This window comes from Microbacterium sp. Leaf288, assembly GCF_001422925.1.
Classification (GTDB): Bacteria; Actinomycetota; Actinomycetes; order Actinomycetales; family Microbacteriaceae; genus Microbacterium.
Map to the genome: position 1 here is coordinate 344,165 of NZ_LMNI01000011.1, position 112,441 is coordinate 456,605.

General features: G+C 70.1%; 104 protein-coding genes and 4 tRNA genes (2 of these 108 cut by a window edge). 78 read left to right on the top strand and 30 right to left on the bottom strand.

The genetic code is table 11. The features are described 5' to 3' along the window. Together ASF40_RS10850 and ASF40_RS10855 are read left to right on the top strand one after the other, a co-directional pair. Positions 1-1,090: the 3' portion of an FAD-dependent oxidoreductase gene (locus tag ASF40_RS10850; RefSeq protein WP_056368933.1), read on the top strand. It extends 293 nt beyond the left edge of the window; the window shows 1,090 of its 1,383 coding nt (coding positions 294-1,383); its start codon lies beyond the left edge, outside the window; its stop codon occupies positions 1,088-1,090. A gap of 33 nt (positions 1,091-1,123) precedes the next feature. Next, the gene (locus ASF40_RS10855; RefSeq protein ID WP_082497002.1) at positions 1,124-2,215 is read left to right on the top strand and encodes an alpha/beta hydrolase; all 1,092 of its coding nucleotides are present in this window, start codon (positions 1,124-1,126) and stop codon (positions 2,213-2,215) included. A gap of 159 nt (positions 2,216-2,374) precedes the next feature. Here the strand turns inward: ASF40_RS10855 and ASF40_RS10860 are convergent, their stop codons facing one another. Further along, positions 2,375-2,851, bottom strand: coding sequence for a hypothetical protein (locus ASF40_RS10860; RefSeq protein ID WP_056368935.1), 477 nt, complete (start codon positions 2,849-2,851; stop codon positions 2,375-2,377). A 47-nt stretch (positions 2,852-2,898) separates the two neighbouring features. Here ASF40_RS10860 and ASF40_RS10865 point away from each other — a divergent pair, with 47 nt between their 5' ends. After that, positions 2,899-4,053: a MalY/PatB family protein gene (locus ASF40_RS10865; RefSeq protein ID WP_056368937.1), complete on the top strand. Its 1,155-nt coding sequence runs from the start codon at positions 2,899-2,901 to the stop codon at positions 4,051-4,053. A 27-nt stretch (positions 4,054-4,080) separates the two neighbouring features. On the opposite strand, the gene ASF40_RS10870 is transcribed toward ASF40_RS10865, so the two are convergent. Continuing rightward, positions 4,081-4,569: a YajQ family cyclic di-GMP-binding protein gene (locus ASF40_RS10870; protein WP_056368939.1), complete on the bottom strand. Its 489-nt coding sequence runs from the start codon at positions 4,567-4,569 to the stop codon at positions 4,081-4,083. A gap of 266 nt (positions 4,570-4,835) precedes the next feature. Here ASF40_RS10870 and ASF40_RS10875 point away from each other — a divergent pair, with 266 nt between their 5' ends. From ASF40_RS10875 to ASF40_RS10920, 10 genes are all read left to right on the top strand, one after another. After that, positions 4,836-6,065, top strand: a complete 1,230-nt coding sequence (locus ASF40_RS10875; protein ID WP_056368941.1) for a sugar ABC transporter substrate-binding protein — start codon at positions 4,836-4,838, stop codon at positions 6,063-6,065. Between the two features lie 82 nt (positions 6,066-6,147). Then, positions 6,148-7,767 carry an ABC transporter permease subunit gene (locus tag ASF40_RS10880; protein WP_056368943.1) on the top strand — a complete coding sequence of 540 codons (1,620 nt, stop codon included), beginning with the start codon at positions 6,148-6,150 and terminating at the stop codon, positions 7,765-7,767. Between the two features lie 115 nt (positions 7,768-7,882). Further along, a complete protein-coding gene (locus tag ASF40_RS10885) occupies positions 7,883-8,779 on the top strand; it encodes a sugar ABC transporter permease (protein ID WP_056369875.1) in 897 nt (298 codons plus the stop codon). 114 nt (positions 8,780-8,893) lie between these two features. Further along, positions 8,894-10,885, top strand: coding sequence for a glycoside hydrolase family 13 protein (locus tag ASF40_RS10890; protein WP_082497054.1), 1,992 nt, complete (start codon positions 8,894-8,896; stop codon positions 10,883-10,885). A gap of 64 nt (positions 10,886-10,949) precedes the next feature. Then, complete coding sequence (locus ASF40_RS10895) at positions 10,950-11,858, top strand: bile acid:sodium symporter family protein (RefSeq protein WP_056368945.1); 909 nt, start codon at positions 10,950-10,952, stop codon at positions 11,856-11,858. 230 nt (positions 11,859-12,088) lie between these two features. Beyond that, positions 12,089-12,589 (top strand): FBP domain-containing protein, encoded by a 501-nt coding sequence (locus ASF40_RS10900; protein ID WP_056368946.1) that lies wholly within the window; start codon positions 12,089-12,091, stop codon positions 12,587-12,589. Continuing rightward, on the top strand, positions 12,586-13,497 hold the full coding sequence (locus ASF40_RS10905) for a PfkB family carbohydrate kinase (protein ID WP_056368947.1): 912 nt from the start codon (positions 12,586-12,588) through the stop codon (positions 13,495-13,497). The genes ASF40_RS10900 and ASF40_RS10905 overlap by 4 nt, the downstream gene beginning before the upstream one ends. Before the next feature lie 89 nt (positions 13,498-13,586). Further along, positions 13,587-13,671, top strand: a tRNA-Tyr gene (locus ASF40_RS10910). A 204-nt stretch (positions 13,672-13,875) separates the two neighbouring features. Beyond that, on the top strand, positions 13,876-14,904 hold the full coding sequence (locus ASF40_RS10915; RefSeq protein ID WP_056368949.1) for an alpha/beta hydrolase family esterase: 1,029 nt from the start codon (positions 13,876-13,878) through the stop codon (positions 14,902-14,904). Between the two features lie 156 nt (positions 14,905-15,060). Beyond that, entirely contained in the window at positions 15,061-16,062 is a 1,002-nt protein-coding gene (locus ASF40_RS10920; protein ID WP_056368965.1) for a hypothetical protein, read from the top strand. A 158-nt stretch (positions 16,063-16,220) separates the two neighbouring features. Here ASF40_RS10920 and ASF40_RS10925 read toward each other — a convergent pair whose 3' ends face one another. Beyond that, positions 16,221-17,813, bottom strand: a complete 1,593-nt coding sequence (locus tag ASF40_RS10925; RefSeq protein WP_056368966.1) for a phytoene desaturase family protein — start codon at positions 17,811-17,813, stop codon at positions 16,221-16,223. A 59-nt stretch (positions 17,814-17,872) separates the two neighbouring features. On the opposite strand from ASF40_RS10925, the gene ASF40_RS10930 reads away from it, so the two are divergent. From ASF40_RS10930 to ASF40_RS10960, 7 genes are all read left to right on the top strand, one after another. Then, entirely contained in the window at positions 17,873-18,679 is an 807-nt protein-coding gene (locus ASF40_RS10930) for an inositol monophosphatase family protein (protein ID WP_056368968.1), read from the top strand. Between the two features lie 196 nt (positions 18,680-18,875). Continuing rightward, positions 18,876-20,690 (top strand): peptidoglycan DD-metalloendopeptidase family protein, encoded by a 1,815-nt coding sequence (locus ASF40_RS10935; protein WP_235560209.1) that lies wholly within the window; start codon positions 18,876-18,878, stop codon positions 20,688-20,690. A gap of 62 nt (positions 20,691-20,752) precedes the next feature. Continuing rightward, positions 20,753-20,824 (top strand) — tRNA-Thr (locus ASF40_RS10940). Between the two features lie 34 nt (positions 20,825-20,858). Further along, positions 20,859-20,932, top strand: a tRNA-Met gene (locus tag ASF40_RS10945). A gap of 485 nt (positions 20,933-21,417) precedes the next feature. Next, positions 21,418-22,386 carry a ThuA domain-containing protein gene (locus tag ASF40_RS10950; RefSeq protein WP_056368970.1) on the top strand — a complete coding sequence of 323 codons (969 nt, stop codon included), beginning with the start codon at positions 21,418-21,420 and terminating at the stop codon, positions 22,384-22,386. 186 nt (positions 22,387-22,572) lie between these two features. Further along, positions 22,573-23,313: an IclR family transcriptional regulator gene (locus ASF40_RS10955; RefSeq protein ID WP_082497003.1), complete on the top strand. Its 741-nt coding sequence runs from the start codon at positions 22,573-22,575 to the stop codon at positions 23,311-23,313. Position 23,314: 1 nt separating this feature from the next. Next, positions 23,315-24,082 (top strand): IclR family transcriptional regulator, encoded by a 768-nt coding sequence (locus ASF40_RS10960; protein ID WP_056368974.1) that lies wholly within the window; start codon positions 23,315-23,317, stop codon positions 24,080-24,082. A gap of 18 nt (positions 24,083-24,100) precedes the next feature. Here the strand turns inward: ASF40_RS10960 and ASF40_RS10965 are convergent, their stop codons facing one another. From ASF40_RS10965 to ASF40_RS10980, 4 genes are read right to left on the bottom strand one after another with little or no spacing between them, the layout of a single operon-like run. Then, positions 24,101-24,763 carry a TetR/AcrR family transcriptional regulator gene (locus ASF40_RS10965; RefSeq protein ID WP_056368976.1) on the bottom strand — a complete coding sequence of 221 codons (663 nt, stop codon included), beginning with the start codon at positions 24,761-24,763 and terminating at the stop codon, positions 24,101-24,103. Then, positions 24,760-25,695: a shikimate dehydrogenase gene (locus ASF40_RS10970; RefSeq protein ID WP_056368977.1), complete on the bottom strand. Its 936-nt coding sequence runs from the start codon at positions 25,693-25,695 to the stop codon at positions 24,760-24,762. The genes ASF40_RS10965 and ASF40_RS10970 overlap by 4 nt, the downstream gene beginning before the upstream one ends. Beyond that, positions 25,692-25,982 carry a Dabb family protein gene (locus tag ASF40_RS10975; protein ID WP_056368979.1) on the bottom strand — a complete coding sequence of 97 codons (291 nt, stop codon included), beginning with the start codon at positions 25,980-25,982 and terminating at the stop codon, positions 25,692-25,694. The genes ASF40_RS10970 and ASF40_RS10975 overlap by 4 nt, the downstream gene beginning before the upstream one ends. A gap of 8 nt (positions 25,983-25,990) precedes the next feature. Further along, positions 25,991-27,838, bottom strand: coding sequence for a bifunctional sugar phosphate isomerase/epimerase/4-hydroxyphenylpyruvate dioxygenase family protein (locus ASF40_RS10980; RefSeq protein WP_056368982.1), 1,848 nt, complete (start codon positions 27,836-27,838; stop codon positions 25,991-25,993). A 133-nt stretch (positions 27,839-27,971) separates the two neighbouring features. Here ASF40_RS10980 and ASF40_RS10985 point away from each other — a divergent pair, with 133 nt between their 5' ends. After that, positions 27,972-28,727: an IclR family transcriptional regulator gene (locus ASF40_RS10985; protein WP_056368983.1), complete on the top strand. Its 756-nt coding sequence runs from the start codon at positions 27,972-27,974 to the stop codon at positions 28,725-28,727. 2 nt (positions 28,728-28,729) lie between these two features. Continuing rightward, on the top strand, positions 28,730-29,491 hold the full coding sequence (locus tag ASF40_RS10990; protein ID WP_056368985.1) for an IclR family transcriptional regulator: 762 nt from the start codon (positions 28,730-28,732) through the stop codon (positions 29,489-29,491). Positions 29,492-29,646: 155 nt separating this feature from the next. On the opposite strand, the gene dctP is transcribed toward ASF40_RS10990, so the two are convergent. Then, complete coding sequence (gene dctP, locus ASF40_RS10995) at positions 29,647-30,702, bottom strand: TRAP transporter substrate-binding protein DctP (protein WP_056368988.1); 1,056 nt, start codon at positions 30,700-30,702, stop codon at positions 29,647-29,649. 310 nt (positions 30,703-31,012) lie between these two features. Between dctP and ASF40_RS11000 the strand changes: the two genes are divergently transcribed. Both ASF40_RS11000 and ASF40_RS11005 read left to right on the top strand, forming a co-directional pair. Next, positions 31,013-32,098, top strand: coding sequence for a Gfo/Idh/MocA family oxidoreductase (locus ASF40_RS11000; protein WP_056368990.1), 1,086 nt, complete (start codon positions 31,013-31,015; stop codon positions 32,096-32,098). 26 nt (positions 32,099-32,124) lie between these two features. Beyond that, a complete protein-coding gene (locus ASF40_RS11005; RefSeq protein WP_056369879.1) occupies positions 32,125-33,489 on the top strand; it encodes an FAD-dependent oxidoreductase in 1,365 nt (454 codons plus the stop codon). A 15-nt stretch (positions 33,490-33,504) separates the two neighbouring features. Here ASF40_RS11005 and ASF40_RS11010 read toward each other — a convergent pair whose 3' ends face one another. The 5 genes from ASF40_RS11010 to ASF40_RS11030 all read right to left on the bottom strand — a co-directional run bounded on the left by ASF40_RS11010 (position 33,505) and on the right by ASF40_RS11030 (position 39,738). Continuing rightward, the gene (locus tag ASF40_RS11010) at positions 33,505-34,347 is read right to left on the bottom strand and encodes an aldo/keto reductase (RefSeq protein WP_200919477.1); all 843 of its coding nucleotides are present in this window, start codon (positions 34,345-34,347) and stop codon (positions 33,505-33,507) included. A gap of 3 nt (positions 34,348-34,350) precedes the next feature. Beyond that, complete coding sequence (locus ASF40_RS11015; RefSeq protein ID WP_056368992.1) at positions 34,351-34,797, bottom strand: type II 3-dehydroquinate dehydratase; 447 nt, start codon at positions 34,795-34,797, stop codon at positions 34,351-34,353. Positions 34,798-34,873: 76 nt separating this feature from the next. Beyond that, a complete protein-coding gene (locus ASF40_RS11020) occupies positions 34,874-36,154 on the bottom strand; it encodes a TRAP transporter large permease (protein ID WP_056368993.1) in 1,281 nt (426 codons plus the stop codon). Positions 36,155-36,159: 5 nt separating this feature from the next. Continuing rightward, positions 36,160-36,840: a TRAP transporter small permease gene (locus ASF40_RS11025; protein ID WP_056368995.1), complete on the bottom strand. Its 681-nt coding sequence runs from the start codon at positions 36,838-36,840 to the stop codon at positions 36,160-36,162. Positions 36,841-37,044: 204 nt separating this feature from the next. Continuing rightward, positions 37,045-39,738, bottom strand: coding sequence for an outer membrane protein assembly factor BamB family protein (locus ASF40_RS11030; protein ID WP_056368997.1), 2,694 nt, complete (start codon positions 39,736-39,738; stop codon positions 37,045-37,047). Between the two features lie 307 nt (positions 39,739-40,045). Between ASF40_RS11030 and ASF40_RS11035 the strand changes: the two genes are divergently transcribed. The 4 genes from ASF40_RS11035 to ASF40_RS11050 all read left to right on the top strand — a co-directional run bounded on the left by ASF40_RS11035 (position 40,046) and on the right by ASF40_RS11050 (position 46,930). Then, positions 40,046-41,494 carry an aldehyde dehydrogenase family protein gene (locus tag ASF40_RS11035; protein ID WP_056368998.1) on the top strand — a complete coding sequence of 483 codons (1,449 nt, stop codon included), beginning with the start codon at positions 40,046-40,048 and terminating at the stop codon, positions 41,492-41,494. Next, positions 41,491-42,390: a citryl-CoA lyase gene (locus tag ASF40_RS11040; RefSeq protein ID WP_056369000.1), complete on the top strand. Its 900-nt coding sequence runs from the start codon at positions 41,491-41,493 to the stop codon at positions 42,388-42,390. Before ASF40_RS11035 ends, ASF40_RS11040 begins: the two co-directional genes overlap by 4 nt. Next, positions 42,387-44,150 carry a thiamine pyrophosphate-binding protein gene (locus ASF40_RS11045; protein WP_056369002.1) on the top strand — a complete coding sequence of 588 codons (1,764 nt, stop codon included), beginning with the start codon at positions 42,387-42,389 and terminating at the stop codon, positions 44,148-44,150. Before ASF40_RS11040 ends, ASF40_RS11045 begins: the two co-directional genes overlap by 4 nt. An 89-nt stretch (positions 44,151-44,239) precedes the next feature. Next, positions 44,240-46,930, top strand: a complete 2,691-nt coding sequence (locus ASF40_RS11050) for a TIM barrel protein (RefSeq protein WP_200919478.1) — start codon at positions 44,240-44,242, stop codon at positions 46,928-46,930. Between the two features lie 110 nt (positions 46,931-47,040). On the opposite strand, the gene ASF40_RS11055 is transcribed toward ASF40_RS11050, so the two are convergent. Then, complete coding sequence (locus tag ASF40_RS11055) at positions 47,041-47,703, bottom strand: phosphatase PAP2 family protein (RefSeq protein ID WP_056369004.1); 663 nt, start codon at positions 47,701-47,703, stop codon at positions 47,041-47,043. 153 nt (positions 47,704-47,856) lie between these two features. Between ASF40_RS11055 and ppk2 the strand changes: the two genes are divergently transcribed. The 3 genes from ppk2 to ASF40_RS11070 are packed head-to-tail and all read left to right on the top strand — an operon-like array spanning position 47,857 to position 50,287. After that, positions 47,857-48,663 (top strand): polyphosphate kinase 2, encoded by an 807-nt coding sequence (ppk2, locus tag ASF40_RS11060; RefSeq protein ID WP_311293250.1) that lies wholly within the window; start codon positions 47,857-47,859, stop codon positions 48,661-48,663. 1 nt (position 48,664) lies between these two features. Beyond that, positions 48,665-49,621: a diacylglycerol/lipid kinase family protein gene (locus ASF40_RS11065; RefSeq protein ID WP_056369007.1), complete on the top strand. Its 957-nt coding sequence runs from the start codon at positions 48,665-48,667 to the stop codon at positions 49,619-49,621. A gap of 27 nt (positions 49,622-49,648) precedes the next feature. Further along, on the top strand, positions 49,649-50,287 hold the full coding sequence (locus ASF40_RS11070) for a DUF1349 domain-containing protein (RefSeq protein WP_235560211.1): 639 nt from the start codon (positions 49,649-49,651) through the stop codon (positions 50,285-50,287). Between the two features lie 13 nt (positions 50,288-50,300). On the opposite strand, the gene ASF40_RS11075 is transcribed toward ASF40_RS11070, so the two are convergent. After that, the gene (locus ASF40_RS11075) at positions 50,301-50,777 is read right to left on the bottom strand and encodes a winged helix-turn-helix transcriptional regulator (RefSeq protein WP_056369009.1); all 477 of its coding nucleotides are present in this window, start codon (positions 50,775-50,777) and stop codon (positions 50,301-50,303) included. 107 nt (positions 50,778-50,884) lie between these two features. Between ASF40_RS11075 and ASF40_RS11080 the strand changes: the two genes are divergently transcribed. The 5 genes from ASF40_RS11080 to ASF40_RS11100 all read left to right on the top strand — a co-directional run bounded on the left by ASF40_RS11080 (position 50,885) and on the right by ASF40_RS11100 (position 54,364). Continuing rightward, entirely contained in the window at positions 50,885-51,409 is a 525-nt protein-coding gene (locus ASF40_RS11080) for an SRPBCC family protein (protein WP_162239859.1), read from the top strand. A 9-nt stretch (positions 51,410-51,418) separates the two neighbouring features. Continuing rightward, entirely contained in the window at positions 51,419-52,249 is an 831-nt protein-coding gene (locus tag ASF40_RS11085) for a zinc-ribbon domain-containing protein (RefSeq protein WP_056369011.1), read from the top strand. A gap of 60 nt (positions 52,250-52,309) precedes the next feature. Continuing rightward, entirely contained in the window at positions 52,310-52,516 is a 207-nt protein-coding gene (locus ASF40_RS11090; protein ID WP_056369013.1) for a hypothetical protein, read from the top strand. An 82-nt stretch (positions 52,517-52,598) separates the two neighbouring features. Further along, positions 52,599-52,826, top strand: coding sequence for a hypothetical protein (locus ASF40_RS11095; RefSeq protein WP_056369015.1), 228 nt, complete (start codon positions 52,599-52,601; stop codon positions 52,824-52,826). Between the two features lie 167 nt (positions 52,827-52,993). Next, positions 52,994-54,364, top strand: a complete 1,371-nt coding sequence (locus ASF40_RS11100; protein WP_056369018.1) for an MFS transporter — start codon at positions 52,994-52,996, stop codon at positions 54,362-54,364. A gap of 78 nt (positions 54,365-54,442) precedes the next feature. Here ASF40_RS11100 and ASF40_RS11105 read toward each other — a convergent pair whose 3' ends face one another. Further along, positions 54,443-54,865 (bottom strand): hypothetical protein, encoded by a 423-nt coding sequence (locus tag ASF40_RS11105; RefSeq protein WP_056369020.1) that lies wholly within the window; start codon positions 54,863-54,865, stop codon positions 54,443-54,445. A gap of 4 nt (positions 54,866-54,869) precedes the next feature. Further along, positions 54,870-55,619 (bottom strand): CDP-alcohol phosphatidyltransferase family protein, encoded by a 750-nt coding sequence (locus tag ASF40_RS11110; RefSeq protein ID WP_157549629.1) that lies wholly within the window; start codon positions 55,617-55,619, stop codon positions 54,870-54,872. Positions 55,620-55,639: 20 nt separating this feature from the next. Between ASF40_RS11110 and ASF40_RS11115 the strand changes: the two genes are divergently transcribed. The 8 genes from ASF40_RS11115 to ASF40_RS11150 are packed head-to-tail and all read left to right on the top strand — an operon-like array spanning position 55,640 to position 62,766. Next, positions 55,640-56,671, top strand: a complete 1,032-nt coding sequence (locus ASF40_RS11115) for a zinc-dependent alcohol dehydrogenase (RefSeq protein WP_082497009.1) — start codon at positions 55,640-55,642, stop codon at positions 56,669-56,671. Beyond that, positions 56,668-57,063 (top strand): 6-pyruvoyl trahydropterin synthase family protein, encoded by a 396-nt coding sequence (locus tag ASF40_RS11120; RefSeq protein WP_056369021.1) that lies wholly within the window; start codon positions 56,668-56,670, stop codon positions 57,061-57,063. The genes ASF40_RS11115 and ASF40_RS11120 overlap by 4 nt, the downstream gene beginning before the upstream one ends. After that, the gene (locus tag ASF40_RS11125) at positions 57,060-58,073 is read left to right on the top strand and encodes a glycosyltransferase family 4 protein (protein ID WP_056369023.1); all 1,014 of its coding nucleotides are present in this window, start codon (positions 57,060-57,062) and stop codon (positions 58,071-58,073) included. The genes ASF40_RS11120 and ASF40_RS11125 overlap by 4 nt, the downstream gene beginning before the upstream one ends. Next, positions 58,070-58,906 carry a hypothetical protein gene (locus tag ASF40_RS11130; protein ID WP_056369026.1) on the top strand — a complete coding sequence of 279 codons (837 nt, stop codon included), beginning with the start codon at positions 58,070-58,072 and terminating at the stop codon, positions 58,904-58,906. The genes ASF40_RS11125 and ASF40_RS11130 overlap by 4 nt, the downstream gene beginning before the upstream one ends. Continuing rightward, positions 58,894-59,847 (top strand): lysylphosphatidylglycerol synthase transmembrane domain-containing protein, encoded by a 954-nt coding sequence (locus tag ASF40_RS11135; protein WP_056369027.1) that lies wholly within the window; start codon positions 58,894-58,896, stop codon positions 59,845-59,847. Before ASF40_RS11130 ends, ASF40_RS11135 begins: the two co-directional genes overlap by 13 nt. Further along, on the top strand, positions 59,844-60,593 hold the full coding sequence (locus ASF40_RS11140; RefSeq protein WP_056369029.1) for a RibD family protein: 750 nt from the start codon (positions 59,844-59,846) through the stop codon (positions 60,591-60,593). The genes ASF40_RS11135 and ASF40_RS11140 overlap by 4 nt, the downstream gene beginning before the upstream one ends. After that, positions 60,590-62,230, top strand: coding sequence for a hypothetical protein (locus ASF40_RS11145; RefSeq protein ID WP_056369032.1), 1,641 nt, complete (start codon positions 60,590-60,592; stop codon positions 62,228-62,230). Before ASF40_RS11140 ends, ASF40_RS11145 begins: the two co-directional genes overlap by 4 nt. Before the next feature lie 41 nt (positions 62,231-62,271). Further along, on the top strand, positions 62,272-62,766 hold the full coding sequence (locus ASF40_RS11150; RefSeq protein ID WP_056369034.1) for a GNAT family N-acetyltransferase: 495 nt from the start codon (positions 62,272-62,274) through the stop codon (positions 62,764-62,766). 17 nt (positions 62,767-62,783) lie between these two features. Here ASF40_RS11150 and ASF40_RS21660 read toward each other — a convergent pair whose 3' ends face one another. Further along, entirely contained in the window at positions 62,784-64,166 is a 1,383-nt protein-coding gene (locus ASF40_RS21660; RefSeq protein ID WP_327037408.1) for an alpha/beta fold hydrolase, read from the bottom strand. Between the two features lie 246 nt (positions 64,167-64,412). Here ASF40_RS21660 and ASF40_RS11165 point away from each other — a divergent pair, with 246 nt between their 5' ends. From ASF40_RS11165 to ASF40_RS11190, 6 genes are all read left to right on the top strand, one after another. Then, complete coding sequence (locus ASF40_RS11165) at positions 64,413-66,533, top strand: heavy metal translocating P-type ATPase (protein WP_056369888.1); 2,121 nt, start codon at positions 64,413-64,415, stop codon at positions 66,531-66,533. Between the two features lie 158 nt (positions 66,534-66,691). Further along, complete coding sequence (locus tag ASF40_RS21110) at positions 66,692-67,510, top strand: DUF2510 domain-containing protein (RefSeq protein WP_056369036.1); 819 nt, start codon at positions 66,692-66,694, stop codon at positions 67,508-67,510. Next, the gene (locus tag ASF40_RS11175; RefSeq protein ID WP_056369038.1) at positions 67,507-68,346 is read left to right on the top strand and encodes a sulfite exporter TauE/SafE family protein; all 840 of its coding nucleotides are present in this window, start codon (positions 67,507-67,509) and stop codon (positions 68,344-68,346) included. The genes ASF40_RS21110 and ASF40_RS11175 overlap by 4 nt, the downstream gene beginning before the upstream one ends. Positions 68,347-68,355: 9 nt before the next feature. Further along, positions 68,356-68,805, top strand: coding sequence for an FAS1-like dehydratase domain-containing protein (locus ASF40_RS11180; protein ID WP_056369040.1), 450 nt, complete (start codon positions 68,356-68,358; stop codon positions 68,803-68,805). Next, positions 68,802-69,215 (top strand): MaoC/PaaZ C-terminal domain-containing protein, encoded by a 414-nt coding sequence (locus tag ASF40_RS11185; protein WP_056369042.1) that lies wholly within the window; start codon positions 68,802-68,804, stop codon positions 69,213-69,215. Before ASF40_RS11180 ends, ASF40_RS11185 begins: the two co-directional genes overlap by 4 nt. Before the next feature lie 3 nt (positions 69,216-69,218). Further along, entirely contained in the window at positions 69,219-70,355 is a 1,137-nt protein-coding gene (locus ASF40_RS11190) for a UDP-N-acetylmuramate dehydrogenase (RefSeq protein WP_056369044.1), read from the top strand. Between the two features lie 173 nt (positions 70,356-70,528). Here ASF40_RS11190 and ASF40_RS11195 read toward each other — a convergent pair whose 3' ends face one another. Beyond that, positions 70,529-71,731 carry a pyridoxal phosphate-dependent aminotransferase gene (locus ASF40_RS11195; protein WP_056369890.1) on the bottom strand — a complete coding sequence of 401 codons (1,203 nt, stop codon included), beginning with the start codon at positions 71,729-71,731 and terminating at the stop codon, positions 70,529-70,531. A 150-nt stretch (positions 71,732-71,881) separates the two neighbouring features. Here ASF40_RS11195 and ASF40_RS11200 point away from each other — a divergent pair, with 150 nt between their 5' ends. From ASF40_RS11200 to ASF40_RS11220, 5 genes are all read left to right on the top strand, one after another. Continuing rightward, complete coding sequence (locus ASF40_RS11200; protein ID WP_056369045.1) at positions 71,882-72,220, top strand: hypothetical protein; 339 nt, start codon at positions 71,882-71,884, stop codon at positions 72,218-72,220. 111 nt (positions 72,221-72,331) lie between these two features. Further along, the gene (locus tag ASF40_RS11205; RefSeq protein WP_056369048.1) at positions 72,332-73,222 is read left to right on the top strand and encodes an ABC transporter ATP-binding protein; all 891 of its coding nucleotides are present in this window, start codon (positions 72,332-72,334) and stop codon (positions 73,220-73,222) included. After that, complete coding sequence (locus ASF40_RS11210) at positions 73,219-74,085, top strand: ABC transporter permease (protein ID WP_082497010.1); 867 nt, start codon at positions 73,219-73,221, stop codon at positions 74,083-74,085. The genes ASF40_RS11205 and ASF40_RS11210 overlap by 4 nt, the downstream gene beginning before the upstream one ends. Before the next feature lie 30 nt (positions 74,086-74,115). Beyond that, the gene (locus tag ASF40_RS11215; protein ID WP_056369049.1) at positions 74,116-75,378 is read left to right on the top strand and encodes a sensor histidine kinase; all 1,263 of its coding nucleotides are present in this window, start codon (positions 74,116-74,118) and stop codon (positions 75,376-75,378) included. Further along, positions 75,375-76,007, top strand: coding sequence for a response regulator (locus ASF40_RS11220; RefSeq protein ID WP_056369052.1), 633 nt, complete (start codon positions 75,375-75,377; stop codon positions 76,005-76,007). Before ASF40_RS11215 ends, ASF40_RS11220 begins: the two co-directional genes overlap by 4 nt. 211 nt (positions 76,008-76,218) lie before the next feature. Here ASF40_RS11220 and ASF40_RS11225 read toward each other — a convergent pair whose 3' ends face one another. Together ASF40_RS11225 and aceB are read right to left on the bottom strand one after the other, a co-directional pair. After that, entirely contained in the window at positions 76,219-77,814 is a 1,596-nt protein-coding gene (locus ASF40_RS11225; protein WP_056369053.1) for an isocitrate lyase, read from the bottom strand. A 34-nt stretch (positions 77,815-77,848) separates the two neighbouring features. Continuing rightward, positions 77,849-79,489, bottom strand: coding sequence for a malate synthase A (gene aceB / locus ASF40_RS11230; protein ID WP_056369895.1), 1,641 nt, complete (start codon positions 79,487-79,489; stop codon positions 77,849-77,851). Between the two features lie 230 nt (positions 79,490-79,719). Here aceB and ASF40_RS11235 point away from each other — a divergent pair, with 230 nt between their 5' ends. After that, the gene (locus ASF40_RS11235; protein WP_056369055.1) at positions 79,720-81,198 is read left to right on the top strand and encodes a helix-turn-helix transcriptional regulator; all 1,479 of its coding nucleotides are present in this window, start codon (positions 79,720-79,722) and stop codon (positions 81,196-81,198) included. A gap of 29 nt (positions 81,199-81,227) precedes the next feature. Here ASF40_RS11235 and ASF40_RS11240 read toward each other — a convergent pair whose 3' ends face one another. Together ASF40_RS11240 and ASF40_RS11245 are read right to left on the bottom strand one after the other, a co-directional pair. Then, positions 81,228-82,619, bottom strand: coding sequence for an NAD(P)/FAD-dependent oxidoreductase (locus tag ASF40_RS11240; RefSeq protein WP_200919479.1), 1,392 nt, complete (start codon positions 82,617-82,619; stop codon positions 81,228-81,230). Between the two features lie 121 nt (positions 82,620-82,740). Then, positions 82,741-84,276 (bottom strand): PucR family transcriptional regulator, encoded by a 1,536-nt coding sequence (locus ASF40_RS11245; protein ID WP_056369057.1) that lies wholly within the window; start codon positions 84,274-84,276, stop codon positions 82,741-82,743. Between the two features lie 93 nt (positions 84,277-84,369). On the opposite strand from ASF40_RS11245, the gene gabT reads away from it, so the two are divergent. From gabT to ASF40_RS11270, 5 genes are all read left to right on the top strand, one after another. After that, positions 84,370-85,731 (top strand): 4-aminobutyrate--2-oxoglutarate transaminase, encoded by a 1,362-nt coding sequence (gabT, locus tag ASF40_RS11250; protein WP_056369059.1) that lies wholly within the window; start codon positions 84,370-84,372, stop codon positions 85,729-85,731. Positions 85,732-85,829: 98 nt separating this feature from the next. Further along, complete coding sequence (locus tag ASF40_RS11255) at positions 85,830-87,191, top strand: flavin monoamine oxidase family protein (protein WP_056369060.1); 1,362 nt, start codon at positions 85,830-85,832, stop codon at positions 87,189-87,191. Then, positions 87,188-88,069, top strand: a complete 882-nt coding sequence (locus tag ASF40_RS11260) for a universal stress protein (protein WP_056369062.1) — start codon at positions 87,188-87,190, stop codon at positions 88,067-88,069. Before ASF40_RS11255 ends, ASF40_RS11260 begins: the two co-directional genes overlap by 4 nt. Next, the gene (locus tag ASF40_RS11265) at positions 88,069-89,646 is read left to right on the top strand and encodes an APC family permease (RefSeq protein WP_200919480.1); all 1,578 of its coding nucleotides are present in this window, start codon (positions 88,069-88,071) and stop codon (positions 89,644-89,646) included. The genes ASF40_RS11260 and ASF40_RS11265 overlap by 1 nt, the downstream gene beginning before the upstream one ends. A 28-nt stretch (positions 89,647-89,674) precedes the next feature. Next, entirely contained in the window at positions 89,675-91,036 is a 1,362-nt protein-coding gene (locus tag ASF40_RS11270; RefSeq protein WP_056369064.1) for an NAD-dependent succinate-semialdehyde dehydrogenase, read from the top strand. Positions 91,037-91,190: 154 nt separating this feature from the next. On the opposite strand, the gene ASF40_RS11275 is transcribed toward ASF40_RS11270, so the two are convergent. Continuing rightward, a complete protein-coding gene (locus ASF40_RS11275; protein ID WP_056369066.1) occupies positions 91,191-91,793 on the bottom strand; it encodes a hypothetical protein in 603 nt (200 codons plus the stop codon). A gap of 64 nt (positions 91,794-91,857) precedes the next feature. Between ASF40_RS11275 and ASF40_RS11280 the strand changes: the two genes are divergently transcribed. The 7 genes from ASF40_RS11280 (at position 91,858) to ASF40_RS11310 (ending at position 96,530) form a co-directional block, all read left to right on the top strand. After that, a complete protein-coding gene (locus tag ASF40_RS11280) occupies positions 91,858-92,295 on the top strand; it encodes a pyridoxamine 5'-phosphate oxidase family protein (RefSeq protein ID WP_056369068.1) in 438 nt (145 codons plus the stop codon). Positions 92,296-92,470: 175 nt separating this feature from the next. Next, positions 92,471-92,543 (top strand) — tRNA-Trp (locus tag ASF40_RS11285). A gap of 90 nt (positions 92,544-92,633) precedes the next feature. Further along, a complete protein-coding gene (gene secE / locus ASF40_RS11290; protein WP_045300625.1) occupies positions 92,634-92,906 on the top strand; it encodes a preprotein translocase subunit SecE in 273 nt (90 codons plus the stop codon). An 83-nt stretch (positions 92,907-92,989) separates the two neighbouring features. Next, complete coding sequence (gene nusG, locus ASF40_RS11295) at positions 92,990-94,114, top strand: transcription termination/antitermination protein NusG (RefSeq protein ID WP_056369070.1); 1,125 nt, start codon at positions 92,990-92,992, stop codon at positions 94,112-94,114. Between the two features lie 131 nt (positions 94,115-94,245). Continuing rightward, positions 94,246-94,677, top strand: a complete 432-nt coding sequence (gene rplK, locus ASF40_RS11300; RefSeq protein ID WP_045247325.1) for a 50S ribosomal protein L11 — start codon at positions 94,246-94,248, stop codon at positions 94,675-94,677. A gap of 14 nt (positions 94,678-94,691) precedes the next feature. After that, positions 94,692-95,384: a 50S ribosomal protein L1 gene (gene rplA, locus ASF40_RS11305; RefSeq protein ID WP_056369071.1), complete on the top strand. Its 693-nt coding sequence runs from the start codon at positions 94,692-94,694 to the stop codon at positions 95,382-95,384. Between the two features lie 99 nt (positions 95,385-95,483). After that, positions 95,484-96,530: an NAD(P)H-dependent flavin oxidoreductase gene (locus ASF40_RS11310; RefSeq protein ID WP_056369073.1), complete on the top strand. Its 1,047-nt coding sequence runs from the start codon at positions 95,484-95,486 to the stop codon at positions 96,528-96,530. A 65-nt stretch (positions 96,531-96,595) separates the two neighbouring features. Here the strand turns inward: ASF40_RS11310 and ASF40_RS11315 are convergent, their stop codons facing one another. Next, positions 96,596-96,871, bottom strand: coding sequence for an acylphosphatase (locus ASF40_RS11315; RefSeq protein ID WP_056369075.1), 276 nt, complete (start codon positions 96,869-96,871; stop codon positions 96,596-96,598). A 63-nt stretch (positions 96,872-96,934) separates the two neighbouring features. Between ASF40_RS11315 and ASF40_RS11320 the strand changes: the two genes are divergently transcribed. Beyond that, positions 96,935-97,288, top strand: coding sequence for an iron chaperone (locus ASF40_RS11320; protein WP_056369078.1), 354 nt, complete (start codon positions 96,935-96,937; stop codon positions 97,286-97,288). Positions 97,289-97,303: 15 nt separating this feature from the next. Here ASF40_RS11320 and lysE read toward each other — a convergent pair whose 3' ends face one another. Beyond that, entirely contained in the window at positions 97,304-98,047 is a 744-nt protein-coding gene (gene lysE, locus ASF40_RS11325; protein WP_056369080.1) for an L-lysine exporter, read from the bottom strand. A gap of 71 nt (positions 98,048-98,118) precedes the next feature. On the opposite strand from lysE, the gene ASF40_RS11330 reads away from it, so the two are divergent. After that, the gene (locus ASF40_RS11330; protein ID WP_056369081.1) at positions 98,119-99,018 is read left to right on the top strand and encodes a LysR family transcriptional regulator ArgP; all 900 of its coding nucleotides are present in this window, start codon (positions 98,119-98,121) and stop codon (positions 99,016-99,018) included. A gap of 97 nt (positions 99,019-99,115) precedes the next feature. Here the strand turns inward: ASF40_RS11330 and ASF40_RS11335 are convergent, their stop codons facing one another. Together ASF40_RS11335 and ASF40_RS11340 are read right to left on the bottom strand one after the other, a co-directional pair. Further along, complete coding sequence (locus ASF40_RS11335) at positions 99,116-100,141, bottom strand: NADP-dependent oxidoreductase (RefSeq protein ID WP_056369083.1); 1,026 nt, start codon at positions 100,139-100,141, stop codon at positions 99,116-99,118. 130 nt (positions 100,142-100,271) lie between these two features. Next, complete coding sequence (locus ASF40_RS11340) at positions 100,272-101,465, bottom strand: ROK family transcriptional regulator (protein WP_056369085.1); 1,194 nt, start codon at positions 101,463-101,465, stop codon at positions 100,272-100,274. 113 nt (positions 101,466-101,578) lie between these two features. Between ASF40_RS11340 and ASF40_RS11345 the strand changes: the two genes are divergently transcribed. From ASF40_RS11345 to ASF40_RS11375, 7 genes are all read left to right on the top strand, one after another. Beyond that, positions 101,579-102,685 (top strand): Gfo/Idh/MocA family protein, encoded by a 1,107-nt coding sequence (locus tag ASF40_RS11345; protein ID WP_056369087.1) that lies wholly within the window; start codon positions 101,579-101,581, stop codon positions 102,683-102,685. Next, complete coding sequence (locus tag ASF40_RS11350) at positions 102,682-104,256, top strand: sugar ABC transporter ATP-binding protein (RefSeq protein ID WP_235560212.1); 1,575 nt, start codon at positions 102,682-102,684, stop codon at positions 104,254-104,256. Before ASF40_RS11345 ends, ASF40_RS11350 begins: the two co-directional genes overlap by 4 nt. Positions 104,257-104,261: 5 nt before the next feature. After that, on the top strand, positions 104,262-105,353 hold the full coding sequence (locus ASF40_RS11355) for an ABC transporter permease (protein WP_082497058.1): 1,092 nt from the start codon (positions 104,262-104,264) through the stop codon (positions 105,351-105,353). Then, the gene (locus ASF40_RS11360; protein WP_082497011.1) at positions 105,350-106,426 is read left to right on the top strand and encodes an ABC transporter permease; all 1,077 of its coding nucleotides are present in this window, start codon (positions 105,350-105,352) and stop codon (positions 106,424-106,426) included. The genes ASF40_RS11355 and ASF40_RS11360 overlap by 4 nt, the downstream gene beginning before the upstream one ends. Before the next feature lie 2 nt (positions 106,427-106,428). Continuing rightward, positions 106,429-107,640: a substrate-binding domain-containing protein gene (locus ASF40_RS11365; protein WP_056369089.1), complete on the top strand. Its 1,212-nt coding sequence runs from the start codon at positions 106,429-106,431 to the stop codon at positions 107,638-107,640. 101 nt (positions 107,641-107,741) lie between these two features. After that, positions 107,742-108,599 (top strand): sugar phosphate isomerase/epimerase family protein, encoded by an 858-nt coding sequence (locus ASF40_RS11370; RefSeq protein ID WP_056369091.1) that lies wholly within the window; start codon positions 107,742-107,744, stop codon positions 108,597-108,599. A 67-nt stretch (positions 108,600-108,666) separates the two neighbouring features. Beyond that, on the top strand, positions 108,667-108,963 hold the full coding sequence (locus ASF40_RS11375; RefSeq protein ID WP_056369092.1) for a Dabb family protein: 297 nt from the start codon (positions 108,667-108,669) through the stop codon (positions 108,961-108,963). A 9-nt stretch (positions 108,964-108,972) separates the two neighbouring features. Here the strand turns inward: ASF40_RS11375 and ASF40_RS11380 are convergent, their stop codons facing one another. Together ASF40_RS11380 and ASF40_RS11385 are read right to left on the bottom strand one after the other, a co-directional pair. Then, positions 108,973-109,437: a MarR family winged helix-turn-helix transcriptional regulator gene (locus ASF40_RS11380; protein ID WP_056369903.1), complete on the bottom strand. Its 465-nt coding sequence runs from the start codon at positions 109,435-109,437 to the stop codon at positions 108,973-108,975. 11 nt (positions 109,438-109,448) lie between these two features. Beyond that, positions 109,449-111,209: an MDR family MFS transporter gene (locus tag ASF40_RS11385; protein WP_056369094.1), complete on the bottom strand. Its 1,761-nt coding sequence runs from the start codon at positions 111,207-111,209 to the stop codon at positions 109,449-109,451. 358 nt (positions 111,210-111,567) lie between these two features. Here ASF40_RS11385 and ASF40_RS11390 point away from each other — a divergent pair, with 358 nt between their 5' ends. Beyond that, on the top strand, positions 111,568-112,441 hold the 5' portion of the coding sequence (locus ASF40_RS11390; RefSeq protein WP_157549633.1) for a hypothetical protein. Its footprint extends 116 nt past the window's final position; only the first 874 of its 990 coding nucleotides appear in the window; the start codon lies at positions 111,568-111,570; its stop codon lies beyond the right edge, outside the window.

Genomic DNA, 112,441 nt, shown 5'->3' on the forward strand with positions numbered 1-112,441 from the left:
CTTCGCCACCGGCGCGATCCGCGACACCGACCTCGAGATCCCCGGCATCGACGCCGTCGGGTCGTACGGTGCCGCCGACTTCGTGAGCTGGTTCGACGGGCACCCGGATGTGCCGCGCGAGTGGCCGCTGGAGGCAGCATCCGTCGCCGTCATCGGCAACGGCAACGTCGCACTCGATGTGTCGCGCATGCTGGCCAAGCACGCGCAAGACCTGCTGCCGACCGAGATCCCCGACAACGTCCACGAGGGCCTCGTCGCCTCGAACGTGACCGACGTGCACGTGTTCGGCCGTCGCGGTCCGGCGAACGTGAGGTTCACCCCGCTGGAGCTCCGCGAGCTCGGCGAGCTGCGCGACGTCGACATGGTCGTCTACGACGAGGACTTCGACTACGACGACGCGGCCCGCGCCGCCATCGCCAGCAACAAGCAGGTCATGGTCATCGACCGTGTGCTGCAGTCCTGGCGCAAGCGCGACTCGGTCAACAACGCCGGCGGCACGGCGTCGCGCCGCCTTCACCTGCACTTCTACGCCAAGCCGATCGAAGTGAAGACGGATGCCGAGGGCCGCGTGTCCGCCCTTGTCTACGAGCGCACGCGTCCCGACGGGGAAGGCGGCGTCGTCGGCACCGGCGAGCTGCGCGAGGTGCCGATCCAGGCCCTCTACCGCGCCGTCGGGTACTTCGGATCGCCCCTGCCGGGCGTGCCGTTCGACAAGCGCCACGGCGTCATCCCGAACCGCGAGGGCCAGGTGCTGAGCAAGGACTCGAACCAGCGCGTCAACGGCGTGTACGCCACCGGATGGATCAAGCGCGGCCCGGTCGGCCTCATCGGCCACACCAAGTCCGACGCGATGGAGACCGTCCGTCACCTCATCAACGACCAGGGCACCTGGTGGCAGCCTGCCGACCCGTCGGAGGCGGCCATCCCGGCGCTCCTCGCCGAGCGCGGTGTGGCCTGGACCGACCTCGACGGCTGGCACCGCCTCGACGAGCACGAGATGGCCCTCGGCGCACCCCACGAGCGGGCGCGCATCAAGGTCGTGCCCCGCGACGAGATGGTGACGATCTCCCGCGCCGCCCCCGGTCGTTGAGCTTGTCGGAACGCCGCCCCTAGGCTGAGGGGCATGGCCGGGCCATCCCTGACGTGGGTCCCCGACATCCTGGGGGAGCCGTTCGAGCAGCTGACGCTGCCGCTCGGCGTGGACGGTGAGCACGGGCCGCTGGTCGCGACGCTGGTGCGCAGCATCCCGAATCCGCTCCTGACCCTGTTCGCCCCGCTGCGCGACGTCGACGTGCTCTACGTGCACGGCTGGTCCGACTACTTCTTCCAGCGCGACCTCGCGCGGTTCTGGACGGGGCGCGGCGCGCGCTTCTACGCGCTCGACCTGCGTCGCTACGGGCGGAGCCTCCGGGACGGGCAGGCGCCCGGGTACGTCGACTCCCTCGATGACTACGACGTCGACATCGCGGCCGCGCTGCACGCGATGGGACACGCCGCGGACACAGCCGGACAACCGCCGCCGACGGAACCGGACACGCGCGGCGGAGGTCGCAAGCTCGTCCTGATGGGGCACTCGACCGGGGGCCTCACCCTCACCCTCTGGGCGGCTCGGCACCCCGGCCGCGCGCACGCGGTCGTGCTGAACAGCCCGTGGCTCGAGCTCCAGCTGGGCACCCTGGGTCGTCAGGCACTGGCACCGCTGGTGGACATGCGGGCGAGGCTCGACCCGCGCGGCACGCAGCCCGCGGTCGACTTCGGGTTCTACACGCGCGCGCAGGACGAGATCGGCACCCTGCCGCACGACGAGCACCGCGCCGTCTGGCGGCCCGACCGGGGATTTCCGACGGCGCCGGGGTGGCTGTCGGCCGTGATGCAAGGGCATCGCCGCATCGCAGCCGGCGTCGACGTCGCGTGCCCGGCGCTGGTGCTGCTGTCGGTCGGCTCGACGCCGCCGCTGTCGTGGAGGGAGTCGATGACGTCGACGGACTCCGTGCTCGTCGTCGACGACATCGCCCGCGCCGCGACCCGCATCGGCGGGCTCGTCACGATCGCCCGCGTCGAGGGTGCGATCCACGACGTCTTCCTCTCCCGCCCCGCTCCTCGTGCGATCGCGTACGATGCTCTCGACCGCTGGGCTCGCGCGTACGTCGTACCGGACGAAGATGTCCCCCGAAGAGGGGACAGCGCTCTTGTGGACAGTCGGGTTAAGCTGTAGGGGAGATGTCCCCAGCATCTCAGGGAAGGCCCTCCCCAAGAATCCTTCCCATCCGTCGTCACGCGCCGCTAACCGGGGGGTTGGTTGTGCGAGAGCAGACGACGACAGGCCCCGGGTGTCCCCAGCACCCGGGGCCTTTATCGTTCCTGAGCCGGTCGCTCACTCCGCACGGCGGGCGAGCACGCGCACGAGGAGCACGTAGGTCGTGAGCGAGAGCACGTATCCGAGCAGGTACACGACGAGCTCCTGCGCGAGGAAGCGGCTGTAGTCGAGCGTGCCGTCGGTGACCGCCGGCGAGTTCTGGCTCAGCAGGTACGCGGCCGTCTGACCCGCGGCGAGGATGGCCAGCAGCGCCAGGACGGCGAGGAGCGCGAGCCAGATGCGGCTGCGCCACACGCGGCCCGCCGCGGCCATCGCCGTCGACGACGTCCAGTCCGGCACCTCCGGGTCGAGCCACCCGTTCACCCGAGGGATCAGGATGACCGCTGCGATGAACGCGGCATTGAGGATCGCGGTGCCGACACCGGCGGCTGAGCCCCCGTCGATGTCGCTGCGGACGAGCGAGGGGATGAGGAGGACGACCAGCACCGGCAGCGTCGCGACGACGGCCGACAACACGGCCCGGAGGAAGCGCATGGCCCGAGTGTAGGGTCAGTTTCCATCGCGATTGAGGAGCAACCACGATGCCCACCCCCACGTCGGCCGACGCCATGACGACTCTCCGCCGGCGCACGAGCGAGAAGTGGGGCGTCTACGCCGACGACGTGCTGCCGATGTTCGTCGCCGAGATGGACTTCCCGCTGGCGCCGGCGATCAGGAAGGCGCTCCACGAGGCGATCGACCTGGGCGACACGGGCTACGTGAATCCTCTCGATCCCGGCACGCGGGAGGCGTTCCGCGATTACGCCGCGGCCGCGTGGGGATGGGAGCCGGACATCGGGCGGATGGGCATCACGACCGATGTCAGCGTCGTGATCGTGGAGACGCTCCGCCGACTGATCGATCCCGGCGACGGGGTCGTGATCACGCCCCCGATCTATCCGCCGTTCTACGACCTCATCCCCGAGGCCGGCGGAGCCGTCGTCGAAGTGCCGCTGCACGACGACGGATCCTCGTACGCGCTCGACCTCGAGGGCATCGATCGCGCACTGGCGGCGGGCGCGAAGGGCGTGCTGCTGTGCAGCCCGCACAATCCCGTCGGACTGGTCCACGACCGGGCGACCCTCGAAGAGCTCTCCCGGATCGTCGCCCGCCACGACGGATTCGTCGTCTCGGACGAGATCCACGCACCGCTCACCCATCACGGCGTCGAGTTCACGCCGTACCTCACCGTCTCGGCGCAGGCGCAGGCCCACGGGATCGCCGCAGAGTCGGCAAGCAAGGCATTCAACCTCGCCGGGTTGAAGACGGCGCTGTTCGTGTCTGCGTCGGACCGCATGACCGACCTCATCCGCTCGCTGCCGGAGGAGGTCACCTTCCGGGCGGGGCAGTTCGGGCTGATCGCGACGCGGGAAGGGTTCGCCCACAGCCGCGAGTGGCTCGACGGCACGATCGCCGCGGTGCAGGGCAACGCCGACCATCTCGAGGCCGAACTCGCCGCGCACCTGCCCGCGGTGCGACTTCGGCGCCCCTCGGCGAGTTACCTGGCGTGGCTGGACATGTCCGCTCTGGGCTGGGGAGACGATCCCGCCGTCATCGCCGAAGAGCGCGCACGTGTGGCGCTGTCGAGCGGACCGAGGTTCGGTCGGCAAGGCGCGGGGTATGCCCGGATGAACCTCGCCTGCTCGCCCGACACGATCACCGAGGCGGTAAGACGGCTCGCGAGCGTGACCGTCTGAAGAGTCTCAGCCCGATCGCGGCTCGCGTCAGCGGTAGTTGACGAACTGGAGGTCGACGTCGAGGTCGGACGCCTTCAGCAGGCGCTGAACCTCCTGCAGGTCGTCGCGGGACTTCGACTGCACGCGCAGCTCGTCGCCCTGGATCTGCGACTTGACGCCCTTGGGCCCCTCATCGCGGATGATCTTCGAGATCTTCTTCGCGTTCTCCGACGAGATGCCGTCCTTGATCGTCGAGACGATCCGGTACTCCTTGCCGCTGGCGAAAGGCTCGCCCGAATCGAGGGACTTCAGCGAGATGCCGCGCTTGATGAGCTTCGACTGGAAGACGTCGAGCACGGCCTTCGCGCGCTCCTCGGTGCTGGCCTTGATGAGCACGGACTCACCGCTCCACTCGACGGAGGCCCCGGTGCCCTTGAAGTCGTAGCGCTGCTCGATCTCTTTGCGGGCCTGATTGAGGGCGTTCTCCGCCTCCTGGTGGTCGACCTTGCTGACGATGTCGAACGAAGAATCTGCCATGGCGGGCAGTCTATCGGCGGCTCCCGTGCAGCGCGGGAGGACGGATGCTGCTGCAAGCGGTTCCAGTCGGATCTCCATGTGCAAGCGATTCCATGCGGGCGCTGAAAGTCACGGCGAGGTATCGATCCGAGCCCGATGTTGCCATATGCAGTCTGCTGAGTTACAAATGTAAGCGCTTGCATTTCCGCAGGCGAGAGTCGAACCCGCACCGTCGCGACCGACAGTGCGGCCGGACTCACTCAGCACTCCAGAGAGGCACTGCACCGATGAAGGTGAACAAGAAGAGCTGGCTCGCGCTCGGCGGTCTCGCCGTCGCGTCGATCGTCCTCGCGGGTTGCGCGGGCAGCGGTGACGACACCGGTTCGACCGACGAGGGCGACGCCACGTCGACGCTGACCGTCTGGGTCGACTCCGAGCGCGTGGACGCGCTGAAGGGCGCCGCCGACGCGTACAGCGAGAAGACCGGTGTCAAGGTCGACCTCGTCGGCAAGGACGTCGGCAAGATCAAGGACGACTTCATCCAGCAGGCGCCGACGGGCAAGGGCCCCGACGTGGTCATGGGTGCGCATGACTGGCTGGGCGAGCTCTCGACCAACGGCGTCGTGGCGCCGATCGAGCTCGGCGACACCGCCGGCGACTACCTCCCGGTCGCGCTCCAGGCCTCGAACTACGACGGCACCACCTACATGCTCCCGTACGCGGTCGAGAACATCGCGATCCTCCGCAACGCCGACATCATCCCCGAGCCGGCCACGAGCTTCGACGACATGATCGCCAAGGGCCAGGCCGCAGGCCTCACCACGCCCTTCGTCGTGGAGCAGGGCGTCGAGGGCAACCCGTACCACCTGTACCCGTTCCAGACGGCGTTCGGCGCTCCGGTGTTCGGCACCGACGCCGAGGGCAATTACGACCCGACCGACCTGCAGATGGGCAGCGAGGGCGGCTTCCAGTTCGCCAGCTGGCTCGGCGCCCAGGGTGCCGCGGGCAACTTCAACACCGACATCGACGGTGACATCGCCAAGACCAAGTTCCTCGAGGGCGAGTCGGCCTTCTGGCTCACCGGCCCGTGGAACGTCGGCACGGCCACCGACGCCGGCATCAACGTCGCGATCGACACGATCCCGAGCCCGACCGGCGCCCCGGCCCAGCCGTTCGCCGGTGTGAAGGGCTTCTTCGTGAGCTCGGAGTCCGACAACAAGGTCGCCGCGAACGACTTCCTCGTCAACTACATCGGCACCGAGGACGTCCAGCTCGAGCTGTTCAAGGCCGGCAACATCCTGCCCGCCCTCACCGCCGCTGCCGACACGGCGGCGTCCGACCCGATCATCGCCGGCTTCCAGGCCGTCGGCGCCGACGCGGTGCCGATGCCCGCGATCCCGGCCATGGGTTCGGTCTGGCAGTACTGGGGCATCGCCGAGGCCGCCATCATCAACGGCGAGGACCCGACGACGACGTGGCAGAAGCTCGTCGACGACGTGAGCGCCGCCATCAAGTAACACCCTGCGGTCGAAAGACCGCGACAGGCGACCGGGACGGATGCCGCGGCATCCGTCCCGGTCCCGATCTCGAGGACGATCGATGACCGACACTGTTCAGGCCGACACGGCCGAGAAGACGCCGACGCCGACGCCGCGTCAGCGCAGCGCCGCGCGGATCGCCGATGCCGCCGGCGGCAAGGTGCGCTGGGTGGTGCTGAAGATCGCGCTGCTCGCCGTCGTCGACGCGCTCGCGCTCTACGCCGTCTTCGTGCTCTTCCTCCACAACGAGTGGCTGGTGCTGACCCTCGTCACGGCCGTCACGATCCTCGTCAACTGGATCTACTTCTCGCGCCGCACCATTCCCGCGAAATACCTGACGCCGGGCATCATCCTGCTCGTCGTGTTCCAGATCTTCACGCTGGTCTACACCGGCTACATCGGCTTCACGAACTACGGCACCGGGCACAACGGCTCGAAGGAGCAGGCGGTCGCCTCGCTCATGCGGTCCTCGCTGGTCCGCGTCGAGGATTCGCCGACCTACGACGTCACCGTCGTCGAGCGCGTCGGCGAGCTCGGCCTGCTGGTCACCGATCCGACCGACGGCGAGGCATCCCTCGGCACCAACCAGAAGCCCCTCGAACCGGTCGACGCCACGATGGAGGGCGGCAAGGCCGTCGCCGTGGACGGCTGGACGACCCTCACCTTCGCCGACGTGCTTGCGCGCAGCAATGACGTCGAGCAGCTCGCCGTTCCCTACAGCACCGATCCCAACGACGGCGCGATCCGTACGCAGGACGGCCAGAAGGGCTACCTCTACACGTCGACGCTCGTCTACGACGCCGATGCCGACACGATGACCGACACCGCCACCGGCACGGTGTACTCCGACACGGGGGAGGGCGCGTTCACCTCGGAGTCCGGCGAACAGCTCATGCCGGGCTGGCAGGTGTTCGTGGGCTTCGAGAACTTCGTGCGGGCGATCACCGACGCGTCCATCCGCGGGCCGCTCATCTCGGTCACCCTGTGGACGTTCGTGTTCGCCATCGTCTCGGTCGCCTCGACGTTCTTCCTCGGGCTGCTGCTGGCCATGCTGTTCCAGAACAAGCGCATGCGCTTCAAGAACGGGTACCGGATCATGCTGATCCTGCCGTACGCGTTCCCGGCGTTCCTCGGTGCGCTGGTGTGGGCGGGCATGATGAACAAGAGCTTCGGCTTCATCAACCAGGTGCTGCTGGGCGGCGCCGAGATCCCATGGCTCACCGATCCGGTGATGGCGAAGGTCTCCGTGCTCCTCGTCAACCTCTGGCTGGGCTTCCCCTACATGTTCCTGGTGTGCATGGGGGCGCTCCAGGGCATCCCCGAAGAGGTCAACGAGGCCGGCGTGATGGACGGCGCCAGCCCCTGGCAGATCTTCCGCCGCATCAAGCTTCCGCTGCTGCTGGTGACGGTCGCGCCGATCCTCATCGCGTCGTTCGCGTTCAACTTCAACAACTTCAACCTCATCTACATGCTCACCGGCGGCGGGCCGAGGTTCGAGGACGCGGCGATACCCGTGGGCCATACCGACCTGCTGATCTCGATGGTCTACAAGGTCGCCTTCACCGGGCAGAACCGCGACTACGGACTCGCCTCGGCGTTCACGATCCTCATCTTCATCGTCGTGGCCGTCATCGCGATCATCAGTTTCCGCAAGACCAAGGCCCTCGAGGAGCTGAACTGACATGTCTGAGTCCCAGGACCGTCTCGCTCACCCTGACAAGACCGTCGCCCGGAACGCGACCCTCGCCGTCGCCGCCGGCGGCACCGCCGCGCAGTTCGAGACCGAGGTGGGCGGCATGGCGCCGTCCCCCAAGGCCGACAAGCCCGCTCGCCGTCGCCCCTTCGGAAAGTGGTTCCGCGACACCGGCTGGCGCCACGTCGTCGCGATCATCGGCTCGATCTTCGCGATCTTCCCGCTCGTGTACGTGCTGTCGTCGTCGCTGAACGGCAACGGAACGCTGACGGGAAGCAACCAGCTGTTCTCCTCGATCAGCCTCGACGCGTATGTCCGCATCCTCACGAACCCGCAGGTGCCGTACGGCCAGTGGTTCGTGAACACGATGATCGTGGCGCTGATCACCGGATTCTCGATGGTGTTCATCGGCGCGCTCGCCGCCTACGCGTTCTCGCGCATGCGCTTCAGCGGACGCCGCGTCGGGCTCATCACGATCGTCGTGGTGCAGATGTTCCCGCAGATGCTCGCCGTGGTCGCGATCTTCCTCATGTTCAGCGCGATCAGCGACTGGTTCCCCGCGATCGGGCTCAACACCCTGAGCGGTCTGATCCTCATCTACCTCGGCGGCGCGCTGGGCGTGAACACGTATCTCATGTACGGGTTCTTCAACACGATCCCGCGTGAACTCGACGAGGCGGCGAAGATCGACGGTGCAGGACACGCGCGCATCTTCTTCACGATCATCCTGCGCCTGGTCGCGCCGATCCTCGCCGTCGTCGGCCTGCTGTCGTTCATCGGTCTCATCAACGAGTACATGATCGCGAGCGTGCTGCTGATCGATCCCGACAAGCAGACGCTCATCGTCGGACTCACGAAGCTCGTCTCCAACCCGCGCTACGCGGACTGGTCGGCCTTCGCGGCCGGTGCGGTGATGGCGGCGATCCCTGTCGTCATCGTCTTCCTGCTGCTGCAGAAGTACATCGTCGGCGGCCTCACCGCCGGCGCCACGAAGGGCTGATCGCGCACAGCTGATCCGAGAGCGGATGCTGCGCCGGCTGCGTGCTGTCGCAGCATCCGCTCTGCGATGATCGAGGCGAGCACCGCCACCGCCCGCCTGACGAAAGGCCGAGCCATGACGACCCTCCTCCCTCACCATGACGGCTCGCCGCTGTACGTGTCCGACCTCGCGCCGCAGCTCGGCGACGTGGTCACCGTGCGGCTGCGCGTGCCGGCGGGCTACGGCCCCCTCGCGGCGGTGCGCACGAGGTCCAATCCCGATCACGAGCCGGAATGGACGGATGCTGCCCCCCTCGGCTCCGCCGACGGCTGGGAGTGGTGGGAGGCACCCGTCACCGTGCGCAACCCGCGGCACGGCTACCGCTGGGTGCTCGTGCACAGTGCCGATGGTGGTGGTGACGGGCGGGTGGAGTGGCTGAACCAGACCGGCCTCCACGCGATCGAGACCCTCGACGCCGAGGACTTCGCGCTCGTCGCGTACCCGGCGCCCCCGACGTGGCTCACCGACTCCGTGATGTACCAGGTGTTCCCCGACCGCTTCGCGCGGTCGGCGCAGGCCGACACGCACCCGACCCCGGACTGGGCGATCCCGGCGACCTGGGACGACCCCGTCGACCCCGTCGTGCCGGCGCGCTCGCAGCAGTTCTACGGCGGCGACCTCGAGGGCGTCATCGAGAAGCTCGACCACCTCGTCTCGCTGGGCGTCAACCTGCTCTACCTCACGCCGATCTTCCCTGCGGCGTCCAACCACCGCTACGACGCGTCGAGCTTCGACCGCGTCGACCCGCTCCTCGGCGGCGATGAGGCCTACGTCCGGCTGATCGAGGCGGCGCATGCCCGCGGCATCCGTGTCATCGGCGATCTCACGAGCAACCACTCGGGCGATCGGCACGAGTGGTTCCAGGCGGCGCTCGGCCACCCCGGCGCCCCGGAGGAGGAGTTCTACTACTTCACGGATGACGCGAACACCCGGTACGAGTCGTGGCTCGGCGTGCCGAGTCTGCCCAAGTTCAACTGGGCGTCGCAGGAGCTGCGCCACCGGTTCATCGAAGGCCCCGACTCCGTCGTCGCGATGTGGCTCAAGCCGCCGTACTCGGCTGACGGCTGGCGCATCGACGTCGCCAACATGACCGGCCGCCTCGGCTCCGTCGACCTCAACGCCGAGGTGCGGCAGCTGCTGCGGCGCACGATGATCGAGATCAACCCCGACACGATCCTGCTGGGGGAGTCGACCAACGACGCCGCGAGCGACCTGCAGGGCGACGGCTGGCACGGCGCCATGACGTACCCGTCGTTCACGCGGCCGGTGTGGGGGTGGCTGTCCGAGCCGACCCACGCGCCGTACCTCACGTACGACGGCCGTGAGGCGACCGAGCCGTGGTTCTTCACGCAGCCGATCGGCGGCATCCCGCGATACACCGCGCGGCAGTTCGTCGACGCCGTGGTGCGCTTCACCGCCGGCATCCCGTGGCGTGTGCGGCTCGGCAACATGCAGCCGCTCGACACGCACGACACCGGGCGCTTCGCTACCAACGCGGCGCCCGGAACGGTGCCGGTCGCGGCAGGCCTCATGATGACGCTCCCGGGCCTGCCTGTGATCTTCGCGGGCGACGAGTTCGGCCTCGTCGGGGTCGACGGCGAGGCGAGCCGCACCCCGATCCCGTGGGGCACCGAAGGCGAGCCGGCGGTGGCCGAACGGCTCGCGCTCTACCGCGAGCTCGTCGCGCTGCGGCACGCGCACCCGGTCCTGTCGACCGGTGGCCTGCGCTGGGTGCATGTCGACGACGAGTCCGTCGTGTTCGTGCGGGAGGCCGTCGACGAGACGCTGCTCGTGCTGGCGGCGAAGGGCGACGCGGATGCCGAGATCCCGGCGGGCGCCCTCCCGGGCGCCGCTGCGGCCGAGCCGCTCGTCGGCGACGCGACTCTCGCGGTGGCCGGCGACGGGGCGGTGCTGCTGTCGGCCGACGGGCCCGCGTTCGCGGTGTGGCGGCTCGCGGGCGTCGAGGTGCCCGCACCCGAGCCGGAGGCGGCGACGGCGGACGAGGTGTCGCGAGGCGTGGTGTCGGCCGACGAGACCACTCCCGCGGAGCAGGTCGAGTCCGCCTGACGACACCGGCGCGGACTGTGGACAACCGTGACACGCAGTCGCATCGTTTGGCACACTGAGTCCCATGTCAGAGTTGACCACCATCGGCCTGCCCGTGGCCCTCGGAATCATCATGTTCGGGCTCGGCCTGAGCCTCACCCTCGGCGACTTCGCCCGCGTCCTCAAGCAGCCGAAGGCGGTGGTCGTCGCGCTGCTGTGCCAGCTCGTGCTGCTGCCCCTGATCTGCTTCGGGCTGGTGCTCGCGTTCCAGCTGCCGCCGATCCTCGCCGTCGGCATGATGATGCTCGCGGCGTCGCCGGGCGGCACCACCGCCAACCTCTACAGCCACCTGTTCCGGGGCGACGTGGCCCTGAACATTTCCCTCACGGCCGTGAACTCGGTGATCGCCGTGTTCACGCTCCCGCTCATCACCAACCTCGCGATCCTCTACTTCGACCCGTTCGACGACCAGCTGGGTCTGCAGTGGGCGAAGACGCTCGAAGTCTTCGCGATCGTGCTGCTGCCGGTGGCGCTCGGCATGATCGTGCGCCGCTTCTGGCCGCGCTTCGCGAAGGCGATGGACAAGCCGGTGCGCATCGCGTCGGTGATCATCCTCGTCGTCGTGATCGCCGGCGCCGTCGCGCAGAACTGGGCGCTGCTGCTCGAGAACTTCGGCCGCCTCTCGCTCATCACGATCGTGTTCTGCCTCGTCAGCCTCACGATCGGCTACTTCGCGCCGCGCCTGGTCAAGGTCGGCAGGCGGCAGTCGATCGCGTCGTCGTTCGAGATCGGCATCCACAACGCGACGCTCGCGATCGTCATCGCGGTCAGCGTGCTCGGCTCGGATGAGCTGTCGCTTCCGGCTGCGGTGTACGGCGTGCTGATGTTCTTCATCGCTTTCGGATTCGGCTTCCTGATCCGCGATCGATCCGGCGCCGCCGAGGAGCCGTCGCCCGACGCCGCGGATGACGTCGCCACCCCCACGTCGGCGTGATCCGTCGTCTGCGGGTCGCCGCGGCCCCCACGGCCTCGCGGCCCCCGGCCTCGCGGCCCCCGCGGCCCCCGGCCGTGAGACGACAACTGCCGGACGAGACCCTGGGTGTTCCCCACGGTCTCGTCCGGCGACTGTCGTCTCACGATGGATGCTGCGGCGGAGGGCCGCGGCGAAGACGCGGGGTGGCGGCATCCGTCGTCCTTCGTAGACTGGGCGGGCGAGGAGGTGCCATGCGCCCACTGACCGAAGACGAGTTGCGTTCCGCGTTCGTGAACGCCTCCGCCGACGAGCTGCGTCTCGTCACCCTGCCTCACGACTTCGTGCTCACCGACTGGGATCACCTCGACTTCCTGGCGTGGCGCGACCCGCGCACCCGCGGTCGGGGCTACCTCGTCGCCGAGATCGACGGCGAACCCGCCGCGATCGTGCTGCGCGGCGCCGAGGGCTCGTCCCACGCGCGCGCGGCGCTGTGCAACCTGTGTCACACGATGCAGCCCGCCGACCAGGTCACCATGTACACGGCGCGCAAGGCCGGCGAGGCCGGCGTGCACGGCGACAGCGTGGGCACGTACATCTGCGCCGACCTGTCGTGCCACGAGAACGTGCGCCTCGCGCCGCCGCTCGCGCCCAACGAGGTGCGGGCGAGCGTCGACATGAAGATCGACGGCACCCGCCGACGTACGGAGGCGTTCGTCGGCCGGGTGCTCGAGACGGCGGGAGTGCGGCGATGACGGTCGTGGTGGTGGGCGACGCGCTCATCGACGAGCTGCGTGACGACCACGGCGTGCGGGAGTTCGTCGGGGGAGCCGCGCTCAATGTCGCGGTCGGCCTCGCGCGGCTCGGCGTGCCGGCGGCCCTCGTCGCGATGCTGGGCGACGATGAGCCCGCGTCGCGCGTCAGGCGCTACCTCGCCGACTTCGGCGTCGAGCTCCTCGCGACGCCGTCGCTGCTGGGCACCGCACGCGCCGTGAGCACGCGCTCCGGCGCAGGCGAGCCCGTGTACGAGTTCAACGAGGCGTCACAGCGGCGACGGATCCGCTTCGGCGACGCCGAGCGCCAGGCCTTCGCCGATGCCGACCTCGTCGTCGTGAGCTGCTTCGCCTTCGACGACGCCGAGCAGGCCGCGGAGCTGGCCGACGCGATCGCCGCGGCTGGGGCGCCCGTCGCGGTCGATCCCAACCCCCGCACCGGCATGATGCACGACAAGGACGAGTTCGTGCGCGGCTTCGAGGCCCTCGCGGCCGGGGCCGCCCTCGTGAAAGTCGGCGAGGATGACGCGGCGCTCCTGTACGGCGAGCCGCTCGACGCTCTGCGCGCCCGTCTGATCGATCTCGGTGCGCGCGCGGTGCTGGCCACCGAAGGCGCAGCCGGTGCCACGATCGAGGCCGGCGAGGTCGTGGTGACGCGGCCGATCTCGAACCTGCCCGGCCGCATCGTCGACACGATGGGCGCGGGCGATGCCGCCTTCGCCGCCACCGTCGCCGCGCTTGTCGCGAGGACGCCGGAGAGCGCCGACGACTGGGACACGGCGCTGGTCTCGGCGATGGACTCGGCAGCAGCGACGTGTCGTTTCGAGGGGGCGCTGCTGCGTACGCCGAGCGCGCTCGAGGGCCTCGACATCGACCACATCGGCACGTAGAGCGGGCCGATTTCAGACCTCGGGCATCTACGCGTAATATGGTGGATCGCGCCTCCGGTCGTCTGGAAAAGTCGGACGGGTGCGCACCTGGCGAGTTACCCAAGCGGCCAAAGGGATCTGATTGTAACTCAGCTGTCATCGACTTCGGGGGTTCGAATCCCTCACTCGCCACCAACCAGCCAACGCCGAAACGCGCCCCGCTTGCGGGGCGCGTTTCGGCGTTTCTGACAAGTGCCGGGGATTCGAACCGTGGCGCGCACGGATGACGGCGATCAGTGCGCCCGTCATATTCCGAGTGCGCCATCGACGCGATCTTCGTGCACTGCTAGCCTTCGAAAACCGAGCGAGCGCTCGGGATTTGAGAACGAAGGAGTTCTGATGATCGCGACGACCCGAACACGAGCACGTGCGATGCTCGCCACGGGAGTGGCCCTCGCCCTCGCGGCGGGAGGCATCGTCCTCAGCGCGGCCCCCGCCACAGCGGCAGGTGGCCCGGCGCAGTCCTGCGCGCGGACCCTCCCCGTCGGCGCATCCACGCTGGAGGTGACCTTCGCGGGAGAGACCTACGGCGTCCTGGTGCAGGTGCCCGACGCGCCGCTGCGTCGCGAGCTGCCGCTCGTCGTCGACCTCCACGGGTCGAACGCGAACGGCGGCGTGCAGGCCGACATCTCGGATCTCGGAGAGGTCGGTGCCGCCGAGGGCTTCATCGTCGTCAACCCGACCGGCGACATCGAGTTCCCCCGGACGCTGCCCGACGGCAACTGGGCCTGGAACGTTCCCGGGGTGCCGCTGACTTCGGGCACCTACCCTCCTGCGGGGTCTCGCGACGACGTCGCCTTCCTCCGCGTCGTCGTCGACGCGGTGGACGCGGCCGGGTGCGTCGACGAGCGCCGCGTCTTCGCCACGGGCTTCTCCGGCGGCGGCCGTATGGCGTCGGCGCTCGCGTGCGAGGCATCCGACGTCTTCGCCGCGATCGCACCGGTCGCCGGTCTTCGCGCTGGGCGCCCGGACCCCGCGGAACTCTCCGAGCCCGTGGCCGACTCCTGCTCTCCCGACAGGCCGGTCGCCGTCGTGACCTTCCACGGAACCGCCGACTTCGTCAACCCGTACCCGGGCAACGCCGACCCCCGCTGGGGATACACCGTCCAGCTGGCAGCCGAGCGCTGGGCCGGGCTGAACGAGTGCCGTCGCGGCCCGATCGTCACGCCGGCGGCGGCCGGGATCACCGCCTACTCGTGGTCGAACTGCGCCAAGCAGGCCGACGTGGTGCTCTACGAGGTGGCGGACGGCGGTCACACCTGGCCCGGAACCGACGTCGACCTCTCGCCGCTGGGCGCCGTCACCCAGGAGATCAGCGCCTCGCAGATCATGTGGGACTTCTTCAAGGCCCACCCGCGCCGCGGCTGAGGCGGCTCGTTCGAAGCGCCGGGGCACCGGCTCCGGCGCTTCGAACCATGCGCGGGATCATCGAGGGTCGAGACCACGCGGATCCGCCTGCGCACGCCCGGGCGGCATGTCAGGATGGGCGGTGCAGGCACTCCGCCCCGCCACGAGAGGAACGCCATGACCGCGCCCGACCCGTATGCGACGCCCGCTCCGAGAGGGGAAGAAGGGCGGACGGATGCCTCGCCCTCGCCGTTGCTGCGGATCGCCATCTGGGTCGCGATCGGCGCCCTCATCGCCGCGGCGCTCGTCTGCGTCGTCTGGGTGCTCATCGGAGGGCAGGACGGCCTCATCGGACGGGCGTTCCTGACGATCCTCCTGCTCGTCGCGTTCGCCGGGGTCGCCATCCTCGACGCCCACCTCGCGCCGCAGCGTCCGGCCTGGTTCGCACTCGCGAGCATGGCGTCGTGGATCATCGCACTCCTGCTCGGCGCCGTCATGATCTGGATGCCGGAGCGCTACTACTGGATCGGATTCTCGAAGTTCGTCCAGTTCCTGCTGATCGTGCTGATCCTGCAGCTCGTCCTGCTGCATGTGCGCCTCTACATGAAGGCGCTCCAGCGTCACGACACGCCCTTCACCCGCACCGTCGCGGTCATCACGATCGCACTCGTGGTCGGCCTCGCGGCCCTGCTGATCATTCCGCTGGCGTTCGGCGAGTGGCTCATCCTCGCCGACCTCTACTGGCGCATCGTGGTCGCCGTCGCGATCCTGGCGGCGGTCGGCACGGCGCTGCTGCCGCTCGTGAACGTGCTGCTCGCGCCGAAGAAGCCCCGCGCCCCCGTCGCTTACCCGGCCCTCGCCGCACCGGTCGCCCCCGCCGCCATCACCGCGCCGGGCGGCGCTCCGGCCCCGCAGGAGCTCCTCCCGTGGCCGACGTACGTCGACGGCGCCACGCCGTTGCCGATGCTGCCTGACGGCTCGCCCGACTGGAACGCGTATTACACGGGGTACCCGTCGCCGGGCGCGCACGTCTTCACGCGGATCGAGCCGGCTCCGTCCGCGCAGCTGCCTGGCCCGCAGGCTCCCGCGCTCGCCGAGCCCGCCGCCCCGCAGTCGCCGGCGACGGCGCCGGGGTACGAGGGCTACCCGCCGCCCCCGCCGCTGCCGCCGCGCCCCTGAGCGCCGGACCCGCTGCGGGTCGCAGCATCCGACTCCTTCTCGCTCGACAGGTCAACCGGGGTTCTGCAGGAGAGTTCGAGCCGACTCCCTGCGGTGGAGCCGCGGTTGACCTGTCGGAGCGCGTTCACACGCTGCGCACCCGACCACGGCATGGCAGGTCAGCGCGCGAGCAGCTCCAGCGCGGCCATGGCGGCGTTATGGCCGCCGAGGCCGCTGACGGCGCCGCCACGGCGCGCCCCGGAACCGCACATCAGCACGGTCGGATGCTGCGTCGCCACGCCCCAGCGCTCGGCGGGCGTGTCGAGCGGCTCATCGTCGCCCGCCCACGGCCACGAGAGCGGCCCGTGGAAGATGTCGCCGCCCACCATGCCGAGCGAGCGCTCCAGGTCGGCCGTGGTCCGCGCCTCGACGCACAGCGTGCCGTCGGGAGCCTCGTAGAGGCAGTCGGCGATGGGCTCGGCCAGCACCGCGTCCAGCGAGCGCTGGGCCGCGTCGAGGAGCGCCGCGCGCGCAGCATCCGTGTCCCGTCCGTCCACGAGGCGGTGCGGCACCTGGAGGCCGAAGAGCGTCAGGGTGTGCGCGCCCGATGCGCGCAGCTCGGGACCGAGGATGGTCGGGTCGGTGAGGGAGTGGCAGTAGATCTCGGCCGGGAGGGGATCAGGGATGCTGCCGCCCGCCGCCGCCCGGTACGCGTCGTCGAGCTGGGTCATGGTCTCGTTGACGTGGAAGGTGCCGGCGAACGCTGCCTCGGGGGAGACGTGCGCGTCGCGGAGACGGGGGAGCCGCTTCAGCAGCATGTTGACCTTCAGCTGCGCGCCCTCGGGCGTCGGCGCATCGGCGAGAGGGGCATCTGCGCCGCCGGCCGCGAGCAGTCGCGAGAGCACCGCCGGGCCGACGCCGCTGAGCACCAGCTGCGCGTGCACGACGCCACCGCGGGCGAGCGCGATCTCGCCGTCCGGCGTCACGGCGGTCACCTCGGTCTCGATGCGCAGCTCGGCGCCGGCCTCGGTCGCGGCGCGCGACAGCTCGGCCGTCACACGGCCCATGCCGCCGACGGGCACGTCCCAGTGCCCGGTCCCGCCGCCGATCACGTGGTAGAGGAAGCAGCGGTTCTGGCGGAGGCTCTCGTCGTCGGAGGAGGCGAAGGTGCCGATGACGCCGTCGGTGAGCGCGATGCCGCGGGCGATGTCGGTGTCGAACGACGACCGGAGCACGTCGCCCAGGGGGCGCTCGAAGAGGTCGGACCAGAGCCGGTCATCGCCGAGCTCCGCCCGCACCTCTCCTTCGCGACGCAGCGGCTGCGTCATCGAGGGGAAGAGGAGTCGCGCGATCGGCTCGATCCGGTCGGCGAAGTCGCCGAAGCGCGTCGCCTCGCCGGTGCTCCCCGTGACGCGGGCGAACGACGCGGCGGTTGCCGCGGCATCCGCGGTGTCGATCAGGACGCCCCTCGACGGAGCCGCCGGATCGGGCGTGTACGAGGAGTAGCGGCGTCGGAGGAGACGGATGTCGAGCCCGAGGTCGTCGACGATGCTCTGCGGCAGCAGGCTCACGAGATAGGAGTAGCGCGAGAGCCGTGCGTCGACGCCCGCCCACGGCCGCTCCGACACCGCGGCTCCGCCGACGTGGTCGAGCCGCTCGAGGACCACGACCGAGCGTCCGGCTCGGGCCAGATACGCGGCGGCGACGAGGGCGTTGTGACCGCCGCCGACGATGGCGACGTCGAAGCGGGGGGACCGGGCGGCAGCGACCATGGGCTCCACGCTACCCAGGCGTCCGCTCGAGCAGCGCGCCGCTTCGTTACCGTGGAGGCATGAGCCTCGAGCACGACCTCGAATCCCTTGCCATCGACATCGCCCGCGAAGCCGGGGAGCTCGCGCGGACCCGCCGTGAAGCGGGCGTCGCGATCGCGGCGACCAAGACCGCGCTCGCCGACATCGTCACGGAGGCCGACCGCGAGGTCGAGGCGCTGATCCGCGCCCGGCTGAGGGCTGCGCGCCCCGAGGACGGCTTCCTCGGTGAGGAGACCGGCGGCGACCGTGGCACGACCGGCGTCACGTGGGTCGTCGACCCTATCGACGGCACCGTGAACTACGCCTACGGCATCCCTTCGTACGCCGTGAGCATCGCCGCCGTGCAGGGTGAGCCGACGCCCGAGGCGTGGGAGGCGCTCGCCGGCGTCGTCTACACCCCGGTGCTCGGCGAGATGTTCCACGCCGCCCGCGGCGAGGGAGCGTGGCTGGGGGTGAACCGGCTCGCCGTCAACCCGGAGGTCGGGGGAGCGGGCGCCCTCCTCGCGACCGGGTTCGGCTACGACCCCGCGACCCGGCCCGCAGACATCGAGCTCATCGGCCGCGTCATGCCCGCCGTGCCCGCGCGCGACCTGCGTCGTGGAGGATCGGCCGCCAGCGATCTGGCGTTCGTGGCCGCCGGGCGCCTGGACGGGTACTTCGAACGCGGGCTCGCCCCGTGGGACCTCGCGGCGGGGTCGCTGCTCGTGACGGAGGCGGGTGGCCGATTCGGCCGGGCGGAGCCCGACGGCGGTCCGCGCGCCCCCCTCATCGTGGCCGCGACTCCGGCGATCTTCGACCGCCTGGCGGCGGCCGCGGGACTCGCGTGAAGACGCGGTTCTCATCGAATCCTCACCAAACGCGCCCCATGAAATCCGAGCCGCACATGGCATTCCCAGGACGCCCGGGGTAGTGTTTACCCGATCGTTACCTTCGCCACCCGAACGGCGGAGGGGTCCTTTTGCCCGAAGACCGCCTTGTCGCGAACACCCCCCTCGCGGCACGACCTGAGAGCCTGCTTCCGCTTTGCCTTTCGACGCCCCCCAGGCCGGATCTGCGCCCACACGCCGCTCCAGTCGACCCTCCGCAGCGCCCGCCCAGGCGACGCCGGAGGCATCCGGGGCAGGCCGTGCGACCGCGCGGCGGCAGGCGGCCAGCACCGCTGCGGAGCGTCCCGCGGTCGTGTGGGGTCGTCCGATCGAGTCGAAGCGAACGGATGCTGCCGCCACCGCTTCGGTGAAGCCCGAGGCGACGTCGTACGTCGCGTCGTCCACTGAGGTCGCGGCTCCGGCAACTCCGGTCCTTTCCGTCCCGGTGGCTCCGGCTCCCGTAGCGACGCCGGTCGAGCCCGTGGCCCTGGCGCCGTCGTCGGTCGAGCTTCCGGCTACGTCCGGCCCCGTCATCGAGCCCGTCGCGCCGCGCGCCCGTCTCCGTTCGTCGGCTGCCGCCGCCGCGCCCGTTGCCGAGCAGGTGAGCCGACGCTCGCGTCGCTCCCAGACCGCCGAGCAGCCTGTGACCGTCGTGCCGCCGATCGCCCCCGTCGCTCCCGCCGAGCCCGAGCGCCCTGCTGCGGCGTTCGAGGCCGGACTGCCGACACGCGAAGAGCCGGCACCGTTGCTCGACACCGTTCTCGCTCCCGCAGAGCCGTTCGAGCTTCTGGAGCCCGTCGCGATCGCCGAGTCGCCGGCCTCCTCCACCACCGCCGTTCCGGCGCCCGTGTCGAGTGCGACGCCGACCGAGGGCGCATCCACGTGGAAGGCCGACTCTTTCGATGGGCTTCTCGCCGCCGAAGCCGCTGAGACGGTGGCCACGACCGCGCCCGCGGTCGAGGCGGCCGCACCGCAGCCGACGGCAGCGCCCACCGAGTCGCCGGCACCCACCCCGAAGCCTGCCGAGCGGCCCCGCACCGAGCGCGTCGAGCCCCTGACCGGCCCGATCCCCGCGCCCGCAGCATCCGGAGTCGACGAGTTCGAAGCCGCATCCCGCCTGTTCGCCTTCACCGGCGAGACCCCTGTCCAGCAGGCCGCGCCCGAGGCGGCGCCTGAGGCAGAGGCGACGCCGCACGCGGCGCCCCGCCGTGCGCAGGCCCGTCGTGGTTCAGCCTTCAAGCGCGTCGCCACCGCGTCGTTCTCGGTCGGTGTCTTCGGCATCGTCGGTCTGATGGCCGTCGGCATGACGACCCCGGCCGAAGCGGTAGCCGCGGTCAACGGCACGGAGGCCTCGCTGTCGGTGCTCGCCGTCGGCGACGACTCGGCGCCGCTCATGGATGAGGCCGAGATCCAGGCGTATGTCGCTCCTGGCGACGCGCAGAGCGACACCCTCCAGCGCACCGAGAACTACGCGACGACCACCACGGCGCAGCTCGCGTCGGAGGCGGGGATCAAGAACTTCTCGAACCTCTTCCACAACAACCCGAACTCGAACGTCCAGTGGCCCTTCGCGGTCGGTGTGACGATGTCGTACGGGTTCGGCATGCGCTCCGGCCGCATGCACGAAGGCATCGACTTCACGCCCGGCAACGGCGCTCCCGTGCAGGCGATCGCCGACGGCACCGTCCGCGTCGCCTCGGAGGCCGGCGGCGCCTACGGCGTGCATGTCATCATCGACCACATCGTCGACGGGCAGTTGGTCTCGAGCCACTACGCGCACATGCAGTACGGCTCGCTGCAGGTCAGCCCCGGCCAGCACGTCACCGTCGGCACCGTCATCGGCCGCACCGGCAACACGGGCCGCTCGTACGGCGCCCACACGCACTTCGAGATCCTCGACAACGGCACCACCGCCATCGACCCGTGGCCGTGGCTTCAGAAGTACACCGACGGGACCCACACGGTGGGTTGAGTGGTTCGGAAGGATGCCACGCCTCTGGTATCCTCTTCTAGTTGCCTGCTTGCAGGCAGCACGCCCCGATAGCTCAGTGGCAGAGCACTTCCATGGTAAGGAAGGGGTCGTCAGTTCAATCCTGACTCGGGGCTCGCAGCATCCATTTCGTGACCGTTGGATGCGTATGGCAGGGTAGCTCAGTTGGTGAGAGCGCACGACTCATAATCGTGAGGTCGCGGGTTCAAGCCCCGCTCCTGCTACAGAAGAATCTCGGGTTCGCGCTCGTCTCGCAGCGAAGTGCTCGCCCGGCCTCGAGCCGATGCTCACGACCAGTGAACTCGTCGAGTGTCTCGGCGTGCCTCGCGCAGGCGATCTGCGATCGGCGCCGATGGCCGGGGCTCAGCCGGCATTCGTGTCGCGAAATCCGGGTGCGACGTTGGCCGTGCACGCCACCCGCCCGTCGGCGGACAGTGCCCGCACGTGCGACTACTCCGTGCCGGTCGGACGGACCCGATCACGTGCAACGGGCTCTGCCGGGGCCATGCCGGACGGCGATCGTTCACGCCATCCCGACGCGGCTCCACCGGCGATCCATTGAGCGGGTCGACGTCGGATCGCGCCCCGGCTTACTGGGTGGAACGGACTTTGCCTGGATTGCTCGCCGCCGCCTAGATTGCCACCAGCCCCCGGACCAGCGCGTGTGACGCATCAAGGGGAGACAGCACGCACGATCAAAGGAGATCACATGAAATCGCTCATACGCTCCGGAATCACCCTCGTGGCCGCAGCGGCTCTCGGGGCCGGCTTGGTGGTCGGCGGAACGGCGCTGAACACCGAGAAGGGCAACGGGAACGGCCTCGGCGGACAGCCGGCGACCGCCAGCCAGATCTACCTCGACGAGATCAAGGACTACGGCGTCTGCCGTGGAACCGACCCGTCGTGCTACCACGAGTGGGGCAACGGCTGGACGGAAGGCGAGGAGAAGAAGATCCTCATCTGGAGCCGCACCGCCGGCCCGCGTCACGCGCACCTCGGCACCGCCCTCGGGCCCGGCCTCAACCCGCCTCTCAACGCCAACAACGTCGCCCAGGCGACCCTCGTTCAGTGGGCGGCTGAGCGCGGCATCAAGGCCGATTACACCGAGGACCTCTCGCAGTTCCGGCTGAACAACTACCAGGCCGTCATCTTCCTCAGCTCCAACCGCGACACGCTCGATGACACCGCGCAGACCACGCTCATGCAGTACATCCGCGGCGGCGGCGGATTCGTGGGCATCCACAACGCGTTCGGCGCGGAGTACAGCTGGCAGTACTACGAGGGGCTGCTCGGCGGGGCGAACTTCTACAACCACGGCCCGAACCGCGATGGAACCGTCGAGACGATCAACAACCGCGATGTCTCGACCACGGGCATGCCCAAGACGTGGGCCTTCAAGGACGAGTGGTACAACCTCATTCCGTACCCGAGCTTCGTCAACGTGCTGCTCGAGGTCGACAAGGCCACGAGCGAGGCCACACCTGCGGGCCACGGTGAGAACCACCCCGTGAGCTGGTGCCAGTACTACGACGGCGGCCGCGCATGGCTGACGACCCTCGGTCACGACAACGCGGCCTGGCAGGGCACCCTCCCCGGTGACGGCGACGCGTTCTTCAAGGAGCACGTGGTGTCGGGCATCGAGAGCGCGATGGGCATCAAGTCGTTCTGCACGGTCTGACGCCGGCGTAAGAGTCCACGGACTCTCACGGCCGAGGCCCGGGCTCGTCGACACGGCGGGTCCGGGCCCTCGCCCCGCTCCGGTGGCGGTGGCCCGCGAGGGCGCCCCGTCCCATTGAGTGGAACCATTCCCGCGGCGAAGCCCCGTTCGCTTGCCGCCTCCTCTCACCCGACAGATACTGCACACATGAGATCCGCCCCCAGGCAAGAGCCGGTTTCCGTGCTCGACCGGATCCTCGCCATCCTCGAAACAGTCCGCGAATCACACGGATCGACGACGATCACGCAACTCGCGCTGGCCACCGGCATCCCCAAGTCCACGGTGTCGCGTCTCGTCGGAGACCTCGTCCGGCAGCGCTACCTGACCCGCACGGCCGAGGGCGTGGTGATCGGTCTGCGCCTGTTCGAACTCGGCGCGCGCGCCAGCACACCGCGCCGGCTCAGCCTGGCCGCTCTCCCGGTGTTGGCCGAGCTCTTCAACGCGACCGGCGAGCACCTCAACGTCGCCGTCCAGGAGGGCAGCGAGATGCTCTCTGTGGTCTCGGTCCGCGGTCGACTGAGACCGGCGCCATCCCATGCGGGGGTCCGCGTGCCATCGATCACGACCGCCCTCGGCAAAGCGGTGCTGGCCTTCACCCACGACGAGCTGGCGTTCGGCAGCGTGGTCACCGGACTCGACCTGCGCAGCCGCCTCACGTTCGAGAAGGAGCTCGTGTCGGTCCGCACGGAGTGGGTCGCGATCGACAGGTGCGAGACCTTTCCAGGCGTGGTCGGCGTCGCGAGCCCCGTGCTGTCGCCGGATCGGATCCCCGTGGCCGCGATCTCGGTCGCGGGGCCGGTCACCGACATGGATCCGAACCGGATGGCGCCGCTCGTCCGTCACGCGGCACTCGCCCTCACCAACCGGTTGGCGCTGCAGGTGGCCTGAGATGAGCGACGCAGACGGCGACGCACTCGGCGTGCTCGACCGCATGACCCGCATCCTCGAGGCATTCGACCAGGACGACGGCGGCATGGGGATCTCGGAGCTCGCGCTGCGCGCCGGTCTGCCCAAATCGACGGTCTCGCGCCTCGTGGGCACGCTCGTGCGCCAGCGGTACCTGGAACGGGACGGCAAGCACATCCACCTGGGTCTGCGGCTCTTCGAGCTCGGTCAGCTCGCACAGCAGCCGCGGGAGCTCAGAACGGCGGCTCTGCCGGTCATGGCAGATCTGCGCAACAAGACCGGCCAGAACGTGCACCTGGCCATCCGTGACGGCCACGAGATGGTCTGCATCGCCGTGATGCGGGGCCGATCGACGACGCCGTCCCGCGTGCGGACCGGCGGTCGGCTGCCGATGCACGCCACCGCACTCGGGAAGGCGTCTCTCGCCCTGGCCACGCCCACGGACGTGGACCAAGTGCTTGCGGGGGAACTCGAGGCGTGGACGCCGCGCACGATCACAGACCGCCCCGCTCTCCGCCGTCAGCTGGCCGACATCCGCCGCGGCGAACTCGCGGCGGAAGTGAGGGAATTCGCGCCCGACGTGTCGTGCGCAGCCGTTCCCGTCCGCGGGCCTGCCGACTCCGTGGCGGCCGCCGTGTCGGTGTCGGGGCACGCGGACGACGTCGATCCCGGACTCTTGGAGCAACCCCTCCGCGCGGCGGCCACCGCGCTCGGACTTCGCCTGGCGACGATGCGGTCTCCTCTGCGCTGAGTCGCGGCGGCACCAGGGTCAGGCGGCCGGGCGAGTCGTCATCGTGGCGAGGATCATGTCCCCGATGAGCCGGCGGTGCGAATCCTGCAGGCTGGGAGCCAGCATGTCCCGGTCGAAGATGGCGGCGAACGTGTGCCGGTTGGCGACATGGAAGCACGCGTACGCGCTGATCATCATGTGCACGTCGACCGCGTCGACATCGTCGCGGAAGACGCCGGAGCGCACGCCGCGCTCGATGACTTGCTCCAGCAGGGTGATCGCGGTCACGTTCTCGCGCAGGATGGTCTCGGACCGCCGCAGGTGCTCAGCACGATGGATGTTCTCGATGCTCACGAGCTGTATGAACGCCTGGTGCGTCGTGTGATGGACGTACGTGGCTTCGGCGATGGTGCGCAGGGCCTCGTCCGGAGACAGCTCCTCGATCCGGATGTCGCTCTCCACCCGGCGGATCTGGGCGTAGACCCGCTCCAGGACCGCCAGGTACAGACCTTCCTTCGAGCCGAAGTAGTAGTAGATCATCCGCTTGGTCGTCCGCGTACTGGCGGCGATCGCATCCACTCGCGCCCCCGCGAAGCCGTTCGCGGCGAATTCCGCGGTGGCCACCGCGATGATGTCGCTGCGCGTCCGCACCGCCCGCTCGGTGGCCGCCCCGTCCTGCGCCTCGCGCACCCGATCGCTCATCGAGGATTCCCTTCGGATGCAGCATGCCGCTCCTCCGCCGCGATGAGCTCGCGGAAACTGTGTTGCATCCGTTCGCGATCCGGCTCGATGCCGGTGATGATACGGAGGCTGGCCCACGCCTGGCCCACGGCCATCCGACCGCCGTCAAGCACCGGGTGGCCCCGCTCAGCCGCCTGGTTGATGAGTTCGGTCTCGAGAGGGCGATAGACCACGTCCGACACCCAGGTTCCGGGCCGCAGCAGGTCGAGATCGAAGGCGACGCCCGGGTGATGGAGCATGCCCATCGGCGTGGCGTGGACCACGCCGGTCGCGCCCGCGATGGCGTCGGCCAGCTCGTCGGGTTCGATGGTGTGCACTGTCTGGCCCGGGAAGTGCCGCCGCATGCGCGCGGCCAGCTCCTCCGCGCGAACGGAGTCGGAGTCCGACAGGCCGAGATGCTCAGCGCCCTGGGAGAGGAGCGCGTACGCCGTCGCTGCGCCTGCGCCGCCGCAGCCGATCTGCACGACGTGGTCGAGCGATGCGCCGGGCAGACCGGCCACCAGTCCGTCTCGGAAACCCATCCAGTCCGTGTTGTACCCCAGCAGGCGGTCGCCGTCGAACACCACGAGATTGACCGCTCCCAGCCGCGCGGCATCCGTGTCCAGCTCGTCGACGATCTCGAGCACCAGTTGCTTGCAGGGGTGGGTGATGTTCATGGCGGCGAAGCCCGCCGACCGGGCCTCGGCCAGGATCGCTCCGACGTCCGTCGCCGGCCGGCCGAGCTCGATCAGGTCGAAGATGCGGTACTCGTAGTCCAGGCCGAGCTCGAGCGCCTCCGCCTCGTGCATCGGGGGCGTGAGCGAGGCGCCGATGCCGTCGCCGATCAGGCCGACGAGATAGCGGCGGACGTCCGGCTCCGACGTGGACCGAGGGTCGCGATGCGGGTCCGTCATGATTCTCCCGGTATCTCGAAGTCGACGGTCGCGAGCGACGCCTTCACCGGCCCCGAGATCCTGAGTACCTCTTGGTGCGCCGGATGCCGGTTGTAGGCGTCGAGCCCCTCGAGGTCGTCGAAGTCGGCGACGATCGCCATCTCGTGTGACGCCGGGCCGCCGAGTACATCGGTGCCCACGCTGAGGCCGCGCAGTTCGGGGATCTGCTCGGGAAGCCGGCGCAGCAACCGCATCCAGTGCTCGCGCTGCTCGCTCGTGAACTCGGGCACGAACCGGAAGACCGCCACGTGCCGGATCATTCCGGCACCACCTGAGCGGCGCGACGGTGCTGGTACTGCGCCGCCAGGCGGATCGGCGCGTTCAGAGCGCCGTAGCCCGAGTATCCGTCACGGCGCTCCACCACTTCAAGGAACACCGTGCCGATGGGCCCTGTGTAGAAATGCAAGAACTCTCCGGATTCGTCGTGGTCGTACATGACATTCAGCTCCCGCAGCTCGTCGAGGAGCGCGGTCTCGATCTGGTAGCGCGCCCCGATGTCGTCGTAGTAGTTCGCCGGGATGTCGAGAGGCGTGAATCCGCGCTCGCGAGCCGCGCGGGCGAGTGAGAGAACATCGGATGCCGCGAACGCGATGTGCTGTGGCAGGATCGCGTCGTCGGCGGCTCCTGAGGGAACCAGGTTGAGTGCGACTCGCACCACGCCGTCGGCGCTGTGGAGGACCTGGCTGCGCACGAGCCCGACCGGCGCGGCGACCTCTGTGGAGGCCTCGGCGTGCAGGTCGAGGACCGAGCGCAAGAAGAGCACCGCGGCGTCGAAGTGCTGCCAGGGCTGCGCCAGGTTGATGTGGTCGACGCGCTCGATGAGATCCGGCCCAGCTGCGTCGTCCGCAGTGCCGAACTCGCTCACCCAGCCCGGCTCGGTTCCGCCTGCTGCGCCGAAGAACACCTCGGAGCCATCCGGAGCTCGGACGCCGACCAGGGTCTCCTCACCTGCGCCCTGCTCGCGCGGCACCTCGGGCGCGAAGAGATCCTCGGCCCGCCGGAGCGCCGGTGCGGGGTCGGCGACAGAGAGGCCGATTCCCGCGACCGTCGGCTGACGAGACTGGCGGTCGGGCGCGCCCAGCACGATGCGGGCGTCACCCTGAGACCAGAGCTCGACGTTCTTCGTGCGGTGCCGTCCGTGGGAGTGGAAGCCGAGCTGCGAGAGCAGCTGGCGCAGGGCGGGCAGGGCGGCGGTGCGCAGTTCGACGTAGTTGACATCGGCGGGCTGCGCCACCTCGGGAAGCCTGCGGGTCGACATGCGCGCGGCGCGGCCGCCGCCGCGGTCGCCGAGCGACATCGCGGTCTCGTGCTCGAGCCATCGCAAAGACCGACGGGCATCGATCGCCGTGGCGACCGGATCGGACTGACGGAAGGTGTCGTTGAAGATCTCGAGCGAGACGGGGCCGTCGTAGCCGGTGCGGACGAGATGCGCCATGAACTCCCCGAGCTGGAAGCCGCCCTCCCCGGGGAAGAGCCGATGGTGCCGGCTCCAGGAGAGCACGTCGAGGGAGAGCAGCGGTGCGTCGGCCATCTGGACGAAGAAGATCTTGTCGGCTGCGATGGTCTCGATCGCTTCAGGACTGTGGCCCTTGGAGAGGATGTGGAAGCTGTCGAGACAGATGCCGATGCGGGGATGGTCCGCGAGTCGCACGATGCGGGCCGCCGCCTCGTAGCTGTCGACGAAGCGGCCCCAGGCGAGCGCCTCATATGCGACCCGGACGCCGTATCGCTCGGCGGCGTCGCCCAGCTGGCACAGCTGCGCGGCAGCGAGCTGCTCGTCGCCGCTGCGCGCGGTCGCGACGTTGCTGCACAGCAGCATCGTGTCGATGCCCAGACGGTTCATCAGCGCGAACTTCGCCTCGGCGCGGCGCAGGTTCTGCTCGAGCAGCTCAGGTCCCACTCCCTCGAAATCGCGGAAGGGCTGGTACAGGTCCAGGGTCAGGCCGAGTTCCTTGGCGCGCCCTCGGATCTGCTCGGGGGAGTGCGGCGAGGCGACGAGGTCGGGCTCGAAGATCTCCACCCCGTCGAAGCCCGCGAGGCTTGCCGCGGCGAGCTTCTCGTCGAGGGTCCCGCTGAGGCAGACCGTGGCGATCGACGTGCGCATGGCACCCTTCCTGCGGCGCCGACACCGGTGTCGCATCATCCGTGGATAGCGTTGCATAGGTCCGTACTAACTAGTACGTTCGAAAGAGGTTGAATCGAGGTCGATTCAACCTGCTGAGAGGGGGTGCTCGACGATGAGTCTCGCCGAATGGAACACGCCGCACGGTTCGGCCGACAGGCCGGTGTCGGTGCTCGACCGCATCATCGCGGTGCTGGATGCCGTCAAGGAGGCGGACGGAGCGACGACGATCACCGACATAGCGGCCCGTACCGAGCTCCCGAAATCCACTGTCTCGCGACTGGTCGCCGACCTCACCGGCCAGCGGTATCTGGAGCGTACCGATGAGGGTATCTCTCTCGGTCTCAGGCTCTTCGAGCTGGGCACACGGGCGAGCGTCCCTCGCCGGCTGGTGAATGCGGCCGCACCCGTCATCCGTAGCCTCTGCGATGCCACCGGCGAGCGCGTGGGCCTGTGGGTCCAGCAGGGCACCGACATGGTGTCCATCGCCGCCGTGGCCGGGCGCCTCCCGATGCTTCCCGCCCGCGCCGGTCTTCGCACGCCCGCGCTGACGACGGCCAGCGGCAAGGCCTATCTCGCGTTCTGCGCCGACACCTCCGTCGTGAATCGCATCAGCGCGTTGCTCGTCGCCGACGACGCCGACCACTTCCGCGAGGAGCTGGCGCGGGTGCGGTCCGCCGTGGTGGCGACGGACGTCGGAGCCTCCTACCCGGGAATCCTTGCCGTCGCGACGCCGGTGCTGTCGAGCGACAGGGTCGTGCTGGGCGCGATCTCGATCGCCGGGCCCAGCGGCGCGATGGACCCCGAGCGTGTCGCACCGTTGGTGCGGGCTGCGGGTGCCAGCGTCACCCGGCGGCTCGCAGCGGCGTAGCGATGCGCACCGCGAACTGGACCGATTCCGTCAGCGTCCTCGATCGGGTGACGGCCGTCTTCGACGCGTTCGGCGAGCAGGACGAAGGGCTCGGCGTCTCTGAGCTGGCGCGCCGGGCGAACCTGCCGAAGTCCACGGTGTCGCGCATCGCCACCGACCTCGTCGCCCAGCGCTTCCTTGACCGCGATGGCGACCTGCTGTACCTCGGGGTGCGGCTGTTCGAGCTCGGACAGACGGTGGAGTTGCCGCGCCGCCTGCGCCAACGCGCGCTCCCGGTGATGAAAGAGCTTCGGGACGTGACCCACCAGACCGTCCACCTGGCGGTGCTCGACGAGTCCGATGTCGTGGTCGTGGCGGTCATGCGCGGCGAGCCCGCGTTCCGTCCGCCGGTCCGGATCGGCGGGCGCCTTCCCGCGCACGCGACGGCGCTCGGCAAGGCCATGCTGGCGTACTCGCCGCACGACGCGGTCGTGCGCGCGACCTCGTGCGGCCTCCAGAGGCGAACAGCTCACACCATCACCGAACCGCCGACGCTGCTGCGCCAGCTTGTCGACATCCGTGCGCTGGGCTTCGCTGTCGAACGCGAGGAGTGCGCGCTCGAGCTGACCTGTATCGCCAGCGCGATCCTCGGCCACGGCGGGCTGCCCACGGCGGCCATCTCCGTCGCCGGCACGGTGGGCGGCCTGGTGCCCGACCGCGTGGCTCCCGCCGTGCGCGCTGCCGCGGCGACGCTGAGCCGCCGCCTGATGGCGTCGGACAGCTGACCTCCGACCGCACCCTCGCCGCCCACCCGTCGCCGCTTCGAGGAACCGTGGCTCCCACCCCGCTGCCCTTCGGACCAGGACCCGCTGCCCTTGCGCAGGCAGAAGAAGAGGGGTGGGTGCGCATGCGCACCCACCCCTCCGCCGGCTACTGAAGATCAGCCCGCCGACTCGCGGATGGCCTCGTAGGCGTCGAGGTTCTCGCCGGTGTAGTGGTCCTTGAAGTAGTCCTCTGCCTGGCTGATGAAGGCGTCCATGTCGATGTCCTCGGTCTCGATCACCGTGAAGTTGTCGTCCGCACGGTACTCGTCGAGGATCTCCTCGGTCGCCTCCTCCACGCACTCGCGGTTCTCGGGGCGGATCTCGTGGATGGTCTTCTCGAGCAGCTCGGCCTGCTCGTCGCTCATCTTGTCGTAGGTCTTGTCGCTCACGAGGATCCAGTGGATGCCGACGTTGTGGTTGTTCAGGATGACCGTGTTGAGCACCTCGTCGTAGCTGGACGAGTGCGTCGCGACGATCGGGTTCTCCTGCCCGACGGCGATCCCCTGCTGGAGCGCGGAGTAGACCTCTTCGACGGCGACCGAGACCGGGTTGGTCACGCCGAGCGCCGCCGCGTTGGCGAGGAACTGCGGCGAGTTCGGGAACCGGATCGGCACGCCCTCGAGGTCGTCGGGGCTCTCGACCTCGACATCCTTCGTGGTGAACGTGCGGTTGCCGAAGAACCAGCCGTCGACGATGCCCACACCCGTCGCGTCGTGGAAGGACGTGAACAGGTCCTCCGAGCCTTCGTCGATCCACTGGAACGCGTGGTCGACGTCGTCGAAGGCATAGGCCGCGTCCACGACGCCGATCGGCTCGAACGTCGAGCTGAGCGCCGATGCTCCCTGGAGATCGATGTCGATGTCGCCGGCCTGCACGAGCGGGAACCGGTCCGCGTCGGGGCCGAGCTGGCTCGCCGGGTAGAGCTCGACGGTGAAGCCGACGTCGGCGCCCTCGAGCCGGTCCTTCAGGAGCTCGACTCCGCAGTAGTAGTTCGGAGTCTCCTCGTTCTGGCTGGTCGCGACAGTGAGCGTGACGGGTTCGTTCGCTGCCGCGGTCTCGGTGTTGCTGCCCTCGGGGGTGCCTCCGCCGGCGCAGCCGGCGACGACGAGAGCGGTTGCTGCGAGCGCAGACGCGGCGATCAGGCCGCGGCGCATCGAGCTGGCTGTGCTCATGGGACTCTCCTCTTGTTCTGCGCACGTCTTCGTGCAGGTTACGACGTGACGTTGATGGTCCTGGCGCGGCATCCGGGCGACGCATCCTCGCCCCAGGCGAGATCCTCATCGACCGCACTGCCCCGACACGACTCGGTGGCAGTGCCGACTCTGACCGACTTCGATCGGACCGCAAAGCGGTGTCCCGTCGAGTGGAACATGAGGCCGCTGTCCACCGCGCACGTGTGGTTCCCCGCTGAATGGGACGACTCCCGCGCCTCGCGGCAGCGTCAATTACGCTCGTCGCGCGAGCACAAGCAAGGAGGCCCCGGTGACCGCATCTGCCTTCCCACCCGTGCGAATCGGCATGGTCGGAGCCGGATTCATGGGACACCAGCACATCGACTTCATCCAGGCTGCGCCGGGAGCGGAGCTCGCGGCCGTCGCCGATCCTGTCGCGACGGCCGATTCCTTCGACTGCCCTTGGTACGCGACGACCTCCGACATGCTCCGCGCCGGAGATCTGGACGCGGTCATCATCGCGAATCCGAACGCGCTGCACGTCGATACGGCGGTCGAGTGCCTGGAAGCCGGGGTCGCAGTGCTCCTCGAGAAGCCGGTCGCCGTGGACTACGCCGAGTCCCGTCGGCTCGTCGATGCCGTCGCGCGTCTGGAGGGGCGCCTGCTCGTCGGGCATCACCGGCGCCACCACCCGGCCGTCGCCCGTGCGCGCGCCGCGATCGAAGGCGGCGAGCTCGGGCAGCTGGTCGCCGTCAGCGGACTGTGGTCGGCCCGTAAGGAGGACGAGTACTTCACCGACATCCCGTGGCACAGCCGCAAGGGCGCCGGGGTGACCCTCATCAACGTGGTGCACGACCTGGACCTGCTTCGGCACCTGTGCGGCGAGGTCGCCGAGGTTCAGGCGATGCAGAGCTCGCACGCTCGTGGCCTCGAGGTCGAGGACACCATCACCCTGAACCTCCGGTTCGAGAGCGGCGTCGTCGGCAGCTTCCTCGCCTCCGACGCCGGAGTCTCGCCGTGGGGCTGGGACCAGGCCACGGAGGAGACCCTCGCGTTCCCCTTCGTTCCCGACGGGGTCGCCTACCGCCTCGTCGGCACGGACGCGGCGCTGTCGGTGCCCAATCTGGCCAAGTACGCCTACGATCGCGCGGTGCCGGCGAACTGGCACTCGCCTCTGTCGCGCACGTACCTGCCCGTCGCGCCCCGCGGCTCGTTCCACGCCCAACTCGATCACTTCATCGAGGTCGCACGCGGCGCCGCACAGCCCCTGGTGTCGGCCGAGGACGCCTCGCGGACGCTGGCGCTCGTCGAGGCTGCCGCGCTCGCCGCGCGTACCGGACGGACCGTCGATGTGGCGAGGTTCCGCGCCGATGGCCAAGGATCGGCGGAGTCGTAGTGGCGCCCGCGGACAGTCCAGAGCCTGTGGCGACGCGAGGTCGCGGCAGCCGCTTCGATGCGATCGTCGTCGGAGGAGGGCTCGCCGGGATTGCCGCGGCCAGCCGCCTCGCCGAGAGCGGCCGGACGGTCGCCCTCATCGAGAAGCGCGAGCGGCTCGGCGGGAGCTCGGCGATGAGCGGCGGATGGTTCGCGTTGTCCGGCACTGCCCTGCAGCGGCGGGGAGGCATCGACGACTCCGATGCCGTCTTCCTCGCCGACATGATCCGGACCGGCGCCGGATTCGCCGACGAGAAGCTGCTTGCGGCGCTCGTGGCCCAGCAGGCGTCCGCGATCGCGGCCATCGACCGCGCGAACGCGTGGACGGACGAGCTCAAGGTCAGCGCCGGCATGACGATCCCCCGGGCGCACCTGGTCCGCATCCGCCAGCTGCTCGACCATCTCGAACGCGCGGCCGTCCGTGCGGGAGCCCGGATCTTCACCGGCTCGCCGGCCGACGGCATCGTCCTGGAGGGAACGCGTGTCAGCGGCATCCGTTCCGGAGGCGACCTGCTCACGGCGGAGGGCGGCGTGATCCTCACCACGGGCGGGTTCTCCCGCTCGCGCGAGCTGCTCGACCTGTTCGTCCCCGATCAGGCGGACGCGATGCCGTACGGCGGTGTCGGCAACACCGGGGACGGACTGCGCATGGCATGGATGCTGGGAGCCGGCCTCGCCGACATCGGCCACGTCTCGGGCACGTACGGCCAGCACGCCGACACGAGTGACGACGAGCACGAGCTGCTGACGGCGAACTATCTCGGCGCGATCATGGTGAACTCCGTGGGCGAGCGCTTCACGGACGAGTCGGAGTCGTACAAGATCCTCGGGTCGGCAGTGCTGAATCAGCCCGGCCGCATGGCCTTCCAGATCTTCGACGCCCGCGTGCGCGCGGTCTCCAGGCCCGGGGTGCCGCTGTCGGACATGGACCGCATCGAGGAACTCGGACACTTGGTGAGCGCGCCGACCATCGCCGAGCTCGCGCAGCGGATCGGGCTCTCTTCGGAGGCGCTCGAGGGCACGGTAAGGCGATACAACGAGATGGCCGCCGGCCGGGGCGAACACGAGCCGATCCGCACGGGGCTCGTGAACGGGATCGGGGCCCTCACGCCCCTGATGACAGGCCCCTTCTACGCGTATCCCGCGGTGACGGCGATGACCTCGACGTACGGCGGTCTCAGCGTCGGGCCCGACACCTCCGTGCGGCGCGTGGACGGGAGCCGAATCGAGGGCCTCTACGCCGCCGGCGAGGTCGTCGGCGGATTCCACGGCGCGTCGTACATGACGGGCACGGCGCTCACGAAGGCGCTCGTGTTCGGGTTCGAGGCGGCAGACGCGATCGCACGAGGCTGAGGCCGCCGCGTGTCGTCAGAGCTCTTCGTAGGTGTCGGAATCGCGGATGCCGCGCTCTCCCTCGTCGTCCGGATCGAGGCCGTCCAGCTCTGCAAGGATCTCGGCAGGCAGCGGCGGCATCCCGATCGCGTCGAGATTCTCGCGCTGACGAGCCGCGCTCGCCGACTTCGCGACCGGCACGATTCCCTGCGCCCGGTGCCAGCGCAGGACGATCTGGCCCGGCGTCGACGAGGTCGCCTCGGCAGCGCGCAGCACGACCGGATCCGACAGCAGCGGGCCGCCGCGCCCGAGCGGACTCCAGGACTGGGCGGCGACGCCCTTCTCGGCCAGAACGGCCCTGAGGGCGTGGCGCTGGATCTTCGGGTCGCATTCGAACTGGTCGACGGCGGGGGTGAGGCCGGTCTCGGCGGTGAGTCGCTCGATGTGCTGTGCCTGGAAGTTCGAGACGCCGATCGAGCGGATGAGCCCCTCCTCGGCGAGTGCGGCCATCTCGAGGAACGCCGCCGAGGCCTTCCCGAGCCAGGGGAGGGGCCAGTGGATGAGGTACAGATCGACGTAGTCGGTGCCCAGTGCGGCGAGGCTGCGCTCGAGGGCCTCGCGCGTCGCATCGGCCACCATGGCCGAGCCGCGGAGCTTCGTGGTGACGAACAGCTCCTCGCGGGGGACGCCGGACGAGCGGATGCCGCGGCCCACGGCATCCTCGTTCGCGTATTTCGCCGCGGTGTCGATGAGCCGATAGCCGACGCCGATGCCCGATTCGACGGCGCGTTCGGCATCCGCGCCGCGCAAAGGCCACGTGCCGAGCCCGATCGCGGGCATCTGGTGACCTGAGTTCAGCGTGACGGTCGGCGCGGACACGGGCTACTCCTGGTCGGCCGTGAGCCGGTCTGCGGCGCGGAGCGCCAGTTCATAGCCGTACACGCCGGCGCCGGCGATCACCACGCGTGCGACGTGGGAGATGATCGAGTTCTGGTGGAGGGCATCGCGAGCGTGGATGTTCGTGATGTGCACCTCGATGACGGGCGTCGACAGCATGTGGAGCGCGTCCAGCAGCGGCACGGAGTTGAAGCTGAAGCCGGCAGGGTTGATCACGATGATCGCCCCTTGGCGGAAGGCTTCGTGCACCCACTCAACGAGCTGGTGCTCGGCATTGGACTGCGCGAAGAAGAGCTCGAATCCGAGTTCGGCGGCCACGCGCTCGCAATCGGCGCGCACGTCGTCAAGACTCGTCGTGCCATACAGTTCGGGTTCGCGCCGGCCGAGCATGTTGAGGTTCGAGCCGTTCAGCACGAAGAGCTTCCGCGTCACGGGCGGGCTCCTTTCAGGGGCAGGTGAAATCCTCCGGGGTTCGCGCGGCACGCCGCGCGAACCCCGGAGCCGGGGGCTACAGCAAACCGAGCAGTGATGGCAGGAACGTGACGATCACGGGGAACAGTGTGAGCAGCAGGAGCACCGTACCGAGCGGGATCAGGAACGGCAGGATGCCTCGGAAGAGCTCTCCCATTGGTCTGCGCGTGATGGATCCGACCACGAACAGCACGGCTCCCACTGGTGGCGTCAGCGACCCGATCATCAGGTTGAGGATCATGATGACGCCGAGCTGGACCGGGTCGATGCCGAACTGCGCGACGATCGGCATCAGGATCGGCACGAGCACGAGGATCACCGGCGGCGCCTCGAGCGGGATGCCGAGCAGGATGAGCAGCACGTTCAGCATCAGCAGGAAGACCACCGGGTTGTCGGTGAACCCGGTGAGCCACTCACCGAGCGCGCGCGACACCTGCTCGCGGGCGAGCACCTGGCCCATGAGGTTGGAGGCCCCCAGGATCAGGAGGATGCCGCCGGCGATGACGACGGTCTCCTTGGCCGACTTCCAGAACACCTTCCAGGTGAGCGTGCGGTAGATCACCCCGAGGAGCAGCATGTAGACAGCCGCGATGCCCGCGCTCTCGGTCGCCGTGAAGAGACCGCTGAAGATGCCGCCCAGGATGATGACGGGCAGCAGTGCAGGGCCGATGACGCGCACGGCCGCTTTGCCGAGCATCCCGCCGTCGAAGGGCCGGCTGTGGGCGACATCAGGATGCCGGCGCACCCAGATGAAGATGTACAGCGCGAGCCCGACCGCCATGAGCATGGCGGGGATGATCGATCCCGCGAACAGTGCACCGGTCGAGATCGAGGCGGTCGCCGCGAAGAGGACCGCGGGGATGCTCGGAGGCATGACCGTGCTCATCAGCGAGCCGGCCGCGGTGAGGCCCGACGAGAAGCCGTAGGGGTAGCCCGCCTTGAGCATCTGCGGGATCTGCACCTTGCTCGTGGAGGCCGCGTCCGCAAGGGCGGAGCCGCTGATCCACGAGAACCCGATCGCCGTGCCGAGGTTGACGTAGGCGAGGTTGCCCGGAAGACGGGGGAGCAGGGCCCGTGCGAGATCGTAGAGCCTCGTGGCGATGCCGAGGTTGTTGGCGATGGTGCCGACGAAGATGAACAGCGGGACGGCCAGCAGCGGGAAGCTGTTGATGCCGTTGACGATCGACGAGATCGCGTAGCCCGCCGACAGTCCGTGGCTGTAGAAGTACAGCATGCTGGACGCGATCATCGCGAAGGCGACGGGCACCCGCAGCAGCAGGAAGACGACGAAAAGCAGGATGTAGAGCCAGAGGTCCATGCGGGTCAGCCCTCCATCTCGCCGATGTCGAGCTTGCGCTCGGGGCGGTGCGCGTACGGGATCTTGAACGAGGAGTGGATCGCCGCCGAGACGAAGCCGACCAGCGCGAAGATGTACAGCACGCCGAGAGGCACGTGCATCGCGGCGCTGAGCCGGCCCCACTCGGTGTCGATCTTCACCCAGGCCTCATATGCCAGGGCGATGCTGGTGATGACCATGATCACCGCGGAGATGACGCGCAGCGCGACGAACAGACGTGTTCCGGCGAGCATCTCGTCGAAGATCTCGAGCACGATGTGGCCGTTGCGCCCCACGAGGTAGCCGGTGGTGATAAACGTCAGCGCGATCATCGACAGCAATGCGAGCTCGCCCGCGCCGACCCAGCTGATCGTCGGGAAGTAGCGGCCGAGCACCTGGTACATCACGCCGAAGACGATGAGGGCGAACAGGGTGACACCGATCGTGATCTCGATCCCGGAGAGGATCCGGATGAAGACGGGGTCGGCAGGTACGCCCTGGTTGAGCTTGGGCTCGGTGTAGAAGGTTCTCGTGGGCGGGTAGATGGATTCGCCGACGCCTTCTTCGTGAGCGGCGACGGCAGCCGCTTCGGGCTCGGTCTCGGGACCCTCCTCGGGCCCGGGCTCCCGGCCCTCCTCGGGCTCGCGCCCGGGTTCCTTGTCGCTCATGGCGCGACCGCCATGGTGTCAGGGTGCATTGCCAACCTCTCTGTCGATGCGGGGCGAGCGTGCGCACGCGCACCGCTGCCCCTGAGACTCTGGTCTGCCGGTCGATCCGGGCAAAGCCGAGTTTCGCCGAATGGGACACCTCCGTACAGACCGATCCGCCCCCGTCGCGAGCGACGGAGGCGGATCGGCGTCGGGCGGGACGACCTACTTGACGACGGTCACCGTGGCGGTCGAGGAGAGCTGCTCCTGGACACCAGCCGGGTTGAGCACGTTGACCCTCACCGTGAGGGACGCTTCACCCGCCGGCACGTTGTTGTCGACCTCGGCGGCGTCGAACTGGACGATCACCTTGTTCTTGTTGGCCGTGACCTTCGACGCGTCGATGAGCGTTCTCGTGAGAGGCGTCACCAGGACGGCGCCGCTGTCGTAGGTGTAGCCGGCCGGCAGGGCGAACTGCGCCGTGACCTTGCCGTTCACGCCGGTGAACAGTCCGGTGCCCGAACCGAGCTCTAGCTTGCCCGGAGTGAACGTCAGCGCGCCCGGCTGGTCCTGCGGGGTGAGGTATACCTCGATCTTGCCGGTCGGTCGCGGGTCGGTGCAGTCGTTGAAGAAGTACTCACCGGCACGGTCGAACGTGTGCTGGTAGGTCTCTCCCGGCTTCAGCTTGACGTTGAACTCCCCCTCGAAGAACTGCGTTGCACAGTGCTCCTTCAGGTTGGGGAAGTTCGGGAACGTCTCGGCACCCGGATTGCGGAACGTCACGGTCGTGCCGACGGGAACCCGCAGGTGCGTGGGCTGCATGCCGTTCTGCGACACGCTGTCGCGCGAGGCAGCGTCGTCTGCCGTGCGACTGCTCCGCGCGAGGAGCACGGTGTTGCCCACCGTCGATCCCTCGACGGCCGTGCCGCCGACGGGGCGACGGATCGTCAGGGGCGCCGTGTCGGGCCCCTCCTGGCTGCCCGACTCTGTCTTGTAGCCGCCGCCGAGCTTGAACGACCACAGCGAGTCGCCCTGCGTCACCGACCCGCCGTACGGGTTCGTAGATCCGGCCGCGATCACGGCGACGTACTGCTCGCCGTCCACCTCGTACGTGACCGGAGCACCCGCGATGCCGGACCCCGTCTGGAACTGCCACAGCACGTCGCCTGTGGCCGCGTCCATCGCCAGCACGCGACCGTCGATCTGACCGACGAAGAGCAGATCGGATGCCGTGGTCAGGGGTCCCTGACCGTGCGACATGTCGGTGCCCAGGTGGTTGCGCCACACGACCTCGCCGGTCGACGCGTCGTAGGCCAGGATGCCGCCGGTCTGGTACTGGCCGATGGCACGCAGGCCGTTCGCCGCGGCACCGTCGTAGTGCGCGACCGGGTTGGTGCCGTACGGGAAGTAGACCAGGTTGGTGCTCTGGCTGTACGAGTTGTTCGACCAGTCGCCGCCGCCGTTCTGGCTCGTCGTCGACAGGATGGGCGCCTCGAACTGCGGGTCGTACAGGCAGCCCTCGCGGTGCCCCGACGAGCCCGCCGGGTACGTGAGGTACGGCTCGTCGACCGAGACATAGCTGTCCGGGTTGAACACGAGGTTGCCGTCTGCGTCCGCCTGATAGCCGTTGTAGTTCGGCACGCCGCGCCACGGGTTCCCGGGGATGTTGTCAGCGTCGAGCTTCTCCCACACCACGCAGTCCGGCAGCAGGCGGGTCTGCGGCATAGGCTGGGTCGCCGTGTTGTGCTGGCGCGCGTCCGTCGGGACCGGCTGCTCGGTCACGGGCAGCACCGGCTTGCCGTTGGTGCGGTCGATCACGAACTGGTGGCCTGACTTGCTGCCGTAGAAGGCGACCTTGCGCTCCTCGCCGTCGACCTCGATGTCAGCGAGGGTCGGCGGGTGGACGTTGTCCATGTCCCACACGTCGTGGTGGATGGACTGGAAGTGCCACTTGAACTTGCCGGTCTTGGCGTCGACGGCGACCAGTGTGTCGGAGAACAGGTTGTCACCCGGGCGACCCGAGGCATTCTGCGACGACGTGCAGCTGCGCGCGTTGCCGAAGGTCATGATGTAGTAGCCGAGCTCGGTGTCGACGGCGCCGTGCATCCAGGAGGTCGCACCGCCCTCCTCGGCGCAGTCGGTGCCGTCGGCCTGCACAGGGCCCCACGTGGCCGACGCGTCGAACGTGACGCCGTCGAGCCCGGTGAAGAGCTCGCCGCGCTTCGGTCCGCCGAAGAAGTGCCAGAGGTAGTGGCCGTCGCTCGCGTCGAGCGCGACCACTGCCCCGCGGTCGCCGTCGGCCGCGTGCGCGTAGACGATCCCGTCGTTGTACACGGTCGCGACCTTGCCGACACGGCCCAGGTCCTCGCCGTTCGCTCCCTTCGGCTGCACCGCCCAGACTTCTTTGCCCGTCGCCTGGTCGAGGGCGACGACGCGGCTGCCGCCGGCGAGGGTGAAGATCTTGCCGTCACCCGCCGAGACGCCGCGGCGCGTGGTCGACGTTCCGTAGGCGGGCTTGTCCCACTTCCAGATCGCGTTCCCCGTCACGCCGTCGACGGCGATGACGCCGCCGCTCGGCGTGTCGAGGTAGATGACGCCGTCCACGACGATCGGCGTCGTCTGCTGACCGACGTTGGTCGATGCCGGCGCGACGGCCGAAAGGTGCGTGCGCCAAGCGGGCGCGAGGTCCTTCAGGTTCTGCTTCGTGATGTCCGTCAGACCTGAGTAGTGCTGATTGCCGAGGTTGCCGCCGACGGTGGGCATGTCGGCGCCGGTCGGCTCCAGGCCGGTCAGACCGGCCGATGGAACCGGCTCGGCGGTCTTCGCCAGGCCGTACGCGGGTGAGGCGGCGACGGCGAGCGCCAGCGCCAGTGCGCCGATTCCCGCCGCGCCCAACCTCGTGGTCAGTCGTTTGCGCATCCCTTGCTCCTTGATCATCGTCGATCTGACGGCGGTGAGCTCATGCCCCACCGCCGCCGATGTGGGGAAGCCGCCTCAGTGTGCCGATACTGGGGGATCGGCGGCACGGGCCGGCGCTCGGACGCTAACTGCGCGGAGCGAGAGGGGCAACCGTGCGGCCCATCGAGTGGTACAACTCGCGCCGCCGTGTGGGGGCGCGAACCAATCGCCTCGTTGCTTCCTGCCCAGTGGGACAACCTTTGTTCCGCGCGACGACGCCTGCCTAGCATTTCGCCGTCGGCATCGTTTGCCCACGGACGGAGTTGTCATGGCCGAATCAGCACCCAAGTCCCTGTCGCCTGAGCAGGAGCAGGAACTCGACGAGGTGTTCGCGCGCGCACGGGCGGCGCTCGCGATCATCGAGACATACGACCAGGCCCGCGTCGATCGCCTCATCCAGGCGGTCGCCTGGGCGGTCGCCAACAGATCGTCCTTCCACCGCCTCGTGGAGATGGGTATCGAGGAGTCCGGTCTCGGCGATTTCGGTAGCCGGATGAACAAGCGGATGAAGATCCGCGGCGTGCTCCGCGACGCGCTGCGCAGTCCCTCGGTCGGCATCATCGACGAGGACGCCGAGAAGGGCCTCGTCAAGTACGGCAAGCCGGTGGGGATCATCGGCTGTGTCGTCCCGACGACCAACCCCGATCTGACCCCTGCGGGCAACGCCATCTACGCGATCAAGGCACGCGACGTGGTGGTCTTCTCGCCGCATCCGCGCTCGAAGAACACCACCTTCGAGACCGTGCGGCTCATGCGCGAGGCGCTCGAGGCCGAGGGGGCGCCCGCCGACATCCTGCAGTGCATCACGCTGCCGAGCCTGGCGGCATCGCAGGAGATCATGCGCCGCTCCGACCTCGTCATCGCCACCGGCGGCCAGGGCCTCGTCCGCGCGGCGTACAGCTCGGGGACGCCCGCGTACGGCGTCGGCGCCGGCAACGCGACCGAGTTCGTCGACGAGACCGCCGACCTCCAGGAGACGGCGCGCAACTGCATGCTCTCCAAGACCTCGGACTTCGGCTCGGGGTGCTCGGCGGACGGCAACGTCCTCGTCCCGGCGGCCCGCTACGCCGACATGCTCGAGGCGCTCCAGGCCGAGGGCGGACATCTCGCGACGACCGAGCAGCGCGAAGTCCTCAAGTCCGTCATGTGGGATGACGAGGGCCACCGCCTGGCCGACACCGTCGCCATCTCGCCGCAGCAGCTCGCGCGCGCCGCGGGCTTCGACATCCCCGAGGACCGGCGCTTCATCGTGGTCGAGGGCGACGGCATCGGCGAGGACAAGCAGTTCTGCAAGGAGAAGCTCACGACCCTGATGGCGGTTCACGCCTACGAGGGCAGCTTCGAGGACGGGGTCGAGGTCGCCAAGCATCTCTACGACATCGGCGGCAAGGGCCACTCGTGCGGCATCGCGTCGACCGATGAGGCGCACATCGACTACTTCGCGCGCCACATGCCGGTCTCGCGCATCATGGTGCGCCAGCCGAACTCGAAGGCGAACGCGGGCGCGTTCACCAACGGCATGCCCATGACGTCGTCGATGGGCTGCGGCACGTGGGGCGGCAACATCACGTCCGAGAACGTGTCGCTGCGCCACTATCTCAACACCACCTGGGTCTCGCGCACCATCGCCGAGGACCGGCCGTCCGACGAGGAGCTCTTCGGAGACTTCTACGACGCCGTCCTCGAGTCGGCGGACGCCGTGCCGGTCGTTTCATGAGCACGCCGTCGCCCGCCGCGCCGGATGGCGCACCGACCGCCGGGAAGTCGCCGGAGGAGCTCGTCGACGAAGCGCGGCGCTGGTGGCAGACCGACATCATCGACATCCATCCGGGTGAGATCGCCCTGAGGGGCTACCCGATCCAGGACCTGATCGGGAACGTCGGATTCGTCGACACCATCTGGCTCATGCTGCGCGGTGAGCTTCCGGCGCACGCTGAGACGGCGCTCCTCGAGGCCGCTCTCGTCGCCTCCGTCGACCACGGTCCGCAGGCGCCCTCGATCGCCATCGCGCGGATGGCCACGACCTGTGGGGCGCCGGTCAACGGCGCGATGGCGTCGGCGATCAACGTCCTCGACGACATCCACGGCGGACCGGGGCAGCAGTGCATGGAGCTGTACCTCGAGATCGACGCCGAGCTCGAGCGCCTGGGCGACCTCGAGGAGGCGACCCGAGTGGTGCTGCAGCGCCATCGTGACGAGGGCGTGAAGTACGTGCCCGGCTTCGGGCACCGGTTCCACCCGCTCGACCCGCGCACCCCTCGGCTGCTTTCGCTCGTCGATGAGGCAACCGCCGACGGCACGGTGAACGGCCGATTCGCGCGGATCGGACGCGCCGTGGAGGACGCGATCAGCGAGGGCAAGCCGCGACGCATCCCCATGAACGTGGACGGCGTCACGGCGGTGATCTACTGCGAGCTCGGTTTCACGCCGGAGATGGGACGGGGCGTCTTCATCCTCGCCCGCTCCGTGGGAATCCTGTCCCACGCCGTCGAGCAGATGACGCAGGGGGGCCGCATCAAGGGCCCGATCCCCAAATCCATCGGATACACCTACACGGGGCCGGCACGCCGGTCCGTCCCGGTCAGCGACGACCAGACAAGGAGAACGTCATGAAGGACCTCGTGTCCAATCAGATCGTCCGCTATCTCGAAGAGCGCGCCGTCGCGCACGTCTTCGGGCTCTGCGGGCACACGAACATCGCACTGCTGGCGGCACTGGAGAAGAGCGAGCAGATCTCCTTCGTGAATGTGCGGCACGAGCAGATCGCGGCGCACGCCGCCGACGGCTACGCCCGCGCGAAGAAGGAGACCGCGGTCGTGCTGACCCACCTCGGTCCCGGTCTCACCAACGCAACCACGGGTGTGGCCAACGCCGCACTGGACTCGATCCCGATGGTCGTCATCGCCGGTGACGTGCCGACCCACTACTTCGGCAAGCACCCGCACCAGGAGATCAACCTCCACGCCGACGCAGCTCAGTACGAGATCTACCGTCCGTTCGTCAAGCGGGCGTGGCGCGTCGACCAGCCCCACCTGATCGCCGAGGTTCTCGACAAGGCGTTCACCCTGGCCGCGAGCGGTCGCCCGGGTCCCGTCCTTGTGGACGTGCCGATGGACGTCTTCTCGGCCGAGGTCGACGTCGCGCTGTTCGACAAGGTGATCGGCAACACCCGCTCGCTCGCGAAGCCCAGCATCGACGAAGCCGTCGCAGAACAGATCGTGAAGAACCTGCTGGACGCCGAGCGCCCCGTGCTCTACGTGGGTGGCGGCGTCGTCGCCGCCGACGCGGCGACGGAGCTCGCCGAGTTCGCGGAGCTGCTCTCGCTCCCCGTGGCGCACAGCCTCATGGGCAAGGGCGCCGTGCCCGACGACAGCCCGCTCGTGCTGGGCATGACGGGATTCTGGGGGACGGCGTTCACCAACGAGACGACGCGCACCGCCGATTGGATCCTTGCCCTCGGCACGCGGTTCGCGGAGGCCGACTCGAGCTCGTGGTACACGGAGTACACCTTCGACATTCCGGGCACGAAGCTCATGCAGGTCGACATCGACGCCGCCGAGCTCGGGCGCAACTACCCGCTGGAGGTCGGCGCGCTCGCCGATCTGAAGTCCGCTCTCACTGTGATCCTCCGTGTCGCACGCCGCCTCGCGCCCGAGGGCGTCGGTCGGGACGAGCTGCGGGCTCAGATCGCCGCGAACCGGGCGACGCTGAAGCTCCAGAACGCGCAGGCGCAGGCATCCGATGACTGGCCGATGCGTCCCGAGCGCATCCTCTCCGAGACGCGGGAGGTGCTGCCGGCGGATGCCATCATCACCACCGACGTGGGGTGGAACAAGAACGGGGTGGGTCAGCAGTTCGACATCCTCACACCCGGCACGTTCCTCACGCCGGGCGGGTTCGCGACGATGGGCTTCGGCGGACCGGCCGCGGTCGGTGCCAAGATCGCGCGGCCCGACCGCGTGGTCGTCTCGCTCGTCGGCGACGGGGGCTTCGGCCAGAACCCCGCGGTGCTGGCGACGGCGCGGGAGCAGAACGTCCCCGTCGTCTGGGTCGTCATGAACAACAACGCGTTCGGGACCATCGCCGGCCTGGAGAAGGCCGCCTTCGACACCACTTACGGAACGGTGTTCGGGACCGCCGACGACCCGATGTACACCGATTTCGCCGCGATCGCCCGGGCTTACGGGGTCACCGGCATCAAGGTGGAGTCCGCGGCGGAGTTCAAGCCGGCTCTCGAACGGGCGATCGCGCTCGACGCGCCCGTGGTCATCGACGTCTCGATGGTCAACGTCCCCACGCCCACCACGGGCCACTGGAACATCCTCGACATCTACTCGCCCGACGAGAAGATCGAGCACGTCGCGACGCACTGACCCGCGTCGTCGCCTCGAAACAACACTCCACGTCAGGTCGTCCACCGATGAACGTCGCATTCGGAACGCGGAACATACTCATCTCGACGGTGTGTCTGTCCGGCACCCTGGAGGACAAGCTGCGCGCCGCCGCCGCCGGCTTCGCCGGCGTCGAGCTGCTCGAGTACGACCTCGTCATGTCGCCCTGGTCGCCAGGCCGGGTCTCCGCAGAGGCTGCGGAGCTCGGCCTGGCCGTGGGTGTGTATCAGCCGCTTCACGTCGAGGCAGTACGGCCGGAGATGTTCGAGGCGCGCCTGCGGCACGCGGAGCGCAAGTTCGACGTGCTGGCCGATCTGGGTGCGCAGGTGCTGGTGTGCTGCTCGGCGCGCACCGCTGACGGCGTCGATGACGACGGCCTCGCCGCGCACCAGCTGCGCGCCCTGGCCGACCGTGCGGCGCGGCGCGGCGTGAGGCTGGCGTTCGAAGCGGTGCCGTGGGGCCGCATCCCGACCCATCGCCACGCATGGCGCTTGGTCGAGGAGATCGATCACCCGGCCCTCGGCCTGTGCCTCGACAGTTTCCATGTGCTGTCAGCCGCGCACGACCCGGAGGCGATCGCCGACGTCGATGTCGACAAGATCTTCCACGTGCAGCTCGCGGACGCGCCTCAGCTGCATCTCGACACCCGGGACTGGAGCCTTCACCACCGGATGTTCCCGGGGCAGGGGTCACTCGACGTGGCGGGGTTCGTCGACCGCATCGTGTCGAAGGGCTACACCGGGCTGTTCGCGCTCGAGGTCTTCAACGACGTCTGCCAGCAGGAGGACCCTCGGCACGCGGCGATCGACGCCATGCGGTCGGTGCGGCTCCTCGCCGAGAGCCTCGACGGGCGGGCGCCGGATTCGCGAACTGTCGACGGCATCGCCGACTCCTCGCCGGCCGGCGGGCTGCCGCCCGCACCTGCGCTGGCCGGCTTCGCGTTCGCCGAGCTCGCCGCGGACGAGGTCTCGGCGCCCCTCGTCTCACGCGCGCTGACGGCGCTCGGCTTCGTTCACACAGGGGAGCATCGGTCAAAGCCGGTGCAGTTGTGGGAGCAGGGGGACGCTCGCGTCCTGCTCAACATGGCTCCCGAGCGATCCATCGCTCCCGCCACCGCATCCATCTGTGCGCTTGCTGTCGAGAGCTCCGATGCCGACGCGTCGATGCGACGTGCGCAACGGCTGCTCGCACCGCGCCTGGCGCGTCCGCGCGGGCCCGGCGAAACCGACCTGTCGTCGGTGGCCACCCCGGGTGGCACCGCGCTGTTCTTCTGCGACGCCGGATCGGAGCATCCGTGGCTCGAAGACTTCCTCCCGACCGGCGAGGGCGTCGCGTCTGCATCGCTGCTCTCGACGATCGACCATGTGTCGATCACAGAGTCGATCGACGACTTCGATCAGTCTGCGCTCTTCTTCCGTGCCGTGCTCGGGCTCGTGCCAGAGGAGTCGACCGAGATCACAGCCCCGTTCGGCGTGATCCGCAGCTGGTCAGCGAGTCAGCCCGACGGACGCGTGCGCATCGCGCTGAGCACGACGCCGCTGCGACGCGGCGATTGGGCCCCGGGCATCTCGAGCCCGCAGCTCCTCGCCTTCGCGACCGACGATATCGTCGCCTCCGCCCGGGCGATGCGAGAGCGGGGGGCGCCCATCCTGCGCATCCCCGGCAACTACTACGACGACCTGGACGCCCGGCTCTCGCCGTCGACCGATTTCCTCTCGGTGCTCCGGGAGCACTCGATCCTCTACGACCGAGATGCGGACGGCGAGTTCCTGCACTTCTTCACGGAGATGCTGGGGTCGCGGGTGTTCTTCGCGGTCGTGCAGCGCATCGACGACTACCGGCGCTTCGGCGACCCGCAGAGCGTTCCCTTGCGCATGGCCGCGCATCGCCGCCAGCGCATGCGGATGCTGGCCGGCGCGCCGACCGAGGGATCCTCCGACGACCGGCACGACTACTCCCTCGCCCATCTGACCGCTCTCAGTCTGTCGCCGCCGGAGTTGGTCGACGCGGCCGCCGCAGCAGGGTATCGCTACGTCGGCCTGCGCATGACGAAGGTGACCCCGCAGGAACCGCACTACCCGCTGGCCTATGATCCGGCGCTGATGCGGGCGACGAAAACGCATCTGGCGGCGACCGGCATCGAGGTCCTCGACATCGAGCTGGCGCGCTTCACATCCGGCGACAGTCCACGTGACTACCTGCGTTTCCTCGAGGCCGGCGCCGAACTCGGCGCGCGCCACGTCATCACTCAGCTGCCGGACTCCGACTTCGCTCGCAAGACGGATCGGTTCGCGGAACTCTGCCAACTGGCCGCGCCCCTCGGCTTGACAGTCGATCTGGAGTTCCCATCGTGGACGGAGACGCCCAATCTCACCGAGGCGGTCCGTGTGCTCCGAGCCGCCGCCCAGCCGAACGCCGGGCTGCTCATCGACATTCTCCATTTCGCCCGGTCGAGATCGAGCGTGGAGGAGCTCAGGGCGCTCCCGCCCGAGTGGTTCCACTACGCCCATGTGTGCGACGCTCCGGCGGAGATCCCCACGACTACGGCGGACTTGATCCACACCGCTCGCTTCGAACGACTCTTCCCCGGCGAAGGCGGGATCGACACGCACAGCATCCTCGATGCGCTGCCAGTCGGCATCCCCTACGCGCTCGAGATTCCTCGCGCGATGCTCGTGGCGCAGGTGGGCGCCAAGGAGCACGCGCGGCTCGCGATCGCCGCCGCACGTCGGCACCTGGACCAAGCCACCGTGCCAGCCTGAACTTCCTTGGGAGGCGGGATGGGTCAGGAGTCAGCCGCGGGGCTTCGTCGTTGGCGGACGGCCTTGTGCCGAGCTCGACACGCTGTTCGAGACCGTCGACTACTCGTCCCTCACACTGTGCCGTCCGCGTCGACCGCGCGGGACTCACGTCGTCGGCGGACTGTTTCCACGATGGCCCATGCCAGCACGGCGACGGCGACCCCGAGGAAGATTCCGCCGATGACGTCGGTCAGCCAATGCGCGGCGAGGTAGGTGCGACTCCACGCCATCCAGAGGACCCACACCGCTCCGAGGGTCCACCAGAGCCAGTGCCGGAACAGCAGTCCCATCACCGTCGCGAGGGCGGCGGCGAACGCGACGTGCCCCGAGGGGTAGGACGTGGGGACGATCTCGGCGAGAGAGTCTTCGGGCCTGATTCGCGCGACGACGCGGGCGAGAGGGGCGGCGATCCCGATGCACAGCACCAGCGTCGCGGTGACGGTGAGGGCGGCCCACCACCAGCGCAGCACGAGGAGTGTGCCGACAACCACCACACCGGTGACCGCCGCCAGCACCGGCCCGCCGACGTGGGCGGGGATCCACGCCAGTACGAGGCCGGTATCGGTCCGGTTCGCCACCATCATGTCGTGCCACCACACGTCCACGGGAAACGGCTGGTCCCGGCGAACCGAGGTCACCAGCCACAGGAAGATGATCATGACGATGGCGGCGGCTGCGCCGACGATCAGCGGAACGAGGCGCGAGATGTCGGGCCGCTCGTGAGGAGGCTGCATGTCGCCATCCTGGCAGGGGCGCCGTTGTGACGAGGGACCCGAGCCGCGTAGGCACATTCCGCGCCGGGAAACCACCCTCTACCCCGCACAGGGCGGACTGGCTACGCTTCGGCCGTGAGCAAGAAGAACGCGAAGAAGTCGTCCGTGAAGCGCCTGAACAAGCGGCTGTACAAGGCGGAGCTGGAGCGGCTGCAGACCGAGCTGGTGGAGATGCAGCAGTGGGTGGCTTCCTCAGGGCAGCGCGTCCTCGTCCTCTTCGAGGGTCGCGACGCTGCGGGCAAGGGCGGCGCCATCAAACGTGTGATGGAGTACCTGAACCCGCGGCACGCGCGCGTGGTCGCATTGCCGAAGCCGTCCAAGAAGGAGCGCGGGCAGTGGTACTTCCAGCGCTACATCGAGCGCCTGCCCACCGCGGGGGAGATCGTGCTGATGGATCGCTCCTGGTACAACAGGGCCGGAGTCGAGCGTGTCATGGGTTACTGCACAGAGGACAAGTACCAGGAGTTCCTGCGCCAGGCTCCGATCGTGGAGAATCTGCTCATCGAAGACGGAATCATCCTGATCAAATACTGGTTCTCCGTCTCTGACGACGAACAGCAGGCGCGCTTCGCCTCCCGGGTCAGTGACCCGATGCGCCGATGGAAGCTGTCGCCGACAGACCTCGAGTCGATTCTTCGCTGGGAGGACTATTCCCGCGCGAAGGACGCTATGTTCGCTGCGACGGATACCCAAGGGTCGCCGTGGTGGACCGTCGAGAGCGACGACAAGAGGAGCGCTCGCCTGAACGTCATCAACCACCTGCTCAGCACCATCCCCCGCGGGCGGCTCGAACTGGACGAGGTGTCGATCCCCGATCGGCCGGATGGCGGCGACTACGAGCGTCCGCCCGCAGAGCAGTTCAACTATGTCCCTGACATCGCCGCTGACCTCAGCGCCGCGAAGTCGAAGAAGGCTGCCTGAGATGCGGGCGGCGATCGTCTGGAACCCGTCCAAGATCGACCATGACACCCTCGAAGCGGGGCTCGCGCAAGCCATGGAAGAGACCCCGATCGAGGACGTGCGGTGGTGGGAGACGACGGAGGAGGATCCCGGCCAGGGTGTTGCCGAGGCCGCCATTGCCGCGGGCGCGGAGCTGCTGATCGTGGCCGGTGGTGATGGCACCGTCCGGGCAGTCGCCGAGCATCTCGCGGGCACATCCGCCGACGTCGACATGGCGATCATCCCGCTCGGCACCGGCAATCTCTTCGCGCGAAACCTCGACATCCCCATCAACGACGTCCCGGCGGCATTCGAGCTCGCCCTGGCTGGTGAAGCTCGACCGTTCGACGTGGGCTGGGTCGAGGTGGAGCGCGAGGGCGGCCCTGAGCGGCACGCGTTCGTCGTCATGGTGGGTTTCGGGCTGGACGCCCACATGCTCGCCGAGACCGACGACGACCTCAAGGACAAAGCGGGATGGCTCGCGTACGTCGAGTCGCTCGGACGGGCATGGTCGGCCAGCGACGTCATCCCGTTCACGATCACCACGGATGACGCGGCGGCGCAGAACCGGGAAGGTCATACCTTCCTGGTCGCCAATTGCGGCACGATCCAGGGCGGGATGCGGCTCGTCCCCGATGCGGACCCGTCCGACGGCGAGCTGGACTACCTCGTGCTGAGTGCGGAAGGGGTGGTGCAGTGGCTGGGCACGCTGAAGACGATGATGTGGGACAACGGGCTGAAGCGACTCGTCCAGACGTCCGACGAACTGACGAACACCGACTCGACCCAGCATGGCCGCGCCAGCAAGGTCGCCGTCACACTTCCTGAGGCGCACGCGTTCGAGATCGACGGCGAGGAGGTCGGCGACACTCGCGCATTCACCGTGACGATCCAGCCGTCCGCGCTCCGCGTGCGATCGCTGATCGCCGATACCCGCTAGGGTCGATGGGCGCTGCAGGGCCCGCAGTTGACCACCAGAGAGGGCACGATGTCGTCGACGTTCCGAATCGCAGGACTGCCCGAGCTCGAATGGACGCATGGCGCGTCCGCGGCGCGGTACGACGAACAGACCCGTGCCCTTGAGCTGACCTGTGCCGCCGGCGTCGACTGGACGAACGACGCGACCGGCGCACCGCCGCAGCACGAGGCATCCAGTCTCTCCTTCATCGCCCCGGCATCGCCGTTCACGGTGCAGGCGCGCGTCGAGGTGGTCGGCGAACGCACCACGTTCGACGCCGGCGCGCTGACGATCTGGCGCGACAGCGATCACTGGGCGAAGCTCTGCTTCGAGTTCTCACCGCAGGGCGAGGCGATGGTGGTCAGCGTGGTCACGCGCGGCCTGTCGGATGACGTGAACTCCGCGGTCGTCACGGACCGCGCGGTGTGGCTGAGGATCGCCTCCGTCGGCGGGGATGCGTGGGCGTTCCACGCCTCTCCGGACGGCGTCCGATGGGACTTCGTCCGGCTGTTCTCGCTCGCCGGCGGCGCCACGCCCGTCCGAGTCGGCTTCATGGCGCAGGCGCCGCTCGGCGACGCCTGCACCGCGGTGTTCGACCAGATCGATCTGCGCGCGACCCTCGTCCCGGATCTCCGCGACGGATCGTAGGCGGATGCTGCGCCTATGAGCTGGCGCGCGTGCCGCCGCGTCGCGCGGCCAGGTACTCCGCGGGCATGCCGGGCCCGATGCGGATCGCGACCTCTTCCGCCGGCACGGAGCCGCACGCGTCGCACGTCGTCGTGGCGTGGATCTCGCTGTCGCACACCGAGTGGCGGTAGAGGATCGGCGGGTCGATCGGCGACGCCCACTCGTCGCCCCACTCCGTGAGGGCGATGAGGGAGACGGCCAGCGCCCGGCCCTTCGGCGTGAGCACGTAGTCGGCGGCGCCGTCCCGCTGCATGATGCCGGCGGCTACGAACGACTCCAGTCGCGAGGTGAGGACGTTCGTCGCGATGCCCAGATTGTGCTGGAAGTCGCCGAATCGCGTCACGCGTGCGAACAGGGCGTCGCGGATGATGAGCAGGCTCCAGCGTTCCCCCACCATCTCGAGGGAGCGTGCGATCGAGCACACCTGTGTGTCGTACGTCTTGCCGAGCATGCGTCGAATCTATCACTTGCATGATGCAAGCAGCAGCGCTAGGGTCGCTTGCATCACGCAAGTCATCGATCCGATCCGATCGGATCGCGAGCAAAGGAGCAGGAAGCATGACCGCGAGCTTCACCACGACGATCACCGTGAACGCCTCGGCGCAGGACGCGTTCGACGCGATCAACGACGTCTCGGGCTGGTGGGGCCGGACCACCGGTTCGACCACGGAGGTGGGCGGCGAGTTCGTCTACGTGGTCCCGGGCCTGCACTACAGCGGATTCCGGGTCACCGAGCTGGAGCCCGGCCGGCGCGTGGCGTGGCTGGTCACCGGCAGCCACCTCGACTTCGTGGCCGACAAGCAGGAGTGGAACGGCACGACCGTCCGCTTCGACATCCTCGAGGGCGAGGGTGCCACCCGCGTCGTCTTCACCCACGACGGCCTCACGGCCGACGACGACTGCTACGACATCTGCACCAACGCGTGGGGGATGTTCGTGAACGGCAGCCTCAAGGCGCGCATCGAGACGGGCGAAGGCGCGCCGTACGTCTTCGGCGGCGACGAGGAGCTGACCACTGAAGACCACGATGAACTGCACAGGCAGGTCGCGGCCGCCAGCGAGCGTGTCGGGGGTGCCGCTTAGAGTGCGCCCATGCCGGAGCGGGTGGAACTGTGGTGGGCGAGACGCCAGTTCTCGAAGGGCGTCGACGTGCCGTACCCGGTGGGCACCTACCGGACGCAGTGGGCGGCGTATCCCGCGCTCATCCGGCAGTACCATCCCGATCTGAACGCGGGCATCACCCTCACCCAGGTGCCGCCTGCCGCTGATGTGCTGCTGCTGTGGCAGTGCGAGGCAGGGCACACGTTCGCCGCGACTCCGTCGGAGCAGCGCGACCGGCCCGGCCGCGAGAGGCGCCGGTCGGCCTGGTGTCCGGATTGCTCCGTGCTGGCCAGCCCGCCGCGCGTCGTCGCCCGGGCGCCCGGCGCGGAACGTGCACCGCGTCGCAAGTCCTCGCGCACGCTGTGCGCCAAGACACCGGAGCTTCCGGTGGGGGAGCCGTTCGTGAGCGTGTGCGCGCCGAGGCCGGCCTCGGCGGTCGAGGCGCGGATGCGTGCGGATGTCTTCGCGATGCTGGACGTCACGCCGGGCTTCACCGCGATCCGGACGCCGCGGCCCTTCTTCGATCACCTCGAGGTGTGGCCCGACATCCTCCTGCCGGAGCTCCGGATCGCGCTCGAGTACGACACCGTCGGCAAGCACGGCCTGGAGCACGTCGGCAAGCGTGAGGAGGCCGACCGGCGCAAGGACCGGGCCGTGCGGGCCGCGGGGTGGGAGATGGTCCGCGTGCGCACCGGCAAGCTGGAGCCGCTCGGTCCGCACGACATCGTGATGTCGGCGTGGACCACGCGCAGCCGAGAGACCCTCCTCGACGCGCTGCGCGGCATCCGCGGTGCGCTCTTCGTCGATGCCTACCTGAAGTGAGTCCGCGCGTGCGTCGCGCGCGTGTCGGAGGTCGTCGTTACGGTGGTGGGCGGAGGGGACATGAAGACGAAGAGACTCGCCCGCACCGCATCGCGTCTGCCGCGCCGGGGCCACGTTCTGGTGACCGTGTCGGTGGTCGACGAGAACGGGTTCACGTCCCAGTACGAGACCGTCGAGGTGCCCGTCGGTGCGCTGCGCGACGGCGTCGCCGCGATCCATCTCGCCGCGGTGGAGGCTGGGGCTGAGGCCGATAGCCGCAGCGCGTAGCCCGAACGCATCCACTGTTGCGCCGGAGCTTCTCGCGTCCTAGGATCGAACATAGATTCGATGAAGGAGGAGCATCATGCGGATGGTGGCACGTGAGGATGTTCAGGTCTGGTGCGAGCATGAGCGGCCGGTGCGACTCGTCGTCGACCATGAGCGGTGGCGGATCATCGACACCCCGACCCGCAGCGACGGCGGCCGGCTCTTCCAGAGCTGGCGGTTCACCGCGCGCAGCGACGTCGACCACCGCACGCGCGTGATGGACGTCGAAGAGGTCGACGGTCACTGGATGCTCGTCGCCGCGTGGGAGTGAGCAAAGACATCCCGCAACGCGTCAGGCTGCCGAAAGCGAGAAGATCCGCCGAACTTCACTCCTCGGCCTGAGTCAACCCCCTTGAAACCTGAATCGTGCGTCAGGTAACGTCCCGCAGGGCGGTTCCCCCCGAGCCGCTACCGCGCTCTACAAGGAGGTACCAGCGCATGGCATCACCCCAGACACCCCCGGCCTCGATGAAGCAGTCGAGCCTGCGGCGGGTCGTCACGGCCTCGATGGCGGGCACCGTCGTCGAGTGGTACGAGTTCTTCCTCTACGCCACGGCCGCGACGCTCGTCTTCAACAAGATCATGTTCCCGCCGTCGGACGACCCGTACGCCCCCATCATCGCGGCGTTCGTCACCTACGCGGTCGGCTTCATCGCCCGGCCGCTCGGCGGCATCGTGTTCGGGCATTTCGGCGACAAGTACGGGCGCAAGAAGCTGCTGCAGTTCGCGATCATCCTCGTCGGCGTGGCGACCTTCCTGATGGGATGCCTCCCCACGTTCGACATGATCGGCTACTGGGCGCCCGCGCTCCTGGTGGCGCTGCGCTTCGCGCAGGGCTTCGCCGTCGGCGGCGAGTGGGGTGGAGCGGTGCTGCTGGTCGCCGAGCACTCGCCGAACAAGACGCGCGGTTTCTGGGCATCGTGGCCGCAGGCCGCCGTGCCGATCGGAAACCTGGTCGCGACCGTCGTCCTGCTCGTGCTCAGCCGCACGCTGACCGAGGAGCAGTTCCTCGCGTGGGGCTGGCGCATCGGCTTCTGGCTGTCGGTCGTGATCGTGGCGATCGGCTACTACGTCCGCACGCGGGTCACCGACGCTCCGATCTTCCTCGAGGTCCAGAAGGAGGTCGAGCAGTCCAAGGCGCTGCGCTTCGGTGTGCTCGAGGTGGTCAAGCGCTACCCGCGCGGTGTGCTCACGGCGATGGGCCTCCGCTTCGCGGAGAACATCATGTACTACCTCGTCGTGACCTTCTCGATCACCTACCTGGCGGTGGCGCTCAAGGTCGACACGGCCGAGATCCTCGGTCTCCTGGTCATCGCGCACATCGTGCACATGATCGTCATCCCGCTCATCGGCGGGCTGACCGACAGGATCGGCCGCAAGCCCGTGTACCTCATCGGCACGCTCGGCGCGGCGGCCTGGGGCTTCGTCGCCTTCCCGATGTTCGACACGCGCAACCCGGTGATCATCGTCGCCGCGATCTGCCTCGGCCTGTTCATCCACGCCTTCATGTACGCGCCGCAGCCCGCGATCATGTCGGAGATGTTCCCGACGCGCATGCGGTACTCCGGCGTCTCGCTGGGCTACCAGGTGACGTCGATCGTCGCCGGCTCGCTGGCGCCGATCATCGCGACCGCACTCCTGGCCAGCACCGGCTCGTACATCCCGGTCGCCGTCTATCTCGCGATCGCCGCCGCGATCACGCTCATCGCGGTCATCTCGATGCGCGAGACGAAAGGATCGTCGCTGCACGAGATCGACCGTCTCGACGAGGAGAAGCTCGCCGCCGAGAAGGAGTCGGTCGGCGCGTGACTCCCACCCGGACCGCCTCGCCACGCTGTGGCGGGGCGGTCCGCCGTTTCCGCCGACAGTGTGGCGAGGCGTGGGTCCCTACGCGCCCTGCGGGCTGCGGCGCATGCCCGGCACGGTCTGCGGGCGCAGCACCATCGCGGTCGTGATCCCGAGCACCACGATGCCGATCGACTCGATGATCACGGTCTGGGGCACGAGCGTGAAGTCCCAGGTCTGGTGGATGCCGAACAGGCCCACGGTGAGGGCGAGGATGAGCGCCCCGAGCGTGGCGATGAGGAACAGCAGGCTCAGCACGGTCACGAGCTGCAGGAGCCGACCGCGCAGGAGCAGCATCCCCGCCGCCAGGACGAGCCCGGCCACGGCATTCAGGACGAACATCACCCCCAGCACGCCTCCGACGCCGTTCAGAGCGAGATAGAGATGGATGCCGCCCGTAGCGAGAAGGGCGATCGCGCTGAGGATGCGCATGGTCCAGAGCGCCCGCCCGCTGGATTCGGTCATGGTCCTACCTGCTCTCTTCCGGAGGCGAGGTCGACGCCTTCTCAAGGGAAACGAGCGGGGCGCCGGCGAGGTTCACACGCACGAGCCAGATCACATCGCGTCCGAAGGACTCGACGATCAGCAGCAGCGCCGCGACCGCGACGAGGACGTTCAGCGCCGGCGGCAGCAGCTGTGACGCGACGAGGGTGAGAGCGACGCCGCAGGCGGCCGTGACGACCTTTCGCCAGTATCGCGGCGGCAGCGTGTGGTTCATCCACGGCAGCACGAACCCCGCCACCACGAACGCGTACCTGAGCAGGCCGATCGTGAGCACCCACCAGCCGACGTATCGCACGTCGTACACGCACAGCACCAGCAGCAGGAACGCGTCGACCTCCATGTCGAAGCGCGCACCCAGTTCGCTCTCGCTGCGGGTGCGGCGCGCCACGTAGCCGTCGACGCCGTCGAGGGCGAGCGCCACGGCGACGAGCGCGACGAGCAGAGCCGTCGGCACCGCGCTCGCGAAGGAGGCCGCCACCAGGGCGGTCACGAGTCCCACGAGCATGGACCGCGTCGCGGTGACCGCGTTGGCCGGGCCGAAGTGCTCGACCCCACCCCGGCGGATGCCCCTCATCAGGAGCGCCGTCGACACGATGAGGTATCCGACGCCTGCGGACCACGCCGCCGCGGGCAGCCGCACCGTCGTCCCGATCGCAGCCAGGCCGGCGATTCCGGCCGCGACCCACCACCAGGGCACCCACTGAACTTTTCCCATGCGCGCTCCGTGTACTCCTCATGGCGGTCACGGGGAACACGACACAGGGACCCGCTGAGGTTCACCGCGAGATTCCGGATGCCGCGACCGCCTGGTGGACGGTCGGCGCCGGGCAGGGCGAGTTCCGCCGCGAACCGCTGCCCGGCGTCTCCGACGGCGAGGCTTCGGTGCGCACTCTCTTCACCGGCGTCAGTCGCGGCACGGAAGCCCTCGTCGCCCGGGGCGAGGTGCCCGCGTCGGAGCGCGAGCGCATGCGTGCCCCCTTCCAGGAGGGGGACTTCCCCTTCCCGGTGAAGTACGGGTACCTCAACGTGGGAACGGTCGAGCACGGGCCCGCCGCACTTCGAGGCCGCACCGTGTTCTCGCTGTTCCCGCACCAGTCGCACTTCGTCGTTCCCGCGGAGGCGCTCCATCCGGTGCCGGACGCCGTCCCGCCGCGCCGGGCGGTGCTCGCCGGCGCGGTCGAGACCGCGGTCAATGTGCTGTGGGATGCCGCCCCCCTCGTCGGCGACCGGGTGATCGTCGTCGGCGCGGGCATGATCGGGTGCGCGATCGCGCGCGTGGCGCGCGGCATCCCGGGTTCCGAGGTCACCCTCGTCGATGTCGACCCGGCGCGTGCGGCGACCGCCGAGGCGCTCGGCGTCGGCTTCGCGCTCGCGACGGAGGAGATCGCACCCGCCGACGTCGTGATCGAGGCCAGCGGCGCCGGCGCCGGGCTGCAGCTGGCGCTCGGCCTCGCGCCCACCGACGGCGAGGTGATCGTCGCCAGCTGGTACGGCAGCCGCCCGGTCTCGCTGGAGCTCGGTGCGGACTTCCATTCCCGCCGCATCGCCCTCCGACCGAGTCAGGTCGGTGAGGTCGCCGCGCGCCGGAGAGGTTCCCGCACGACGCGCAACCGTCTTGCGCTGGCGCTGCGACTCCTGGAGGATCCTGCGTTCGACGAGCTTCTGGCGGGCGCCTCGACGTGGCGGCAGCTGCCCGAGGTCACCGCCGCGCTCGCCGACGGCACCGCCGGCGAACTGTGCCACACGATCGATTGGACTGCCGAATGAGCTTCAGCGTCACCGTCCGCGACCACATCATGATCGCGCACAGCCTGCGCGGCGACGTCTTCGGCCCCGCGCAGCAGCTGCACGGCGCGACGTTCCTCGTCGACGCGACGTTCCGTGCCGACGAGCTCGACGCGCACGGCGTCGTCGTCGACATCGGCCGCGCGAGCGAGGTGCTCCGCGACATCGTCGGCGCGCTGACCTACCGCAACCTCGACGACGAGCCCGACCTGCAGGGGATGAACACCACGACCGAGCGGCTGTGCCAGATCATCGGCGATCGGCTGGCCGCACGAGTGAAGGACGGTGACGTCGGCGAGGCGAAGCTGAGCGGGATCGCCGTGACGCTGCACGAATCGCACGTCGCGTGGGCCTCCTACGAGGTGGCGCTGTGACGGATGCTCCGTCCCTCCGCTTCGTCGTGCCCGCCGGGGTCGACGACCCCCGGCGCGTGAGCGGCGGCAACGTGTACGACCGGCACATCCGAGACGGTCTCCGCCACCGCGGCTGGGACGTGGACGTGTGCGAAGCGGCGGACGCGGGGGGCGCAGCATCCGTCCTCCGTGACGCGCCCGACGGGTCGCGGGTGCTGGTCGACGGACTCGTGGCGGGTTGGGCGCCGGCAGCCGTGGAGGAGGCGGCGGGGCGGCTGCGACTGACGGTGCTCGCCCACATGGTGACGGCGGCCTTCGCGGACGCCACGGATGCCGCGATCGACGCCGAACGGCGGGCCTTCGCGTCTGCGCACGACGTGATCGTCACGAGCGACTGGACGGCGGACGAACTCGCCCGACGTGGGCTGGCGAACCCGGATCGCACGGTGGTCGCCGTCCCGGGAGCCCGCCCGGCAGAGCCGTCGCCGCCGGCCGCCGAGGGCGAGCTGCTGTGCATCGGCGTGATCGCCCCGCACAAGGGGCAGGACACCTTGCTGGCCGCGCTCGCGCGGGTGGCCGCCGACGACTGGACCTGCACGATCGTCGGCTCGACCGAGGTCTTCCCGGAGTTCGCGGCGAGGATCGCGCGACAGGCAGCCGCCCTCGCCGGCAGAGTGCGGCTCGCCGGCGTGCTCGACGGCCCTGCCCTCGCCGACGAGTACCGGCACTGCGCACTGCTGATCGCCCCGTCCCGCGTCGAAAGCTCCGGGATGGCGATCGCCGACGCGCGGGCACGGGGGATCCCCGTGCTCGCCGCCGAAACCGGTGGCATCCCCGATGCGCTCGCCGGCGGGGGAGGACTGCTCGTCCGAGCCGGCGACCCGGCCGCCCTCGCCGAGGCGCTGGACGCGTGGCTCTCGGACGCCTCCTTGCGGGCACGCCTGCGCCGCGAGGCGCTCGCCGCGCGCGCGACCCTGCCGACATGGCGCGACACCGTGAGCCGCGTGGCCGCGGCATTGGAGGCGGCATGACCACGATCTCGACGGCGACGGCCGGGTGGCTCGCACTGCGCGCGCCCGCCGACGACGACGCGCGCTCGGTCGACCTCGCCCGCGATCTCGCGCGGCTGATCGTGCCCGGCTCCCCGTCGGCGCCGGTCGTGCTGCACGACCTCGGCGCGGGGACCGGCTCGATGACGCGGTGGCTCGCTCCGCGACTGCCGGGGCCTCAGCGGTGGGTGCTCCGCGACGGCGACGCCGACATCGTCGAGCATCTCGACCTGAGCACCGTCGTCGACGAGGCGGGCCGCCCCATCGCCGCGGACGTGGTCGTCGAGCATCTGGCCTCGCTGCCGATCGACGCCTTTCACGGTGCGGCGGCGGTGACGGCATCCGCTCTCCTCGATGTGCTCACCGAGGCCGAGGCCGCCCACGTCGTCTCCGCCTGCGTCGCCGCGGGTACTCCGGCGCTGTTCAGTCTCTCCGTGACAGGCTCGGCCAGGCTTCGTCCCGCCGAGCGGCCCGACGAGGTCGAGCGCGCCTGCGAGTCCGCCTTCAACGACCACCAGCGTCGGGATGTGTCGGGGCGACGGATGCTGGGACCCGACGCGGTGGCCGCGGTCGCCGCCCTCTTCGCCGACGCCGGCTGGAACGTGCGCACGGCGGTGACCCCGTGGCGCCTCGCGCATCGCGACACGGCGCTCATCGGCGAGTGGCTGGACGGCTGGATCGGCGCCGCGGTCGAGCAGCGTCCCGAGCTCGCGTCCGACGCCGGCGCGTATCGCGAGCGCCGGCTTGCGCTGGCCGCGGACGGGCGGCTGCGCGTGACGGTCTTCCACGAGGATCTGCTGGCATGGCCGCGCTGAGCAGGATCCCCCCGCGCGTGCGGTCGTTGCTCCGGATCGCGGCGGCGCTGGCCGTCGTCGCCGGCACGATCGCCGTCGTCGGCGTCGGACCGTTCCTGCACGGGCTGGCGTCGATCTCGCCGCCCACGATCCTCGTCGCGGTGGCGCTCGCCGCCGTCGCCACGGCGGCCGCCGCCTGGCGCTGGCGGATCGTCTCGGCGGGCTTCGGGCTGCCGCTCCCGTGGAGCGAGGCCTTCGCGTCGTACTACCGGTCCCAGTTCCTGAACACCGTCCTGCCCGGGGGAGTCGTGGGTGACGTCCACCGCGCCTACGTCCACGGACGGCACCACGAGCGCGTCGACCTCGCCGCCCGGGCCGTCGCGGCCGAGCGGGTCGCGGGACAGCTCGTCCAGGTGGTGCTCACGCTCGCGATCCTCGTGTCGCTGGGACTGGCGTCGCCGCTGGCACCGCTCGCGTGGATCAGCGGTGCGATCGTCGTGCTCGCGATCGTCTTCGTGGGAGTGGTCGCCGCGACCCGGCGCGGTCGCGCCGCTCTGCGGAGGGAGTGCCGGATGCTGCGCCCCGTGCTGACACGGCCGGCCGCGCTGTTCGCGATCGCGGCCGCATCGGTCGTCGTCGTCGCGGCGCACGCGACCACCTTCGTGGTCGCGGGGATCGCGGCAGGGGTGCACGCCGGTGCGGACGAGCTCGCCGTCGTGGCCCTGATCGTGCTCGGCGCGGCCGCGATCCCCGTCAACGTCGGCGGCTGGGGGCCGCGCGAGGCGGTCGCCGCCTCGGCGTTCGCGCTCGCAGGACTCGGCGCCGGCGCCGGCGTCGCCGTCTCGACCGCGTTCGGCGTGCTCACCGTGGTCGCCGTCCTGCCGGGCGCGCTCGCGCTGGTCGCCGACCGCTTCCGATCGGTGCCCGCGAGGAGCATCATCGGGAAGAGGAGATCCGCATGAGCGAGCGCCCGTACGTCACCCTCAGCTGCGCGATGTCGATCGACGGATATCTCGACAGTGCCGAGCCGCACCGGCTCGCGATGTCGAACGCCGCCGATCTCGACCGCGTCGACGACGTGCGCGCTCTTCACGACGCGATCATGGTCGGCGCATCGACCGTGCGACGTGACAACCCCCGCCTGCTGGTGCGGGATGCCGCGCGCCGCGCGCGGCGGCGGGCTGCGGGGCGTCAGGAGTCCCCGGCGAAGGTGACGGTCACCGCGAGCGGCGATCTGTCGGCCGACGCCGCGTTCTTCACGACGGGCGAGGGGCCCCGGATCGTCTACTGCCCGCGCGAGCGCGCGGCGGAGCTCTCCGCCCGGCTCGGCCATCGTGCGGTCGTGGTGGGGATCGGCGACGAGTGCGTCACGATGGACGCTCTGCTCGACGACCTCGCCGCCCACCACGGCGTGCGCAGCCTCATGGTCGAGGGCGGCGGCACGGTGCTGACCCAGTTCCTCGGTGCGGACCTCGTCGATGAGCTGCACCTGGTGGTCGCACCGTTCTTCGTCGGCGAGACCGGAGCCCCGCGGGTGGTCGGACCCGCCGCCTATCCCTGGACGGCCTCGCGTCGGGCGCACCTGGCCGACACGCGCCAGATCGGCGACGTCGTCCTGCTGCGCTACGCGCTGTCCGACCGCTTCGGCATGCTCGACCCTCATCCGCAGCCGACGGGAGCCGGACGCATCGCCGTCGAAAGCCCGTGAGCACGATGCCCGGCCCGCAGGTCGCCCCGGTCTGGCGCAGACGGCTCGCGCTCGTCGGCGCGATCGTCGTCCTGGTCGTGCTTCCCCTCATCCCGGGTGCCCTCGCGACGGGGTCGGTCGTCGACCTCGTCCGCATCCCGGTCGAATCGATCGTGGTGCTGCTCGCGCTGCCGCTGATTCCGTGGCGGATGCTGCGCCGCGCCGTTGCGACGGCCTTCGGGGTGTTCGTGGCCGTCGCCGTCCTCCTTGCGAGCATCGATCGGGGCTACGAGGCGGCCCTCGGCATCCATTTCGTTCCGCTCGACTGGCTGCAGCTGGGCGACGCCTACGGCGTCGTCGCCTCGGCGATCGGGCCGGGGCCGGCGAGCGCGGCGTTCACCGCGGCCGTGGCCCTGATCGTCGCCGTGGGGATCGCCGCGGGCTGGGCTGCCCTCCGCGTGGACGCCGCGCTGCGACGTCGAGGCGATCGCGGGCGCACCGTGCTCGCCACCGTCACCGTGGCCTGGATCGTGATGGCGGCCGCGGCGCCGCCCCTGCGGATCCAGGACCCGGTCGCGGCCGCGGCATCCGCCTCATCCGTCGGCTCTGCGGTGTCGCGCGCCGTGTCGGCGCTCGAGACCAGGGCGCAGGTCGCCCGCGACGTCGCCGACGATCCGTTCGCGGCAGTGCCGGCACCGGACCTGCTGACGGCACTGCAGGGCAAGGACGTGCTGTTCGTGTTCGTGGAGAGCTACGGGCGCGTCGCGCTCGAGGGCGACGGCATCGCGGACGGGGTGAACGACATCCTGCGCCGTGGCGAGGAGACGCTCCGGGCCGACGGGTACGCGACGCGGAGCGCCTGGCTGACCTCGCCCACGTACGGCGGCGTGAGCTGGCTGGCGCACTCGACGCTGCAGACGGGGGTGTGGGTCGACTCCCAGGCGGTGTACGACCTGGTGGTGCGGACCGATCGGCTCACGCTGAGCGCGGCGTTCGGCCGTGCGGGCTGGCGCACGGTGAGCGACGTCCCGTCGAACCGGCATCCGTGGGACGTCGGGACCTCGTTCTACCACTACGACACGCTGCTCGACGCGACGAACGTCGGCTACCGCGGCCCTTCGTTCGGTTACGCGCGCATTCCCGACCAGTACACGCTCAAGCACTTCGCCGACCAGGTGCTCGCGCCTTCGGACCTGCCCGTCATGGCGGAGCTCGATCTGGTGTCGTCCCATACGCCGTGGGCGCCGCTTCCCGAGCTCGTGCCGTGGGGCGAGGTGGGAGACGGATCGGTCTACGACGACCAGCCCGCGCGGAGTCAGCAGGCGAGCGAGGTCTGGAAGGACCCGAAGACGATCCAGCGCTACTACGGGAGATCGGTCGAGTACACGCTCGGGTCGATGCTGTCCTTCCTCGAGAACGTCGACGATCCGAACCTCGTCGTGGTCATGCTCGGCGACCACCAGCCGGCCACGGTCGTGAGCGGCGAGGGTGCCAGTCGCGACGTGCCGATCAGCATCGTCGCGAAGGACCCGGCGGTCTTCGACGCGATCACCGACTGGAACTGGACTGCCGGGCTGCGCCCGTCGGACGCGTCGCCGGTGTGGCGCATGGACGCCTTCCGCGACCGCTTCTTAGCGGCATACGGCGCAGCGGGGTGACGCCTCTGTCCGCGTGCCCCGCCCGCTGGCAGGATGACGGCATGACGTTCACCCTGCGCGTGCCCGAGCCGCGCGACGCAGCCGAGATCGCCGCGCTCCACGTGGCGACGTGGCGAGAGACGTACACCCACCTCCTGCCCGCCGGCTTCTTCGACGACGACTTCGTGCACGGGCGACAGAGCATGTGGGCCCGCATCCTCGGCAACCCTCGCGACGAATGGCGCGTCTGGGTCGCCGAGAGCGAGGGTCGCATCATCGGCTTCGCGACCTCGGGACCGGGCCTGGAGTTCGACGGGGCGCCGCCGCCCTGCGAGCGCCAGCTGTACATGCTCTACGTCGCGGCCGCGGATCACGGCGGAGGAGCCGGGCAGGCGCTGCTCGACGCGGTGCTCGACGAGGGTCCCGCGGTGCTGTGGGTGGCGAAGGAGAACCCCCGCGCCATCGCCTTCTACCGGCGCAACGGGTTCGACTTCGACGGCGCCGAGCAGACCGACCCGATGGTGCCGTCGATCATCGACGTGCGCATGCTGAGGTGACCTGCGGTCCGAGGAGTTCAGCCCGAGAAGTCCGAGTCGTCGGTCCAGGCGGCGATGTCGACGCCGTGGTTGTCGGGCGACGTGAGGGTCCACCACTCCGGCGCGTGGGAGTCGTCGGCCATCCGCCCGCCCGCGGCCAGCGCCGCCGCGACGCGCGCCTGGACCTGGTCGCGCGGCACGGAGATGTCGATGTGCGTGCGCCCGCGACCCGGCTTGGGCGGATCGAGCGGATGGAACCACACGTGCGGGTTCCGGCGCAGCGGGTCGATCGCGTCCTCGCCGCCGAGCGGGTCATAGCCGAGCGCGGCGCTCCAGAACGGCCGGACATGGCTATCGGGCCCCTGGGCCACGGCGATGCCGACGACGGTGAGCACCGACGGATCGGCCTCGAGGCCCAGCTCGCGGGCGGCGCGTGATACGGATGCCGCGAGGTCGGCATCCGTCCGGCTCAGCGCCCCGTCGCGGCGGCTGAAGGTCTTGACGAAGACACCCTCGGGCCGGAGATCGACGTCGGGATAGTGGTCGAGGCCCTCGGCGATGGCGGCGACCTCCGCCACGAGCCGTGCGCCGTGGGAGAGCGACTCGGCGCGGAAGAAGGCGTGCGCGCCCCAGTAGAGGACTCTCCAGTCCGCCACGCCTTCGGACGCGTGGAAGGCGACCGGGCTGATCGTCTCGACCTCCGGGGCGATGGTGCCGTCGCCGAGCGGCGGCTGCGCGAGGATGATGCGGGCCAGCTGGTGCGGACGCGTCAGCTGTGGCCAGTGCCCCGTCGGCAGGTCGACGTAGGTCACGTTGCGCAGGCGGGCGAACTCCTTCACCGGCGGTGCACCCGCGTCGATCCAGCTCTGCAGGTCGGCGACCGTGTACTCGGTCGCGATCGCCGTGACGGGGATGTCGAGGCGGCGGTCGTCGCCGAGGCGCTGGATGCCGGTGACGACGCCGGCGGGCGAGGGGATCGCGTACGTCCTGAACGCCGTCCTGCCGCCGTCGCCGAGATCGCGCAGATCGGCGTCGTCGAACTCGCTCCACGGCGGCAGCGGGAGCTCGCCGCCCTCCGTCGCGAACCCGTCGAGCAGCGGATCGCCGTCGGCCGTCGGGAAGCCTCCGATCAGGATGAGCCGCGCGACACGGTCGGGCCGTGCGTCGGCCGCGGCGTACACGATGCCCGCGCCCGCGGAGTGTCCGACCAGGACGACCCGCTCGCCGGGCGCCTCGTCGATGGCGGCCACGACCGCCGCGACGTGGTCGGCGAGGGTGATCGCCGAGCGGTCGGCGTCGACCGATCCCATGCCGGGGAGGGTGAGCGGCACGGGCCGGTGCCCTTCGCTCTCGAGGGCCGGCGCCACCTCGTACCACGCCCACCCGCCCATCCACAGGCCGGCGACCAGGATGATGTCCATTCGTGCTCCTCGCGACTCCAGGGTGATGTCAGTGTCGCGCGCTCCGCCGACATCCGCCACGATCCGGCGCGACGGGGAATAGCACGATCGCGAGGGCGATTGAACTTGATACCCCTAGGGGGTATAACGGAGACGTACTTCGACGAGGAGAGCACCGTGACCGATCCGCATCGCCGCCATGACCACTCCGGGCACGACCACGCGGCACATGACCACACCCACAACGATCAGGCGGCTCATCAGGCGATGAGCGCCACCGCCACGACCGACCCCGCCCACGCGGTGCACGCTGATCACATCGCGACCGCCGATCACGCCGGCCACGCCGGCCACTCCGATCACGCCGGCCACATAGGGCATGCCGGCCACGCCGGCCACATGGGGCATGCCGGCCACGGCGCGGACCACGTCGCCCGCTTCCGCCGGCTGTTCTGGATCAACCTCGCCCTCGCGGTACCCGTGGTCGCGTTCTCGGGCATGTTCGCTATGGTGCTCGGCTACACGCTGCCCGACGCTCCGTGGGTCGGCTGGATCTCGCCGCTGCTGGGCACCGTCATGTACTTCTGGGGCGGCTGGCCCTTCCTGTCGGGCGCCGTGTCGGAGCTGCGCTCCCGCAAGCCCGGCATGATGCTCCTCATCGGCCTCGCGATCACGGTCGCGTTCTTCGCGTCGTGGGGTGCGAGCCTCGGGCTGCTGCACCATGAGCTCGAGTTCTGGTGGGAGCTGGCCCTCCTCATCGTGATCATGCTGCTCGGCCACTGGATCGAGATGCGCTCGCTCGCCCGGACGACCTCGGCGCTGGACTCCCTCGCCGCGCTCCTCCCCGACGAGGCGGAGCGCGTGGAGGGCGACCGTATCGTCACCGTGACACCGTCCGCGCTGCGGCTCGGCGATGTCGTCGTGGTGCGACCCGGCGGCAGTGTTCCCGCCGACGGCCGGGTCGTGGACGGCGGCGCCGACATGGACGAGTCGATGGTGACGGGCGAATCCCGGCCCGTCGCCCGCGGCGTCGGCGACCACGTGACCGCCGGCACGGTCGCCACCGACTCGGGGCTGCGGGTCGAGGTCACCGCGACCGGCGACGACACCACGCTCGCCGGCATCCAGCGGCTCGTCGCCGAAGCGCAGAGCTCGACGTCGCGTGCGCAGCGCCTGGCCGACCGTGCGGCCGGCTGGCTGTTCTGGTTCGCCCTCGGTGCCGCGGCGCTGACCGCGATCGTGTGGACCGCGTTCGGTCTTCCCGACGAGGCGGTCGTGCGCACCATCACCGTCCTCGTCATCGCCTGCCCGCACGCACTGGGCCTCGCGATCCCGCTCGTGGTGTCGATCGCCACGGAACGCGCCGCGCGCGGCGGCGTGCTGATCAAGGACCGCCTGGCGCTCGAGAGCATGCGCACGATCGGCGCGGTGCTGTTCGACAAGACGGGCACCCTCACGAAGGGCGAGCCCACCGTGGTCGACGTCGCCGCGGTGGCCGACATCGACGCGGACGGCGTGCTCGCGCTCGCCGCTGCGGCCGAGGCCGACAGCGAGCACCCGCTCGCGAAGGCGATCGTGCGTGCCGCCCAGGAGCGCGGCCTCGCGGTCGCCGCCGCCTCCGGCTTCCAGTCGTCGCCGGCGGTCGGCGTGACCGCGACCGTCGACGGGCACGTGGTGCGGGTAGGCGGCCCGCGCCTCCTCGACGAGATCGGGGGTGCCGACATCGCGGCCGCGGGCGCGTGGCGCGACCAGGGCTCGATCGTGCTGCACGTCGTGCGCGACGGCGCCGTCGTCGGAGGGCTCGCGCTCGCTGACGAGATCCGCCCCGAATCGCGCGAGGCCGTCGACGCGCTGCACCGGCTGGGCGTCGAGGTCGTCATGATCACGGGCGATGCCGAGCCCGTCGCGCGGTCCGTCGCCGAGGCGCTCGGCATCCGCCGGGTCTTCGCCGGCGTGCGTCCGGAGGACAAGGAGCGGAAGGTCGCGGAGCTGCAGAGCGAGGGCCTCAAGGTCGCGATGGTGGGCGACGGCGTCAACGACGCCCCCGCGCTCGCGCGGGCCGACGTCGGCATCGCGATCGGCGCCGGCACCGACGTCGCGATCGGGTCGGCGGGGGTCATCCTGGCGTCGAGCGACCCGCGCTCGGTGCTCTCGGTGATCGAGCTGTCGCGCGCGAGCTACCGCAAGATGACGCAGAACCTCTGGTGGGCCGCCGGCTACAACCTCATCTCGGTCCCGCTGGCGGCCGGCGTCCTCGCCCCGATCGGCTTCGTCCTGCCGATGTCGGTGGGCGCGATCCTGATGTCGCTGTCGACGGTCGTCGTGGCGCTCAACGCGCAGCTGCTGCGCCGGCTCGACCTTCCCCACGGCCCCTCCACGCGCCGCTGACGCGTCGCGCGGAGCCTCCGGCCGCGTGGGCCCACCCCCGAACGGAGCGCCCGCGCCGTCCTCGACCGCTGATTCCGGGAACCGGATGCTGCGCCCCGGCGCCCGGGCGCAGCATCCGCGATCCGTGCCTCCAGAGGTGGCGGGGATAGGGTTTGAGGATGACGACGACTCCTCCCGGCTGGTACGACGACGGTCACGGCGCGATGCGCTGGTGGGACGGTGCGCAGTGGACGGAGCACGTCGCTCAGCCCGACCCGGAGGCGTCGGCGGCGCCGACCGAAGCCGAGATCGTCGCCGGGGCCGAGCTGTCTGGGCCGGGCGAGCCGGAGGCGTTCGCGACGGAGCCCGTCTTCCCGGCGGCGCAGCCGTACCCGGTGCAGGAAGGGGGCGCGCCGGTCGAGGGGTATCCGCAGGGCGTGTACCCCGGAATGCCCGCAGGCATCGCTCCTGCCGGCGGCGGCTTCGCCGCGGCGACCGAGCCGCGGAGCACTTCGAAGCTCTGGATCGTGTGGGTGGTGCTCGGCGTGGTGCTGCTCGGCATCGTGATCGCCGCAGCCGTCGTGATCCCGCTGCTGCTGCTCTCGGCGTCGACCGCCAACAGCGCCGGTCAGTCCGAGGACGAGCGCGCAGCCGTCGCGACCGTGGGCCTGTACGACGACGCCTGGCAGGAGGGCGACTGCGACTCGTTCGCCGCCGCCACGTCCGAGAACTTCCGCGACACCGTCGGGCTGCTCGACTGCGCCACGTTCGAATCCCAGGCTGTCGCATTCGACGAGAACTTCGACGACTACGAGATCAAGGTCACCGATGTGGAGACCGTCGGCGACCAGGTCGCGGTGACGACGAACGAGACGTACACCGCGCTCATCGACGAGGACGGCCAGCCGACCGACCCGGCCCCCGGCGCCACGGTGTACCACTACACGCTCGTGCAGTCGGACGGCGAGTGGGTCATCGACAACCTGTCGTACGAATGACCTCGCCCGAGACGGCGCGCCCTCTCCACGACGCTCGGTTCTTCCTCACCTGCATCGGCATCGGCCTGCTCGCAGGTCTGCTGTCGGGCCTGTTCGGCGTGGGCGGCGGCACGGTCATCGTGCCGTTCCTGGTGCTGTTCCTCCGCTTCGACCAGCGGCTCGCCGCGGGCACATCGCTGGCCGCGATCGTGCCCACCGCGACGGTGGGCGTCATCTCCTACGCCGTGCACGGCTCGGTCGCCTGGATCCCCGCGCTGCTGCTCGCGGCGGGTGCGGTGTTCGGCGCCCAGATCGGCACGTGGCTGCTCCCGCGGCTCTCGCTCACGGTGCTGCGGTGGGCGTTCGTCGGCTTCCTCGCCGCGGTGATCGTCAGCCTCTTCATCGTGATCCCGTCCCGCGATGCCGAGTTCTCCCTCACCTGGCTGAGCGGAGTCCTGCTCGTCGTGCTGGGTGTGGTCACCGGCATCCTGTCGGGGCTGATCGGCGTCGGCGGCGGGATCATCGTGGTTCCGGCGCTCATGGTGCTGTTCGGCACCAGCGACCTCGTGGCCAAGGGCACGTCGCTGCTCATGATGATCCCGACGGCCGTCTCGGGCACGGTCGGCAACATCCGGCGGCGCAACGTCGACCTCGTCGCGGCGGCGATCGTCGGGCTGGCGGCGTGCACCACGACGGCGCTCGGCGCGTGGGCGGCGACGCTCATCGATCCGTTCGTCGGCAACATGCTCTTCGCCGCGTACCTCGTGATCATCGCGGTGCAGATGGGCCTGCGGGCCTGGCGCGGGCGCCCTCGCCCGGAGGCCGGCCCGGCCGGGTCGGGGGATGCCGCTCGGTAGGATGGCCTGGTGCCAGTGAACCCCGAGCTCGTCGGCCGCGACTTCCCGCCGACGACCCCCTACCTCGTGGGTCGCGAGAAGGTGCGCGAGTTCGCGCGCGCCGTCTTCGCCGATGACCCGCAGCACACCGACCTCGCCGCCGCCCAGGCGCTCGGCTACGCCGACGTCGTCGCGCCGCCGACCTTCGCGATCGTCGTGACCGATGCAACGCTCCAGCAGCTGCTGGGCGAGCCCGACGCGGGCATCGTCCTCCAGAACGTGCTGCACGCCGAGCAGAAGTTCCGCTACTCCCGGCCCATCGTGGCAGGCGACGAGCTCACCGCGAAGCTGTCGGTCACCGGTCTGCGCGCCATGGGCGCTGCCGCGATGGTGACGAGCGAGTCCGAGATCACGGATGCCGCGGGCGACCACGTCGTCACCACGACGACCATCCTGCTCGTGGGGGAGGGCGACCAGTGAGCGCGCTTCAGAACCTGACCGTCGGCGACGTGGTCGCCGAGCGCACCGTGCACCTCACGCGCGAGTCGCTCGTGCGGTACGCCGGGGCATCCGGAGACTTCAACCCGATCCACTACCGCGACGACGTCGCGGCCGCGGTGGGCCTTCCGGGCGTGCTCGCCCACGGCATGCTCACGATGGGCCTCGCCGTCGGCACGATCGAGTCGTGGGTCGGCGACACCGGCCGCATCCTCGAGTACGGCGTGCGCTTCACCAAGCCCGTCGTCGTCGACCCCGAGACCGGTGCCGACGTGACCGTCGTGGCGAAGGTCGGCGCGGTCGACGAGGAGTCCGCCCGCATCGACCTGACCGTGTCGTTCGAAGGTGCCACGGTGCTCGTCAAGGCGCAGGTGCGCGTCCGGACCGCCTGACGCATGCCCGACGTCACCCCCATCCCGCTCGCGCGGCTCACGACGCTGCGCACCGGCGGTCTGCCTGCGCGCATGATCGACGCCCACACCACCGATGAGCTCGTCGACGCCCTGCGCGACGTCTGGGCCTCCGGCGACGAGTGGCTCGTGCTCGGCGGCGGGTCGAACCTCTTCATCGGCGACGAGCCTTTCGACGGCACCGTCGTGCGCGTGCTCACGAAGGGGATCGAACGGATGCCGTCGCCCCTGCCCGGACGCGTGCGGCTCAGGGTGCAGGCGGGCCACGACTGGGACGACCTCGTCGGCTTCGCGGTCGCCGAAGGGCTCGGCGGCATCGAGGCGATGTCGGGGATCCCCGGAACCGTCGGTGCCGCCCCGGTGCAGAACATCGGTGCGTACGGCCAGGAGATCGTGCAGACCCTCAGCGAGGTCGAGCTGCTCGACGAGTCGACCGCCGAGGTGTCGACCGTTCCCGCCGCCGAGCTGGGCCTGGGCTTCCGGACGTCCGTCCTGAAGCACCACTACGGCTCGGTGCCCGCGCGGCGCGCGGTGATCCTCTCGGTGACGCTGGACCTCCCCGCCATCGGCCAGGGCGCCCGTCGCATCGCCGGCGATCAGCTCCGCACCGCGCTGCGCCTCGGCCCCGACGACGAGGCGACCCTCGCGTGGGTGCGCGAGCGGATCCTCGAGACCCGGCGCGCCAAGGGCATGGTGCTCGACGCCGACGACCCCGACACGTACAGCGCCGGGTCGTTCTTCCAGAACGCCGTGGTGTCGGCATCCTTCGCCCGCACGCTCCCCGAGGCGTGCCCGCGCTGGCCGGTGCATCCCGATCTCGACCCCGTGCTCGTCATCCCGCTCGCGAACTTCGACGGCTACGTTCCCGCGCCCACGACGGTCGAATCCGACGTCAAGGTGAGCGCCGGCTGGCTCATCGAGCACGCCGGCGTGCGCAAGGGCTTCAAGCTGCCGCGCTCACGCGCCGGCCTGTCGACGAAGCACGCCCTGGCGCTCACGAACCGGGGTCATGCGACCGCCGCCGAGCTCGCCGAGCTGGCCCGCTTCATCCAGGGCCGCGTGCAGTCCGAGTTCGGCCTGATCCTGCAGCCCGAGCCCGTCCTGGTGAACGTCGAGCTCTAGCCCCGGGCCGAGGCATCCGTCCCCCTAGGGTTTTGGGGCGCACGGCGAACGTTCGGGGCGCACGGCGCGCGCCCCGACGGCACGGGACGCGCCCCGAACCCCGAAGCGACCCGCCGAAAGACGCAGAAACGCGGATGCCGCGAACCCGAGGCATCCGCGTTCCGAAAGGGTTGTTACGACGCGAAGAGGCGCTGCATGCGCTGCACGCCCTCGAGGAGGGCGTCGTCGCCCAGGGCGTACGACAGGCGCAGGTAGCCCGAGGGTCCGAAGGCCTCGCCCGGAACCACGGCGACCTCGGCCTTCTCGAGGATGAGATCGGCCAGCTCGAGGGAGGTCGTCGGCGTGACACCCGCCCACTCGCGGCCGAGGAGTCCGCGGACGTCGGGGTAGGCGTAGAAGGCGCCCAGCGGCGTCGGCACCGCGACGCCGTCGATCTTCGACAGCTCGGCGACGATCAGCTTGCGGCGGCGGTCGAAGGCCTGGCGCATCTGCTCGACCTCGTCCTGCGGTCCGGAGAGGGCCGCCAGCGCCGCGCGCTGCGCGATGTTGTTGACGTTTGAGCACAGGTGCGACTGCAGGTTGCCGGCGATCTTGATGGCGTCCTTGGGGCCGACCATCCAGCCCAGGCGCCAGCCGGTCATCGCGTACGTCTTCGCGACGCCGTTCACGAGGATCGTCTGGCCCGCGGCCTCCGGAACCGCCTCCACGATCGACACCGCACGCGTGCCTTCGTAGACGAGGTTCTGGTAGATCTCGTCCGAGATGATCCAGATGCCGTGCTCGACGGCCCACCGGCCGATGGCCTCGGTCTCCTCCAGCGTGTAGACCGAGCCGGTCGGGTTCGACGGCGACACGAACACGAGCGCCGTGGTCTTGTCGGTGCGGGCGGCCTCGAGCTGCTCGATGGTCACCTTGTAGTCCTGGTCGGCGCCGGCGAAGACCTCGACGGGGATGCCGTCGGCCAGCGCGATCGCCTCGGGGTAGGTGGTCCAGTACGGAGCCGGCAGCAGCACCTCGTCGCCGGGGTTCACGACGGTCTGGAGGGCCTGGTAGACGGCCTGCTTGCCGCCGTTGGTGACGATGACCTGCGACGGGTCGACCTCGAGACCCGAGTCGCGGAGCGTCTTCGCGGCGATCGCCTCGCGCAGCACCGGAAGACCGGCGGCGGGCGTGTAGCGGAAGTTCGCGGGGTTGTGGAGGGCCTCCGCGGCGGCGTCCACGATGAACTGCGGCGTCGCGAAATCGGGCTCGCCCGCCGCATACGAGATGACGGGCCGACCGGCGGCCTGCAGAGCCTTCGCCTTGGCATCGACCTTCAGGGTCGCGGACTCGGCGATGGCGGAGAGCTTGCGGGAGAGCGGTGCGCGTTCTGTCACGGTTCGAGCGTAGTCCGCGCGGCGGCGGGCTTCAGCGCCGATTGCGGACGTGTGGCCCGCGCGCGTGCGGGATGCGCGCACGACGCGACGGATCGTCCGATGGGTAAGCGCTCTTCCGGATCGGCCCGGCGACGCGGTACCCTGTGCGTCGTGGACGCCTGGATCTGGGGAGCCGTCGTGCTCGCCATCGTGCTCGTCATCGCCGGTGGGATCGCCTGGTGGCTCGCGCGCGGGTGCGTGCTGACCATCATCGGCGCCACGGGCGCCATCCTCGGCGGACTCGTCGCCCTGATCAGCCTCGTGCTGCTGCTCGACCCCGACGTCGGCCTGCGCGTCGCGTTCATCGTCACGGTCGTCTCGGGGGTGTGGCTGCTCGCCTGGGCGCTGGCGGGAGGCATCCGCGGTCAGCGCATGCTCCGCGCCGAAGAGCGGGCGGACGCCGAGGCCCGCGCTGTGCCGGTCCCGGTGATGGTCGCGTCGCGGCACTGATCCGGTTCGAGCCGCGGCAGCGCGATGCGCCGTGGCATCCACCGAATGGGGGATGCCGTCTCCTGCGGATGACCGCTGGGCGCAGCATCCGTCTTCCGTGACGCTGGAAGCATGCAGACACAAGCGGTGCGGGTGCGGAACCTGCGGAAGACCTATGGCGACCGCACGGTCGTCGACGGGGTGTCGTTCGAGATCGAGCGCGGCGAGACCTTCGCCCTGCTCGGGCCGAACGGCGCCGGCAAGTCGACGACCGTCGAGATCCTCGAGGGGTACCGGCGCCGCACGGGCGGCGACGTCGAGGTGCTCGGGGTCGACCCGGCCACCGGCGGGCTCGACCTCAAGGCGCGGCTGGGCATCGTGCTCCAGTCGACCGGCCAGTCCGGTCTCGTCACCGTCCGCGAGCAGCTGCGGCAGTTCGCGGGCTTCTACCCGGATCCCCGCGACGTCGACGAGGTGATCGCGGCCGTCGGCCTCGAGGCGCAGGCGAAGACGCGCATCTCGAAGCTCTCGGGCGGACAGCAGCGGCGCGTCGATGTGGCCCTCGGGATCATCGGCCGCCCCGAGCTGCTCTTCCTCGACGAGCCCACGACGGGATTCGACCCGCACGCGCGGCGCGAGTTCTGGGAGCTCATCCGGCGCCTTCAGGCCGAAGGCACGACGATCGTGCTGACCACGCACTATCTCGACGAGGCGGCGCAGCTCGCCGACCGCGTCGCGGTGATCGCCGCCGGCCGGCTGCAGGCGATCGGGCCCGTCGCGGGGTTCGGCGGCGAGGCCGCGCGCGTTCCGATCGTGCGATGGGTGGAGGACGGGATGCTGCGGCACGAGCGCTCCGACGATCCCTTCGCGTTCGCGATCGCCCTGGCCGCGCGGCTGGGCGAGGCGCCCGCCGAGCTCGAGATCGTGCGGCCGAGCCTCGAGGACGTCTACCTCCAGATGGTCGGCGAGACCACCGACGCCGCCGCGAGTGCTGCTGTCGACAAGAAGGGAGCGGTGCGATGAGCGCCACCGTCGAGAAGGCGCGGGTCGCGGGTGTCGGTCCGCGACGAGCGCGCCGCAACGTCCTGAGCGTCGGAGTCTGGCGCACGCGGTTCGAGCTGATGCAGTACTTCCGCTCGGGCGACACGCTGTTCTTCACGTTCCTCTTCCCGGTCTTCATGTTGGGGCTGTTCAGCGTCGCGTTCGGATCGGACGGCGACGTGCAGGTCGCCCCCGGCGTGCCGGCGATCTCGATGGCCGAGCTGTACCTGCCCGGCATGATCGCCGCCGGCCTGCTGCTCTCGGGGTTCCAGAATCTCGCGATGGACATCGCGATCGAGCGGTCCGACGGCATGCTCAAGCGACTCGGCGGCACGCCGCTGTCGCCGGTGAGCTACTTCGTCGGCAAGATCGGACAGGTGCTGGTCACGGGAGTGCTGCAATCCGCACTGCTCCTGCTGTTCGCGGCAACGGTGCTCGGTGTCGAGCTGCCGACGGAGCCCGCGCGCTGGGCGACGTTCGCGTGGGTGTTCGTGCTCGGCATCACGACGTCGGCCCTGCTCGGCGTCGCACTGTCGTCCGTGCCGCGCACCGGGAAGAGCGCGACCGCGGTGGTCGTGCCGATCGCCCTCGCGCTGCAGTTCATCTCAGGCGTCTACCTCACGTTCTCGCAGCTGCCGGAGTGGCTGCAGAACGTCGCGGGCCTCTTCCCGCTCAAGTGGATGGCGCAGGGCATGCGCGCGGTGTTCCTGCCCGAGGAGTACGCCACACTGGAGCAGAACGGCGAGTGGAACCTCGCGGGCGTCGCGATCGCGCTCGGCGTCTGGCTCGTCGTGGGTCTGGTGCTCTCGCGGATCACCTTCCGCTGGATCCGGCGCGACGCATAGCCTGCGGATGGGCCGAGGGGAAGAGGGACGATGCTGACGAAGCGGGGATGGGACGCGATCGTGTCGATCGTGTGCGCCGTCATCGCCCTCGCGCTCGTCTTCCTCTTCCCACCCGCGACCGCCGCGCGCACCGCGATCGCGCTCGCGGCGATCGGCCTCTTCGTGCTGGGCTACGCCCTGATCGGCCGCGACGCGATCGAGCCGCCGCGCGCGGCGTGGCGGTACCCCGCCTTCCTGTCGGTGGCAGCCGTCGCCGCGGGGATCGGCGCGGGCGCAGCTCCGTTCATGGCGATGCTCCAGACCCTGGCGTACCCCCTGGTGTGGGTCATCGGCGACTCGCGCAAGCGCGGAATCGGCGGCTCGGCGGTGATCGCGGGGAGCGTATTCGTCGGAGCGAGCTTCGGCTATGGAGCCAACCTGGACTCGGTCGTCGCCGGCGCGACCACCGCGGTCTTCTCGCTCTCGTTCGCGATCGCCATCGGCCTGTGGATCGCCCGCATCGCCGAGTACGGCGAGGAGCGGGAGCGCCTGCTCGCCGAACTGACGGCGGCGCAGACCGAGGTCGAGGCCCTCAGCAGGGAGCGCGGCGCGTCCGCCGAGCGCGAGCGCCTGGCCCGCGACATCCACGACACCCTCGCGCAGACGCTCGCCGGGCTCGTGATCTTCGCCGAGCGGGCGGGCCGGCAGTCGAGGGAGGGGCAGACGGATGCTGCCGCCACCACGATCGCGACGGTCGAGCAGGTCGCGCGCGACGCCCTCGCCGAGGCACGCGCCCTCGTCGCCCGTACGGCGGCCGTCCCCCGCGAGCCCGCCTTCGGCGCCGCGGTCGAGCGGCTCATCGAGCGGTTCCGCGAGCACGGTGCGGCCCGCATCGCACTCGACACCGCCCGCGTGGAGGGCGAACTCGACCGCGAAGCCCAGGTGGTGCTGCTGCGCTGCCTGCAGGAGGCGCTGTCGAACGTGACGAAGCACGCCGCCGCGGCGGAGGTGACGGTGCGCGTCGAGGTCGCGGCGGACGGCGCCGCGGCACTCGAGGTGGCCGATGACGGGCGCGGCTTCGACACCTCGCGGCCCACGAGCGGGTTCGGGCTGGACGGCATGCGCGAGCGTGTGGCGCTCGCGGGCGGCACGTTCGACGTTGCCTCGGCACCGGGCGAGGGCGCGACGCTGACGGTCAGGCTTCCGGCGGCGTCGCAGGACGAACGGGGTGCCGGCGTGTCCGCCCCGGTGATGCCCGCCGCGATGGGAGTTGCGGCGGCCGAGGCCGTCCGGACGAAGGGAGATCGCCTGTGATCCGGCTGCTCATCGCCGACGACCACCCGGTGGTGCGTGCCGGCCTCGCCGGACTGCTCTCGGATGAACCCGGCTTCGAAGTCGTGGCCGAGGCATCCGACGGCGATGAAGCCGTGCGTCTCGCGGACGCGACCCGCCCCGACGTCGTGCTGATGGACCTGCGCATGCCGCACGTCGACGGTGTCGCCGCCACCGCCCGGATCGCCGGGGGAGAGGCGGGTGATCCTCCGCCGCGCGTGCTGATCCTCACCACGTACGAGTCCGACGACCAGATCCTGGCCGCCATCGAGGCCGGTGCGACGGGGTACCTCCTGAAGGCCGCACCGCAGGCCGAGATCGTCGCCGGCATCCGCTCGGTGGCGGCGGGGCAGTCGGCGCTGTCGCCTCAGGTGGCGGTGAGGCTCGTCGAGCGCATGCGGCGGCCGGAGCCCGAGACGGTGCTGACCGCGAGGGAGCTCGACGTGCTGCGGCTGGTGGCGACGGGCCACAGCAACAAGCAGATCGCGGTGGTCCTCGGCATCGGCGAGTCGACGGTCAAGACGCACCTGCTCAAGGTGTTCGAGAAGCTCGGCGTCGCCGATCGCACGCGCGCCGTGACCCTCGCCATGGAGCGCGGACTGCTCGGGTGATCGCCCTCGACCGGTTCGTGCACAGAATCGGATCCGCTCCTGCGGTGACCAGGCCCGACACGCCGTGCGGCGGCATCCGTCATCGGTGTGTCCTGCGGCACGTCCGCACGTGCGGATCCGATGGTGCGTACGGCGCGCGAGGGCGCTGACACCAGGTACACGGATGCCGCGACCCGGCGCAGTGCGCGGGCCGCGGCATCCGTGCGAGAACTCAGCCGAACTGGTTCATCGTGTTGTGCTGACCGCCGGCCTTGAGGGCCGCGTCGCCGGCGAAGTACTCCTTGTGGTTGTCGCCGATGTCGCTTCCCGCCATGTTCTGGTGCTTGACCGTGGCGATGCCCTCGCGGATCTCGCGACGCTGCACGCCCTTCACGTAGGCGAGCATGCCCTCGTCGCCGAAGTAGCCCTTCGCGAGGTCATCGGTCGACAGGGCCGCCGTGTGGTAGGTCGGCAGGGTGATGAGGTGGTGGAAGATCCCCGCGCGGGCGGCGCCGTCCCGCTGGAACGTGCGGATCTTCTCATCGGCCAGCCGTGCGAGCTCGGTGTCGTCGTACGCGACGTTCATCAGGTCGCCACGGTCGTAGGCCGAGACATCCTCGCCCCGCTCCGCCAGGAGGTCGTACGCCTGCTGGCGGAAGTTGAGCGTCCAGTTGAACGACGGGCTGTTGTTGTAGACGAGCTTCGCGTTCGGGATGACCTCGCGGATCGCGTCGACCATGCCGGCGATCTGCTCCACGTGCGGCTTCTCGGTCTCGATCCACAGCAGGTCGGCGCCGTTCTGCAGCGACGTGATGCAGTCGAGCACGACGCGCTCCTCACCGGTCCCGGGGCGGAACTGATAAAGGTTGCTGGCCAGACGCTTCGGGCGCAGCAGCGTGCCCTCGCGCTTGATGACGACGTCGCCGTTGCCGAGGTCGGAGTCCGAGATCTCCTCGACGTCGAGGAACGAGTTGTACTGGTCGCCGAGGTCGCCGGGCCGGTGCGTGACCGCGAGCTTCTGCGTGAGTCCGGCGCCGAGCGAGTCGGTGCGGGCCACGATGATGCCGTTGTCGATGCCGAGCTCGAGGAAGGCGTAGCGCACTGCCGTGAGCTTCGCGATGAAGTCCTCATGCGGAACAGTCACCTTGCCGTCCTGGTGGCCGCACTGCTTCTCATCCGACACCTGGTTCTCGATCTGGATGGCGCACGCGCCCGCCTCGATCATCTTCTTCGCCAGCAGATACGTGGCCTCGGGGTTGCCGAAGCCCGCGTCGATGTCGGCGATGATCGGCACCACGTGGGTCTCGTAGCTGTCGATCTGCGACTGGATGAACTCGACCGCGGTCTCGTCGCCGGCGACGCGCGCGTCGTCGAGCTGCGTGAACAGCAGATCGAGCTCACGCGCGTCGGCCTGACGGAGGAACGTGTACAGCTCCTCGATGAGGGCCGGGACCGCCGTCTTCTCGTGCATCGACTGATCGGGAAGCGGCCCGAACTCGGAGCGGAGCGCGGCGACCATCCACCCCGACAGGTAGAGGTAGCGCTTGTTCGTGCTCTTCAGGTGCTTCTTGATCGAGATGAGCTTCTGCTGCCCGATGAAGCCGTGCCAGACGCCGAGCGACTGGGTGTAGACCGACGAGTCCGCGTCGTACTCGGCCATGTCGCGGCGCATGATGTCGGCCGTGTACTGGGCGATCTCGAGCCCCGTGCGGAAGCGGTTCTGCGCGCGCATGCGGGCGGCGGACTCGGGGTCGATGGCATCCCAGCTCGAGCCGTGCTGCTGCTTGAGCGCCCGGATGGCTTCGATGTCGTCCTGATAGGCAGTCATTGTCGTTTCCTTGTTCGTCTCGGGGAGCGGGGGATCAGTCGGTCTCGACGAGGTACTTCGCGTAGGCGGGCAGCGTCAGGAACGCGGGGAAGTCCTGGCCGAGCGCGACCTCGCGGAAGATGTCCGCGGCGTCGTCGAACCGGTCGCCCTCGCGGCGGTCCGCCTCGGCCAGCACCTGCGTGACGAGCGCCTCGATCGACTCCCGTGTGATCGGCGTGCCGTCCTCGGTGGTGCGGTCCTGGTGGATCCACTGCCAGACCTGGCTGCGGCTGATCTCAGCGGTCGCGGCATCCTCCATGAGGTTGTCGATGGCGACAGCGCCGAGGCCGCGCAGCCACGCCTCGATGTAGCGGATGGCCACCGACACGTTGCCGTGCACTCCCGCCGTCGTGATCGGGCGTCCGATGTGGACGTCGATCAGGTCGGCGGCCTTCACCTCGACCTCGGGACGCTGACGGTCGAGCTGGTTCGGGCGATCGCCGAGCACGGCGTCGAACTCGGCGCGCGCCACCGGGATGAGGTCGGGGTGCGCGACCCACGTGCCGTCGAAGCCGTCGCCGGCCTCGCGCTTCTTGTCGGCCGCCACCTTCTCGAACGCGCGCTCGGTGACCTCGGGGTCGCGGCGGTTCGGAATGAAGGCGCTCATGCCGCCGATCGCGAAGGCGCCGCGCTTGTGGCACGTCTTCACGAGCAGCTCGGTGTACGCCCGCATGAACGGCACGGTCATCGTGACCTCGCTGCGGTCGGGCAGCACGAACCGTGCACCGCGACCGCGGTAGTTCTTGATGATCGAGAAGATGTAGTCCCAGCGACCCGCGTTCAGGCCCGCGATGTGGTCGCGCAGCTCGAAGAGGATCTCCTCCATCTCGAACGCCGCCGGCAGCGTCTCGATGAGCACCGTGGCACGGATGGTGCCGTGGGGGATGCCGACGTACTGCTCGCTGAACGTGAACACGTCGTCCCACAGCTTCGCCTCTTCGCTCGACTCGAGCTTGGCGATGTAGAAGTAGGGGCCGCGCCCGTTCGCGATCAGCTGCTCGGCGTTGTGGATGAAGTACAGGCCGAAGTCCACGAGCGAGCCCGACGCGGCCATTCTGCGGCCGGTGCGGTCGGTGAAGCGGATGTGCTGCTCGGGCAGGTGCCACCCACGCGGACGCATCACGATGGTGGGCGTCTCGGTCGCCGTGACCTCGTAGCGCTTGCCTTCGGGGCTCGTGAACGAGAGCTCGCCGCGGATGGCGTCGCGCAGGCTGAGCTGGCCCTCAATGACGTTCTTCCAGGTCGGGCTCGTGGCGTCCTCCTGGTCGGCGAGCCACACCTTGGCGCCGGAGTTCAGCGCGTTGATCGTCATCTTCGGGTCGGTCGGGCCCGTGATCTCGACGCGGCGGTCTTCGAGGCCGGGTCCGGCGCCGGCGACCTTCCACTCCGCGTCCTCGCGGATGTGGCGCGTGTCGTCACGGAACTGCGGGTCGTGGCCGTTGCCGATCTCGAACCGGCGGCGCATGCGGTCGGCGAGCCGGTCGTGGCGGCGGGCGCCGAAGCGGTGGTGCAGCTCGGTGAGGAACGCGACCGCCTCGGGCGTCAGGACTTCGTCGTAGCGGGGCGCGAGGCGGCCGGCGATCTCGATCGAGGGCTCGTGGGTCTGGGTGGGGATGGGGCCGGTGCGCGTACGCATCGGGGTGGCGGTCGCAGGTGTCATGTCCCTGCCTTCCTGTGATCGACTGCGTTGAGTGTGTGGGGGATGTCTCTGCCTGGCGTGTGCGCCGGGTCGAGGCATCCGGTGATCCGCTCTGTGTGGATCGATGGTTCGTCGTGAGACCACTCTGGGGTGAAGTTCGGGGGTGTACCCGACGAATTCGGGTGTGAAGTTTTCCGGTATTTCTGCTTTCGTGACAGAATCGCGGCATGACGACGACGTTGACCTCGGATGTGCGCGGTGAAGTCCCCGACGATGATGAGGTGGATCCCCTCACCATCGGCCGACGCATCCGGCAGCTGCGCACCGACCGCGGCATGACGCTCGAAGAGCTCGCTTCCGCGGTCGACCGCGCGCCGAGCCAGCTGTCCATGATCGAGAACGGGCGCCGCGAGCCGAAGCTCACGCTGCTGCAGGCGATCGCGCGGGCGCTGGGTTCGTCGATCGACGCGATCCTCGAGTCAGAGCCGCTCGACGAGCGCGCGACGCTCGAGATCTCGCTCGAGCGAGCGATGCGCGGTCAGACGTTCCAGGCGCTCGGCATCCCCCCGTTCCGGATCGGCAAGACGGTGCCGACAGAGGCGCTCAAGGCGATGCTGGCGCTGCAGGGCGAGATCGAGAGGCTGCGCGACGAGCGCGCGGCGACTCCTGAAGAGGCACGACGCGCCAACGTGGCGCTGCGCAAGCTCATGCGCACGCAGAACAACTACTTCGCCGAGCTCGAGCAGCAGGCGCGGGGCATCCTCGATGCGGTGGACCACCCGGGCGGCCCGTTGACCCAGCGCACGGCCTCCGACATCGCCGCGCACCTCGGGTTCACCCTGCACTACGTGCCCGACCTGCCGCAGACGACGCGATCGGTCGCCGACATCAAGAACGGCCGGCTCTACCTGTCGAGCCGCCTCGCCACCAAGGGCGACCCGCGCACGGCGGTGCTCCAGGCGCTGTCGAGCCGCATCCTCGGGCACCGCGAGCCGACCTCGTACGCGGACTTCCTGCGTCAGCGCGTCGAGACGAACTACCTCACCGGCGCCCTCCTCATCCCCGAGGCGCACGCCGTGCCGTTCCTGCAAGAGGCCAAGAAGGACCGCTCGATCTCGATCGAGGACCTCCGCGACGCCTACTCGGTGTCGTACGAGACGGCCGCGCACCGCTTCACCAACCTCGCGACCGTCCACCTGGGCCTGCCGGTGCACTTCCTGAAGGTGCACGAGTCGGGTGTCATCACGAAGGTCTACGAGAACGACGACGTGAACTTCCCGACCGACCGCCTCGGCGCGATCGAGGGGCAGATGTGCTGCCGCAAGTGGACCTCGCGCGTCGTGTTCGACGTCGACGACCACTTCAACCCGTACTACCAGTACACCGACACCGGCAACGGCACCTACTGGTGCACGGCCCGCGTCGAGCTGTCCAGCGAGGGCGCCCACTCGATCAGCGTGGGCGTGCGCTTCGACGACACGAAGTGGTTCCTCGGCCGCGACACCCCGAACCGCGGCGTCTCCAAGCACTCCGTGGAGGTCTGCTGCCGGCGCGCGCCCGCCGAGCTCGAGGCGTCGTGGCGCGAGCAGTCGTGGCCGAACGTGCGCACGCCGCGGACGCTGCTGGCGACGCTGCCGACGGGTTCGTTCCCCGGGGTCGACACGACCGACGTCTACGAGTTCCTCGAGGCCCACGCCCCGCGCTGAGCGCGCGCCGGGCGACCCGGCCGACCGGGTCAGTGGGGGCCGGCGACCCAGTCGGCGACATGGGCGGGCCATGCGGTGCGGGCGGAGGAACCGGATGCCTCGGCCCGGTCGGCCATCCGATACGCGGTGTAGATCGCGTTGACGGCGGTCCACCGCAGCGGCTCGACCTCCCAGCGCCGCGCGCGGTGGCCGACCCAGGGGAGCCGGGTGAGCTCGGTGTCGCGCTCCAGCACGAGATCGGCGAGTGTGCGGCCGGCGAGGTTCGTCGCGGTGACGCCGGTGCCGACGTAGCCGCCGGCCCAGCCGAGGCCGGTCGCCCGGTCGTGGACCACGGCCGCGGCCCAGTCGCGCGGCACGCCGAGCACGCCGGCCCAGGCGTGCGCGATCGGCGTACGCGCGGCATCCGGGAAGAACTCGCGCAGCAGCCGCGTGAGCGAGGCGATCGTGCGCGCCTGGGTCGTGCCGTCCGTGTCGACGCGCGAGCCGTAGCGGTAGGGCACGCCGCGCCCGCCGAAGGCGATGCGGTCGTCGGCCGTGCGCTGCGCATACATGTACACGTGGGCGAAGTCGCCGAGCGTCTCGTATCCGTCCCAGCCGACCGCGTCCCAGAACGAGGCCGGCAGGGGCTCGGTCACGATCATCGACGAGTTCATCGGCAGCCACGTGCGGTGCTCGCCGCGGAGGTCGGCGGTGAAGCCCTCGGTGGCGCGCAGCACGTGGGTCGCGCGCACGGTCCCGCCGTCGGTGAGCGCCTGGCCGGGTGCGATCTCCCGCACATGCGTCGCTTCGTAGATCGGCACGCCGAGCCGCTCGACGGCGTCGGCGAGCCCGCGCACGAGCTTCGCGGGGTGCACCCGGGCGCAATGCGGATGCCACGCGGCGCCCAGCGCTCCGGCGATGCGGATACGGGATGCTGCGGCCGCGGCATCCATCCCCTCGATGTCGGTGTGCGGCCAGGCCTGTTCAGCGGCGACGGCCGCCCGCAGTCGCGCGAGTTGGGCCGGCGTGCGGGCGACGCCGTACTCGCCGCCCTTGACGATGTCGGCGTCGATGCCTTCGCGCGCGGCGACGGCGATGACCTCGTCGACGCAGTCGTTGAGGGCGCGCTGCTGTGCGATCGCCGCGTCGCGGCCGTGCGACTCGGCGTAGCGCTCGCGTCCGCCCGTCACGGTGTTGGTGAGCCACCCGCCGTTGCGGCCCGACGCTCCGAATCCCGCGAAGCGCTGCTCGAGCACGGCGACCCGGAGGTCGGGCTGCGCGCGCTTCAGGTAGTACGCGGCCCAGAGGCCGGTGTAGCCGCCGCCCACGATGGCGACGTCCACGTCGAGGTCGCCCGGCAGGGGAGCGCGCGGCACGGGCGTGCCGCCGAGGCTGCGCCACCACCACGACACGTCGCCGTTGGGCACAGGGGGCTCGGTCATGCGCCCATCCTTCCGGGTGCTGCCGCCCGCGACGAGGAACGATCTGTTGCGAACGCGCGACCGAGTCGGACCGACCGTGCGCCCTGTCTCTTCTCGGTCGATGAACTTCCGGCGCGGTCGATCAGACCGACGCGTCCAGGGCGCGCAGAGCCGCCCACAGTTCGGCGCGGGTCGCGAACGACGAGAGATCGCGGCCGAGCACGCGCTCGATGAGGGCGAGGCGCGTGCGCACGGTGTGCCGGTGCACACCGAGCGCCTGCGCGGTGGCCTCGTGCGAGCAGTCCTCGTCGAGCCACACCTTCAGCGTCTCGACGAGGTGTGTGCCCTGCGCGGCGTCGTGGTCGTACAGCGGTGCGAGCTCCGCTCGCGCCAGAGCGCGGGCCTCGTCCGTGAGCGCCGACAGGACTCCGGCGCGGGCGACCTCGGCGAACTCCGTCACCGGACCGATGCCGCGGTCCCGCGCGACGCGCGCCTGCCCGAGCGCGGCGGCGAAACCGTCGTAGCCGGTGGGATCCGACAACCCGACGCGCACCTCGAAGCGGGCGACGAGCTCGTCGACGCTCGAGCGGTCGCCCTGGGGCACGACCATCACCAAGCCGTCCTCGCCGCGACCGAAGAACAGCGCGCCGCGGCGCTCGTCGGCCCAGAGCTCCAGCAGCTCGGCGATGCCGTCGACGCGTGCGGCGGCAGCATCCGTCACTCCCACGACGACGGGGGCGGAGGGCAGTGGCCCCCACAGCTCCCGCGACGTGCGGCGGGCGAGCGCGGGATCGCCGGTCAGCAGCGACTGCACGAGGCCGGCGCGCAGCGCCGAGCGCGCGCGACCGAGGCCCTGCTGCTGCTCGAGTGCGAGGCCGGCCATCGCGATCACGGCGGTGACGACGACGCGGCCCTCCTGGTCGAGGTCGCCGGCGGCGATCGCGATGACGCCGCGCAGGTGTCCGCCGCGGCCGAGGGTCTGCAACGAGAACGGCGTCTCGCCGATGTGCAGCGACGAGCCCGCTCGCGCGCCGCGGTGCAGCACGCCGGTCACCTCGCGCTGCAGCGCCGCGGCCGTCTCGGCGCCGAGCCCGCCGGCCGGATGCTCGCGCGACAGCTCGCCGGCGGCGTCGAACATGCCCACCCAGGTGTCGAGCTGCTTGGCCAGCTCCGCAACGGTGGCGTCGAGCCCGTCGGGCCGCAACGCGGCCAGCGCGATCGCGCGCTGCGCGGCGAGGGCCCAGCTGCGCCGCGCGTAGGCCTCGGCGGCGATCGCCTCGGCGTTGGCCCGGGCCACGGCGATGAAGGGCGTGCGGTACGGCACCTCGAACAGCGGCATCCGTTCGTCCCTGCACGCGTCGACGAGGGCGGGCGGAATGCCGGCGCGCACGACCTCGGTGCCGAAGCCGAGGCCCACGACGCCCCGGGTCGCCAGGCGATGGACGTACGAGCGGTAGACCGCCGCCGCGTCGGCGTCGTCGCCCTGCGGGAACTGCGTGCCGGTGGTGAGCAGCACCAGGCCCTCGGAGAGGAACGGCGTCGGATCGGCGAGATCCGAGCTGTGGACCCAGCGGATGCCGCGGTCCAGCGCCTGCGGATCGAGGTCGTCGCCGGCGAGCGAGAGCTTCAGATCCCGTCGGGCGAGAAGCGCGCGAAGAGTAGGGGCGTCGGCGTCCATGATGCTCTGAGTGTACGGCCCGTACAGCGGGCCGGACGGAATGTACACCGGGGCGGGTGCGGGGGTTCCCGGCGACGAAATACGCTCCCCTGCATGAGCAGCGCAGCCGACACCCTCACTGAAACGCCCCTCGGCGGTCCGACCCTTCCGCAGGAGCGCCGCCTGGTCACCAGCATCCCCGGTCCCCGCTCGCAGGAGCTCCTCGACCGCAAGGCCGACGCCGTCGCCGCGGGTGTCGGCCACACCGCGCCCGTGCAGGCCGTCGCTGCCGGCGGAGGCGTCATCGTCGACGCCGACGGCAACTCGCTCATCGACCTGGGCTCGGGCATCGCGGTCACGACGATCGGCAACGCCCACCCGAAGGTCGTCGCGGCCGTGCAGGCGCAGGTCGCGCAGTTCACTCACACGTGCTTCATGATCGCGCCGTACGACTCGTACGTCTCGGTCGCCGAGGCCCTCAACCGCATCACGCCGGGCGACCACGCCAAGAAGAGCGCCCTGTTCAACTCGGGCGCCGAGGCGGTGGAGAACGCAGTCAAGATCGCCCGCAAGTACACCGGCAAGCAGGCCGTCGTCGCGTTCGACCACGGCTACCACGGCCGCACCAACCTCACGATGGCGCTCACCGCGAAGTCGATGCCGTACAAGAGCGGCTTCGGCCCGTTCGCCTCGGAGATCTACCGCGCCCCGCTGTCGTACCCCTACCGCGACGGGCTCGACGGGGGCCTCGCGGCCAAGAAGGCCATCTCGATGATCGAGAAGCAGGTCGGCGCCGACAACCTCGCCGCGATCATCATCGAGCCCATCCAGGGCGAGGGCGGCTTCATCGTCCCCGCCGACGGCTTCCTGCCCGCCCTCGTCGAGTGGTGCCGCGCCAACGACGTCGTGTTCATCGCCGACGAGATCCAGACCGGCTTCGCTCGCACGGGGGAGATGTTCGCGAGCGACCTGTTCGGCATCGTGCCGGACCTGATCACGACCGCCAAGGGCATCGCGGGGGGCCTGCCCTTGGCGGCCGTGACGGGCCGGTCCGAGATCATGGACGCGTCGCACGCGGGCGGCCTCGGCGGCACGTACGGCGGCAATCCGATCGCCTGCGCCGCCGCGCTCGCCGCGATCGACGTGTTCGAGAACGACGGGATGCTCGAGCGCGCCCGCGAGATCGAGGCCGTTCTGAAGGGTCGCCTCAAGGACCTGCAGGCCGCCGACCCCCGCGTCGGCGACGTGCGCGGTCACGGCGCCATGATCGCCGCCGAGTTCGTAGACCCCGCGACGGGAGAGCCGGACGCCGCGCTCACCGCCGCGGTCGCGAAGGCGTCCATCGCACAGGGCGTCATCGTGCTCACCTGCGGCACCTACGGGAACGTGATCCGCTTCCTCCCGCCGCTGTCGATCACCGACGACCTGCTCCACGAGGGCATGGACGTCGTCGCCGCAGCACTCGCGGCTTCTTGATCAGGGATGCTGCGACCGCCGCACGCGCCGCGGTCGCAGCATCCGTCTCCCGCACTTCACGCAAGACCAACGCAACCTCGCCTGACGAAGGAGTCCGAATGACCGAGCTGACCCGTGACGTCGTCATCGTCGGCGCCGGCGCCGCCGGCACGACCGCTGCCAACGAACTGAAGAAGGCGGGCCTCTCGGTCGTCGTGCTCGAGGCGCGCGACCGCGTGGGCGGGCGCCTGTGGACCGATGTCGTCGACGGCGCGATGCTCGAGATCGGCGGGCAGTGGGTGTCGCCCGACCAGGACGCGCTCAAGGAGACCATCGCCGAGCTGGGGCTCGAGACGTACAGCCGCTACCGCGAGGGCGAGTCGGTCTACATCGGCAAGGACGGCGAACTGACCCGGTTCACGGGCGAGATCTTCCCCGTCGCGCCGGAGACCGAGAAGGAGATCGTCCGCCTCATCGAGGTGCTCGACGGCCTGGTCGCGCAGATCGACCCCGACAAGCCATGGGAGCACCCCGACGCCGAGGCCCTCGACCGCATCTCGTTCGAGGCGTGGCTCGAGGAGCAGACCGACGACCAGGAGGCGCGCGACAACATCGCCCTCTTCATCGCGGGTGCGATGCTCACCAAGCCCGCCTACGCGTTCTCGACGCTCCAGGCCCTTCTCATGGCGGCGAGCGCCGGAAGCTTCTCGCACCTCGTCGACGCGGACTTCATCCTCGACGAGCGGGTGATCGGCGGCCTGCAGCAGGTTCCCCTGCTCCTCGCCGAGCGTCTGGGAGACGACGTCATCCTGGGGCAGCCGGTGACCGAGGTGCACTGGTCGGAGGACGGCGTCCGCGTCGTCACCGACAACGGCCTCGAGGTGCGCGCCCGCTTCGTCATCTTGGCGCACGCGCCGATCCTCTACCCCTGGATCGAGTTCGCGCCGCCGCTGCCGCGTCTGAAGCAGCAGATGCATCAGCACATCTCAATGGGCTTCGTCATCAAGGTGCACGCGGTCTACGATCGCCCGTTCTGGCGCGAGCAGGGACTGTCGGGCACCGCCTTCAGCCCGTACGAGATCTCGCACGAGGCGTACGACAACACCAACCACGCCGACGAGCGCGGCACCCTGGTCGGCTTCGTGTCGGACCGCAACGCCGACGACCTGTTCCGCGTGTCGGCGGAGGAGCGCAAGGAGCGCATCCTCGAGTCGCTGTCGCACTACTACGGTCCCGAGGCCAAGACCCCGCTCGTCTACTTCGAGAGCGACTGGGGCGCCGAGGAGTGGACCCGCGGCGCGTACGCCGCGAGCTTCGACCTCGGTGGTCTCGCCCGCTACGGCGCGGACCTGCGCACCCCCGTCGGCCCGATCCACTTCGCGTGCAGCGACATGGCAGGCGCCGGCTACCAGCACGTCGACGGCGCGATCCGCATGGGCCGCCTGGTTGCGGCGAACATCGTCGAGGCGGCCCGCCGATGAGCGGCCGCATCGTCGTCGGGTACACCGCGACCGACGCCGGCGCCGACGCCGTCGCGCTCGGGGCACGCCTGGCCGCGGCCATGGACGCGTCGCTCGACCTCGTGCTGGTGCTCCCGGCCGAGGACCGCAGCGTCATCACCCCGCCCGATGCCGGCTACGACCGCTACCTCGTGACGCAGGCCGAGACGTGGCTCGCCGAGGCTGCCGCTTCGATTCCGGATGCGGTGACCCATGCGTCGCACGTGCGCTTCGGCGACTCCTTCGCCGAGGGCCTGATCGCCGCCGCGCACGAGCTCTCGGCATCCCACATCGTCGTCGGTGCGGCCAACGGCGGACTCCGTGGGCGTCACCGTCTCGGCACCGTCGCCAACGAACTGCTGCACTCGTCGGACGTGCCGGTCGTGCTCGCCCCCGAGGGATCGCGTCGGCTGGAGGCGACCACCGTCACCCGCGTCACCGCCGCGATCGGCACCCGGCCGGGCGCGAGCGCGCTGCTCGACGAGAGCGTCGCCCTGGCCACCGCGACCGGCGCGGAGCTGCGGCTGCTGTCGCTCGTCTCGGTGGACCTTCCGGTCGGCGTCGACACCGGCGTCATCCGCATCGCCGGCGCCGCCCACGCCGACGATGTGCTCGGCAAAGCCCTCGACGCCCTGCCCGAGGGCATCGAGGCAGATGTGGTCGTCGCACGCGGCGACAGCATCGAGGACGCCGTCTCGCACCTGAGCTGGGAGCCCGGCGAGCTCGCCGTGGTCGGCTCGAGCCGGCTGGCCCGGCGGCGGCGTCTGTTCCTCGGCTCGACGGCAGCGAAGATGCTGCACGAGCTTCCCGTACCCATGGTCGTCGTGCCCCGCACGCGCGGCAAGAAAGGCGCACGCTGATGAGCGCTTCCGAAACCCGCGGCACCCCGCCGCTGGCCCCGTCCTCCGGCGCTCACGCCGGTGAGCTGTCGAAGAAGGGGCTGAGCGCCGGCGCGGTCGGCGTCCTCGGCGCCGTCGTGATCGGCGTCTCGACGATCGCCCCGGCGTATACGCTCACCGCGTCGCTCGGACCGACCGTGTCGGTCGTCGGCACGCAGGTGCCCGCGATCATCCTCGTCGGGTTCATCCCGATGCTGCTGACGGCGTTCGGCTACCGCGAGCTCAACCGTGCGATGCCCGACTCGGGCACCTCGTTCACGTGGGGCGTGCGGGCCTTCGGCCCGTGGATCGGCTGGATGACCGGCTGGGGGCTCATCGCGGCCACTGTCATCGTGCTGTCGAACCTCGCCGGCATCGCCGTCGAGTTCCTCTTCCTCTTGATCTCGCAGCTGAGCGGCAACCCCGACATCGCCGAGCTCGCCTTCAACCCGTTCATCAACGTCGTGGTGTGCCTGCTCTTCATGCTCGGCGCGACGCTGATCTCGTATCGCGACATGCAGACCACCCAGAAGTTCCAGTACATCCTGGTGACGTTCCAGGTCGTCGTGCTGGTGCTGTTCGCCGTCGTGGCCATCGTCAAGGCGGTCTCGGGCGACGCCCCCGACCCCACGGCATTCTCGTGGTCGTGGTTCAACCCGTTCGAGGTGCCGACGTTCAGCGCGTTCGCCGCGGGGCTGTCGCTGTCGATCTTCATCTTCTGGGGATGGGACGTCGTCCTCACCATGAACGAGGAGACCAAGAACCCCGCGAAGACCCCGGGCCGCGCGGCCATGCTCACCGTCGTGATCGTCGTCTCGCTGTACCTCCTGCTCTCGATCGGCCTCATCATGTTCGCCGGCGTCGGCACGGGCCCGCTGGGACTTGCGAACGAGGACATCTCGGCGAACGTGTTCTTCGCGCTGTCCGACCCGATCCTGGGGCCGCTGGCGTTCCTCGTCTCGCTCGCGGTGCTGTCGAGCTCCGCCGCCTCGCTGCAGTCGACGGCCGTCGGCCCCGCGCGCACTCTGCTGGCGATGGGGCACTATGGCGCCCTGCCGGCGAAGTTCGCCCGCGTGAGCCCGCGGTTCTTCACGCCCGGCTACGCCACCGTGGTGTCCGCGATCGTCGCGTCCGTGTTCTACGCCGTCATGCGCGTGATCAGCGAGAACGTCCTCACCGACACGATCCTGTCGCTCGGCATGATGATCTGCTTCTACTACGGCCTCACCGCGTTCGCGTGCGTCTGGTACTTCCGCAAGCAGTGGTTCGACTCGGTGCGCAGCTTCTTCTTCACCTTCCTGTTCCCGCTCGTCGGCGGTGCGATCCTCGCGGTGCTGTTCGTGACGACGCTCATCGACTCGATGGACCCGGCCTACGGCAGCGGGTCGAGCATCGGGGGCCTCGGCCTCGTGTTCGTGCTGGGCGTGGTCGTCATCCTCGCGGGTGTCGTGATCATGATCTGGCAGGCGATCAAGCGTCCGGCGTTCTTCCGCGGTGAGACACTCAGTATCGACGCTCCCGAAAGCCTTCGTCGCGCCCGCCGCCGGCAGGCAGACTGACCCACAACCATCCGATCGGAGAGTAAGCATGACCGACTACGCCGTCGTCAACCCGGCCACGGGCGAGACCCTGGCCACGTATCCGACCATCACCGACGAGGCCCTCGAGGCCGCGCTCGCGGGAGCGGATGCTGCGTACCGCACGTGGCGCGACCGGCCGGTCGCCGAGCGCGCTGCGGCCATCCGCAAGGTCGCGGAGCTGCATCGCGAGCGTCGCGATGATCTCGCCGCGATCATCGTGCGCGAGATGGGCAAGCCGCTCGAGGCGGCGCTCGGCGAGGTCGACTTCGCCGCCGACATCACCGAGTACTACGCCGACCACGCCGAGAAGATCACCGGCGACCAGCCGATCGACATCGACGGCGACGGCACCGCGGTCATCCGCCGCTCGCCCCTGGGCGTGCTGCTGGGCATCATGCCGTGGAACTTCCCGTACTACCAGGTCGCGCGCTTCGCGGCGCCCAACATCGTGGTCGGCAACACCATCCTCCTGAAGCACGCTCCGCAGTGCCCCGAGTCGGCCCAGGCCATCGCGGCGATCTACGCGGACGCCGGCCTCGAGGGCGTCTACACGAACGTCTACGCGACGAACGACCAGGCGGCGACCGTCATCGCGGACCGCCGCGTGCAGGGCGTCTCGGTGACCGGCTCGGAGCGCGCGGGCGCGGCTGTGGCTGAGATCGCGGGCCGCAACCTCAAGAAGGTGGCGCTGGAGCTCGGCGGGTCCGATCCGTTCATCCTGCTCTCGACCGACGACCTCGACGGGGCCGTGGAGGCCGCGGTCGCCGCGCGCCTCGACAACACCGGGCAGTCGTGCAACGCCGCCAAGCGCTTCATCGTGGTCGACGGCCTGTACGACGCGTTCCTCGAGAAGTTCACCGCCGCGATGTCGGGCGCGAAGGTCGGCGACCCCTTCGAGGGCGACACCGTGCTGGGCCCGCTGTCGTCGGTCACGGCGGCCGAGCGCCTGGCGGAGCAGGTCGACAAGGCCGTCGCTCAGGGGGCGACCCTCGTCGCCGGCGGGAAGCGTGACGGCGCCTTCTATCCGGGCACCGTCCTCACCGACGTCACGAGCGACATGGACGCCTACCGCGAAGAGTTCTTCGGCCCTGTGGGCGTCGTCTACAAGGTCGCCGACGAGGACGCCGCGGTCGCTCTCGCGAACGACACCAGCTACGGCCTGGGCTCATACGTGTTCACGACCGACGAGGAACAGGCCCAGCGCGTCGCCGACAAGATCGACGCCGGCATGGTCTACGTCAACGTGGTCCTCGCCGACGAGCCCGGACTGCCCTTCGGCGGCGTGAAGCGCTCCGGCACCTCGCGTGAGATGGGCCTTCTCGCGGCGGACGAGTTCGTCAACAAGAAGCTGATCCGCATCGGCGCCTGACCCTCTCCACGCAGGTCGCGTGACCCGTACGCAGAATCGGATCCGCACCTGCGGACGCGCGTGGCGACATGCCGGTGAGGGGCACCTCGAATCGGCGTGTCGCCGCACGCGTCCGTACCTGCGGATCCGATGTTGACTCGCGCCGGGGCGGGGGTCAGAGCGCGGCGAGGGCTTCGTCGGCCCACTGCACCTGCTGCGGCGTGCCCCAGCGGGTCGCAGCATCCCGTGCCGCCTCGAACGAGGTGACCGCCTCGTCGGGGCGGCCGGCGTCGAGGAGGCGCCAGCCGGCGTTGTTGTGCAGCGACACGTTCCAGCGGAGGGTGCGGGGATCCGCGGCGCCCTGGAGCGCGCCGAGGGCCGCGGAGGTCCACTCCTCGGCCTGTTCGGGCTCTGCGATGGCGAGCATGTGCAGAGCGTCGACCTGCAGGAACGTCAGTCCGGCTCCGGACGCCGCATCCACGGCAGCGAGGAAGTACGGGACCGCCGCTTCGGGATCGCCCGCAGAGTTGCGCACGCGCCCGCGCTCCAGCGCGGCACGCGCCGCGACGGCGGCATCCTCGATCGCGACGGCGTCGAGGACCGCGTCGGCCTCGTCGAACCGCTCCTGCAGGCCCAGGGCCCGCGCGACCTGCGTCTCGAGCTCGGCACGGGCGGCAGCATCCGTCTCGTCTGCCGCCGCCGCGCGCAGGCGCGCCTCGGAGCCGGCCGCGTCGGAGAAGTCCCACAGCTCGTCGAGCCGGGTCTGCGCAAGGGTCATGCCGGAATGGTAATGCCGACATCCGGGGGTGTCGCCGACGGAGCGCGAGCGCGAGGATGGAGTCATGGCAGACACACCGGACCCCGTCGTCTCCCTTTCCGATGAAGAGTGCTGGGAGCGCCTGCGCACGCAGGAGCTCGGGCGCCTCGTCACGCATGTCGGCGATGTGCTCGATATCTTCCCCGTGAACTACGTCGTCGATGCAGAGAGCGTGCTCTTCCGCACCGCGCAGGGGAGCAAGCTGTTCGAGCTCACGGTCAACGACGAGGTGCTCTTCGAGGTGGACGACCACACCGACACCGACGCGTGGAGTGTGATCCTGCGCGGTCGGGCGCACCCGCTCGACCGCTCCGCCGACGTGGAGCGCGCCGACGGGCTCGGCCTTCGGCCCTGGATCCCGACGCTCAAGTACACGTACGTGCGCGTCGAGGCGACGTCGCTGTCGGGCCGCGCGTTCGAGCGTGCGCCCGAGCCCGACCGGTACGGCGTGCAGCAGTACTGAGCCGATGCGTGGGCGCGTGCGGAGCCGCCTCGGTTCGCGGGGCCCGTGGGCATGCCGTACACTGGATCGTGCAGTCGAAGTCTGCATTCTTTCGCTGTGCCCGGTCCTCGGGCACAGATCCTCAAGCCGCGGTGAGAGGGGAAGAGTGCGGGCTCCGCGAGACCTCCGGGTCTCTAGGGCGGTAGCTCAATTGGCAGAGCAGCGGTCTCCAAAACCGCAGGTTGCAGGTTCGATTCCTGTCCGCCCTGCGCGTCAGCGCAACGCCGGTGACATGCTGGTGGTTGACAACACAGTGTGCCGACCCGTGTCGGCTCACGGAAGGTAATCAGGTGGCATCGATGGTTCAGGACGAGCCGAAGGGCGAAGTCGTCCCCGCAGAGGGAACGGCCGCGCCTCGCGAGAAGAAGCCCAACGTCTTCGCTCGTATCGCCCTGTTCGTCCGCCAGGTCTTCGCCGAGCTCCGCAAGGTCGTCACTCCGACGCGCCAGGAGCTGCTGAAGTACACGGCGGTGGTGCTGGGCTTCGTCGTCGTGATGATGGCGCTCGTCTACGGCCTGGACGTGCTGTTCGTGTGGATCACGTCGTACGTCTTCGGTGTGCCCGGCGCCTGATCCCGAGCGCCTCCGACTCAGAGCGGTGGCATGACACGGGCGGACCGCAGGTCCGGCAGCGGACGGAACGGAAGAGAACTCACGTGACTGAAAGATATGTCGACGACGCCGATTGGGCGACCGCCGCGGAGCAGTCCTCCGAGGACGACGAGGCCCAGGAGGGCAACGTCCTCGCGGAGGAGGAGCGGTCGGTCGAGGCCGCCGAGCACGTCGCGATCCACATCGTGGACGACTCCGATGAGGACGACGCCGACCTGGACGACATCGACATCGACGACCCGGAGGCGGACGCCATCGTGAACGACGCTCTCAACCTGGACGAGGCCGCAGAGACCGAGGCCGCGGCCGAGGTCATCAACGACTCCATCGCGGAGGAGGTCGCCGAGCGCGAGGCCGAGGCCGCCGACGAGGTGACCCCCTACGACGGTCCCGACGTGAACGGCGATGAGGACGAGCCCGAGCTCGACGAGGACTTCGTCGCAGAGGTGGACGCCGCAGCCGCCGTCGTCGACGCCGCCGAGGCATCCGTGTCGCCGGCCGACGCCGCCGAGGCCCCCGAGACCGAGGACGACGAGGACGAGGACGAGGACCCCTTCGAGGCGTTCCGCGCGGACCTGCGCACCCTCCCGGGCAAGTGGTACGTCATCCACTCCTACGCCGGCTTCGAGCGCAAGGTGAAGGCCAACATCGAGCAGCGCAAGTCGACGCTCGAGGTCGAGGAGGAGATCTACCAGATCGAGGTCCCGATGGAGGACGTCGTCGAGATCAAGAACGGTCAGCGCAAGATGGTCACGCGCGTCCGTATCCCCGGCTACGTGCTCGTGCGCATGGAGCTCAACGAGGACACCTGGTCGGTCGTTCGTCACACGCCCGGTGTCACCGGCTTCGTCGGCAACGCCCACAACCCGACGCCGCTGCGCTTCGAAGAGGCCTTCAACATGCTGAAGAGCCTCGTCGAGGTCAAGGAGGTCGCCGGCGCCAAGGGCGGTGCGGCCAAGAAGGGCGCTGCTGCCGCGGCCCGCGTCATCCCCGCCGAGGTCGACTTCGAGGTCGGCGAGACCATCACGATCAAGGAAGGCTCGTTCGCGGGCCTGCCCGGCACGATCAGCGAGATCAAGCCCGAGAGCGGCAAGCTCACGGTCCTCGTCTCGCTCTTCGAGCGCGAGACCCCGGTCGAGCTGTCGTTCGACCAGGTCACCAAGCTCTGATCTACCACCTGGTAGACTCTGCAGGTTTGCGCGCGCCTTGAGCGTGCGCGTCTGACACCGCGTTCCGGAACCGCCGGATTCGCGGGAGAACCGGTTGCCCCGGCAGCCGTCGTTCGACGAAAGGAAGAAGAATGGCACCGAAGAAGAAGGTGACCGGCCTGATCAAGCTTCAGATCAACGCCGGTGCAGCCAACCCGGCGCCGCCGATCGGCCCCGCGCTCGGTCAGCATGGCGTCAACATCATGGAGTTCTGCAAGGCGTACAACGCCGCGACCGAGTCGCAGCGCGGCAACGTCATCCCCGTGGAGATCACCGTCTACGAGGACCGCAGCTTCACGTTCATCCTGAAGACCCCGCCGGCCGCGGAGCTCATCAAGAAGGCTGCGGGCGTGCAGAAGGGTTCGAAGACCCCTCACACGGTCAAGGTCGCCAAGCTCACCAAGGAGCAGGTGCGCCAGATCGCAGAGACGAAGCAGCCCGACCTGAACGCGAATGACATCGAGGCCGCCTCGAAGATCATCGCCGGCACCGCCCGTTCCATGGGCATCACGGTCGAGGACTGAGGGGGATAGGAAACATGGCTACCAAGTCCAAGGCCTTCCGGGCCGCCGCCGCCAAGATCGAGGCGGACAAGTTCTACAGCCCCACCGAGGCCGTCGCGCTCGCGAAGCAGACCGGCTCGGCGAAGTTCGACTCGACCGTCGAGGTCGCGCTCAAGCTCTCCGTCGACCCTCGTAAGGCCGACCAGATGGTGCGCGGCACCGTCATCCTCCCGCACGGCACCGGCAAGACCGCCCGCGTCATCGTGTTCGCGACGGGTCCGGCCGCTGAGGCCGCGATCGCCGCGGGTGCGGACGAGGTCGGCGGCGCCGAGCTCATCGAGAAGGTCGCCGGCGGCTGGACCGCGTTCGACGCGGCCGTCTCGACGCCCGAGCTCATGGGCCAGGTCGGTCGTCTCGGCAAGGTGCTCGGCCCCCGTGGCCTCATGCCCAACCCGAAGACCGGCACCGTGACCCCCAACCCGGCCAAGGCCGTCGAGGAGATCAAGGGCGGAAAGATCGAGTTCCGCGTCGACAAGCACGCCAACGTGCACTTCGTCGTCGGCAAGGCGTCGTTCTCGGCCGAGCAGCTCGACGAGAACCTGAAGGCCGCGCTCGAGGAGATCGTCCGCCTCAAGCCGTCGAGCTCGAAGGGCCGTTACATCCAGAAGGGCGCCGTGTCGACCACGTTCGGCCCCGGCATCCCGCTGGACGTCAACGCGATCGTCTGAGTCGTTCTCGTACGAAGGCCCCACCCGTCCGGGTGGGGCCTTCGTCGTTCCCGCGCAACTCACGGGCGCGGGCGCGAGCGCGGGAGTAGCGTCTGAGGCATGTCGAAGACGCTCCAGGATCTGTTCGGAATCGACGCGCCGATCGTGCTCGGCCCCTTCGGGGGACTGTCGTCGATCGAGCTGACGGCCGCGGTGAGCGAGCTCGGCGGACTCGGCTCGTACGGTCTGTACGGCTACGCCGCCGACCGCATCAGCGACACGATCGCCGCGCTCCACTCCGCGACGCGGCGTCCGTTCGCGGTCAATCTCTGGCTGCCGACGGGCGATGAGGTCACGCCGGGCGACATCGACCTGAGACCGGCGATCGAGGCCCTCTCGCACCTCTACGATGAACTGGGTCTTGGCCACCCGACGCCTCCGATCGAGTTCCTGCCCGATCTCGACTCCCAGCTGACGGCGGTGATGGATGCTGCGCCCGCGGCGTTGAGCGTGGTCTTCGGCGTGCCGTCGGAGCACGTGGTCGCGGCGGCGCGAAGCCGAGGCATCCGTGTCATCGGCACCGCCACCACCGTCGCGGAAGCCGTGGCGCTCGAAGCCGCCGGGGTGGATGCCATCGTCGCGACCGGGGCCGAAGCGGGCGGTCACCGGGTGTCGTTCCTGCGGCCCGCCGAGCAGTCGCTCGTGGGCACGTTCGCGCTCGTACCGCAGGTCGTCGACGCGGTGGAGGTGCCGGTCATCGCGGCCGGCGGCATCGGAGACCGGCGCGGCGTCGCGGCGGCGTTCGCCCTCGGTGCGTCGGGGGTGCAGGTGGGCTCGGCGTTCCTCCGCACGCGCCAGTCGGCCGCCACCGACGTGCACCGCCAGGCCATCGCCGACGCCGCCGACACCGCCACCGTGCTCACGCGCGCGATGAGCGGGCGGCTGGCCCGCGGCATCCCGAATCGGGCGATGCGTGAGATCGAGACGACGGGGATCATCGCGCCGTTCCCGGCGCAGAACTGGCTCACCGGCCAGTTCCGGGCCGAGGCCGGGCGCCGCGGCGACGGCGACCTCGTGTCGCTGTGGGCGGGGCAGGCGGCCGGGCTCGCGCCGAGCGACGACGCGGCCGAGGTGTTCGCCGAGCTCGCGGCCGGCGTCCCGCTCTGACGTGCTCGGGGCTCACCTGTCACGAACTGTCGGGCGGGCGGCGTACCGCGACAGGCGAGCGGGGGTCAGTGGGTGGGGAGCACCTCGAAGCTCCGTTCGCCGGTGGTGGCGGCATCCGTCACCGTCGCCTGCTCGACGCGCGCACCGGGCGGGCCCTCGGCCATCCACGCCAGCACCTCGTCGACCTGACCGGGCGTGCCCTCGACCTCGGCTTCGACCGAGCCGTCGCGGCGGTTGCGCACCCATCCGGCCGCGCCGGCCTCGCGCGCGACGATGAGCATGGTGTAGCGGTAGCCGACGCCCTGCACGTCGCCGCGGACCGTCACGTGCACGCGTCTCATGCCGCCCATCCTGCCGCCGCGCGCACCTTGCCGCGACCGGGGCACGTCGGCGAGGATGCCGACATGGGTACCGTCGACGAACTCCTGGAAGGACTCGACGCGGCCGACCGGCCGTCGGTCGAGCGGATCTACGCCATCGCGCGGGAAGAGGCGCCCGACGCGGAGCAGGGGCGCGGGTACGGGATGCCGGCGCTGGTGTACCGCGGCAAGCCTCTCCTCTCGGTGATGCGGGCGAAGAAGCACATCGGCGTGTACCCGTTCAGTCCCGACGCGGTGTCGGCGGTCGCGGACACGCTCGCCGGGCACCCCGGCATCGGCCTCGACAAGGGGACGATCCGCTACCAGCCGGACCACCCGCTGCCCGACGACGTCGTGCGCGCCCTCGTGCGCGCCCGCAGGGAGCAGATCGACGGCTGACGGTCACGGCCCCGGTCAGTGCGGGAGCACGAGCGAGATGCCGAGGGCGATCATCACGACCGCGATCACCGCGTCGAGGATGCGCCAGGCGCGGGGGGTCGACAGCCAGCGTCCGAGCAGGCGCGCGCCGAACGCGAGGCCGAAGAACCAGATGACGCTCGCGGCCATGGCACCTGCGGCGAAGAGCCAGCGGGAGTCGCCGTGCGTGTTCGCGACGGTGCCGAGGAGGAACACGGTGTCGAGGTAGACGTGCGGGTTGAGCCACGTCAGCGCCAGGCAGGTGAGCAGCACCGGGATCAGGCGTGCGTGCGTCGCAGGGGTGGCGGCGGTGCGGATGTCGCTGCGCACCGCAGAGGCCGAGGCGTCGGGTTCGAGGGCCTCGCCCGTGTGGTTGTGGGCGGGCGGCGCGGGTGCGTGCGTGCCGGAGGATGCCGACGGGTCCGAGTCCGCCGCGCCGGCACCGAGCGTCTCACCCAAGGGGCGCCAGGCGCGCCGAGCCGCCAGCACGCCGTACACCACCAGGAACAGCGCACCCGCCCAGCGCACCACGTCGACGAGCCACGGCACGGCCTGCAGCACGAACCCGATGCCCGAGACGCCGAGCGCGATGAGCGCGGCGTCCGAGATCGCGCAGATCGCCGCGACGGCGAGGACGTGCTCGCGGCGCAGACCCTGGCGCAGCACGAACAGGTTCTGGGCGCCGATGGCGATGATGAGGGAGAAGCCGAGGCCGAGGCCGGCGAGGACGGGGGAGAGCACGAGTCGACGCTACGAGCCGCGGCATCCGTAGTCCAGCTCATGGATCTTCAGTACCATTAGCCGGACTTAATATGCGGATCCCGTTCGAGCTGGCTGAGACCCTGGCCGTCGTCGTCGACGAGGGCACGCTCGACGCTGCCGCACGGCGTCTGCACGTCACGCCGTCGGCGGTGAGTCAGCGCATCAAAGCGCTCGAGGAGCAGCTCGGGCGGCTGGTGCTGGTGCGCTCCAAGCCCGTTCGGCCGACGGCGGCAGGCATGTCGGTGATCCGGCTCGCGCGCCAGACGGCGCTGCTCGAGCACGACGCGCTCGCGGAGCTCGGCGCCGGCGAAGACGAGGCCACGCTCACCGTCGTGCCGCTGGCCGTCAACGCCGACTCGCTGGCCACGTGGTTCCTCGGGCCGCTCGCGCGGCTGGCCGAGCAGCATCCTGTCGTCTTCGATCTGCACCGCGACGACCAGGACTTCACCGCGGGACTGCTCGAATCGGGGACCGTCATGGGCGCCGTCACCTCCCGCGCCGCGCCGGTCGCCGGATGCCGCAGCTCTGCGCTCGGGGCGATGCGCTACGAAGCGGTCGCGACGCCCGCGTATGCGGCGCGGTGGCTCGGCGGGGACAGCGCGACGGCGTTGGCGCACGCGCCGCTCGTGGACTTCGACCGCCGCGACGACCTGCAGCACGAGTGGCTGTCCCAGCAGGGCGTCGACCCGGCCCGGCCGCCGCGGCACTACGTGCCCGCGTCGAGCGACTTCGCGTCGGCGGTGCGTCTCGGCCTCGGCTGGGCGATGCTGCCGCGGTTCCAGTCCCACGACGCCCTCGAGCGCGGCGAGCTCGTGCTGCTGGGCGGTCCGCCGGTCGACGTCGCGCTGCACTGGCAGCAGTGGAACCTCCGCTCACCGCTGCTCGACGCCATCGCGGACGCCATCGTGGCGGAAGGGCGCCGCGTGCTCGCCATCCCCCCAGCCCGGTGAGACCACAGTCGGCGGACGAGAGCCTGGGGTCGACCCGCGGTCTCGTCCGCGGACTGTCGTCTCACGGATCAGGCGCATCCTGCACGGGCCGACGCGGTCAGCCGTCGCTCACGCTGAGCACGACTTTGCCGCGCGTGTGTCCGGTCTCGATCGCGCGATGCGCGGCGGATGCCTCGGCGAGGTCGAACACCTGCTCGACGTAGACCTGCACCGAGCCGGAGTCGAGCAGGCGCCCGATGGTCGCCAGCGCGCCGCCGTCGGGGATCACCTTGTACGAGGTCGTGCGCACGCCCGCCTCGGCCGCAGCCTCGGCATAGCCCGGCCACGAGCCGGTCGGCACCACCACGTAGAGCCCGCCGGGCCGCAGCACCTCGAGCGAGCGCGTGCCGGTCTCGGCATGGACGTTGCCGACGAGGTCGATGACGACGTCCACTTCGCCGACGACCTCTTCGAACCGCGTGGTCGTGTAGTCGATGACGACGGCGGCACCGAGTTCGCGCAGCCACGAGGCGTTGCGGCCGGAGGCTGTCACGGTGACGTGGGCGCCGAAGTAGGCGGCGAACTGCACGGCGAAGTGACCGACGCCGCCGCTTCCGGCGTGGATCAGCACGCGCTGCCCCTCGTGCGCGTGCGCGGTCTCGACCACGAGTCCCCAGGCGGTGAGCGCGGCGAGCGGCACGCCGGCGGCCTCGACGTGCGACAGCGACGCGGGCTTGCGCGCGACCGACAGCGACGGCGCGACGACGTACTCGGCGTATGAGCCGCCGGTGCGCGGGAAGGACGCCATGCCGAAGACCTCGGTGCCGGGTGCGAGCGGGTGCGCCTCGTACGGGCTCTTCACGACGATGCCGCTGAAGTCGTAGCCGAGGGTCGCGGGGTACGCCGCGATGGCGCCGGAGACGCCCCGGCCGCTGCGGGTCTTGGCGTCGATCGGGTTCACTCCGGCGGCGACGACCCGCACCAGCACCTCGCTCAGCACGGGGGAGGGGACGGGAACGGATGCTGCGTGCAGCGCGTCCGCGTCGCCCGGAGCGTCGACGACCATCGCCGTCATCTCGGCGGGCGGCGCCTCGACGGGGGCGAGCGGGGTCTCGGGTGCCGATCGCAGCGGTCGGATCCTCATCGTGCGCTCCTTCCGCGGGTGTGCCGCCTTCGGCACCAGAACTGAACCCCCGTGGCTACAGTCAACCCTGCCTTCGTCTCGCCCGTGTTACGCGGGTGCTACCGATCTCGCAAAACGTCGGGTCCGGCGGTCAGGCTCGGGCGGCGCGTAGTTCGACCGCCGCGGGAGAGAGCACCTGCTGGGTGACCATGATCGCCGCCCCCAGCACGCCGGCCGTCTCGTCGGCCTGGGACTGCACGATGCCCAGGTGCTGTGTGGCGAGCGGGATCGAGCGGCGGTAGACGACCTCGCGCACTCCCGCGAGCAGGTGCTCGCCGGCGCGGGCAACGCTGCCGCCGATGACGATGACCGACGGATTCAGCATGTTGACGACGGTCGCGAGCACTTCGCCGACCTCGCGGCCGGCCTGCCGCGTCGCGGTGATGGCGGCCTGATGCCCCGCACGGACGAGCGTGACGACGTCTGCGCTCCCGGCGGCGTCGATGCCCTGTGCGCGCAGATCGGCCGCGATCGCGGTGCCGCTCGCGATCGCCTCGAGGTCTCGCTGGTCGCCGGGCGGTCGCGGCGAGTCGTGGCTGTAGGGCACCTGCACGTGCCCCATGTCGCCGGCTGACCCCTGGGCGCCGCGCTGCAGCGCGCCGCCGGAGATGATGCCGGCGCCGATGCCCGTCGACACCTTGACGAAGATCAGGTCGGCGACGCCGGGCCAGCTCAGCGACTGCTCGCCGAGCGCGAGGACGTTGACGTCGTTGTCGACGAGGACCGGCACATCGAAGGTGCGCTGCACGTAGTGCGGCACGTCGAAGCGGTCCCAGCCCGGCATGATCGGCGGGTTCGTCGGACGGCCGGTCGAGTGCTCGACGGGCCCCGGCACGCCGATGCCCACGCCGACGACGTGGGATGTCGCGATGCCCTGCTGTTCCAGCAGCGCCGCGCCCTCCGAGATCACGGCGTCGAGCACCGCCTCCGGGCCGTCGGCGATGTCGAGGGGGTGCGTGTTCGACGTGAGGATGCTCGCGGCGAGATCGGCGACCGCGACCGTCGCGTGGGTCGCCCCGAGGTCGACCGCGATCACGACCCCGGCCGACGGATTGAAGGCGACGCGCGCCGGCGGGCGTCCGCCGGTGGACACGGCCTCGCCCGCGGGCCGCAGGAGCCCGGCGGCCAGCAGCGTGTCGACGCGACCGGAGACCGTCGACCGGGCCAGGCCCGTCAGGGTCGCAAGCTCCGCCTTGGTGCGCGCATGGCCGTCGCGGAGGATCTGGAAGATCTCGCCCGCGCCGTTGCTTCCGGCGGCTCCGCTGCCGCGCACTGCATCGACCATGGCGACAGTAAAGCACGGGCTTCTGACCGAAGTCAGCAGGACTTAAGGTCACGGCACGATCACTTTTGACGAAGTTCTAGCAAAAGTCGGATCCTGCGTGCCATGATCGCCGCATGACTACGGAAGTCATCGACACTGTCGTCGGCACGGTCCGCACCGGACTCGTCGGCGGCGGATTCATGGGGCGGGTCCATGCGGCCGCCGCGCGGCGGGCAGGCGCCCGGCTGGCGTCGGTGGCCTCCTCCAGCCGCGACCGCGCCGAGGCGGTGGCTCGAGAGCTCGGCGTCGCCCGCGTCGAGGACGACGCAGCGGGCGTGATCGCAGCATCCGATGTCGACGTGGTGCACATCTGCACCCCCAACGCCACCCACGCGGTTCTCGCCGAGGCGGCCCTCGCCGCCGGCAAGCACGTCGTGTGCGAGAAGCCGCTCGCGACCTCGGTCTCCGACGCGCGGGCGCTCGCCCGGCACGCCGCCGCGACCGGGAGCGTCGCCGCTGTCCCTTTCGTCTACCGCTATCACCCCATGGTCCGCGAGGCCCGCGCGCGCGTCGCCTCCGGCCGGATCGGAACACTGCTCTCGCTCGACGGCTCGTATCTGCAGGACTGGATGCTGCGGCAGAACGACGACGACTGGCGAGCGGATGCTGCGGCCGGAGGCCCGTCGCGTGCCTTCGCCGACATCGGCTCGCACCTGTGCGACCTGGTCGAGTTCGTGACGGGGGAGCGCATCGCGCGCGTGGCCGCCCGCACCCGCCGGATGTTCGACGAGCGCGCGGGCAGGTCGGTCACGAACGAGGACGTGGCCGCGCTGCTGGTCGAGACGGAGTCCGGCGCGCTGGGCACGCTGCTCGTGTCGCAGATGGCCCCCGGTCGCAAGAACGCGCTCGTCCTCGAGCTGCACGGCACGCGCCGGAGCCTGCGCTTCGACCAGGAGCGGCCCGAGGAGCTGTGGGTCGGGGCACGCAAGGGCTCGCGGCTCGTGCTGCGGGATCCGGCCGCCGACCACCCCGACTCGGCGCGGCTGCAGACGGTGCCCGCAGGACATCCCATGGGGTACCAGGACGCCTTCGACGGATTCGTCGCCGACGTCTACGCCGCCATCGGCGGAGCACGGCCGGACGGGATGCCGACGTTCGCCGACGGCCTGCGCGCGGCCGTCCTGACCGCGGCCGTGCTCGAATCCGCCCAGACCCGAACCTGGATCGAGGTGCCGGCATGACCGACACGATGCTCGCCGATACGCCGGTGCCACCGGGCGGCTCGGACGTGGTGCTCCGCGCCCGCGGCATCTCGAAGTCCTTCTTCGGCGTGCGCGTGCTCTCGGACGTCGACCTCGACGTCCGTCGCGGCGAGGTCCACGGGCTCGTCGGCGAGAACGGCGCCGGCAAGTCCACGCTCATGAAGGTCCTCGCCGGCGTCCACCACGCCGACGCCGGGTCGGTCGAGTTCGAAGGGCAGCCGGTCGCGTGGGGCCACCCGCGCCAGGCGATGGACGCCGGCCTCGTGACGGTCTTCCAGGAGTTCAACCTGCTGCCCGAGCGCACCGTCGCACAGAACGTGTTCCTCGGTCGCGAGCCGCGCCGCGGCGGCTTCATCGACAAGAAGGGCATGCAGCGCCGCACGCGCGAGCTGCTCGAGGGTCTCGGTGTCTCGTTCATCGACCCGGGCGCCCGCATCTCTTCGCTGACGGTCGCCGAGCAGCAGATCGTCGAGATCGTCAAAGCCCTCTCGTTCGACGCGCGCGTCATCTCGATGGACGAGCCGACCGCGGCGCTCAGCGACCACGAGGTCGAGCTCCTCTACGCGATCATCAGGCGCCTCACCGCACGCGGCGTCGCCGTCATCTACGTCTCGCACCGGCTGAAGGAGATCTTCGACCTGTGCGATCGCATCACGATCCTGAAGGACGGCGCGCTGGTGTCGACGGATGCCGCGACCGACCTCACCGACGCGGAGCTGGTCCGTCGCATGGTGGGCCGCCCGCTGCAGTCGTACTTCCCGGGCCCGGTCGAGGGCACGACGCTCGGCGGGCCCAGGCTGGAGCTCGACGACTGCGGCAACGAGTACGTGGACGGGGTCTCCCTCACCCTGCGCGCGGGGGAGATCGTGGGACTCGCGGGGCTCCAGGGGTCGGGTCGCACCGAGCTCGTCGAGGGCATCTTCGGCGTGCACGGCTTCACCCGCGGCGGCATGACCCTCGACGGACGATCGGTGCGGTTCACCAGCCCGCGGGCCGCGGTGCGGGCGGGACTGGCGCTCGTGACCGAGGACCGGAAGGCGCAGGGTCTCGCGCTCGGCCAGTCCGTGCTCGACAACTCGCTGCTCGTGGTGCGCAGCGTCTTCGCCGGACGAACCGGCGCCTCGCGCAAGCGGGTGCCCGGCATCCTGAGCTCGCTCGAGGTGTCGTCGCGCGGCGTCGATCAGGAGGCGCGGTTCCTCTCCGGTGGCAACCAGCAGAAGGTCGTGCTCGCGAAGTGGCTCGTCACCGACCCGCAGATCGTGCTGTTCGACGAGCCGACGCGGGGCATCGACGTCGGCGCGAAGGTCGCGGTCTACCAGCTCATGCGTCAGCTGGCCGCCGAGGGGAAGGCCGTGCTCATGGTGTCGAGCGAGCTTCCCGAGGTCATCGGCATGAGCGACCGCATCCTGGTCATGCGAGACGGCGAGCTCGCGGCGGAGCTCGCGGCGGGTTCCGCCGAGCACGAGGTGCTGGCGGCCGCCACCGGTTCCGCGGACGCGGAGGACGTGCCCGACGATCCGCGCACCGACGACGAGGGGAGCCGCCCGTGAAGCGCATGCGCGTCGACTCCACCGTGATCGTGCTCGGCATCCTGATCCTCGTCATCGCGATCGGCGCCATCCTCGTGGCGACGGTCGGCCGCAGCTTCTTCAGCCCCGGCAACATCCGCGACATCCTCACCGGCATGAGCGTGCTGGGTCTCGTCGCCATCGGGCAGACGCTCGTCATCCTCGGCGCGTCCCTCGACCTCTCGGTCACCTACGTCATCAGCCTCGCGAGCCTCATCGCGGCCACCACGATGAACGGCAACCCGGCGAACATCCCCTGGGCGGTGACGCTCACGCTGCTGGTGTGCGCCCTCATCGGGCTCGCGAACGGGCTGATCGTCACCGTGCTGAAGGTCAACGGGTTCATCGCCACACTCGGTGTCGGGCTCATCCTGCAGGGCGTCCTGAACACGAACTTCCAGGGGAGCGCCGGATCGGTGCCGTGGGCGTTCCAGCTCATCGGCGCGACGGGCGTCGGGCCGGTGCCGGTGTCGACGATCATCATGATCGCGCTCGCCGCCCTGGTCTGGTTCCTGCTCGACCGCACCCGCACCGGCGCGCACCTGTTCGCGGTCGGCGGCGACCCCGAGGTGGCCCGCCTGTCGGGCGTGCGCACGCGGCCGCCGCTCATCGCGGCGCACGTGATCTGCTCCGTCTTCGCCGGGCTCGCCGGACTGCTGCTCGCCAGCAGGCTCGGCGTCGGCAGCCCGACAGTGGGCCAGCAGGGCGGCTACGCGCTGCTGTCGATCGCGGCCGTCGTGCTCGGCGGGACCCTGCTGCTCGGCGGCCGGGGGTCGGTCTGGGGCACGATCGGCGGGGTCGCGATCTTCGCGGTCGTCGACAACGTCATGAGCGTCATGCAGGTGAACCCCTTCCTCAAGGACGTCGTGCGCGGCGTCGTCATCGTCGCCGCGGTGGCCGTGTACAGCCGCCGGGCGATCGTCCGCCGGCGCACGCGGTTCGGCCCGGGCGGCACGAGGACCGGAGGCGACGCCCAGGCTGAGGCCGCCGCACCGGCGATGGTCGCGGCATCCCACGCCCTCGAGGCGGAGGCCGACGCCGCCGATGGCGGCGCCGCGACCGAGGGAGGTGCGCGATGAGGTTCCTGAAGGCGCTCGTGAGCCCGCGCGGCGCGGTGTTCCTCCTGCTCGTGATCCTGCTCGTCGCCATCATGCTGCTGAACCCGAACTTCGCCGAGCCCGGCCAGATCATGCGGTACATCCAGCGGGTCGCGCCCGTCGCGATCGTCGCGATCGGCCAGTACTTCGTCATCATCGCGGGGGAGTTCGATCTCTCGCAGGGTTCGCTGATCACCGCGCAGGTGATCGTCGCGGGCAATCTCGTCGGCCAGGACGATTCACGCACCGTGCCGGTCCTCGCGTTCATGATCGTGCTCGGGCTGTTCGTCGGGCTCGTGAACGGGCTGCTCACGACCCTCCTCAAAGTGCCGTCCTTCATCGTGACGCTCGGCATGATGCTCGCCCTCCTCGGCCTGGTGCTGTGGTGGACGGGCGGAGCGGCGACGGGAAATCCCGCCGACAGCTTCCGTCAGATCGGCCGCGGCGGCATCCGCGATCTTCCGGTCATCGACTTCCTGCCGTGGTCGGTGCTGATCCTTGCGGTGTGGCTCGCGCTCGGCATCTGGATCACCAAGCGCCCGCTGGGCAAGCTCCTGATCGCGATCGGCGACAACGCTCGCGCGACGCGCTACTCGGGGGCGCGCGACTGGTGGGTCACCACGCGCGCCTTCATGATCTCGTCGCTGTCGGCGACCGTCTCGGCCGTGCTGCTCGTCGGCTACGCGGGTGTGCACCCGTCGGTCGGACGCGGCTACGAGTTCGTCGCGATCACCGCCGTCGTGCTCGGCGGAGTCGTGCTGGGCGGCGGCCGCGGGTGGATCGTCGCCGCCGTGGCCGGCGCCTTCGTGCTCGAAGCGCTCTTCCTGCTGCTCAACATCGCCGGAGTGCCGTCGTCGCTGCGCGACGCGGTCCAGGGCGTCATCATCATCGCCGCCGTCGCCTACTCGGGACTGGTGTTCCGGTCCCGGCGGCGCAGCGGCCCACAGACCCCTCCCTCACCGGGGAAGGAACCCGACGCGCCCGACGGCGCCGAGGAATCGTCCGCAACACCGACCCTCGCAGGCGAGGGCGCAGCACACAACAACAGGAGCTAGCAATGCGACGATCAGTGAAGATCGCCACCACCGCGGTGGCGCTCGTCGGCCTCTTCGCCCTGGCAGGGTGTACGACCGACCCGAACGTGGCCCCGCCGGACTCGTCCGCCGCGCCGACCGAGGAGGGCGGCGCGAACGAGTGGTTCGACCAGGCGCTGTTCGACACCCAGATGGCCCAGCGCGAGGTCGTGCCCGAGGGTCCCGAGGACGAGCCGTACCTGCAGTACATCGACGCGGAGATGGTCGACACGTCGCAGTACGCGAGCAGCGGCCCCAAGAAGGCGTGCTTCGCGAACGCGTCGATCTCGAACCCCTGGCGCCAGACCGGGTGGATCACGATGAACGAGCAGCTCAAGGTGCTGCAGGAGGCCGGCGCGATCAGCGAGATGGAGACGCGCGACGCGCAGGACTCCGATGACACGCAGATCGCCGACATCGACTACTTCATCTCGGACGGCAACTGCGACGTCTTCATCATCTCGCCCAACAGCACGGCGGCGATGACGCCCGCCGTCGAGCGCGCCTGCGACACCGGCAAGCCGGTGATCGTGTTCGACCGCGGGGTCGAGACCGACTGCCCGGTGACCTTCATCCACCCCATCGGCGGCTTCGCGTGGGGCATCGACACCGCGCAGTTCCTCATCGACAACCTCGAGGAGGGCGACAAGGTCGTGGGCCTCCGCATCCTTCCGGGCGTCGATGTGCTCGAGCAGCGGTGGGCCGCGGCCGAGAAGATGTTCGCCGACGCGGGCATCGAGGCGGTCGACTACTTCACTGGCGCCGACCCGGCCGAGATCAAGAGCATCATCTCGGACGAACTGGCCAAGGGTGACGTGGCGGGCATCTGGATGGATGCCGGTGACGGCGCCGTGGCCGCCATCGAGGCCTTCGAGGACGCCGGCGTCGACTACCCGGTCATGACCGGCGAGGACGAGATGAGCTTCCTGCGCAAGTGGAAGGAGACGGGCCTCACCGGCCTCGCCCCGGTCTACTCGAACTTCCAGTGGCGCACCCCGCTGCTGGCGGCGCAGAAGATCTTCGCCGGCGAGGAGGTCCCGAAGGAGTGGGTGCTCCCGCAGAGCCCGATCACGGCCGAGGAGGTCGACCAGTACCTCGAGGCGAACGACGGCATGCCCGATGGGCACTACGCCAAGTTCGGCGGCGAGAACCTGCCGGGCTACCCCGAGGTCTGGCAGCAGCGCCAGATCCCGTAAGCCGACGTTTCGTCTTCGCTCGCTCAACGACCCCAAGGTCGGTCGTTGAGCGAGCGAAGCGAGTCGAAACGCGCGTAAACCGACGACGACGAAGGAGCCCGATGCAGCGCACGATCGGCGTCAACACCTGGGTGTGGACCTCGCCGCTGACCGACGAGTCGCTGGCCGAGCTCGCGCCGAAGATCGCGCGCATGGGCTTCGGCGCGATCGAGCTGCCCCTCGAGAATGCCGGGGACTGGGATGCTGTGCGCGCGGGCGATCTGCTCGGCTCGCTGGGTCTCGCTCCCGTCGTGATCGGCGCGATGGGCCCGGGCCGTTCGCTCGTCGATCGGGCGGGCAACGTCGCCGCGACGCAGGCGTACCTGCGCACGTGCCTGGCCGCAGCGCGCGGGGTCGGGGCATCCGTCGTCGCAGGGCCGTTCTATGCGCCCACCGGTGTGACGTGGCGGATGACCACGGGCGAGCGCACCGAGGTGGTGGCGCAGCTGCGCCGCAACCTCGAACCGCTCGTCGACGAGGCTGCGGCCGCCGGACTCGCGCTCGCCGTCGAGCCCCTCAACCGGTACGAGACGAGCGTCATCAACACCGTCGAGCAGGGCATCGACGCGCTGGCGCCGCTGTTCGGGCCGGGGCTCGGCCTCGCGCTCGACACCTACCACCTCAACATCGAGGAGAAGCGACCGGATGCTGCGATCCGCGCCGCCGCCGGGAACATCGCGCACGTGCAGGTCTGCGGCAGCGACCGCGGGCCGGTCGGCGACGATCACACCGACTGGCCGGAGACTCTCGCAGCCCTCGACGACGCCGGGTACGCGGGAATCCTGGGGCTGGAGAGCTTCACGGGCGAGAATGCCACGATCGCGGTCGCCGCGTCGGTGTGGCGGCCCCTCGCGGCGAGCCAGGACGACCTGGCCGAGCGCTCGCTGCGGTACCTCACGGCGCTGCAGGCGTCGCGCTGAGCTGTCACGGGCGAACCGCGGAGTCGGTCGTGGCCCCGGGCTGCCGATGATGCGGAAGACTCGGAGCATGCCGATTCAGCACACCGTCGTCTTCCGCCTCGCCCACCCTGCCGGTTCGCCGGACGAGACGGCGTTCCTCGCCGATGCCCGCGCAGCGCTCACGTCGATCCCGGGTGTCGAGGACTTCCGCATCAACCGGCAGGTGAGCGCGAAGAGCGACCTCGCGCACCAGTTCTCGATGGTGTTCCAGGACGACGCCGCGTACCAGGCTTACAACGACCACCCCACCCACGTCGCGTTCGTCGCCGAGCGCTGGGTGCCCGAGGTGGCGGAGTTCCAGGAGTACGACTTCGTCGAGGCCTGATCCTCGGATTCAGGAGGCGGGGCTCTCTCCGGCCGTCAGCGCGTGGAGCAGGCGCGTCAGGTTCGTGATGTCGTCGAGCGGCCACTCCTCGAGCGCATCGACGAGGCTGTGCTCCTGAGGCGCTCGCGCCACTTCCAGGCGCTCCAGCCCGAACGGAGTCGGAGACAGCAGGCTCGACCGGCCGTCGTCCGGATCGGGCGTGCGCTGCACGAGTCCCAGCTGCTCGAGCTCGCGCACCGTGCGGCTGATCTGCCCTTTGTCGGCCATGAGCGATTCGGCGAGCCCCGAGAGGGTGATGCCCTCGCGCCGCACGATCGTGGTGAACACCTTGTAGGCGCCCGGCAGCATGCCCGGGCTCAGGCGGTTGGCGTTCTCGGTGATGATCCGCCGGAAGCGGTTGATCAGCTCCCCGAACTCCGCCTCGAGGGCGCGCACCGCTTCGGTGCGCGCCGCTCGGGTGTCGTCGGAGGTCATCAGGTTCGACACTAGCGTCGGGTGACGGATGCCTCGTCCGCGGCGTCCGCGGCGTCCGCGGCGTCGGCGGGCTCGGCGGTGCCGGCCGTAGTGCTGCGGGTTGCAGCATCCGTGTCCACCGTCGCGGTGGCGGTCAGCGTCTCCATGCCCTCGGCGACCGAGACGGTCGCGAGGTCGGCCTCACTCGCCTGGACGCGCTCGCTCGTCGTCATGCGGGTGAGCGGCTTGTTCGGCAGGAAGATGATCGCGATGAGGCTGATCACGGCCAGCGGCACCGCGATCAGGAACGAGTGGGCGATGGCCTGGGCGTAGATGTCCTCGACGATCACGCGGATCGACTCGGGCAATGCCGAGACCTGCGGGATGGTGCCCGACGCGAGCTGCTGGCCGATGGCCGCGCCCTTCTCGCCGAGCGCCATGAGCGCGGCGCCGATGTCGTCCTTGCGGTCGGTGAACAGGTTGGTCGCCGAGGTCGCGAGGGCAGCACCCATGACCGAGACGCCGATCGTGCCGCCGAGGCTGCGGAAGAACGTGACGCCCGAGCTGGCGACGCCGATCTCGGACGGCTTGGAGGTGTTCTGGACGATGAGCACGAGGTTCTGCATCGTCATGCCGACACCCGCGCCGAGCAGGAACATGTACAGCGAGACCAGCACGAAGTTCGTGTCGTAGTGGATCGTCGACAGAAGGTACGAGCCGGCGATCAGCAGCACGCCGCCCACGATCAGGTACGGCTTCCAGTGCCCGGTGCGGGTCACGAGACCGCCGATGACGATCGAGGCGATCAGGAGTCCGCCGATCATCGGGATCGTCATGAGGCCCGCCTCGGTCGGGGTCGCGCCGCGCGCCAGCTGCATGTACTGGCTGAGGAACACCGAGGTGCCGAACATCGCGATGCCGATGGAGATCGACGCGATGACGGCGAGGGTGAAGGTGCGGTTGCGGAACATCGTGAGCGGGATGAGCGGCTCCTTGGAGCGCAGCTCGACGATCACGAAGAGCACGGCCGCGACGAGCGCGCCGCCGACCATGAGGATGGTCTCGGTGCTCCACCAGTCGTAGTCCTTGCCCGCGTTGGTGATCCAGATGAGCAGCAGCGAGACGGCCGTCGACAGCAGCACGATGCCGAAGTAGTCGATGCGCGCCTTCTTCTTGGGGCGCGGCGGCAGGTGGAGCGTCCGCTGCATGATGATGAGCGCGGCGACCGCGAACGGCAGCGCGATGAAGAAGTTCCAGCGCCAGTCGATCGTGTCGGTGATGAAGCCGCCGAGGAGCGGGCCGCCGACGGTCGCGACCGCCATGACCGCGCCGAACAGGCCCATGTACCGGCCGCGCTCACGCGGGCTGATGATGTCGGCCATGATGACCTGGCTGAGCGCCGCGAGACCGCCGGCGCCGATGCCCTGCACCGCGCGGAAGGCGATGAGCGTGCCGGGGTCCTGCGAGAAGCCGGCGGCCGCCGTGGCGAGCACGAAGATCACGATGGCGATCTGGATGAGCAGCTTGCGGTTGAACAGGTCGGCGAGCTTGCCCCAGATCGGGGTCGAGATCGCGGTGGTCAGCAGGGTCGCAGTGACGACCCACGTGAACGCCGCCTGGTCGCCGCCGAGGTCGTGGACGATGACGGGGAGCGACGTCGACACGACGGTCGACGCGAGCATCGACACGAACATGCCGAGCAGCAGGCCGGTGAGCGCCTGCAGGATCTTGCGGTGCCGGCGCTTCTCGTCGGCGATCGCGACCGACCCGGTCGCGGGGGTGGACGTAGCCATAAGAGTCCTTAGGAACGAGGAGTGGTGGTGTCGCGGCGACGTCGGCGCGCAAGAAGGTTGATGCAAGTCAACAGTTGATTCGCGTCAACTATACGGCGATGGTTGACGTACGTCAACCATCAGGTGAGTTGAGGGCGCAAGCGCGGGATGTTCACATCGGGTGCTCTCACCGAGATCACCCGTCGTGTGCGTTCACGACGCGTGCGCTCGGTGAGAGCACGTGATGTGAACGAGCGATGTGGGGCGGATGCTGCGGCCCGCGGCATCCGTTCCTCCACAGGTCGTTGCGGGGACGAGCCGCGCACAGGCGGAGGGATCGGTCGAGCGTCCGGGTGCCGTCGCGGGCAGGCTGGGTCGCGTGCCGCGCCACCTGAGTCTCGACGAGGCGATGGCCGCGGTCCGCAGTCGCGAGCAGCTGCGGGCGAGCGGCATGACCGCGCGGGCGATCGGTGACGCGGTGGTGCGCGGGGAGCTGCGGCGGCTGCAGCGCAACCGATATGTCGGGGTGAAGCTCTGGAACGATCTCTGGCCGGAGTCGCGTCACCTCATCGAGCTGTGCGCTGCGGTCGCCGAGATGCGCGACGGCGATGGCGTCGCCTCCCATGAGTCGGCCGGGGTGCTGGCGGAGTTGCCCCTGTATCGGCACACGCCGTCGGCGGTCCACCTCCTCAAGCCCGAAGCGCGACGCGGGTCCAGCCGCGTCGGGCTGCAGCACCATGCCGATCTGCTTCCCGCCGGCGACATCACGGTGGTCAACGGCATCCGGTGCACGACGCTGGATCGCACGGTGTTCGACTTGGTGCGCACCCTCAGCATGGAGGCTGCCGTCGCTGTGGCGGATGCCGCGTTGCGCCGCGAGGTGATGCGCGGATCCGCGTACGACGAACGCGCCGCGCAAGCATGGCGTGAGCGAATGCTGCAGCGGTGCGAAGCCGCACGCGGTGGCCGAGGAGTTCGCCAGGCTGAGGCAGCGATCCGCTTCGCCGACGGTCGGTCGGAGTCGCCCGGCGAGGCGGTCAGCCGGCTGCAGCTGAGTCGTCTCGGATTCCGGGAGCTGCGGCTCCAGGTGCCGGTCAGTGGACCGGACGGGCGGACCTATCGCGTCGACATCGGCATCGAAGACGTGCGGAGCTTCTACGAGTTCGATGGCATGGGCAAATACGACGAACTCGCGCTCGCGTCGGGGAAGACGGTCAAGCAGGTGGTTCTCGATGAGAAGCGCCGCGAGGACT

Excerpts from the sequence above, each read along its gene's own strand:
- ASF40_RS10855 (WP_082497002.1), top strand. The coding sequence starts at position 1,124 with ATGGCCGGGCCATCCCTGACGTGGGTCCCCGACATCCTGGGGGAGCCG.
- ASF40_RS10860 (WP_056368935.1), bottom strand. The coding sequence starts at position 2,851 with ATGCGCTTCCTCCGGGCCGTGTTGTCGGCCGTCGTCGCGACGCTGCCG.
- ASF40_RS10865 (WP_056368937.1), top strand. The coding sequence starts at position 2,899 with ATGCCCACCCCCACGTCGGCCGACGCCATGACGACTCTCCGCCGGCGC.
- ASF40_RS10870 (WP_056368939.1), bottom strand. The coding sequence starts at position 4,569 with ATGGCAGATTCTTCGTTCGACATCGTCAGCAAGGTCGACCACCAGGAG.
- ASF40_RS10875 (WP_056368941.1), top strand. The coding sequence starts at position 4,836 with ATGAAGGTGAACAAGAAGAGCTGGCTCGCGCTCGGCGGTCTCGCCGTC.
- ASF40_RS10880 (WP_056368943.1), top strand. The coding sequence starts at position 6,148 with ATGACCGACACTGTTCAGGCCGACACGGCCGAGAAGACGCCGACGCCG.
- ASF40_RS10885 (WP_056369875.1), top strand. The coding sequence starts at position 7,883 with ATGGCGCCGTCCCCCAAGGCCGACAAGCCCGCTCGCCGTCGCCCCTTC.
- ASF40_RS10890 (WP_082497054.1), top strand. The coding sequence starts at position 8,894 with ATGACGACCCTCCTCCCTCACCATGACGGCTCGCCGCTGTACGTGTCC.
- ASF40_RS10895 (WP_056368945.1), top strand. The coding sequence starts at position 10,950 with ATGTCAGAGTTGACCACCATCGGCCTGCCCGTGGCCCTCGGAATCATC.
- ASF40_RS10900 (WP_056368946.1), top strand. The coding sequence starts at position 12,089 with ATGCGCCCACTGACCGAAGACGAGTTGCGTTCCGCGTTCGTGAACGCC.
- ASF40_RS10905 (WP_056368947.1), top strand. The coding sequence starts at position 12,586 with ATGACGGTCGTGGTGGTGGGCGACGCGCTCATCGACGAGCTGCGTGAC.
- ASF40_RS10915 (WP_056368949.1), top strand. The coding sequence starts at position 13,876 with ATGATCGCGACGACCCGAACACGAGCACGTGCGATGCTCGCCACGGGA.
- ASF40_RS10920 (WP_056368965.1), top strand. The coding sequence starts at position 15,061 with ATGACCGCGCCCGACCCGTATGCGACGCCCGCTCCGAGAGGGGAAGAA.
- ASF40_RS10925 (WP_056368966.1), bottom strand. The coding sequence starts at position 17,813 with ATGGTCGCTGCCGCCCGGTCCCCCCGCTTCGACGTCGCCATCGTCGGC.
- ASF40_RS10930 (WP_056368968.1), top strand. The coding sequence starts at position 17,873 with ATGAGCCTCGAGCACGACCTCGAATCCCTTGCCATCGACATCGCCCGC.
- ASF40_RS10950 (WP_056368970.1), top strand. The coding sequence starts at position 21,418 with ATGAAATCGCTCATACGCTCCGGAATCACCCTCGTGGCCGCAGCGGCT.
- ASF40_RS10955 (WP_082497003.1), top strand. The coding sequence starts at position 22,573 with ATGAGATCCGCCCCCAGGCAAGAGCCGGTTTCCGTGCTCGACCGGATC.
- ASF40_RS10960 (WP_056368974.1), top strand. The coding sequence starts at position 23,315 with ATGAGCGACGCAGACGGCGACGCACTCGGCGTGCTCGACCGCATGACC.
- ASF40_RS10965 (WP_056368976.1), bottom strand. The coding sequence starts at position 24,763 with ATGAGCGATCGGGTGCGCGAGGCGCAGGACGGGGCGGCCACCGAGCGG.
- ASF40_RS10970 (WP_056368977.1), bottom strand. The coding sequence starts at position 25,695 with ATGACGGACCCGCATCGCGACCCTCGGTCCACGTCGGAGCCGGACGTC.
- ASF40_RS10980 (WP_056368982.1), bottom strand. The coding sequence starts at position 27,838 with ATGCGCACGTCGATCGCCACGGTCTGCCTCAGCGGGACCCTCGACGAG.
- ASF40_RS10985 (WP_056368983.1), top strand. The coding sequence starts at position 27,972 with ATGAGTCTCGCCGAATGGAACACGCCGCACGGTTCGGCCGACAGGCCG.
- ASF40_RS10990 (WP_056368985.1), top strand. The coding sequence starts at position 28,730 with ATGCGCACCGCGAACTGGACCGATTCCGTCAGCGTCCTCGATCGGGTG.
- dctP (WP_056368988.1), bottom strand. The coding sequence starts at position 30,702 with ATGAGCACAGCCAGCTCGATGCGCCGCGGCCTGATCGCCGCGTCTGCG.
- ASF40_RS11020 (WP_056368993.1), bottom strand. The coding sequence starts at position 36,154 with ATGGACCTCTGGCTCTACATCCTGCTTTTCGTCGTCTTCCTGCTGCTG.
- ASF40_RS11025 (WP_056368995.1), bottom strand. The coding sequence starts at position 36,840 with ATGAGCGACAAGGAACCCGGGCGCGAGCCCGAGGAGGGCCGGGAGCCC.
- ASF40_RS11030 (WP_056368997.1), bottom strand. The coding sequence starts at position 39,738 with ATGCGCAAACGACTGACCACGAGGTTGGGCGCGGCGGGAATCGGCGCA.
- ASF40_RS11035 (WP_056368998.1), top strand. The coding sequence starts at position 40,046 with ATGGCCGAATCAGCACCCAAGTCCCTGTCGCCTGAGCAGGAGCAGGAA.
- ASF40_RS11040 (WP_056369000.1), top strand. The coding sequence starts at position 41,491 with ATGAGCACGCCGTCGCCCGCCGCGCCGGATGGCGCACCGACCGCCGGG.
- ASF40_RS11045 (WP_056369002.1), top strand. The coding sequence starts at position 42,387 with ATGAAGGACCTCGTGTCCAATCAGATCGTCCGCTATCTCGAAGAGCGC.
- ASF40_RS11055 (WP_056369004.1), bottom strand. The coding sequence starts at position 47,703 with ATGCAGCCTCCTCACGAGCGGCCCGACATCTCGCGCCTCGTTCCGCTG.
- ASF40_RS11065 (WP_056369007.1), top strand. The coding sequence starts at position 48,665 with ATGCGGGCGGCGATCGTCTGGAACCCGTCCAAGATCGACCATGACACC.
- ASF40_RS11075 (WP_056369009.1), bottom strand. The coding sequence starts at position 50,777 with ATGCTCGGCAAGACGTACGACACACAGGTGTGCTCGATCGCACGCTCC.
- ASF40_RS11080 (WP_162239859.1), top strand. The coding sequence starts at position 50,885 with ATGACCGCGAGCTTCACCACGACGATCACCGTGAACGCCTCGGCGCAG.
- ASF40_RS11085 (WP_056369011.1), top strand. The coding sequence starts at position 51,419 with ATGCCGGAGCGGGTGGAACTGTGGTGGGCGAGACGCCAGTTCTCGAAG.
- ASF40_RS11090 (WP_056369013.1), top strand. The coding sequence starts at position 52,310 with ATGAAGACGAAGAGACTCGCCCGCACCGCATCGCGTCTGCCGCGCCGG.
- ASF40_RS11095 (WP_056369015.1), top strand. The coding sequence starts at position 52,599 with ATGGTGGCACGTGAGGATGTTCAGGTCTGGTGCGAGCATGAGCGGCCG.
- ASF40_RS11100 (WP_056369018.1), top strand. The coding sequence starts at position 52,994 with ATGGCATCACCCCAGACACCCCCGGCCTCGATGAAGCAGTCGAGCCTG.
- ASF40_RS11105 (WP_056369020.1), bottom strand. The coding sequence starts at position 54,865 with ATGACCGAATCCAGCGGGCGGGCGCTCTGGACCATGCGCATCCTCAGC.
- ASF40_RS11110 (WP_157549629.1), bottom strand. The coding sequence starts at position 55,619 with ATGGGAAAAGTTCAGTGGGTGCCCTGGTGGTGGGTCGCGGCCGGAATC.
- ASF40_RS11115 (WP_082497009.1), top strand. The coding sequence starts at position 55,640 with ATGGCGGTCACGGGGAACACGACACAGGGACCCGCTGAGGTTCACCGC.
- ASF40_RS11120 (WP_056369021.1), top strand. The coding sequence starts at position 56,668 with ATGAGCTTCAGCGTCACCGTCCGCGACCACATCATGATCGCGCACAGC.
- ASF40_RS11130 (WP_056369026.1), top strand. The coding sequence starts at position 58,070 with ATGACCACGATCTCGACGGCGACGGCCGGGTGGCTCGCACTGCGCGCG.
- ASF40_RS11135 (WP_056369027.1), top strand. The coding sequence starts at position 58,894 with ATGGCCGCGCTGAGCAGGATCCCCCCGCGCGTGCGGTCGTTGCTCCGG.
- ASF40_RS11140 (WP_056369029.1), top strand. The coding sequence starts at position 59,844 with ATGAGCGAGCGCCCGTACGTCACCCTCAGCTGCGCGATGTCGATCGAC.
- ASF40_RS11150 (WP_056369034.1), top strand. The coding sequence starts at position 62,272 with ATGACGTTCACCCTGCGCGTGCCCGAGCCGCGCGACGCAGCCGAGATC.
- ASF40_RS21660 (WP_327037408.1), bottom strand. The coding sequence starts at position 64,166 with ATGGACATCATCCTGGTCGCCGGCCTGTGGATGGGCGGGTGGGCGTGG.
- ASF40_RS11165 (WP_056369888.1), top strand. The coding sequence starts at position 64,413 with ATGAGCGCCACCGCCACGACCGACCCCGCCCACGCGGTGCACGCTGAT.
- ASF40_RS21110 (WP_056369036.1), top strand. The coding sequence starts at position 66,692 with ATGACGACGACTCCTCCCGGCTGGTACGACGACGGTCACGGCGCGATG.
- ASF40_RS11175 (WP_056369038.1), top strand. The coding sequence starts at position 67,507 with ATGACCTCGCCCGAGACGGCGCGCCCTCTCCACGACGCTCGGTTCTTC.
- ASF40_RS11190 (WP_056369044.1), top strand. The coding sequence starts at position 69,219 with ATGCCCGACGTCACCCCCATCCCGCTCGCGCGGCTCACGACGCTGCGC.
- ASF40_RS11205 (WP_056369048.1), top strand. The coding sequence starts at position 72,332 with ATGCAGACACAAGCGGTGCGGGTGCGGAACCTGCGGAAGACCTATGGC.
- ASF40_RS11210 (WP_082497010.1), top strand. The coding sequence starts at position 73,219 with ATGAGCGCCACCGTCGAGAAGGCGCGGGTCGCGGGTGTCGGTCCGCGA.
- ASF40_RS11215 (WP_056369049.1), top strand. The coding sequence starts at position 74,116 with ATGCTGACGAAGCGGGGATGGGACGCGATCGTGTCGATCGTGTGCGCC.
- ASF40_RS11225 (WP_056369053.1), bottom strand. The coding sequence starts at position 77,814 with ATGACTGCCTATCAGGACGACATCGAAGCCATCCGGGCGCTCAAGCAG.
- aceB (WP_056369895.1), bottom strand. The coding sequence starts at position 79,489 with ATGCGTACGCGCACCGGCCCCATCCCCACCCAGACCCACGAGCCCTCG.
- ASF40_RS11235 (WP_056369055.1), top strand. The coding sequence starts at position 79,720 with ATGACGACGACGTTGACCTCGGATGTGCGCGGTGAAGTCCCCGACGAT.
- ASF40_RS11240 (WP_200919479.1), bottom strand. The coding sequence starts at position 82,619 with ATGACCGAGCCCCCTGTGCCCAACGGCGACGTGTCGTGGTGGTGGCGC.
- ASF40_RS11245 (WP_056369057.1), bottom strand. The coding sequence starts at position 84,276 with ATGGACGCCGACGCCCCTACTCTTCGCGCGCTTCTCGCCCGACGGGAT.
- gabT (WP_056369059.1), top strand. The coding sequence starts at position 84,370 with ATGAGCAGCGCAGCCGACACCCTCACTGAAACGCCCCTCGGCGGTCCG.
- ASF40_RS11255 (WP_056369060.1), top strand. The coding sequence starts at position 85,830 with ATGACCGAGCTGACCCGTGACGTCGTCATCGTCGGCGCCGGCGCCGCC.
- ASF40_RS11260 (WP_056369062.1), top strand. The coding sequence starts at position 87,188 with ATGAGCGGCCGCATCGTCGTCGGGTACACCGCGACCGACGCCGGCGCC.
- ASF40_RS11265 (WP_200919480.1), top strand. The coding sequence starts at position 88,069 with ATGAGCGCTTCCGAAACCCGCGGCACCCCGCCGCTGGCCCCGTCCTCC.
- ASF40_RS11270 (WP_056369064.1), top strand. The coding sequence starts at position 89,675 with ATGACCGACTACGCCGTCGTCAACCCGGCCACGGGCGAGACCCTGGCC.
- ASF40_RS11275 (WP_056369066.1), bottom strand. The coding sequence starts at position 91,793 with ATGACCCTTGCGCAGACCCGGCTCGACGAGCTGTGGGACTTCTCCGAC.
- ASF40_RS11280 (WP_056369068.1), top strand. The coding sequence starts at position 91,858 with ATGGCAGACACACCGGACCCCGTCGTCTCCCTTTCCGATGAAGAGTGC.
- secE (WP_045300625.1), top strand. The coding sequence starts at position 92,634 with ATGGTTCAGGACGAGCCGAAGGGCGAAGTCGTCCCCGCAGAGGGAACG.
- rplK (WP_045247325.1), top strand. The coding sequence starts at position 94,246 with ATGGCACCGAAGAAGAAGGTGACCGGCCTGATCAAGCTTCAGATCAAC.
- rplA (WP_056369071.1), top strand. The coding sequence starts at position 94,692 with ATGGCTACCAAGTCCAAGGCCTTCCGGGCCGCCGCCGCCAAGATCGAG.
- ASF40_RS11310 (WP_056369073.1), top strand. The coding sequence starts at position 95,484 with ATGTCGAAGACGCTCCAGGATCTGTTCGGAATCGACGCGCCGATCGTG.
- ASF40_RS11315 (WP_056369075.1), bottom strand. The coding sequence starts at position 96,871 with ATGAGACGCGTGCACGTGACGGTCCGCGGCGACGTGCAGGGCGTCGGC.
- ASF40_RS11320 (WP_056369078.1), top strand. The coding sequence starts at position 96,935 with ATGGGTACCGTCGACGAACTCCTGGAAGGACTCGACGCGGCCGACCGG.
- ASF40_RS11330 (WP_056369081.1), top strand. The coding sequence starts at position 98,119 with ATGCGGATCCCGTTCGAGCTGGCTGAGACCCTGGCCGTCGTCGTCGAC.
- ASF40_RS11335 (WP_056369083.1), bottom strand. The coding sequence starts at position 100,141 with ATGAGGATCCGACCGCTGCGATCGGCACCCGAGACCCCGCTCGCCCCC.
- ASF40_RS11340 (WP_056369085.1), bottom strand. The coding sequence starts at position 101,465 with ATGGTCGATGCAGTGCGCGGCAGCGGAGCCGCCGGAAGCAACGGCGCG.
- ASF40_RS11345 (WP_056369087.1), top strand. The coding sequence starts at position 101,579 with ATGACTACGGAAGTCATCGACACTGTCGTCGGCACGGTCCGCACCGGA.
- ASF40_RS11350 (WP_235560212.1), top strand. The coding sequence starts at position 102,682 with ATGACCGACACGATGCTCGCCGATACGCCGGTGCCACCGGGCGGCTCG.
- ASF40_RS11355 (WP_082497058.1), top strand. The coding sequence starts at position 104,262 with ATGCGCGTCGACTCCACCGTGATCGTGCTCGGCATCCTGATCCTCGTC.
- ASF40_RS11360 (WP_082497011.1), top strand. The coding sequence starts at position 105,350 with ATGAGGTTCCTGAAGGCGCTCGTGAGCCCGCGCGGCGCGGTGTTCCTC.
- ASF40_RS11365 (WP_056369089.1), top strand. The coding sequence starts at position 106,429 with ATGCGACGATCAGTGAAGATCGCCACCACCGCGGTGGCGCTCGTCGGC.
- ASF40_RS11370 (WP_056369091.1), top strand. The coding sequence starts at position 107,742 with ATGCAGCGCACGATCGGCGTCAACACCTGGGTGTGGACCTCGCCGCTG.
- ASF40_RS11375 (WP_056369092.1), top strand. The coding sequence starts at position 108,667 with ATGCCGATTCAGCACACCGTCGTCTTCCGCCTCGCCCACCCTGCCGGT.
- ASF40_RS11380 (WP_056369903.1), bottom strand. The coding sequence starts at position 109,437 with ATGACCTCCGACGACACCCGAGCGGCGCGCACCGAAGCGGTGCGCGCC.
- ASF40_RS11385 (WP_056369094.1), bottom strand. The coding sequence starts at position 111,209 with ATGGCTACGTCCACCCCCGCGACCGGGTCGGTCGCGATCGCCGACGAG.